Source organism: Denitromonas iodatirespirans (assembly GCF_018524365.1).
GTDB classification, from domain to species: domain Bacteria; phylum Pseudomonadota; class Gammaproteobacteria; order Burkholderiales; family Rhodocyclaceae; genus Nitrogeniibacter; species Nitrogeniibacter iodatirespirans.
In genome coordinates this window covers 168,508-281,117 of the sequence record NZ_JAEKFT010000001.1, presented here as the reverse complement: position 1 = coordinate 281,117, position 112,610 = coordinate 168,508, and the positions used below count along the sequence as shown (strand labels likewise).

Sequence of the window (112,610 nt, the reverse complement as noted above, 5' to 3'; positions counted from 1 at the left end):
CGGCCACGTGGATGGCGGTGGTGGGCGGGGTGTTGTAGGTGCTGTCCTGCTGGGCCTGGATGCGGTAGCTGAATGCGGTGGGGACGTGTGGGGCGACGCGGCCGAGCAGCTCGTCGCGCACCACGAGCACGGTGAGGCCGGCCACACCGAGGTTTTTCTGGGCGCTGGCGTAGATCAGGCCGAAGCGGGTGATGTCGAGCGGCGTGGCGAGGAAGCAGGAGGTGGCGTCGGCCACCAGCGGCACGGCGCCGGTGTGCGGCAGCTCGGGGTAGGCCAGGCCGTCGACAGTTTCGTTGGGGGTGATGTGGCAGTAGGCGCAGCCCGGAGGCAGATGCCAGCGGCCGGCGGTCGGCGCGGCCAGCGGGGTGGCGCCGGTGTAGCGCGCGGCAATGACCACCTTGGTGTAGCGCCGGGCTTCGTCGATGGCGCGCTGCGACCAGTAGCCGGAGTCGGCGTAGGCGGCGCAGCGGGCGGTGCCGAGCAGGTTCATGGGCAGCAGCGAGAACTGGTGCATGGCGCCGCCGGCGAGGAACAGCATGCGGTAGCCGGGCGGCAGGCCGAGCAGCGCGGCGAGGCGTTCGCGGGCATGGGCCAGCGTGGCGCGGAAGGCGTCGCCGGTGAAGGGGCGCTCCAGCGTGGCGGCGCCGTCTACGCCGCGGACGAACAACGCGTCGCGGGCGCGTTCGAGCACGGCGTCGGGCAGGCGGGCGGGGCCGGCGGCAAAGCTGTAAGCCGTCACAGCAGACCGCCGTGGCTGCCGGTGGCCATGAAGAACAGCAGCGGGATCGACAGCATGGTGTTGGTGCGCGACGACAGGTGCGTGATGCGCGAGCAGCGCAGGCGCTCGTCGATGCCGGCGGGCACCAGGCCGAGCACCTTTTTCTGGTGCGGCCACAGCACCAGCCAGACGTTGAGCATCATCAGCGTGCCGATGTACATGCCCATGCCGATCGGCGCCAGGCCGCCTTGCAGGGCGAGCGCGCCGGGGAGCCAGCCCTGGCGCCACAGCATCAGCAGGCCGGCACACCAGGTAACCACCGAGGCCCAGCGGAAGAAGCCGTGCTCGCGGTTGAGCAGCGCCTGGAAGCGCGGGCTGCGGTCGTCGCTCAGCTCGTCGGCGCGCAGCGGCTGCCAGCTGGGGCGCTGCACCACGCTGGAGTAGTTGTGGCCGACCCAGATGATGCCGGCGATGAAGTGCGCCCAGCGCAGGGTGAGGTCGAGCAGCATGTCCATGGCGCGCCTCAGCCGGCCAGCAGGCGCACCAGTGCCGCCAGCACCACGGTGAGCGCGATGCCGAGGGCGATGGTGCCGCGCGCGGTGTCGTAGGGGTGGCGCATCTCAGTCCTCCAGAAAGGCGGTGGTGACGGTGCCGGCGGCGCGCTTGAACAGCGGCTTGCGAAAGCGCAGCGGGCGGGCGGCGGTGTCGACGGCCTCGCGCACCCGGGCGTGATGCGGCGAGCGGCCACAGGCCGGGTCGGTGTTGCCGGCGTCGCCGGTGAGCAGGAAGGCCTGGCAGCGGCAGCCGCCGAAGTCCTTTTCCTTTTCGTCGCACGACACACAGGGCTCGGGCAGCCAGTCGAGCCCGCGATATTTGCGGAACAGCGGCGACTCGTGCCACAGCCAGGCCAGCGGCTTGTCGCGCACCGATTCGAATTCGAGGCCGGGGATCACGCGCGCTTCCTGGCAGGGCATGGCCACGCCGTCGGGGGCGATGGTCAGGTGGATGGCGCCCCAGCCGTTCATGCAGGCCTTGGGGCGGCCTTCGTAGTAGTCGGGGATGACGAAGTAGATCGTCATTTTCTTGCCCAGTTTGTTGCGCCAGCGCTGCACCACCTGTTCGGCTTCGCGCACCTGTTCGAGGGTGGGCATGAGTTCGTCGCGGTTCATCAGCGCCCAGTTGTAGTACTGGATGTTGGCGAACTCGATGTACTCGATGCCCAGCTCGGCGGCCCAGGCGATCATCGCGTCGGTCATGCCGATGTTCTGGCGGAAGACCGGCATGTTGAGCACCATCGGAAAGCCGTGCGCCTTGATGCGGCGGGCGGCGTCGAGCTTGCGCTCGTGGGCGGTGGCGCCGACCAGCGCATCGGTGACCGCGGCCTCGGTGGCCTGCAGCGACAGCTGGATCTGCTTGAGCCCGGCGGCCTTGAGCGCCACCAGGCGCTCTTCGGTGAGGCCGATGCCGGAGGTGATCAGGTTGGTGTAGAAGCCCAACGCGTTGGCGTAGGCCACCAGTTCTTCGAGGTCCGGCCGCTGCAGCGGCTCGCCGCCGGTAAAGCCCAGCTGCAGGGCGCCCAGCTCGCGCGATTCGCGCAGCACGCGCTTCCATTCGTCGGTGGTCAGCTCGCGGGCGGCGTAGTCGTCGAAATCCAGCGGGTTGTTGCACCAGCTGCACTTGAGCGGGCAGCGGTAGGTGAGTTCGAGGGACAGCCACAGGGGCTTGCCCTGGCCGTCGAGCGTGAGGCCGTTGCTGTCTTTTGGCATGGTTGTGCTCCTTGTGGCAGGTGGTCTCAGAACTTGTGAATAAATCTACTGCGCGTGCCGATTGCTGCGTTGCTCACTCGCTCACTCCTCGCCTATCCAATCGATATGTCTCGTCGTTCGCGAACTCGCGCCTTGCACTCGGCCCTGCTCGCTACGATTTCTTCACAAGTTCTCCGGCGTGCAGCCAGCCCTTGTCGGTGGCCACGTCGAGAAAGGCGCGCACGCCCTGGTCGATGTCGTCGGCGGGGCCGGGGAAGGCGTCCTGAAGCTCGGCGATCAGCTCGGCCACGGTGTGTTGGCCGTCGCAGCGCTTGAGGATCTCGCCGGCGGAGGGGTTGAGTTTGATCAGCCCTTCCGGGTAGAGCAGGATGTAGGCGTCCTGGCTGGCTTCCCAGCGGAACATGAAGTGGGGCGACAGCTGCGGGCGGCGGTCGGTGGCGGTCGATGCAAGTGTCATGATGGCGGGCCTCGGGCGGAGAGGGGGCGAAGGCGGCAGGCCGCCACCGCCCCGGACCGGCTTAGCGGACGTAGACGTAAGCCGTGACTTCGAATCCCAGACGGATTTCGCAATAGGCGGGGGTTTCCCAGGTCATGTGTGTCTCCTCAATGGCGGCGCGGCCCCATGCCGTGCCTGGGGCTCATAGTGAGAGCCGCCTGCGCGCCGGGCATCCGCCTTTTGCCGCATTCGCCTACTGAAAATCATGATTGACGGGCAAGGCGGCGGACTCGGGGGTGAATCCGCCAGTGGCCTGGGCGGTAGCCGTCGAAAACCGGAAACCTGCTTTCCGGTCCGGTCTTTTCGGCGGGGTGTGCGTGCGTCGGGAGGTGCTTGATATACATCAAGTTTTTCGACTTTCGGCACGGTGGCATGCTTCTTGTGATGGTGTCATCCGACGTTCCGCCGAGCGCCCGCCGGCGGGGGATAACAAGACCCACCAGGGAGACACCCCGATGACCGACACCTTCTACGAGGTACTGCGCCGGCAGGGCATCACGCGCCGCAGTTTCCTCAAGTTCTGTTCGCTGACCGCCACCTCGCTGGGCCTGGGTTCGGCCTTCGCGCCAAAGATTGCGCATGCGCTGGAGACCAAGCCGCGCACGCCGGTGATCTGGCTGCACGGGCTGGAGTGCACCTGTTGTTCGGAATCCTTCATCCGCTCGGCGCATCCGCTGACCAAGGATGTGGTGCTGTCGATGCTCTCGCTCGACTACGACGACACGCTGATGGCGGCGGCCGGGCATCAGGCCGAGGCGATCCTCGACGAGGTGCGGGCCAAGTACAAGGGCAACTACATCCTGGCGGTGGAGGGCAACCCGCCGCTCAACGAGGACGGCATGTTCTGCATCCAGAGCGGCCGGCCCTTCATCGAAAAACTCAAGGAGACCGCCGCCGACTGCAAGGCGATCATCTCCTGGGGCTCGTGTGCCTCGTGGGGCTGCGTGCAGGCGGCCAAGCCGAACCCGACGCGCGCCACGCCGGTGCACAAGGTGATCTTCGACAAGCCGATCATCAAGGTGCCGGGTTGCCCGCCGATCGCCGAGGTGATGACGGCGGTGGTGACCTACATGCTGACCTTCGACCGCCTGCCCGAGCTGGATCGCCAGGGGCGGCCGAAGATGTTCTACGGCCAGCGGATCCACGACAAATGCTATCGCCGCCCGCACTTCGACGCCGGGCAGTTCGTCGAGCAATGGGACGACGACCAGGCGCGCATGGGCTACTGCCTCTACAAAATGGGCTGCAAGGGCCCGACCACCTACAACGCCTGTTCGACGGTGCGCTGGAACGAGGGCGTGTCCTTCCCCATCCAGTCGGGCCATGGCTGCATCGGCTGCTCGGAAGACGGCTTCTGGGACAAGGGCTCGTTCTACGACCGGGTCACCGACATCCAGCAGTTCGGCGTCGAAGCCAATGCCGACAAAGTGGGCGGCACCGCCGCCGGGGTGGTGGGCGCCTCGATTGCCGCCCATGCCGCGGTCACCGCGCTGGCCCGCGCCCGCCAGAAAACGGGCATCGATACGCCGAAGGGAGAGGACTGATCATGGGTGTGTACGAAACGCAGGGCTTCAAGCTCGACAACACCGGCAAGCGGGTGGTGGTCGATCCGGTAACGCGCATCGAAGGGCACATGCGGGTCGAGGTGAACCTCGACGACAACAACGTGATCCGCAACGCGGTGTCCACCGGCACCATGTGGCGCGGGCTGGAGGTGATCCTCAAGGGGCGCGACCCGCGCGATGCCTGGGCCTTTACCGAGCGCATCTGCGGGGTGTGCACCGGCACCCATGCGCTCACCTCCTGCCGCGCGGTGGAGGATGCGCTGGGCATCGAGATCCCCGACAACGCCAATTCGATCCGCAACATCATGCAGCTCACGCTGCAGGTGCACGACCACCTGGTGCACTTCTACCACCTGCATGCGCTCGACTGGGTGGACGTGGTGAGCGCGCTGTCGGCCGACCCCAAGGCCACCTCGGCACTGGCGCAGAGCATCTCGAACTGGCCGAACAGCTCGCCGGGCTATTTCCGCGATATCCAGAACCGGCTGAAGAAGTTTGTCGAATCGGGTCAGCTCGGCCCGTTCATGAACGGCTACTGGGGCAACCCGGCCTACAAGCTGCCGCCCGAAGCCAACTTGATGGCGGTCACGCACTACCTGGAAGCGCTCGATTTCCAGAAGGAAATCGTCAAGATCCACACCATCTTCGGCGGCAAGAACCCGCACCCCAACTGGCTGGTCGGCGGCATGCCCTGTGCCATCAACATGGACGGCACCGGCGCGGTCGGCGCCATCAACATGGAGCGGCTGAACCTGGTGCAGAGCATCATCGACCGCACCATCGAGTTCGTGGACCAGGTGTACCTGCCCGACCTGCAGGCCATCGCCAGCTTCTACAAGGACTGGACCTTCGGCGGCGGGCTCTCCAGCCTGTCGGTGCTGTCTTACGGCGACATCCCCGATCGTGCCAACGACTATTCGGGCAGCAACCTGCTGCTGCCGCGCGGCGCGATCATCAATGGCGATCTCACCAAAATCCACGAGGTCGACCTGCGCGACCCGGAGGAGATCCAGGAGTTCGTCAATCACTCCTGGTACAAGTACGCCGACGAGACCAAGGGGCTGCACCCCTGGGACGGCGTCACCGAGCCCAACTTCACCCTCGGCCCCAAGACGCAGGGCACCAAGACGAACATCAAGTCGCTGGACGAGGAGGGCAAGTACTCCTGGATCAAGTCGCCGCGCTGGCGCGGCCACGCCATGGAGGTCGGCCCGCTGTCGCGCTACATCGTCGGCTATGTGCAGGGCAATCCGGAGTTCAAGGAGCCGACCGACAAGCTGCTGACCGACCTCGGCCTGCCGCTCGAAGCGCTGTTCTCCACGCTCGGGCGCACCGCCGCGCGCGGGCTGGAGGCCTCGTGGGCCGCGCACAAGATGCGCTACTTCTTCGACAAGCTCATCGCCAACATCAAGGCCGGCGACACCGCCACCGCCAACATCGACAAGTGGGATCCGTCGCGTTGGCCGAAAGAGGCCAAGGGCGTGGGCTTCACCGAGGCGCCGCGCGGCGCGCTGGGCCACTGGATCAAGATCCGCGACGGCAAGATCGACAACTACCAGGCCGTGGTGCCCACCACCTGGAACGGCAGTCCGCGCGACGGCCAAGGGCAGATCGGCGCCTTCGAGGCCGCGCTGATGAACACGCCGGTGGCGGTGGCCGACCAGCCGCTGGAGATCCTGCGCACCCTGCATTCCTTCGACCCCTGCCTGGCCTGCTCGACGCATGTGATGAGTCCGGACGGGCAGGAAATGGCTCTTGTCAAAGTGCGTTGATTGGTGATTCGTGATTGGTCATTGGCAAGAGCCAGGCAAGGCCGTGCCGGTCGGTACGGCCCACCAATCACCCCATCACCAATTACCAATCACCTTCTCCGAAGGAGAAACAACATGCTCGCAGAACAAGATGCCTTCGAGGCCGAACGCAGTGCCCGCATGGTCAAGGCGGTCTATGTGTACGAGGCGCCGCTGCGCCTGTGGCATTGGATCAACGCCCTGGCCATCACGGTGCTGGCCATCACCGGCTACTTCATCGGCCAGCCGCTGCCTTCGGTGCCGGGCGAGGCCAGTGCGCAGTTCCTCATGGGCTACATCCGCTTCGCCCATTTCGCCGCCGCCTACATCTTCGCCATCGGCTTCATCGGCCGCATCTACTGGGCGATTGTCGGCAATCATCATGCGCGGCAGATCTTCATCCTGCCGGTGTGGAGCGCGCGCTGGTGGAGCGAGGTGTTCTACGAACTGCGCTGGTATCTCTTTCTGGTGAAAGAGCCGAAGAAATACGTCGGCCACAACCCGCTGGCGCAGCTGATGATGTTCCTGTTCTTCACCATCGGCGCGGTGTACATGATCTGCACCGGCTTCGCGCTGTATGGCGAGGGGCTCGGCGAGGGCAGCTGGGCGTCGCAGATGTTCGGCTGGGTGATCTCGGCGGTGGGCGGCAACAGCCTGCAGGTGCACGCCTGGCATCGCCTGGGCATGTGGGTGACGGTCAGCTTCGTGCTGGTGCATGTGTATGCGGCGATTCGCGAAGACATCATGAGCCGCCAGAGCCTGATCTCGACCATGATCAGCGGCTGGCGCATGTTCAAGGACTGACTCGCATGCCGAGGCTTTTGCCGATGGCGCCTCGGGCGCCGGTGCGCACCCCTGTGCATCCGGGGCGCTTTCTCGAATCGCGCTTCCTGCGCCCGGCGCGCATCTCGCAGGATGCGCTGGCCCGGGCGCTGGGCATCTCGCGCCGGCGGGTGAACGAGCTGGTGCGCGGCCGCCGCGCTTTCACGCCCGATACCGCCGTGCGCCTCGGCCGTTTCTTCCACACCGATCCGCAGATGTGGATGGTCATGCAGTCGGTGTGGGATGTGCATCAACTCTGGCGGCGTGCCGGCAGAGACGCCCAGGCGCTGACGCCGGAGGCCGGCCCGCCTACATCGAAAACCCGGCCAGGGCCTCGCGCATGGTCGCGATGAAAGCCCGGGTGCGTGCCGGCAGCAGGCGCGCATGCGGGTAGATGACGCTGATCGGGCGGGGTGGCAGCTCAAAGTCGGCCAGCACGATCTCCAGCGCGCCGCGCGCCACGTCCGGCGCGCTCTGGTAGGACAGGAAGCTGCCAAAGCCCAGGCCGTCGCGGCAGGCGGCCAGACCCAGTGCGACGAGGTTGACACTGAGCCGCCCGTCGATGGGCACGTTCAGCCGGCGCCCGCCTTCCATGAAACACCAGTGCGGCCCGTGGTTGCCGGTGAAGCGGACGCATTCGGCCTGGCGCAGCTCGCGCGGGTGCGTGGGGCGGCCGTGGCGGGCCAGGTAGTCGGGGCTGGCCACCACCACCTGGCGCACCATGCCCAGCGTCTGCGCCACCAGCGCCGAATCGTCGAGGGCGCCGATGCGGATCGCCGCATCGAAGCCTTCTTCGACCAGGCTCACCACTCGGTCGAGCAGGATCAACTCCACCTTGACCCCGGCATGCCGGGCAAGGAATCGGTTCACCGCCGGTGCCACGTACATCTGGCCGAACAGCACCGGCGCGGTGATGCGCAGCAGCCCCGTGGGTTCGCTGACATCGGCACGCACGGCGGCTTCGGCGTCCTGCACCGCGCTCAGTAGCTGGCGGCAGTCGGCGAGGTAGCGCCGGCCCTCCTCGGTGAGCGCGATGCGGCGCGTGCTGCGGTTGAACAGGCGCACGCCCAGATGGGTTTCGAGCGCACCGAGACCACGCACCACCGAGGGGAGCGAGGTGTCGAGCGCCTGGGCCGCCGCGGTGAGGCTGCCGCCGTCGGCGATGGCGACGAAGATTCGCATGTGCTTGAGCAGGTCCATGCGGCATGATTGCTCCAGTAACTGAAGTAATCAAGTTCTGTTTTGCCTATTTATTCCGGTGTTCAAGCCGCCCACAATGGCCGGCACCTGACCCACCGGAGTCTTCCGTCATGACCGCTTCGCCCGCCATCCGCCTCCACGGTTTTCCGCTGTCCGGCCATAGCCACCGGGTCAGCCTGTTTCTGGCCTTGTTGCAGCTGCCGCATGAATTCATCCAGGTCGACCTGGCCGGCGGGGCGCACAAACGGCCCGAGTTCCTGGCCATGAACGCCTTCGGCCAGGTGCCGGTGCTGCAGGACGGCGACCTCACGCTGCCCGATTCGAACGCCATCCTGGTCTATCTGGCCATGCAGTACGGCCAGGGCCGTTGGCTGCCGAGCGACCCGGTCGGTGCCGCGCGGGTGCAGCGCTGGCTGTCGGTGGCGGCCGGGCCGTTGGCCGCCGGGCCGGCCCGGGCGCGTATCCATGTGGTGTTCGGCAAGAACGCGCCGGATCCGACCCTGGTCGCGCACAGCCACGCCCTGCTGACAGTGGTGGAGGCATCCTTGGCCGATACGGATTATCTGGTCGGTGCGGCGCCGAGCCTGGCCGATGTTGCCTGCTACAGCTATATCGCCCACGCCCCCGAGGGCGGGGTCAGCCTCGAAGCGTATCCACGGGTGCGGGCCTGGTTGGCGCGGATCGAAGGCCTGCCGAATTTCGTCGGCATGCCCGCGACGCCGGTGGCCTGAGCACGATCATGTCTGCCTTTCATGCCGGCGAGACGGCCATCCAGCAGCGCGCCGGGTTCGGGGAGCAGGTCACGTCGGTGGGCCAGCGCTTCATCCGCGATGCCATGCCGGCACAGCACCAGCAGTTCTTCGCGCAACTGCCGTTCGCCTTGCTCGGGGTGCTCGATGCGCAGGGCTACCCGCGTGCCGGCGTGCTGGCCGGCGCCCCGGGTTTTCTGTCGGCGCCGGATGAGCACCGCCTCGACATGCTGTCCGGCGCGGTGGTGGGGGAGGGCGTGGCCGAGGGTTTGCGGCCGGGCGCGCCCTTCGGCCTGCTCGGCATCGAAGCCCATACCCGCCGTCGCAACCGGCTCAATGGTTGGGTGACGCCGCTCGACGACGGCCGCTTGCGCTTTGAGGTGGCGCAGAGCTTCGGCAACTGTCCCAAGTACATTCACCCGCGCCGTGCCGAGTGGGCGCCCTTGGCCGACGCCGCGCCGCAGGTGGTGCATGGCTGGGATGCTGCTGCTCGCCGGATCGTGGCCGAGGCCGACACCTTCTTCATCGCCAGCGCGCATCCGGACGCAGCCCATGCCAGTGCACCGACCCACGGCGTGGATGTCTCGCACCGGGGCGGCGAGCCCGGCTTTGTGCGCATCGACGGGGCGACGCTGCGCGTGCCCGACTATCCGGGCAACCGCTTCTTCAACACCCTGGGCAACCTCGCGCTCAACCCACGCGCCGGTTTGCTGTTCATCGACTTTGCCGCGCGCGAGCTGCTGCAACTGAGGGGGCGTGTGCGTCTCGAGTGGTTGCCGCCGCAGGACGAGGCCCCGACCCGGCCCGGCCGTGTGCTGCATGTCGCGATCGAGGAGGCCGTGCGCACGCACGGCGCGCTCCCGCTCAAGTGGCTGGCGCCATGAGCCGCCAAAAAGCACAGGGGCGCCGCAGCGCCCCTGGTGAGTCGAGGTGTGTTCAGGCTCAGAAGCGATAGCCGATACCGACGCCGAACAGCCACGGGTCGATGTCGATCGAGCTGACCTTGCCGCCGCCGGCCAGCTTCACGTCGGTGCCCATCTTCACTTTCTTCAGGTCGACGTTGAAGAACCACTGCTTCGACAGTTGCACATCCATGCCCACCTGCAGCGCCAGACCGAAGCTGTCCTTGTCGACTTCCAGATCGCCCACGCCGGGCACGTTGAGGTCGATGCTGGAGAAGCGGGTGTAGTTGATGCCGGCGCCGACATAGGGGCGGAATTTCGCGTCGGGCATGAAGTGGTACTGCAGCAGCAGCGTCGGCGGCAGCTCGCGGACCGTGCCGATCTTGGTGCCGGCCACCGACACGTTGTGCTCCTGCGGATAGGTCAGCACCAGCTCGGCCGCGATGTTCTTGGTGAAGAAGTAGCTGATGTCCAGTTCCGGAATCGCCTTGCTGCTGACATGGATCTCGTCCGCGGCCACGCCGAGGGCGGGAATGGCATCCGACTTGTTGGCGGTGTCGATGTTGACCACCCGGGCGCGGATCATCCAGTTGCCCTCGGGTTGCTCGGCCATCAGCGGCGCGCAGGCCGTCATCGCTACCAGTGCCGCAATCATCTTGGTTTGCATCACATCCCCTTTTAACAACATCAAAGAATGGCCGGGATAGTAACCATGGCAATAAAGTGGTTATTGATCCGGATCAATTTTCGCCAGTCCCGTTTTCCGCCGGGAAAACACGACCGTGGTCCTGCGGCGAGTGCGTGCGCGTCGGGCTCGCTACCCGCGGACAAGGCGGCCGGGTGAGGCGCTGCGTCTGCAGCTTTTGCGCCGGTTATCTTCTTGTCGTTTTGGTAGCGAGGTTTCCTGTCGTTCGCCCGGTTTTGCGAGGCGGCGGCGCTGTGTCGGACGGCAAGTCCCTGTTTTGTCGTGCTTTACGAACATCGCGACGCACTGGCACGAAGCCTGCGATGTAACGCTTGGTGTGACACCCGGTGAGGCAACATGACTGCCAGCAACGATTCGATCCTGATCCTCGGCATCGGCAACCTGCTGTGGGCCGACGAGGGCTTCGGCGTGCGCTGCGTCGAGGCGCTGAACGCCGCCTGGGCGCTGCCCGACAAGGTGACGGCGATGGATGGCGGCACGCAGGGGCTGTATCTGCTGCCCTATGTGACGGCTGCCCGCCATCTGCTGGTGTTCGACGCGGTGGACTACGGACTGCCGCCGGGCACCATAAAACGGGTCGAAGGCGATGCGGTGCCGCAGTTCCTCGGCGCCAAGAAGATGAGCCTGCACCAGACCGGTTTCCAGGAAGTGCTGGCCTCCGCGCGCATGCTCGATCGCTTCCCCGAATCACTGTTGCTGATCGGCGTGCAGCCGGTCGAGTTGGAGGACTTCGGCGGCAGCCTGCGCCCGGCCGTCGCCGCCCGCGTGCCCGAGGCGGTCGCCATCGCCCTGGACTGGCTGCGCGCGCGCGGCGTGCGTCCGGTGCCGCGCGCACCTGGCACGGGGCCGGCCGACGACTCGGCCTTGGCACGCGCCGCCTACGAGCAGGGGCGCCCGCCCGAGCATTTGGCCTGCCGCATCGGCGATGTGCGCTTCTTTCCGGAGGGCGACTAGAGTGGTACGGCCCCCACGCTCGCTGTGCTCGCTGCCCCCCGAGGGGGCGGTGCGCGCCCTTCGGGCGGCCGGGCGGGCGCGCGGGCGCCCCCCACGCTCGCTGTGCTCGCGGAGGGTCGGCTTTACACAGCCGACCCGTTCGGCACGCGCGAAGCAGTGCTTCGCGAAACCCCTGCCTCACCCCCCCAAGGGGGCTACCCTGCGCCTTGGGTCGGCCAGGCGGTACTGACATGTGCATCGGCGAACCCATGCAGGTGATCGAGGCGGGGGCGATGCATGCGCGCTGCCGCGACCGCCACGGCCGTGAGCACGACATCGATCTGCTGCTCACCGGCGCGCAGCCGGCGGGCAGCTGGTTGCTGACCTTTCTCGGTGCGGCGCGCGAAGTCATCGACGCCCGGCGCGCCGAGGCGGTGCGCCTGGCGCTCGACGCGCTGGACGCCATCGCCCGTGGCGAGCCCGCCGATCTGGACGCGGCCTTTGCCGATCTGCTCGACCAGCCGCCCCAATTGCCCGACTTTCTCAGAGGACACCGCTCATGACGACACCGCTCGCCCCCGACCTGGACCGGTTGGCCGAACTGCTGGACCGGCTCGACACGCAGCACCACCTGCCCACCCTCACCGAGGATGGGGTCGACCGCTTCGCGGCCGAAGCCGGCGAGTCGATGGTGCTGCTGATCGACGACCCCAAGCGCGTGCCCGAGGTGTGGGACGTGGCGGTGGTGGTGCCCGAAGTGCTGGCGACCCTGCGCACGCCGCCGGTGACGGCGGTGGCCGATCTGGCGGCCAGCCGTCTGCTGGCGGCACGCTACGACATCCGCCGTCTGCCGGCGCTGGTGTTTCGCCGCGGCGGCGAGTATGTGGGCACGCTCGAAGGCATGCTCGACTGGGACAGCTTCGGCCCGGCCATCGAGCGCACCATGAAAGCCCCGGTGCAGCGCGCGCCGGGCATCGGCATCCCGGTGCGCAGTGCCGCGTCGGGCGCCTGTGGAGGGCCGGCGTCATGAAGGATTTTCCGATTCCCGTGCTCAGCGTCGGGCCGGGCAGCCAGATCGACGACGAGGCGGTCGACTTCATCGGCTCGCCGGGCGAGATGAACGCCTTTGCCCCGCCGCGCATGACGCTCGAGGTCGATGCCGCCAGCCATGCCGAGGCGCTGGCCTTTCTCGACGCCTTGCGCGACCGCATGGCGGCGACCCGCTTCGGTGCGCCGCTGTCGCTGGACTTGGCCGCGCTGCCGGCGCCGGTGCGGGCGGTGGTCAATGAGGCGCTGGGGCAGGGCGAAGTCAGTGCCACGGTGGCCGGCGCCACGCCGCTGCGTATCCAGGAAACCGTGTTCGCCGGGTTGTGGCGGGTGCTGGGCGAGGGCGGCGTCGACCGCATCGAAGCCGGCCCCATGCCCGCCGCCGTCACCGCGGCCTGCGATGCCGCCGGGCAGCGCAGCCTGCCGGTGACGCCACCGCCGGCCGGCGCCATGAATGCGCCCGCGGTGCTGCGCGAGTTGCTCGATGCCGCCGCCCGTCGCCGCGCGGGCGATGCGGCCCACATCGTCAATCTCACCTTGCTGCCGATGACGCCCGAGGATCTGGCCTATCTCGCCGCCAGCCTCGGCGTCGGGCCGGTGGTGATCCTCTCGCGCGGCTACGGCAACTGTCGCATCACCCGCACCGCCCTGCGCGACACCTGGTGGGTGCAGTACTTCAACAGCAGCGACAACCTGATCCTCAACACGCTGGAGGTGACCGACCTGCCGGACGTGGCCCCGGCCGCGCCGGAGGATTACGCCGAAAGCATCGTGCGCCTGGGCGAGTGGATCGACGCCCTGCGCGACGACTGAGCCGCCACCGGCGGGCGGGAGGAAAGCATGTTTGAAGGCAGCTATCTGGGCGACAATGCACGCATTGCCGACGATGCACTGCTCGAATGCGGTATCTGCTGGCAGGTCTATGATCCGGTAGAGGGCGACCCGGTGTGGCAGATTCCGCCGGGTACGCCGTTCGGCACATTGCCGCCCCACTGGCGCTGCCCCAACTGCGACGCGCCGCGGGAAAAATTCATGGTGATCGAGGAGTGAGACATGACCGAGGCGGGCGACGCGCACGACACCGATCCGACGATGCGGGTCGAGGCGGTGTTTCGTCGCATCCACGCCGAGCGCATGGCCGGTCTGCCGATCTGCAACCCGGCGCTGCGGGTCGCGGCCATCGATTTTCGCCGCTGGCAGGGCGACTGGGTGGGCGCGCTGGTGCTGCCGTGGGCGATCAACCTGCTCATCGTGCCGGGCAGCGGGGCCTTTCGCGCCGTCTCGGTCGGCCAGGGGCAGACATGGGTGTTCCCCTCGGGCGCCTACGATTTCATGGGCAGCCGCGAGGCCGGGCTGGGGGCTTACCAGAGCTGTTCGCTGTTTTCGCCGGTGAGCGAATTCGCCAGCCAGGCCGATGCCGAGGCCGTGGCGCAGGCGGCGATGGCCGGCCTGCTCAGCGCACCGCCCGAGGCCCGTCCGGCGCCGCTCGATCGCCGCGCCTTCCTGCGCACGGCGCTGGGGCGGCACGCATGAGCACACCGGCACGTCCGTCCGACGGGCGCGTGACGTTGCCCCCGGAGAACGCGCCACAGCAAAAGCAGGCGGAGCGTGCCGGGAACGCGCCCCTGCATCTGGTCGCCACGCTGCACGACGGGCGGGTGACCGAGGTGCACGCCGAAAACAGCCGGCCGCTGGCCGCGCAGCTGCTGGTCGGCAAAACGCTCGATCAGGCCGCGCAGTTGGCGCCGGCGGTGTTCAGTCTGTGCGGCGTGGCGCAGGGGGTGGCGGTGCGTGCCGCCGGTGCGCTGGCCACCGGCGGGCGGTTCGCGATGAGCGCCGACACCGAGTGCGCGCTGGCCATCGAGGCCGTCAAGCTCCATCTGTGGCGCTTGATGCTCGACTGGCCGGTGTTGTTCAACCGCCCGCCCGAGCGCACGCGCTTCGCCTTCGTGCTCAAGCGCATCGGGCAGATCACCGACGATCGCAGCGCCTACGAGGCCGGCGGCGTGGTGCTCGACCTGGTGGCGCGCGAGCTGCTGGCCGGCTTCTTCAACAGCCTGCGCGAGCCGCGCAACCTGGGCGAGTTCGCCGATGCCTGCCGACGCGGCGGCACCATCGGCGATGCGCTGGCGCGCCTGATCGAGGCCGGCGCCAGCGATCCGCTCGACGACCCGGTGCCGCTGCTCGCGCCGCTGCCGGCCAGCGTGTTTGCCGATGCGCTGCCGGGCGGCTGGCCCGATGCCGACTACTGCCGCGCCCCGCACCTGTCGGGCGATGTCTATGAAACCGGGCCGCTCGCCCGGCATGTGAACAACCCGCTGGTGGCACGGCTGCTGGTCCATCGCCACCGCATCGCGGCGCGTCTGTTCGCGCGGGTGGTGGAGTTGTCCGACTGTGCCAGCCGCTTGCGCCACCCGCTGCCTGAAGACATGCCGCCGCTGGTCGATGTGGCACCGCTGCCCGGCGGCGGCGCGCTGGCGCGGGTCGACACGGCGCGCGGGGTGCTGCTGCATGCGCTGCGCCTCGACGGCGACACGGTGGCCGACTACGCCATCGTCGCCCCCACGGAGTGGAATTTCCGCCCCGGCGGCGTGTTCGAGCAGGAAGGCGCCAACTGGCAGGCGCCCGACGCGGCCTATGCCGAATGGCGGCTGCGGGCGCTGGCGCTGGCGCTCGATCCGTGCGTGATGTACGACGTGACGGTCAAGAAGACCGGGGAGCCTGCCGATGCATGAAATGTCGCTGGCCGAAGGCATTCGCGGCATCGTCGAAGAGGCGGCAAGTGTTCAAGGTTTTACCAAGGTCAATGCGGTGGTGCTCGAAGTCGGGGCATTGTCGTCGGTGGAAGTGGAGGCGCTGCGCTTTTGCTTCGAGGTGGTGATGAAGGGCACGGTGGCCGAGGGCGCGCGCATGGAGGTCGAGCCCGTGGCGGGCACCGGCTGGTGCATGCCTTGCGGGCGCAGCGTGCCGATCGGCCAGCTCTACGACCCGTGTCCGCACTGCGGCAGCTACCAGGTGCAGGCCACCGGCGGCACCGAGATGCGGGTCAAGGCACTGGATGTGGACACCGCGCCGCGCGGCGCGTGAGTGGGAGGGAATTGCGATGTGTACGGTATGTGGATGCGGGGCCGGTGAAGTGACCATCGGCCGTCCGGCGGGCGCCGCCCGGCGCAGTGCGGCGCCGACCACCGGCTGGAAACCGGCTGCGGACGCGCCGGCGTCGACGCACGACCCCGCGCCGGCCTCGGACCACGCCGGCCACCTGCATTTCGGCCACGGGCCGGCCCATGCGCATGCGCCCGGGCTGACGCAGGGCGAGATGGTGCGCATCGAGCAGGACATCCTGGGCAAGAACGACCGCTTCGCCGACGACAACCGCCGCTGGCTGGCCGGGCGCGGCATCTTCGCGCTGAACCTGGTGTCCAGCCCCGGCTCGGGCAAGACCACGCTGCTGTGCACGACCATCGATCGCCTCTCCAGCCGGGTGCCGGTGGCGGTGATCGAAGGCGACCAGCAGACCGAATTCGACGCCGAGCGCATCCGCGCCACCGGCGCGCCGGCCTTGCAGATCAACACCGGCAAGGGCTGCCATCTCGACGCCGCGATGGTCGGCCAGGCGCTGCGGCGGCTGGATCTGTGCGACGACAGCCTGTTGCTGATCGAGAACGTCGGCAACCTGGTGTGCCCCTCGGCCTTCGATCTGGGCGAGGCGCACAAGGTGGTGATCCTGTCGGTGACCGAGGGCGAGGACAAACCGCTCAAGTATCCCGACATGTTCGCCGCTGCCGACGTGATGCTGCTCAACAAGACCGATCTGCTGCCGCACCTGCGCTTCGATGCAGACAAGGCGGTCGAATTCGCCCTGCGGGTCAATCCGCGCCTCAAGGTGTTCCGCGTGTCGGCCACCACCGGCGAGGGCTTCGACGGCTGGCTGGCCTGGATCGAGGCGGGGCTGGCGGCCGCCGCCGGGGCGCATGCCGACCGTGACGACGGCAGGGAGGAGGCGGCCATTGTCCCGGGATGCTGATATCGCCCCCCCGATGAACGCCGACGGCACCGGCGCACGGCTCGCCCGCAACCGCATCCGCGTGCGCGGCGTGGTGCAGGGCGTGGGCTTCCGTCCCTTCGTCTTCCGCCTGGCGCAACAACTCGACCTGGCCGGCTGGGTGCGCAATGACGGTGCCGGCGTCGAGATGGAGGTGCAGGGGCCACCCGGCAACCTGTCGGCCCTGCTGGCGCGCATGATCAAGGAAGCGCCGCCGCTGGCGCGGGTGGACACCGTCGAGCGTGCCGACTGTACGCCGCTGACCGGCGACCGCGGCTTCACCATCCGGCCCAGCGAGGGCGGCGCGGTGACCACCGCCATCGGCCCTGACACGGCCGTTTGCCCGGCCTGTCTGGGCGAGCTGTTCGACCCGGCCAACCGGCGCTGGCGCTATGCGCTGATCAACTGCACCGAATGCGGCCCGCGCTACACGCTCACCCGCCATCTGCCCTACGACCGCGCCAACACCAGCATGGCCGGCTTCGTGCAGTGCGAAACCTGTCAGGACGAATACGACGCCCCGGCGCACCGCCGCTTCCATGCCGAGCCCAATGCCTGCCCCGACTGCGGCCCGCAATTGGCGCTGGTGCAGGCCGACGGCGTGCGCGTGGCCTCGCGCGACCCGGTGGCCGACGCCCTGCTGCACATCCTCACCGGCCATATCGTCGCCATCAAGGGCGTCGGCGGTTTCAACCTGGTGTGCGATGCGCGCAACCCCGAGGCCGTCGAGCGCCTGCGCGAGCGCAAGCAGCGCGGCGACAAGCCCTTTGCGGTGATGGTCGCCAACGTCGCCTCGGCGCGCCAGTACGCCCGGGTCGGCAACGCCGAAGCCGCGCTGCTCAAGGCCCCCGAGCGGCCCATCGTGCTGCTCGACAAGCTCTCCGACGCCGACATGCACCTGTGGGGCGTGGCGCCCGATCTGGACCAGGTCGGCCTGATGCTGCCCAACGCGCCGCTGCACTACCTGTTGTTCCATGACGAAGCCGGTCGCCCGAGCGGCACCGCCTGGCTCGACGCGCCCCAGCCGCTGGCGCTGGTGATGACCTCGGCCAACCCCGGCGGCGAACCGCTGGTGATCGACAACACCGAAGCGCTCGCGCGCCTGGCCGGCATCGCCGACCTCTATCTCATGCATGACCGCGACGTGCTGGTGCGCTGCGACGACAGCGTGGCGCGCATCGCCGACGGTGCGCCGGCCTTTGTCCGCCGCGCCCGCGGCTACACCCCGCAGGCGATTCGCATCGGCCGCAAGGGCCCGCCGGTGCTGGCCTTCGGCAGCTACCTGAAAAACGCCGTGTGCCTCACCCGGGGCGACGAGGCCTTTCTGTCGCAGCATGTGGGCGATCTGTCCAATGCCGCCACCTGTGCGGCCATGGACGCCACCGTCGAGCACCTGATGACGGTGCTCGCCTGCCGGCCCGAGTGGATCGCCTGCGACCGCCACCCCGACAGCTACGCGACACAGGCCGCCCATCGCTTCGCCGAGGCGCACGAGCTACCGCTGATCGCCGTCCAGCACCATCACGCACACATCGGCGCGGTGCTGGCCGAGCAGCCGGTCGACGAGCCTGTGCTGGGCCTGGCGCTCGATGGCGTCGGGCTGGGCGACGACGGCACCGCCTGGGGCGGCGAGCTGCTGCGGGTCGACGGCGCATCCTTCGAACGCCTCGGCCACCTCGCGCCGCTGGCCTTGCCCGGCGGCGACCGTGCCGCCCGCGAACCCTGGCGCATGGCCGCCTCGGCGCTGCATGCGATGGGGCGCAGCGCCGAGATCGCGCCGCGCTTTGCCCACCAGCGCGGCTCGGAGCGGATTGGCGCCTTGCTCGACGCCGGCACCCGCTGCCCGCCCACCACCAGCATGGGCCGCTGGTTCGACGCTGCGGCCGGCCTGCTCGGGGTGTGCGAGGTGATGCACTACGAAGGCGAGGCCGCCATGCGGCTCGAAGCGCTGGCGAGCCACTACGGCCCGGCGTTTGCGCAACCCGGCGGTTGGCATATCGATGCGGCCAACACCCTCGATCTGATGCCGACCCTGGCCGCGCTGACCGGCGGCGATGCGCCCCGCGGCGCCGCGGTGTTCCACGCCACGCTGGTGGCGGCACTCGAGGCCTGGGTGGCAAGCACCGCCCGCGCCCAGGGCCTGCGCACGGTGGCGCTGGGCGGCGGCTGCTTCCTCAATCGCCAGCTGGCCGAGGGCCTGAGCCGGCGTTTGAGTACGCGCGGGTTGACCGTGCTGCGCGCCCGCCAGGCGCCGACCAACGACGGCGGTCTGGCGCTGGGCCAGGCCTGGGTGGCGATCCGCGCCGCCATGGATTAAGGCAACAACGGAGTCGAAACCATGTGTCTGGCCATCCCTGCCCGCATTGTGGAAAAGCTGGAGGGCGACGCCGCCCGGGTCGACCTGGGCGGCGTGCGCAAGGAGATCTCGCTGGCGCTGGTCGACGGCGCCGAGATCGGCGACTACGTGATCGTGCACGTCGGCTACGCGCTGTCCAAGCTCGATCCGGAGGAGGCCGCCAAAACGCTGGCCTTGTTCGAGGCGAGCGGCCTCGATTTGCAGGCGATTGCCGAGGGCAGCGCATGAAGTATGTGGACGAATTCCGCGACGGCGAGGTGGCCGCCACGCTGGCCGCGCATATCGCGCGCGAGGCCCGGGCAGATCGCCAGTACGCCTTCATGGAGTTCTGCGGCGGCCACACCCATGCCATCTCGCGCTACGGCGTGACCGACCTGTTGCCGGCCAATGTGCGCATGATCCACGGCCCCGGCTGCCCGGTGTGCGTGCTGCCCATCGGCCGCATCGACATGGCGATTCGCCTGGTGTTGTCGCGCCCCGAGGTGATCCTGTGCACCTATGGCGACTGCCTGCGCGTGCCGGCCTCCGATCAGCTCTCGCTGCTCAAGGCCAAGGCGCGCGGCGGCGATGTGCGCATGGTGTACTCGGCCGCCGACGCGCTGGCACTGGCGCAGAAACACCCGACCCGCGAGGTGGTGTTCTTCGCCATCGGCTTCGAGACCACCACGCCGCCGACCGCGCTGGTCATCCGCCAGGCGCAGGCGCTGGGGCTCGGCAACTTCAGCGTGATCTGCAACCATGTGCTGACCCCCTCGGCGATCATGACCATCCTCGAGTCGCCCGAGGTGCGGGACCTTGGCACCGTGCCGCTCGACGGCTTCATCGGCCCGGCGCATGTGTCGACCATCATCGGCAGCCGGCCCTATGCCTTCTTTGCCGAGGAATACCGCAAGCCGGTGGTCATCGCCGGCTTCGAGCCGCTCGACGTGATGCAGGCCATCCGCATGCTGATCCGCCAGGTGAACGAGGGCCGCGCCGAGGTCGAGAACGAATTCACCCGCGCCGTCACCGCCGAGGGCAACCGCAAGGCGCAGGCGCTGGTCAGCGAGGTCTTCGAGCTGCGCCGCAGCTTCGAATGGCGCGGCCTGCGCGAGGTGCCGTACTCGGCGCTCGGCATCCGCGCCGCCTTCGCCGCCTGGGATGCCGAGCGCAAGTTCGACCTCGCCTTCCAGTCCGTGCCGGACAACAAGGCCTGCGAATGCGGCGCCATCCTGCGCGGGGTGAAGACGCCGACCGACTGCAAGATCTTCGGCACCGTGTGCACGCCCGAAAACCCCATGGGCTCCTGCATGGTGTCCTCCGAAGGCGCCTGCGCCGCCCACTACAACTACGGCCGTTTCCGCGACGTGCCGGTGGTTGCCGCCTGAACGCCCCGCCGGTCCATGCGTGTCAAAGATTTCTTCTCCCCTGCCGTTAATCGCCCATGCACACGCAATGGACGGCAGGAGAGCGACATGGGTTTGTTTGGCAGGATGAGTAAGGCGACGGGGTCGGACGGGCAGGGGGTCACCACGCTGCGAAGCACCGCGGGCGGATTGTCGGCGGCCTTGGCCAAGCTGCGATTGAAGCCGACCTTCGTCGTCGGCTACGTGTCGCCCCACAACGATATCGACCAGGTGGCCGGGCAGTTGCGGTCGCGCTTTCCCGGCGTGGCCATGGCCTTGTGCTCGACCGCCGGCGAACTCTGTGGCGAGGGCGGCGGCCTGTATTGCGGCACCGACGGCAACTGGGACAGCATCGTGCTGCAGTGTTTCGATGCCTCCCTCGTCGCCCGCGCGCAGGTCATCAGCCTGCCGCTCGAATGCGACGATCTGCGCCGGGGCCAGGTGGCCATGCCGCTCAAGGCGCGTGTCGAACGGCTCGGCGCCAGCATCGCGCGGGCGCAGGTGGACATCGACATCGACCATCGCGACACGCTGGCCTATGTGCTGTTCGACGGGCTGTCGGCCTCCGAGTCCTTCTTCATGGAGGCGCTCTACGATTCGGGGCGCTTCCCCTGCCTGTTCGTCGGCGGCTCCGCCGGCGGCAAGCTCGATTTCAAGAACACCTACATCCATGACGGCAGCCGCCGCCTCGAGAACCACGCGCTCATCGCCTTCGTCAAAATGGCGCCGGGGGTGCGTTTCGGCGTGCTCAAGAGCCAGAACTTCGAGCCCGCCGGCGAACGCTTCAGTGTGCTGTCGGCCTCGGTCGAGCAGCGCTACATCACCCAGGTGGTCGATGGCCGCGGCCAGATCCGCAGCCTCATCGACGCCTTGTGCGACACCCTCAAGTGCACCCCCGAGGCGCTCGACGCCCAGCTGGCCGAATACTCCTTCGCCATCAAGGTGGGCAAGGAGTTGTTCGTGCGCTCGGTGTCGAAGCTCGACATCGCGGCCGGCCGCGTGCACTTCTACTGCGACATCGCGCCGGGCGACGAACTGCACCTGGTGCGTCGGGTCAGCCTGGTGAGCACCACCGAGCGCGATCTGCAGCGCTTCATGCAGGACAAGCCGGGGCGCCCGGTGGCCGGCATCCTCAACGACTGCATCCTGCGCCGCCTCTACAACACCCGCGAGCTGGCCGCCATGGGCGCGGTGCTCAAGGACATCCCGGTGGCGGGTTTCTCGACCTTCGGCGAGATCCTCGGCCTCAATCTCAACCAGACGCTCACCGCGGTGTTCTTCTTCCGCGTGCCGTCGGGCCAGACATTCCGCGACCCCTACGTGGACAACTTCGTGGCTCACTACGGCGAGTTCAAAGCCTTCTTCCTGCGCCGCCAGGTGGCCAAGCTGTCGGGGCTGTCGAACGTCGTGGTCAGCCAGATCGAAGACTTCAAGGCCCAGCAGTTCGACACCAAGCTCGATGCCACCGGGCTCGACGAGGCCATGGCCCATGTGTTCGACGGGCTCAACGACCTGGGCGGTGAGCTGGCGCATGCGCGCGCCGTGCATGAGGCTACCGCGGGCAAGCTGTCCGACTGCGCGGCCGATCTCTACGGCTCGATGCGCGAGCTGGGCGAGCACATCGTCAGCCAGGAATCGACCGTGCACCAGGCGACCGGCTCGGTCGACAAGCTGACCGGTAGGGCCACCGAGGTCGCCTCCAGCGCCCGCGACCTGGCCGAGGCCAGCGAACGCATCCAGAACGTGGTCGAAGTCATCCAGCAGATTGCCGACCAGACCAACCTGCTCGCACTCAACGCGGCCATCGAGGCCGCCCGTGCCGGCGAGGCCGGTCGCGGCTTCTCGGTGGTGGCCGACGAAGTGCGCAAGTTGGCCGAAAAATCACGCACCAGCGCCGACGACATCGGCCGCGACATCTCGCGCCTGGCTGAAGAGATCGGCCGTGTGGCCGAGGATATCGAAGGCCAGTCGTCCGGCGTGGCCGAACTGTCGACCCTGCTAGAGGCGATCCAGGCCTCGAGCAAGCGGACCCATGGCACGGCCGAGCACACCCGCCGGGTGGCCGACGCATTGAAGGATTTGACCCAAACGGAGTATTCGTCGCGCTGACCTGAGACAGCGTGGCCCCCGCGGGCCACATCGGGGACGTGCGGCATCTGAGACAGCATGCAAGACAACTACGTACGTCCCCTCGACTTCAAGCGCGGTCGGGTCGATCTGTCCCATGGCGCGGGCGGCCGTGTCTCGGCCCAGCTCGTGCGCGAACTGTTCGCCCACCACTTCACTAACCCCGCCCTCGATGCCGGCGACGACGGCGCCGTGCTGCCGGCGCTGGCGCCCGGCGAGCGTCTGGTGATGGCCACCGACGCCCATGTGGTCTCGCCGCTGTTCTTCCCCGGCGGCGACATCGGCTGCCTGTCGGTGCACGGCACGGTTAACGACGTGGCGGTGATGGGCGCGCGGCCGCTGTATCTGGCGGCCAGCTTCATCCTCGAAGAAGGCTTTGCGCTCGCCGATCTCAAGCGCATCGTCGAATCCATGGCACGCGCCGCGCGCGAGGCCGGCGTGGCCATCGTCACCGGCGACACCAAGGTGGTCGAGCAAGGCAAGGGCGACGGCGTTTTCATCACGACCACCGGTGTCGGCGCCTTGCCGCCGGGCCGCTCGCTCTCCGGCGCCAACGCGCGGGCGGGCGATGCCATCCTGGTGTCCGGCGCCATCGGCGACCACGGCATGGCCATCATGGCGCAGCGCGAATCGCTCGCCTTCGATTCCGAAATCGTCTCCGATACCGCCGCCCTGAACGGCCTGATCGCCGATCTGCTGGCCGCCGTGCCCGCGGTGCGCGTGCTGCGCGACCCGACGCGCGGCGGGCTGGCGACCACGCTCAACGAGATCGCCGCCCAGTCGGGCGTCGGCATGTTGCTGGAGGAGAAGGCGATTCCGGTGCGCGAACAGGTGGACGCCGCCTGCGAGCTGCTCGGCCTCGATCCGCTGTATGTGGCCAACGAGGGCAAGCTGGTCGTCATCGTGCCGCCCGAGTCGGCCGAGGTCGCGCTGGCCGCGCTGCGCGACCATCCGCTGGGGCGCGAGGCGGCGCGCATCGGCGAGGTGACGACCGACCCGAACTGCTTCGTGCAGATCCGCACCGGCTTCGGCGGCAAGCGCATGGTGGACTGGCTGTCGGGCGAGCAGTTGCCGAGGATCTGCTGATGCGGATGGCGCACGACATTGCATCGGACGTAGGGCGGAAAAGCCGAAGGCGCTTTCCGCCAACCGTGTGCCGGGATGTGGCGGACCGGCATTCAATCATCCTGATTGGCGCTGCCCGCTTCGACGGGGCGTTGGCCGGGTCTCGCCCCGGCGGGCGACCTCCTTTCCTGCACGCGCAAGAAAGGAGGCAAAGAAGGCGCCCCGACTGTGCCGCCGGCTTCGCCGGTGCCCTCTCTACGCCCGGCGCCGGCGGGTCGTGTCGCGAACTCGCCCTGCGGGCTCAGACAGGCGACACGACAATTCCCGCCGTCTCCGTTCTCCGTTCGGCGGTACAGAAGGGGAGGGGGGCGCGGGCTCGGCTTCGCCATCGCCCGCGCTTCGTCGGGCGGGTTTCAAGCCGCCAACAGCGATTCGAGGCCTGACCCATGCGCATCCTGCTGCTCACCCATAGCTTCAACAGCCTCACCCAGCGCCTCTTCGCCGAGTTGCGCGAAGACGGGCACGAACTCTCGGTGGAATTCGACATCGCTGATTCGGTGGCCGAAGAGGCGGTGGCGCTGTTCGCGCCGGACGTGATCGTCGCGCCCTTTCTCAAGCGCGCGGTGCCCGAATCGATCTGGCGCCGGCATCTGACGCTGATCGTGCACCCCGGCATCGTTGGCGACCGTGGCCCCTCGGCGCTCGATTGGGCGATCCAGAACGGCGAGGCTAGCTGGGGCGTGACCGTGCTGCAGGCCGAGGCCGAGATGGACGCCGGGCCGGTGTGGGCGACCCGCGAGTTCGCCATGCGCGCGGCGCCCAAGGCGAGCATTTACCGCAACGAAATCAGCGCGGGCGCGCTGGCGGCGGTGCGCGAGGCGCTGGCGCGCGTGGCCGACTGGCGCGCGGGCCGCTGGGCGCCGACGGCGCTGGCCGACTGGCCGAACGCCCGTGGCCAGTGGCGCGAACTGATGCACCAGGCCGACCGGCGCATCGACTGGTCACGCGACACCACCGCCACCGTGCTGGCCAAGATCCGCGCCGCCGACGGTTTCCCCGGTGTGGCCGATGCGCTGTTCGGCGAGCCCTGCCAGCTCTTCGACGCCCAGCCGGGCACGGCGCCGGCCGGTGCGGTGCCGGGCGCGGTCGTGGGCCGGCGCGACGGGGCGCTGCTGCGCGCCACGGTCGACGGCGCAGTGTGGATCGGCCATGTGAAGTGCGGCGGCAGCGAGCATCCCTTCAAGCTGCCGGCCACGCTGGCGTTCGCCGACCAGGCCGCCAGCGTGCCGCGCGTCGATACCGACCCCGAGGCCGCCGAGATCGGCTACCGCGAGTCGGACGACGGCGCGGTCGGCTTCCTGCGTTTCGATTTCACCAACGGCGCGATGTCCACCGCGCAGTGCGTGCGCCTGCGCGACGCCATCGCGGCGGCCGGTGCACGGCCGACCCGGGTGCTGGTGCTTGAAGGCGGGCGCGATTTCTGGTCGAACGGCATCCACCTGAATGTGATCGAGGCGGCCGAGTCGCCGGCCGACGAATCCTGGGCCAACATCAACGCCATGAACGATGTCTGCCTCGCGTTGCTGACGCTGACCAGCAAGCGCACCGTGGCCGCCATGCGCGGCAACGCCGGCGCCGGCGGCTGCTTTCTGGCACTGGCGGCCGATGTGGTGTGGGCGCGCGAGGGCGTGGTGATGAACCCGCACTACAAGAACATGGGCAACCTGTTCGGTTCCGAATACTGGAGCTACCTGCTGCCGCGCCGCGTGGGTGAGGCAGCCGGGCGCCGCCTCATGGGCGATCGCCTGCCGCTGCTGGCGCACAGGGCGGTGGCGCTGGGGCTGATCGACGCCTGCTTCGGCGCCACGCCGGACGAATTCGCCGCCGAGGTGGCGCATCGCGCCGCGGCGCTGGCCGCCGATCCAGCGCTGCCCGGGCATCTGGCTGACAAGGCGGCCCGCCGCGCCGCCGACGAGGCCGACAAGCCGCTGGCCGATTACCGCGCCGAGGAGCTGCGCCACATGCAGCGCAACTTCTACGGCTTCGATCCGAGCTATCACGTGGCGCGCTACCACTTCGTGCTGAAAAGCCCGCAGTCGTGGACGCCGCGCCATCTGGCCCGTCACCGGGACCTGGGCTGGCAGGTGCCGGCCGTCAACGAGAGTGCCGCCGTATGAGCAAGACCCTGCCCACCGTACTGGTGGTGGATGACGAAGTGCGCTCGCAGGAGGCGCTGCGCCGCACGCTGGAGGAAGACTTCACCGTGTTCACCGCGGCCTCGGCCGAAGCGGCCGCGGCGATCATGGCGCGCGAGTGGATTCACATCGTGCTGTGCGACCAGCGCATGCCGGGCGCTTCGGGCGTGCAGTTCCTGGCCGAGGTGCGCGACAAGTGGCCGGACGCGGTGCGCATCATCATCTCCGGCTACACCGACTCGGAAGACATCATCGCCGGCATCAACCAGGCCGGCATCTACCAGTACCTGCTCAAGCCCTGGCAGCCCGAGCAGCTGCTGCTCACGCTCAACGGCGCGGCCGAGATGTACCGGCTGCAAAGCGAAAACCATCGCCTGTCGCTGGACATGAAGGTGGCCGAGCCGGTGATGCGCCAGCGGGTTGCCGGCCAGCGTCAGGCGGTGGCGCGGCAGTATGCGGTGTCGGCCCTGCTGCGCGCGGCCGACTCGCCGATGAACGCGGTGTGTGCGCTGGTCGAGAAGGTGGCGCGCCTCGACGTGCCGGTGCTGCTCACCGGCGAATCGGGCACCGGCAAGGAGTTGCTGGCGCGCGGCCTGCACCTGGCCAGCCCGCGCGCCGAGGCGGCCTTCATCACCGAAAACTGCGGCGCGGTGCCTGACCAGCTGCTCGAATCGGAGCTCTTTGGCTACAAGCGCGGCGCCTTCACCGGCGCCTACGAAGACCGCGTGGGCCTGTTCAAGCAGGCCGACGGCGGCAGCATCTTCCTCGACGAGATCGGCGAGACCACACCGGCCTTCCAGGTGAAATTGCTGCGTGTGCTGCAGGAGGGCGAAGTGCGCCCGGTCGGTGCGCCGCGGCCGCTGCCGGTGGATGTGCGGGTGGTGACCGCCACCAACCGCGATCTCGAAGCCGACATGCAGGCCGGCCGTTTCCGCGAGGATCTGTTCTACCGCCTGGCCGCCATCACCGTGCACGTGCCGCCGCTGCGCGAGCGGACGATGGACATCCCACTCATCGCCAATGCCTTTGCGCGCGAGTTGTCCAGCAGCGGCGGCGAGGCCTTTGAGCCGCTCGACCGCGAGGTGCTGGCCTGCCTGTGCGCCTACCGCTGGCCGGGCAATGTGCGCGAGCTGCGCAACGAGGTGCTGCGCATGGCGGCGCTGGCCGACGGCACGCGCCTGCGCGCCGCCGACCTGAGCCCGCGTGTGCTGCGCGCCGCCGAGGTCGACGACGAACCCGAACTCAACCTGCTCGCCGGGCTGGATGGCGACCTGAAGGGCCGGCTGGAGATGCTGGAGGCGCGCATCGTCAAGGAAAGCCTGATCCGCCACCGCTGGAACAAGACCCGCGCCGCCAAGGAGTTGGGCCTGTCACGGGTCGGGCTGCGCAACAAGCTGTCGCGCTACGGGCTGGAGCGCGACTGAGGGGGCCGGCATCCGTCTGCGAGGGCGCCGGCATCCGTCAGCGCGATAGCTCGGTCGGCATCTCGATCTCGTAGATGGCGTCGTTGATATCGTCGAGCCGCTGGGCGATCACGGCCTGGGCGTCGTTCAGGCCGCGGTTGTAGTAATAGGCCCCGATCTCGCTGGAGATGAAGTCGAGCAGAAAGCCGGCCTCGAACTGGCCGACCTCCTGATCCAGCTCGTCGGCCAGGTAGCGCTTGAGCTTGTCGGTCAGCAGGGCTTTTTCTTCGCTGGAAAATTCGATCTTCGACATGGGGTCTCCTCAGTGTGTTGGGCGGCCGATGGCCCGGCGTACCACGGCGCCAACCGTCAGCCCCTGGCCGAAGATCGAGGCCACCACCACCGCGTAGGTCAGGGCCAGCACCAGATCGCGCTCGGGGCCTTCCTGCAGCGACAGCGCCAGCGCCACCGAGATGCCGCCGCGCAGCCCACCCCAGGTGAGCACCTGCCAGGCGCCGCGCGGCAGCCGGAATTGACGGTGCAGCAACGCCACCGGCGCGCCCACCACCAGTAGGCGGGCAGTAAGAGTGATGGTGATCACCAGCGCCACCGCCAGTGCCAAGCCTGGGGCGTACTGGATGAGCACCATCTCCAGACCGATCAGCACGAACAGCACGGCGTTGAGCATGGCGTCGATCAGGTCCCAGAACATGTCGAGGTATTCGCGCGTCTTGTGCGACATGGCCATGGCGCGGCCGTGGTTGCCGACGATCAGGCCGGCGACGACCATCGCCAGCGGGCCGGAGACATGCAGGTGGGTGGCCAGTGCATAGCCGCCGAGCACCGCCGCCAGCGTGATCAGCACCTCTTCCTGGTAGCTGTCGATGCTCTTGAGCATGCGATAGGTGATGAAACCGAGCAGCAGGCCGAAGAGGATGCCGCCGCCCACTTCCTCGGCCACCAGCAGGCCGATCTGCGCCGCTTCGGGCGTCTGGCCGCTGGTGGCTGCTGCCAGCAGGAGGGTGAATACCACCACGCCGACGCCGTCGTTGAACAGCGATTCGCCGGCGATGGTCAGCTCGAGATTCTTCGGCGCGCCGGCCGATTTGACGATGCCCATCACCGCGATCGGATCGGTGGGGGAGATCAGCGCGCCGAACAGCAGGCAGTAGATCAGCGGCAGCTCGATGCCGACCCAGGGCAGCAGCCACCACACGGCGCCGCCGATGAGCGCCGTCGAGCTCAGCGTGCCGAGCACGGCCAGGGCGCCGATCTGCCAGCGGTAGGCCTTCAGTTCGCTGAGATCGACATGCAGCGCACCGGCAAACAGCAGCAGCGAGAGCATGCCCTGCATCAGTACGTCGGAGAAGTCGATCGACGACAGCAGCGAGACTTCGTAGTCCTTGAGCGCGCTGATGCCGACCGCGTCGAGGGCGAAGACCACCAGCGACAGGCCCATGGCGATGGCCATCACGCCGATGGTGGTGGGCAGACGGATGAAACGCACGTTGATGTAGGCCATGACGGCCGTGAGCACGAGAAAGGTGACGGCAAGATCGAACACGGAAATGTCCTGGTGGGTGGAGTCAGGCCGGGAGTATGCCGAACAGGTGGGCCGCAGACAAAAAAAAACGGGCAGCGCCGGGCTGCCCGTTCGTCGATCCTGGCGTGCGATCAGGCGATCATCATGCCGCGGATCATGAAGAACAGCATGGCCGCCATGACGGCCGAGGCCGGCACGGTGATCACCCAGGCGGCGGCGATGCGCTTGAGCTGCGAGCGCTTGACCAACTCCTGGCGATAGACCTGCTTGAGGGCCTTGCGCTCCTGCTTGGAGAAGTGGGCCGGGTCCAGATGCGCCTTGGCCTGCGCCTTCAGGTCGGCCAGCATCTGGCCCTTCTCGGCCACCGGCGCGGCGGTGAAGCGCACCATGAAGGCGTCGATGGCGGCCTGGTCGTCTTCCGGGTGATGGGCCTTGATCTCGTCTTCCATGCGCGCGTACTTGTTCTTGATCCACTCGCGCAGGAAGCCGACGCCGAACACGCCGCCCACCGCGATGTGCGTGGAGCTGACCGGCAGGCCGAGCTGGCTGGCGATGATCACCGTGATGGTCGCCGCCATGGCGATACAGTAGGCGCGCATCTGGTCGAGCTCGGTGATCTCCGAGCCGACAGTGCGGATCACCTTCGGCCCGTACAGCGCCAGGCCCAGGGAGATGCCGATGGCGCCGACCATCATCACCCACACCGGGATCGAGGCCTTGGCGTGGATCTGGCCGGAGGTGCTGGTCAGCACGTCGACGATCGCCGCCAGCGGGCCGACCGCGTTGGCCACGTCGTTCGAACCATGGGCGAAGGACAAGAGCGCCGCAGCGAAGATCAGCGGCACGGTGAACAGCCGCTTGATGCCCTCCTTGTCGTTGGTGCTCCGGTCCGCCTGGCGGGCGATGACCGGGCGCAGGACGAGATACATCACCGCCGCGGCGATGGCGCCATAGACGAGCGCCTCGGTAAAGCTCAGCTTGATGACGGCCTTGAGCCCCTTGAGCAGCAGGTAGGAGGTGGTGGCCCAGATCATCGCCGCGATCAGCACCGGCACCCAGCGCTTGGCCGCGGCGCGCATGTCGGTGTGGTAGGTGATGCGGTGCTTGATGAAGTACAGGAAGCCGGCGGCCACCACGCCGCCCAGCAGCGGCGAGATCACCCAGCTGGCGACGATGCTGCCGACCGTGTTCCAGTTGGCCACGCCGAAGCCGCTGGCGGCGATGCCCGCGCCGAGCACCGCACCGACGATGGAGTGGGTGGTCGACACCGGTGCGCCGACCGCGGTGGCGATGTTCAGCCACAAGGCGCCGGCCAGCAGCGCGGCCAGCATCAGCCACACGAAGGCCTCCCCGCTGGGCAGCTGCTTGGCGTCGATGATGCCGTTGCGGATGGTGCCGACCACCTCGCCGCCGGCGATCAGCGCGCCGCCCGCTTCGAACACGGCCGCGATGACCAGCGCCAGGCCCAGGCTCATGGCCTTGGAGCCGACTGCCGGGCCGACGTTGTTGGCCACGTCGTTGGCGCCGATGTTCATCGCCATGTAGCCGCCGATGACGGCGGCGGCGACCAGCATCACGTTGACCTCGCTGCCCACGCCGCGGGTCGAGGCGAAGAGGATGACGCCGACGATGAACAGCAGCCCCATGCCGAGCCGGAACATTTCGCCACTGCCGCGCTGGGTCGCGCGCTCGAGTTCGCTGATGTGTTGGAGTTCCACCGAGGATCCGCCTGCTTGCAAAAAACACGAATTGTTTCAGATTTGTGAGAGGTCACAAAGGCGGAATCCTCTTTTTTTGTCGAGACCCGATCGGTGGTGGCGGCCAAGGCAGGCACGCACGGTGCTGATCTGCGACAAGGCCGCCCCGAAGCGAAAACCGGTACCCTGTCGCATCCGCCTCAGGCTGCGGGCGTTTGCGCCGCGGCCCCGCTCGAACAAGGAATCCGTTGTCATGGCACTTGAAATGGCCTTTCCGATCGTTCTGATCCTCACGCTTTTCATTGCCGCCTTCATCGTGCTGACCCGCCACCAGGCGCACATGCGGGCGCAGCGCAATCTGCCCGACCGTGCCACCTACCTGGCCTCGGCCGGCGCGGATGGCGCCTGCCCCAAGTGCGGCGCCACCGAGACCGCCGAACATGGGCTGCACGGTGGCGAGGACGCGGTGCGCATCGTCACCTGCGCCAAATGCCAGGCGCTGCTCTATCAATACAAGCGCGACCAGGCGGCCGACTGACCCTGTGCGGCCCCGTGGCCCTGTGATTCAATAGCTCCCATGAACGTGCTCTGGCTCCAGTCCGGCGGTTGCGGCGGCTGCACCATGTCGCTGCTGTGCGCCGACACCCCCAATCTGATGGCCACGCTCGCCGACGGAGGCATCGACCTGCTGTGGCATCCGAGCCTGTCGGAGGCCAGCGGCGCCGAGGCGGTCGCGCTGCTCGAGGCCTGCGAGCGCGGCAGCCGGCCGCTCGACGTGCTGTGCGTCGAAGGCGCCTTGCTGCGCGGGCCCAAGGGCAGCGGACGTTTCCACCTGTTGGCCGGCACCGGTCGGCCGATGATCGACTGGGTGCGTGCGCTCGCCACGCGCGCCACGCATACCGTGGCGGTGGGCACCTGTGCGGCCTACGGCGGGGTGACGGCCGCCGGCTTCAACCCGACCGACGCCTGCGGCCTGCAATACGAGGGCGACGACATGGGCGGCCTGCTGGGCGCCGACTACCGCAGCGGCAGCGGTCTGCCGGTGATCAACGTTGCCGGCTGCCCGACGCATCCGGACTGGGTGATCGAGACGCTGCTGGCGCTGGCCATGGACGAGGTCACGGCCGACAGCCTGGACGCGCTCGGTCGGCCCCGCTTCTATGCCGACCACCTGGTGCACCACGGCTGTTCGCGCAACGAGTTCTACGAATTCAAGGCCAGCGCCGAGAAACCCTCCGACCTCGGCTGCATGATGGAGCACATGGGCTGCAAGGGCACCCAGGCGCATGCCGACTGCAACCTGCGGCCGTGGAACGGGCAGGGCTCGTGCACCAATGGCGGCTATGCCTGCATCAGCTGTACCGAGCCGGGCTTCGAGGAGCCCGGCCATCCCTTCGCCCAGACGCCCAAGGTCGGCGGCATTCCCATCGGCCTGCCGACCGACATGCCCAAGGCCTGGTTCGTGGCGCTGGCGGCGCTGTCCAAGTCGGCCACGCCACGCCGCGTGCGCGCCAATGCCACGGCCGACCATGCCGTGGTGACACCGGCGATCCGCAAGACGGGGCGCCAATGAGCCGCCAGGTATTGGGCCCGTTCAACCGGGTCGAGGGCGATCTGGAAGTCACGCTTGAGGCGGCCGACGGCCGGGTGTCCGCGGCCTGGGTCAATTCGCCGCTGTACCGCGGCTTCGAGCAGATCCTGCCGGGCAAGGCGCCGATGGACGCGCTGGTGCTGGTGCCGCGCATCTGCGGCATCTGCTCGGTGTCGCAGTCGGCCGCCGCGGCCGCCGCGCTGGCCGATCTGGCCGGCGTGAGAGCGCCGCCCAACGGCGCACGCGCCACCAACCTGATGCTGGCGGCCGAGAATCTGGCCGACCACTTCACCCATTTCTACCTCTTCTTCATGCCCGATTTCGCCCGCGACGCCTATGCCGGCACGCCGGGTTTCGACGCCGTGCGCACCCGCTTCAAGGCGGTCGAAGGGTCGGCCGCCGCCGAGGCGCTGCCGGCCCGGGCGCGCTTCCTGCAGCTGATGGGCATGCTGGCCGGCAAATGGCCGCATACCCTGAGCCTGCAGCCGGGCGGCTCGGCGCGCGCCATCCTGCCGGCAGAGCGGGTGCGCCTGCTGAGCCTGCTGCGCGAGTTCCGCGGCTGGCTGGAGCGGCATCTGTTCGGCGATGCGCTGGAGGCGGTGACCGCGCTCGATTCGGTCGACGCGCTGTGGGCGTGGTTTGAGGCGGGCGGCCCGGCGCGCGGCGATCTGGCGCGTTTTCTCGACCTCTCGCGGCGCCTCGGGCTCGAGACGCTGGGCCGTTGTCCCGAGCGCTACCTGAGCTTCGGCAATTATCCGGTCGACGGGGCGCGCCGTTTCGCCCCCGGCGTGTGGGATGCCGCCGTCGGCAACGTGCATCCGCTCGACGCGCGCGACATCGTCGAGGACCTGTCCCATGCCTGGCTGGCCGGCTCGGCGGTGGCGCATCATCCGCTGGTGGGCGAGACCCACCCCGATGCCGACAAGCCCGATGCCTATTCCTGGTGCAAGGCACCGCGCTGGTGCGACAAAGTGGTGCAGTGCGGGGCGCTGGCGCGGCAGGTGGTCGATGGCCACCCGCTGGCGCGCAGCCTGGTGGCACAGGGCGGTGGCAACGTGATGAGCCGTGTCGTCGGCCGCTTGCTGGAGATCGCGCGGGTGGTGCCGATGATGGAAGCCTGGGTGCGCGAGCTGGTGCCGGGCGAGCCTTTCTGCGTCGAGGCAAGGCTGCCGGACAGCGGCGTCGGCGTCGGCCGGGTCGAGGCGGCGCGCGGTGCGCTCGGCCACTGGCTGGTGGTGCGTGGCGGGCGCATCCAGAATTACCAGATCATCGCGCCCACCACCTGGAACTTCTCGCCGCGCGATGCGGCCGGCACGCCCGGTGCGCTGGAGCAGGCGCTGGTCGGCCTGCCGGTGAGCGAGGGCGCGGACATGCCGCTGGCGGTGCAGCATGTGGTGCGCTCCTTCGATCCGTGCATGGTGTGCACGGTGCATTGAGGCGGACGAGGCGCGGGCCATGAGCAGATCCGGCGACAAACCCCATCCCGTGGGCCAGACCGGCCACCCCGGCGAGCTGGTCGGTGTGGGCGAGGATGTGTGGATGGATGTCATCCACAAGATGGACGAGGTGTATTCCGACCTGTTGCAGTACGAGGTGGCGCTGGAGGAGAAGAACGCCAAGCTCGAGGAGTCGCAGCAGTTCATCCTCTCGGTGCTCACCGCGATGTCCGACATCCTGGTGGTGTGCGGGCGCGACGGCGCCATCGAGGATGTGAATCCCGCGCTGGAAGTGATCACCGGCAAGAGCGCCGAGGCGCTGCGCGGCACGGCGATCTACGAGTTGTTCGAGGACGCAGACGCGCGCGACAAGGCGCGCCAGCTGCTCACCGTGTTCGGCGAGCGCGAAGTGCACGACTGCGAGCTGTCGCTGCGCGCCCATGACGGCTCGGCGGTGCCGGTGTCCTTCAACTGCACACCGCGCTTCAATGCGGTCGGCAAGTCGATGGGCATGGTCGTCACCGGCCGGCCGGTGGGCGAGTTGCGCAAGGCCTACCAGGCGCTGCGTCAGGCGCATGACGACCTCAAGCGAACCCAGCAGCAGCTGCTGCATTCCGAAAAAATGGCCTCGCTCGGCCGGCTGGTGGCCGGCGTGGCGCACGAGCTGAACAACCCGATCAGCTTCATCCTCGGCAACGTGCATGCGCTGCGCCGCTACGCCGACCGGCTGGAGACCTACCTCGCCGCGGTGCATGCCGGCGATTCGCCCGCGCAGTTGGCCGACCAGCGCGAACGCCTGCGCATCGACCGCATCCTCGACGATCTCGATCCGCTGATCGACGGCACCATCGAGGGCGCCGAACGCACCCGGCAGATCGTCGACGGGCTCAAGCGTTTCTCGGCCATCGACCGCGACGAGCAGCAGCAATTCGATCTGGCCGAGGTGATCGAGCGCGCGGTGCGCTGGGTGTGCCAGGCCGCGCGCAAGGACTTCCAGGTGCGGCTCGACATCCCGGCGCCGCTGCCGATGATCGGCTCGGCCGGCCAGATGCAGCAGGTGATGATGAACCTGGTGCAGAACGCCTGGGACGCCACCAGCGGGCGCGAGGCCCCGACGCTGCAGGTGTCGGCCGAGATCGATGCCTCTGCCGTACCGGCACGGGTGCGACTGCATTTCGCGGACAACGGCCCGGGCATCGACCCGGAGCATCTGGCCCATGTCTTCGATCCGTTCTTCACCACCAAACCGGTCGGGCAGGGTACCGGTTTGGGGTTGGCCATCAGCTACGGTATCGTCGAGCATCACGGCGGTCAGCTGTCGGTGGCCAATGCCGCCCAGGGCGGGGCGGTGTTTTCGGTGTGCCTGCCGCTGGCGTCGGTCGCTTGAGTGGGTGGGATGGTTAGCCGCTATGCAGCCCGCGCCGTTCGCTGGGAGCGCGCTTGCCAGCCCGCAGACGCGGCGCGACCGGTTTCCCTGATGTATCAAGCCCAGGATTTCTGGCACGTATCTTGTTTCAGTTTCTCGACGTCCAATCATTCATCAGTTGCTCTCTGGAGGTGTGTCATGGCGATTTCGCGTGTTCTTCTCGCTCTCGTGCTGGCCGGCGGGGCCGGCTCGGCCCTGGCGCACGGGGGGCATTCCGGCGCGCACTTCGGCGCTGGCCTGGCGCACCCGTTCAGTGGTCTTGACCATGTGCTGGCCATGCTGGCGGTCGGCATCTATGCCCTGCGCCAGGGCGGGGCGGGGCGCTGGCTGCTGCCGGCCGGTTTTGTGGCGGCCATGCTCGCGGGGGCCGCGCTCGGCGCCCTGGGGGCCGAGGTGCCGGCGGTGGAAGCCGGCATCGCCAGCTCGGTGCTGGTGCTCGGCCTGCTGATCGCGGCAGCGGTGCGCCTGCCGCTGGCCGCCGCGTTGCCGCTGGTGAGTGTGTTCGCCGTCTTCCACGGCTATGCGCACTTCGCCGAGATGGGCGGTGCCGGCCTGATGAGCTACGCGCTCGGTTTCGTCACGGCGACCGCCATGCTGCATGCGATGGGTTTCGCATTGGCGCGCTGGATGCCCGAGACGCCGCTGGCCCAGGGCATCAAGCGGGTGCTGGGCGGCGCCATGGCGGCCACCGGGCTGGTGCTGCTCGGTAGCTGAGGACTCGCTGCCGGCGATGACGGGGCGCATGGCGCCCCGTTTGCTTTTCTTGGTCACCCTGCCGCCATTCGGGTTATTCCCGACAAAATTTGTCGGGAATGTGGCGAGTTGCTAAACTCGGGGCCACTGTTTTCTGCCGAGCTTGCGATGGTCAACCGCCTTGCCCAAGAAACATCCCCCTACCTGCGCCAGCATGCCGACAACCCGGTGCACTGGCAGCCCTGGGACGACACGGCGCTGGCCGAGGCGCGCGGCGCCGACAAGCCGATCCTGCTGTCGATCGGCTACTCGGCCTGTCACTGGTGTCATGTGATGGCCCACGAGTCCTTCGAGGACGCGGCCACCGCCGAGGTGATGAACCGGCTGTTCGTCAATATCAAGGTCGACCGCGAAGAGCGCCCCGACCTGGACCAGATCTACCAGAGCGCGCACCAGATGCTGTCCGGCCAGTCCGGCGGCTGGCCGCTGACGGTGTTCCTGACACCCGACGGCGTGCCCTTCTACACCGGCACCTATTTCCCGAAAGCGCCGCGCCATGGCCTGCCCGGTTTCGTCGATGTGCTCGAACGGGTGGCCGCCGGCTGGCAGACCCAGCGCGAGGCCATCGTCCAGCAGAACCGGCAGCTGCGTGCTGCGTTGGCCGAAACCGCGCGGGTCGGGAATGTCGAGGCTGCCCAGTTCAGCGAAAAGCCGATCCGCGATGCCTGCGACGCCATGGAGGCGGCTTTCGACATGGACTACGGTGGCTTCGGCAAGGCGCCCAAGTTTCCCCATCCGTCGGACCTCGCCTTGCTCATGCACCGTTATCGCTGCGGCGGCAACGCCAGCGCCGGCGCGATGGTGCGGCTCACGCTACAGCGCATGGCCGAAGGCGGCCTCTACGATCAGCTCGGCGGCGGCTTCTGCCGCTACAGCGTCGATGAGCGCTGGGAGATCCCGCATTTCGAGAAGATGCTCTACGACAACGGTCCGCTGCTGGCGCTGTATGCCGAGGCGGCAGTGTGCTGGGATGAGCCGCGCTTCCGCCAGGTGGCCGAGGACACCGCCGCCTGGGTGTTGCGCGAGATGCGCGCGCCCGAAGGGGCCTTCTGGTCGGCGCTGGACGCCGATTCCGAAGGCGAGGAGGGCCGTTTCTATGTGTGGTCACGCGATGAGGTGAAGGCTGCCGTGGCGCCGGCCGACCGGGCTTTTGCGCTGGCGGTGTTCGGCATGGAAGGCATGCCCAACTTCGAGGGCCATGCCTGGCACCTGACGCTGCGCAAGCCGCTGGACGAGATCGCCGGCGAAGTCGGCATGGACCCGGCCGAGGCGCCGGCCTGCCTGGCGCGGGTGCGCGCCGCCTTGCTGGCGGTGCGTGACCAGCGTGTGCGCCCCGGCCTGGACGACAAGATCCTCACCGCCTGGAACGGCCTGATGATCCACGGCCTGGCGCGTGCCGGCCGCCTGCTCGAACGGCCCGACTGGATTGGTGCCGCGCAGACAGCGATGGACGTCATCCGTACCCGCTTGTGGGATGGCGAGCGCCTGTGGGCCAGCTGGAGCGGCGGCCAGGGGCGGCTCAACGGTTATCTGGACGACTACGCCTTCGTGCTGGCGGCGCTGGTGGAGTTGCTGCAGGCCGAGTGGCGCAGCGAAGATGCGGCCTTTGCGCAGGCGCTGGCCGATGCGCTGATCGCGCGCTTCGGCGACACGACCGAGGGCGGCTTCTATTTCACCAGCCATGACCACGAGGCCCTGGTGCACCGCCCGCGTGTGGGTCATGACGGCGCCACGCCTTCGGGCAACGGCGTGGCGGCGCGCACGCTGCAGCAACTCGGTCACCTGCTCGGTGAGCCGCGCTATCTGGCGGCGGCCACCGGCTGCCTGAGCGCCTTCTATGGCGGCATGCGCCAGTCCGCGATGGGCTATGGCAGCCTGCAGGTGGCGCTGGCCGAGTGGCTCGCGCCGCCGCGCCTGGTGGTGCTGCGCGGGCCACAGGCCGACTGCGATGCTTGGGCCCGGCAGGCCGCGGCGCTGGCCGATCCGGCCACGCTGGTGGTGTCGCTGGGCACGCGCGGCGAGTTGCCGGCGCCGCTGGCCAAACCGGTCGAAAATCATGTCAACGCCTGGGTCTGCTCGGGCGTTGAGTGTCTGTCGCCGATAGACGATTGGAAGCGTCTAGCAAGCGAATTGGGCGGGTAGGCAAAGCCAGAGCCTTGGTTTAGTATCCGCCGGTGTTGGTTCTTCTTAACGATAAGGAAATCCCGATGAAAGCACTCGTTGCTGCTACCGTCGCCCTTGGCCTGCTGAGCGCAGCGCCGGCGTTTGCCTCGGCTGAACTGGCCAAGTCCAAGAACTGTCTGGCCTGTCATACGGTGGACAAGAAGCTGGTCGGCCCGGCCTACAAGGATGTGGCCGCCAAGTACGCCGGCCAGGCGGACGCTTCTGCCAAGCTCGCCGAGAAGATCATGAAGGGCGGCAAGGGCAACTGGGGTCAGGTGCCGATGCCCCCCAACCCGCAAGTCACGCCGGAGCAGGCCAAGCAACTGGCCGACTGGGTGCTGAGCCAGAAGTAATCGGCGCCGTCGATTGAAGAAACCAGCCTGCGGGCTGGTTTTTTTGTGCTTGCGCGGCCGCCTCAGAGCGGCAGGGGGGCGGGCGCTTCGAGCCAGCGCTCGATCTCGGCGGCCTCGACGGCCTTGGAGAACAGGTAGCCCTGCATGATGTCGCAGCCCATGTCGTGCAGGCGACGCGCCTGCGCCTGGCGCTCGACCCCTTCGGCCACCAGGTGCAGGCCGAAGCCGCGGGCGATGCCGGTGATGGCCGAGATGATCGGCTGGGTGCCTTCGCCGTTGAGGTTGTTGACGAAGCTGCGATCGATCTTGAGGCTGCTGATCGGGAATTTCTGCAGGTAGGCCAGCGCCGAGTAGCCGGTGCCGAAGTCGTCGATGGCGATGCCGACGCCGCATTCGCGCAGCCGGCGAATCCGCGCGATGACCTCCTCGGTGTCGCGCATCATGACCCGCTCGGTGATCTCGACTTCGAAGCGGTCGCGGCTCAGGCCGTAGCGCGCCACGCAATCGGTGATCTGGTCGGTGGTGTCGTCGCGGTCGAAATCGTGCGGCGAGAGATTGATCGACATGCGCAGTGCGGTGTGGCCGAGCGCATGCCAGTGCGCCAGCTGGCGGGTAGCGGTTTCCACCACCCAGCGGCTGATGTCGCGGATCAGGCCGACTTCTTCGGCCACCTGGATGAAAGCGGTCGGGCCGATCAGGCCGTGGACCGGATGCTGCCAGCGCATCAGGGCCTCGACGCCCACCAGCTTGCCGGAGCTCATGCTGATCTGCGGCTGATAGCTCAGGGTGAACTCGCCGCGCACCAGGGCGCTGCGCAGGTCGTTCTCGAGCGCGACGCGTTCGCGGTAGTGGTCGTTCAGGTCCGGATCGTAGAAGCGGAAGCCGTTCTTGCCCTCGCGCTTGATCTGGTACATGGCGATGTCGGCATGCTGGGTGAGCTGCTCGGCGACATCGCCGTCGCGCGGGAAGACCGCGATGCCGATGCTGACGGTGACATGGAAGGCGCCGTGTTCGAGCTGGAACGGGACCTCCAGCGCCGCGTGGATCTTCTGGGCGATGGTTTCGGCGTCTTCCGGGTGGGCGATGTCGGGCAGCAGCACGATGAACTCGTCGCCGCCGAGGCGGGCGAGGGTGTCGCCCTTGCGCAGGGTTTCCTTGAGGCGGGCGGCGAGCACGCGCAGCAGGCGGTCGCCCTCGCTGTGGCCATAGGTGTCGTTCACCCGCTTGAAGCGGTCGACATCGATGAACATTACCGCCAGCAGGCCGCCGCGCCGCTGTGCCTGGGCGATGGCCAGCTCCAGCCTGTCCTTGAACAGGATGCGGTTGGGCAGGTGCGTGAGCTGGTCGTGATAGGCCTGGAAGGTGATGATCTCTTCGGCGCGCTTGCGCTCGGAGATGTCGCGCGCCACACCGTAGATGCCGGCCGGGGCATCGATGGCGTCGGCCGCGCGCGCCTGGATCGGCACCGTGTTGAGGCTGACCGCCACGGTCGCGCTGCCCGGCTCGCCGGTTTTCGGGTCGCAGCGGCGCAGGCGCAGTTCGAGCACCTGGTGCAGGCGCTTGCCGCGGGCCGCTTCGCGCAGCATGACGTCGACGCGGATGGCGTCGTCGTCGGGCAACAGGCGGGTGAAGGGCTTGCCGATCAGCTGCTCGCGCGCATAGCCGAGCATGGCCTCGACCCGCGGATTCACATAGTTGAACACCCCGCTCGGGGTGAGCGTGAAGATGAAGTCCGGCGAGCTTTCGACCAGGTAGCGATGCAGGCGCTCGGAGCTTTGCAGGCGCTGACTCATGACGCCGTTGGCCTGCTCCAGCAAGGCCTTGTGCAGCACGTTCTGCACCGCGCGCTGCAGTTGCGCCACATGGTAGGGCTTGCGCACGTAGTCGTCGGCCCCGCGGCGCAGCGCGCCGATGGCCGCATCGATGGCATCCTCGCCGCTGATCACCACCACGGCCTCCTGCCGGCCGGCATTGGCCAGCCAGTCGAGCAGGTCGAGGCCGGTGCCGTCGGGCAGGCGGTAGTCGAGCAGGATCAGGTCGTAGCGGGTGTTCTCGAGGCGGGCGATGGCCTCGGTGATGGTGCCGCATTCGTCGAAGCGGCGGCCCGGCTGGGCGAGGACATGGGGCAGGGTGTGGCGCAGGGGGGCATCGTCGTCGACCAGCAGGATGCAGGTCTCGCGCGCCTGCGTGGGGGCACGTTCGGACTCGGTATGACTAAAGAAAGGCGCTTCACCGGGTATGACCATGATCTCCCCGTCGTCGGCCAGCGACAGTGTGACCCGCAGGATGATGCACGATTCAAGTGTCGCAGGCTAGTGGGATGAAGATCTGAAAGCTGGTTCCGGCTTCTCTTTGGCTACGACATAGGACGTAGGCGCCAAATTGCCGGAGCAGCTCGTGGGTGATGCTCAGTCCCAGGCCCTGGTGATCGTGGCCCTTGTCGCTCGGCTGCGCCGAAAACAGGCGGCCCAGGCGCGCGTCGGGCAGGCCGGGGCCGTTGTCGACCAGGCGCAGCTCCAGGCTCGGTACGCCGTCGGCGATCAGCACGCCGGGCGAGCTGATGCTCAAGCGCCCGCCGGCCGGCAGCGCTTCGGCGGCGTTGCGCATGAGGTTGAGCAGCACCTGCTTGAGCGCGCCGGCTGGCATTGCCACCGCGGGCAGGCCGCGCGGGATGCGGATGTCGAGTTCGCGCTGCGCGCCGGTGAACAGCGCATGGCCATAGACTTGTTGCAACTGGCGGACGACGTTGCCGACATCGGCGCTGGTGCCGGTGTCTTCGGGCAGTTCGGGGTCGGCCATGCGGCGCAACAGGGCGCCGATGCGGTCGATCTCCTTGTTGACCTGGGCCAGCTCCCCGACCAGGCCGGCATCGGCGGCCTCGCGCTGGCTGATGATGCCCAGATAGCTCTTGATCACGGTCAGCGGGCTGTTGACCTCGTGGGTGATGCGTCGCGCCTTGGCCAGATGCTCGGCACGGGCGGTGGCCAGTCGCTGCGTTTCGGCCGCCTGGCGCTGGTCGAGGCCTACCAGATGCGTGGCTGCGCAGGCGACGAGGGCGATCATCAGGCTCTGCTCGTCGGGCGCGATGTCGAGGCTCTCGTCGATGCCCAGCACACCGACGCCTTTTTCGCCGCCGGCCTGCCACGGCAGACACAGGATGCCGGCGCTGTCGAGCCAGCGGGCGAGCTGCCAGTCGCGCGTGCTGCGCCCCGGCGTGGCGTGTCCGGGGAAATGACTGGTGGCGGTCTGCGTGCGCATGGCCAGGGCGATGACGCTGGTGTCGTCGCCGATGCGCAGGTCGAGTTCGGCCAGTGCGGTGGCAAATTGGGCGTCATGCGCCGGCACCAGGGCGCGCAGGGCGTCGGCGTCGGCGCGCAGCATCAGTGGCGGGCGCTTGCCGAACAGCAGCCGGAAGGCATCCTGCAGCTGGCGCAGCGCGGTGTCGGCCGAGGCGGTGCTGAAGGCGGCCTGGATCAGCCCGTCGATGGCCACCCGGCGCCAGTGCTGCGGCAGCCGCGGATAGTCGCTCGCACCGGCGGCGACCGCCGGTGCGCTAGCGGTCGGCTGACCGATGCCGAGCGTCTGCAGCCCCTGGTGGGACAGGTAGTCCACGTCGGTCTGCAGGCTGATCAAGGCCTCCTGCGGCAGGCCGCTGATGCGCTGCGCTTCGTCCAGGCGAGGGGTGTCGCCGCCCAGGCACTGGGCGGTGCGCAGGAGGGCGGCAAGCGGATGAGCGCCGAGCACCTGCTCTTCGAGCGCGCCGGCCAGGGCCAGCGCGTCGACCACCATCCGCGGCAGTCGGCAATGCTGGGCCAGGGTGGCGCCGAGGGTGACATGGTCGGTGTCGAAGCGTTGGCGTTCGCGGGCGCGCAGCGCCTCGGCCGTGTCGCTCTGGGCGCATAACTGGGCGTAGTCGGGGCTCGAGGCATGCAGGCTCATCTGCCCGAGCGTCGACCACAGGCCGGCGAGGAAGGCTTCTTCGGGGCGCGGATAGCGTTTTTCGATGGCCAGATGCAGGGCCGACTCGGCAGTCACCAGCGCGCGGTGATGCAGCGTCTTCATCGCCTCGCTCATGCCTTGCCGTGCGCCGGCATGCAGCAGCCAGGCGCGCAGCAGCGGTGTGCCGGTGCGACGCAGGCGGTCGGCCAGCAGCGATGGCAGCGGCCGGGTGTCGGCGGCCTCGAGCGGTTGCAGCCAGAGCAGGGCGAAGCACAGCGCGGCGTCGCGGCTGGCGTGTTCGGCGATGGCGTCCCACGGGGTGTCCGGCGCTTCCATCAGGCGCAGCACGGCCTCGGCCGCCGCGGGGTGCGGGGCGGGGCGCTGCATGCGGAAGGGCAGGACCGGCAAGACCATGGCGCGGCGACGGCTCGGGAAAAAACAGACGGGATTCTAAGGGCACCGGCCGTCGGCGCTCGTGACGGGTGTCGCGGGGGACGATTGGATGCGTGGCGCCGCCACCGCGCCGCGCTTCAGGCCTGGAGGCTGTCGGCGAACTGCAGGCCGGCGAGCAGTGCCCGGTTGACGGCTTCGTTGTCGAGCGTCAGCTCGCCGACCAGCGCTTGCAGGCGGGTCGGGTCGAAGCGCTCGCAGGCGCGCGCCAGGTTGAGGAAGGGGGCGTAGGCGCCTTCGTTGTTGATCAGCGCGTCGGTGATCGGCTCGGGCAGGCTCATCTCGCCCAGCAGATCGGCCAGCGAGGTGCCGAGCAGCGACGGCAACAGCGAGAAGGCGCCGGTGATGAACAGGTTGTCGTGGTCGGCCTTGTCGAAGAAGGGCGCGGCGACGCGCTCCATCAGCCGGCCACGGGCGATGGAGGCCTGCATCAGGGCGGGGGCGGCGGGGTCGCGGCTGGCGGTGACCAGCAGCAGCGACAGCCACTTGTTGAGGTTGTTGTAGCCGAGGATGGTGACCGCGTGGCGGAAGGACTGGATCTCGCACATCAGGCCGAAACCGGCCGAGTTGATGTAGCGCAGCAGCTTGTAGGACAGCGCCACGTCCTGCTTGAGCACCGCTTCGATGTCCTTGACGTCGGCGTTGTGGCGCACCAGGTTGAGCAGGCGCACGAGCTGTGCATGCGAGGGCGACAGCTGCTTGGCCGGCGCGTTGCCTTGCAGGAAGAACCAGCCGGCGGCACCGTCGAAGCCGCGATGGATGGCGTCGTCGAAGGCCGGCGTGTCTTTCAGGCCCCAGGCCAGACTCAGGCCCGGGCAGTGGAGCGGGCTGGCTTCCTTGCGCTGGTCCATGATCACGAAGCGCCAGTCGGCCTCCGCCGGCAGCACGGTGTCGGCGGTGTACCACGACAGGCAGGTGCTGACGCCGGCCGCCTTGAGTTGCGGCAGCAGCTCCTGCGTTTTGGGATGCGCCAGCGTGGGGGCGGGAATTTCCACCATCAGGTTGTCCGGCATCGTCCATTCGAGCAGGTCGACCGTCGGTACCAGCTTGCCCAGCGACAGGAAGACCGAGTGATGGCGCGGCCATTCTTCTTCGAATTGCTTGAGACCTTCGACCGCATCGGCCACCGAGGGGGCATGGGCGATCAGCCGGTTGGCGGTGATCGCACGGTTGCGGTTGACGACGGGTTCGCGGGTCAGCAGCAGGGTTTGGCTCATGGTGTCAGGCTTGCGATTCCAGGGCGTAGGTAAAGGCGTCGGCAAAGAACTGGTCGTCGGGCAGGGCGCAGCGGCGGGTAAAGTCCTGCCGGGCGGCATCGACCATCGCCGGCGCGCCGCAGACATAGACCTGATGGCCGGACAGGTCGGGCAGGTCGGCCATCACCGCTTCATGCACCAGGCCGGTTCGACCGTGCCACGGCTCACTCGGTGAGTTATCGGACACTACCGGCACAAACTTGAACCCGGGCAGCGTCTTTTCCCATGCCGTCGCCATGTCGTAAAGATACAGCCCGGCGCGGTCGCGGGCACCCCAATAGAGGGTCATCGGCCGACTGATGCCCTGGGCGATGGCATGCTCGACCATGCCTTTGATCGGCGCAAAGCCCGTGCCGCCGGCCACCAGCACGATGGGGCGATCGCTGTCCTCGCGCAGGAAGAAGCTGCCCAGCGGGCCCTCGAAACGCAGGATGTCGCGCAGCTTGAGCGTCGAGAACACTTGGCCGGTGAAGAAGCCGTCCGGGATCTGGCGGATGTGGAGTTCGAGGTGATCGGCGCCGCCCGGCGCGTTGGCGATCGAAAAGCTGCGCCGCCTGCCGCCGGGCAGCAGGAAGTCGATGTACTGGCCGGCGCGGAAGGCGAAGGTTTCGGTGGCCGGCAGCTTGACCTTGAGGATCATCACATCCGGCGCGGCGAGGGTCAGCTCCTGCACGCGGCAGGGGAGCTTCTTGACCGGGATGTCGTCGGCGCGGCTGACGGTGCGGCACTCGATGGTCAGATCGCTGCGCGGCGTGGCGCAGCAGAACAGCGCCAGACCGGCGGCCTTTTCTTCGTCGGTCAGGGTCTGCGGGCCGTGCTTGCCGTAGTCCACCGTGCCGTCGAGGATCTTGCCCTTGCAGGCACCGCAGACGCCGTCGCGGCAGCTGTGGGGCAGGAGCAGGCCGGCTTCGGCGGCGGCCTCGAGGAGGGTCTGGTCATCGGTGACGGAGACGACATGATCGCCTGGCAGGATGGTGAGCTGAAAGGACATGAGCAAAATCGGCGTGAGATAATGGGTCGATGAGAACGATTCTGATTGTGGGCTGCGGCGATGTCGCCCGGCGCGCCATTCCATGGCTGGCCGGGCGCTTTCGCGTTATCGCGATGATACGCGATGACAGCCAGCGTGCCGCCCTGAGGCAGCTCGGCGCCCGGGTGCTGGTGGCCGATCTGGATGATCGGCGCACGCTGCGCCGCCTGAGCGGGATCGCCGACGTGGTGCTGCATGCCGCGCCGCCGCCGCGAGGCGGCAGTGTCGATTCGCGCTCGCAGCATCTGGTGGCCGCGCTGGCAGGCGGCGCCACGCTGCCGAGCCGGCTGGTCTATATCAGCACCACCGGCGTGTATGGCGACTGCCAAGGTGCGCAGGTCGACGAGACGCGGCCGGTGTCGCCCGATTCCGACCGCGCCGGCCGCCGTGTCGATGCCGAGCGCCGGCTGCGCGCCTTCGGCCGGCGCTGCGGCGTCTCGGTCGGCATCCTGCGTGCGCCGGGCATCTATGCCGGCGACCGGTTGCCGCGCGCGCGCATCGAACGCGGCGACCCCGTCCTGCGTCCGGAAGACGACGTGCACACCAACCACATCCATGCCGAAGACCTGGCCCGCTGGTGCGCCATCGCGCTGTTTCGCGGCGGCGCCGGCCGGGTGTGGAACGCCTGTGACGACACCCGGCTGAGCATGGGCGCCTACTTCAACGCGGTGGCCGATCATTTTGGCCTGCCGCGCCCGCCCGCGCTGAGCCGCGACGAGATCGCCAAGCGCGTCTCGCCGCTGACGCTGTCCTTCATGCGCGAATCGCGCCGGATCGACAACCGGCGCATCAAGTGTGAGCTGCGTGCGCCGCTCATCTACCCCGACATCCACGCCGGCCTGGCCGCCGTGGCCCCCGCCCTTCAATGAGATCGAACGATGCTTGTCGTCAAATCCCTGCACATCATTTTCGTCGTCAGCTGGTTCGCCGGCCTGTTCTACCTGCCGCGCATCTTCGTCAATCTGGCCATGGTGCCGGCTGACAGCACGGCCGAGCGCGAGCGCCTGCTGCTGATGGCGCGCAAGCTGCTGCGCTTCATGACGCCGCTGGCGGTGCTGGCGGTGGTGTTCGGGCTCTGGTTGTGGGTGGGTTACGGCTTCGGCGGTGGCTGGCTGCATGCCAAGACCGTGCTGGTGCTGGTGCTGATCGGCTACCACGTCTATTGCGCTACCTTGCTCAAGCACTTCGTGGCGGGGCGCAATGCGCGCAGCCATGTCTGGTTCCGGGTGTTCAACGAGATGCCGGTGCTGGTGCTGTTCGTGATCGTCTTCCTCGTCGTCCTCAAGCCCTTCTGAACCGGGAGTTTCCATGGCAGAAAAATTCTTCGCGCCCTGTCCGCGCGGCCTCGAACCCGGCCTGCAGGACGAGCTGACCGCCCTCGGCGCCAGCCAGGTCCGCCAGGTGCCCGGCGGCGTCGCATTCGCCGGCGACTGGGCCCTGGCCTATGCCGTCAACCTGGAAAGCCGGCTGGCCACCCGGGTGTTGTGGCAGGTGGCGCACGGCCGCTACCGCGGCGAGCAGGACATCTACAAACTTGCCTACGGCGTGACCTGGGCCAAATGGTTTGAGCCCTCCCAGACGATGCGTGTCTATGTGACGGCGCGGCGCTCGCCGCTCAAGAGCCTGGAGTTCATCACCCTGCGCATCAAGGATGCGGTGTGCGATCACTTTCGTACCATCAAGGGGGTTCGGCCGAGCATCGACACCGCCAATCCGGACGTGCGCATCCATGCCTTCCTCACCGCGGACGAGGCCATGCTGTATGTCGACACCTCGGGCGAGCCGCTCTACAAGCGCGGCTTCAAGCAGGCCGCGGTCGAAGCGCCGCTCAAGGAAAACCTCGCCGCCGGCATCCTGCGCATGACCGGCTGGCAGCCGGGCGAGGCGCTGCTCGACCCGATGTGCGGCAGCGGCACCTTTTTGATCGAAGCGGCGCAGATCGCGCTCGACATCGCGCCGGGCCTTGGCCGCCGCTTCGGTTTCGAGGCATTGAAGACGTTGGACGAAAGCCTGTGGCGGCGCATGCGCCGGGCCGCCGAGGGCCGCCGCCGGCATGTCGCCAAACTGCCGATCTTCGGCTCCGACAGCGAAGCGGCACAGGTCAAGCGCGCGCGCATCAATCTCGAAGCGGCTGGCCTGGCCGACCAGGTCACGCTCGAGCAGGCCGAACTGACCGAGCGCCTGCCGCCGGCCGAGGAAGGCGTGATGGTCGCCAACCCGCCCTATGGCGTACGCATCGGCGAAACCGCCGAGTTGGCCGAGTTCTACCCCAAGCTCGGCGACGCCCTCAAGGCCCGCTGGGCCGGCTGGCGCTGCTACTTCCTCTCCGCCGATCCGGAACTGCCCAAGCTCATCCATCTCAAGGCCAGCAAGCGCACGCCGCTCTTCAATGGTGCGCTCGAATGCCGGGTGTTCGAGTACAAGGTGATTGCCGGCAGCAACCGGCGGGAGAAGGCATAGCCTGAGCGTTTCGCCGACATGATTCGCGGCCAATGAGCATCGGTGGGCCGGCGCCGATTGGCTATCCCTGATTCCTGATCAATGCCTGACGATGGAGCAAACCGATGGCTGCCGTGCCCGATGAACGTAGCTCTCGACTTCTGGATGACATCCGTTTCGCTGATCCGGCACAGCACCAGCTTGTCGTGGCACTACGGGCGTTGATCCTTGAACTGAGTCCGTCCGTGACCGAGGCGGTGAAGTACGGCGGACTGATGTTTTCGGTGGGCAAGCCGTTTTGCGGACTGTTTGCGTACGCCCGTCACGTGTCGCTGGAATTCAGCGCGGGCGCGTCGCTCGATGACCGATTCAAGATGCTCGAGGGGCAAGGCAAGCTGCGGCGGCACCTCAAACTGACGTCCGCCGATGCGATTGCCCAGAAACATGTTCGCGAGTATCTACGAATGGCCTTCGACGCCGCCGTCGCAGGCCAGGGCTGAGGCCTTGGCCGTGGTCGGGGCACGGTCGGTGGGGTTAGGGCGGGTTTCAACCCGCCAATGATCGCAAACCAATACTGATGGCGGGTTGAAACCCGCCCTACGAAACTGCAGGGCCGCGGGCGGTAGCGAGCGTGGGGGCTAAACACCGCCCGCCCGCAGGGCCGCCCCAAGGGCGGGCGCGGCCCCCTCGGGGGGCAGCGAGCGTTAGCGAGCGTGGGGTCAAACAATATCGAGGTTCTGAATCCCCGCGTTGAGATCCTTGTCGCCGTGCTTGCTGTTGAGCTTGATCTGCAGGCGCAGGTCGTTGACCGAATCGGCGTTGCGCAGCGCGTCTTCGTAGCTGATCAGCTCGTCTTCGTAGAGCTGGAACAGCGACTGGTCGAAGGTCTGCATGCCCAGCTCGGTCGAGCGTTTCATGACTTCCTTGATCTCGGACACCTCGCCCTTGAAGATCAGGTCGGAAATCAGCGGCGAGTTGAGCAGGATCTCGACTGCCGGCACCCGGCCCTTGCGGCCGACCATCGGCAGCAGGCGCTGGGAGATCATCGAGCGCAGGTTGAGCGAGAGATCCATCAGCAGCTGCTGGCGGCGCTCTTCGGGGAAGAAGTTGATGATCCGGTCGATCGCCTGGTTGGCGCTGTTGGCGTGCAGGGTGGCCAGGCACAGGTGGCCGGTTTCGGCGAAGGCGATGGCATGGTCCATGGTTTCGCGGTCGCGGATCTCGCCCATCAGGATCACGTCGGGCGCCTGGCGCAGGGTGTTCTTCAGCGCGGCTTCCCAGTCCTCGGTGTCGATGCCGACTTCGCGCTGGGTGACGATGCAGTTCTTGTGCTGATGCACGTATTCGATCGGGTCTTCGACCGTGATGATGTGACCGTAGCTGTGCTCGTTGCGGTAGTCGACCATGGCCGCGAGCGAGGTGGTCTTGCCGGTGCCGGTGCCGCCGACGAAGATCACCAGGCCGCGCTTGGCCATGGCGATGTCCTTGAGCACGCCGGGCAGGCCGAGATCATCGAAGGTCGGGATGGTCTGAGCGATGGTGCGCAGCACGCAGCCGACGCGCCCTTGCTGGACGAAGGCGTTGGCGCGGAAGCGCCCGATGCCGGCCGGCGAGATGGCGAAGTTGCATTCCTTGGAGGCTTCGAAGTCGGCCGCCTGGCGGTCGTTCATGATCGCCCGCGCCAGTTCGGTGGTGTGCTGGGGCGTGAGGATCTGGTTCGACTGCGGCACGATGCGCCCGTCGATCTTGATCGCCGGCGGGAAGCCGGCGGTGATGAACAGGTCGGAGCCTTTCTTCTGCACCATCAGGCGCAGCAGGTCCTGCATGAATTTGAGGGCTTGATCGCGTTCCATCGTGCGCTCCGGCAAGGGTTGTGGTGACGGCGGTGCCGGTCAGCCAGCGAAATTGTCTTTGTTCTGGGCGCGCACGCGGGCCTCGGCCGAGGAGACCAGATTGCGTCGCACCAGATCGGCCAGGCACTGGTCGAGCGTTTGCATGCCGATATTCTGGCCGGTCTGGATGGCCGAGTACATCTGGGCGATCTTGTTCTCGCGGATCAGGTTGCGGATGGCCGGGGTGCCGATCATGATCTCGTGCGCAGCGACCCGGCCCTTGCCGTCCTTGGTCTTGAGCAGGGTCTGGGCGATGACGGCGCGCAGCGACTCGGACAACATGGCCCGCACCATGTCTTTTTCCTCGGCGGGGAAGACGTCGACGATACGGTCGATGGTCTTGGCCGCCGACGAGGTGTGCAGGGTGCCGAACACCAGGTGGCCGGTTTCGGCCGCGGTGAGCGCGAGGCGGATGGTTTCGAGGTCGCGCAATTCGCCCACCAGGATCACGTCGGGGTCTTCGCGCAGCGCCGAGCGCAAGGCGTTGTTGAAGGACATGGTGTCGCGCGCCACCTCGCGCTGGTTGATCAGGCAGCGCTTGGCCTCATGCACGAATTCGATCGGGTCTTCGATGGTCAGGATGTGGCCGTACTGGTTGGTGTTCACATAGTCGACCATCGCGGCCAGGGTGGTCGATTTGCCCGAGCCGGTCGGCCCGGTGACCAGCACGATGCCGCGCGGCTGTTCGGAGATTTCCTTGAAGATCTTCGGCGCGTTGAGCTCTTCGAGGCTGAGCACCTTGGACGGAATGGTCCGGAACACCGCGGCCGCACCGCGCTCCTGGTTGAAGGCGTTGACCCGGAAGCGGGCCAGGTTGGGCACCGAGAACGAGAAGTCGACTTCGAGGAACTCCTCGTAGTGCTTGCGCTGCCCGTCGTTCATGATGTCGTACACCATGGCATGCACATCCTTGTGCTCCATGGACGGCAGGTTGATGCGTCGCACGTCGCCGTGGACGCGGATCATCGGGGGCAGTCCGGCCGACAGGTGCAGGTCGGACGCCTGGTTCTTGACAGAAAAGGCGAGCAGTTCGGTGATGTCCATGGGGGCGTCGTCGAGAAAGCGTGGGAAAAGGAAGCGGGGCGGGCGCCAAAAGCGCGGTGTTATAATTTTTCGGCCGTTCCCGCGGGATCTTTAGCTGTGTCGCCCCCGGGACCAATCGATTTCTATATGACATCAATCGCATTCAACTTGCAAGCTGTGAGGCGGCGTATCGCCGACGCGGCGCACGCCTGCGGCCGCCATCCGGATGACATCCGTCTGCTGGCCGTGAGCAAGACCTGGCCGGCCGAGTGCGTGGCCGAGGCGGCCGACGCCGGCCAGACGGCCTTCGGCGAGAACTACGCGCAGGAAGGCGCCGACAAGGTCGCCGCCCTGGCCTCGCGGGCACTGGAATGGCATTTCATCGGCCCGCTGCAGAGCAACAAGACGCGGCTGGTGGCCAACGCCTTCGACTGGGTGCACAGCATCGACCGACTCAAGATCGCCGAACGGCTGGCCGCCCAGCGCGACCCGGCACGGCCGCCCTTGAATGTGTGCCTGCAGGTCAATGTCAGCGGCGAGGCGAGCAAGAGCGGCGTGGCCCCCGAGGCGGTGGCGGCGCTGGCGCATGCGGTGGCCGCGCTGTCGGCGCTGCGCCTGCGTGGGCTGATGTCGATCCCCGAACCCACCGACGACATGGCGCTGCTGCGCCAACGTTTTGCCAAGCTGCGTATGCTGCGCGAAGCGCTCGAGCGCGACGGCCTAGCGCTCGACACCTTGTCGATGGGCATGTCGCACGATCTTGAACCTGCCATTGCCGAAGGGGCGACGCTGGTGCGCGTCGGGACCGCGATTTTCGGCGCGCGCAGTCGCGCTCATTAAACAAAGGATTCCACAATGAAAATCTGCTTCCTGGGTGGTGGCAACATGGCGTCGGCGCTGATCGGCGGCATGCTCGCCAAGGGCTTCGCCGCGAGCGATATCGCCGTGGTCGAGCGGGACGAAACATCGCGCGCCCGCCTGACCGAGCGGGTCGGCGTGCAGACGCATGCGGCGTTGGATGCCGCGGCGCTCGACTGCGACGTGCTGGTGCTGGCCGTCAAGCCGCAGCAGATGCGCGAGGCGATCGCGCCGGCGGCGGGGAAGCTGACGCATCAGGTGGTGGTGAGCATCGCTGCCGGTTTGCGCCTCGGCGATCTGGCGCGCTGGCTGGGCAATTATTCGCGCCTGGTGCGCTGCATGCCCAACACGCCGGCGCTGATCGGCGCCGGCGTCACTGGGCTGTTTGCTGATCCCTCGGTCAGCGCCGAGGCGCGCGACATCATCGAGCGCATCCTGGCCTCGGTCGGCCAGACCGTATGGATCGACAGCGAGGCGCAAATGGACGCCGTCACGGCGCTGTCGGGCAGCGGTCCGGCCTATGTCTTCCATTTCATCGAGGCCATGGAGGCGGCGGGCGTGTCGATGGGTTTCGATACCGACACCGCCCGCAAGCTGGCCATCGGCACGGTGCTCGGCGCGGCACAGTTGGCCGCGGGCAGCGACGAGAGCCCGGCCGTGCTGCGCGAGCGTGTCACCTCCAAGGGCGGCACCACCGCAGCGGCGCTGGCGGTGATGGCCGAGGGTGACCTGATCGGTCTGGTGGGGCGGGCCATCGACGCGGCGGCGGCGCGCGGCAAGGCGCTGGGCGATGAGCTCGGTGCCGACTGATCGGGCCGGGAGCGAATGTCGATGATCTCCAATCTCTTCCTGTTCCTGATCGAAGCGGCTGCCGGCTTCGCCACCTTGATGCTGCTGGCGCGCTTCTTCATGCAATGGCAGCGGGTCAGTTTCCACAACCAGCTCGGTCAGTTCGTGCTCGCCACCACCGACTGGTGCGTGCGCCCGCTGCGCCGGGTGCTGCCAGGTCTGTTCGGCCTCGATCTGGCCAGCCTGCTGCCCGCCTGGGTGATTCAGACGCTGCTGGTCTTCCTCCAAGCCCTGCTGTTCGGCGCCAGCCTCGACGGCAATCCGGCCGCATTGCTGCTCGGTCTGTGGGGCGTCGGTCTGGTCGGGTTGCTCAAGATGATGGTGTACATGGTGATCGGCATCGTGCTGATTTCCGCCGTGTTCTCCTGGGTCAATCCGCATGCGCCGCTGGCGCCGTTGTTCTTCAGCCTGTCGGCGCCCTTTTTGCGGCCCTTGCGCAAGATCATCCCGCCGATCGCCAATGTCGATATCTCGCCGCTGATCCTGCTGCTTCTGCTGCAAGTGGTGCTGATGCTGCTGTCGAGCTTCGCGGCCAGTTTTTCGGGGCTGATGTTCATCCGATGAGCGTGTGGCTGCGGGCCGATGGAACCGGTGCGCTGGTGCTCAGCCTGCACATTCAGCCCAACGCGAAGAAGACCGAGTTCGTCGGCCTGCATGGCGAGGCCATGAAGCTGCGCCTTGCCGCGCCGCCGGTCGACGGCAAGGCCAACGCGGCGCTCATCGCGTTCCTGGCTGATTTCTGTGCGTTGCCCAAGAGCGCCGTGACGCTCGTCAGCGGTCAGAGCAGTCGCGCCAAGCGGGTCCGGATCGACGCCGCCGACGCCGCGCTGCAGGCGCGCTTGCAGGCGCTCGGCTAGCGCCCGATGCGCGTGATACGCTGCATCTCGTCGCAGCGTCTTCATGGAGGTCGTGCATGGTCCAGGATCACTACGCCGAGCGCTATGCCGCGCACCGCTGGAAAATTCCCAACCCGTTCAATATTGCCGAGGCCTGTTGCCGGCGCTGGGCCGATGCGCCCGAGCGCATCGCGATCCTGGCCGAAGATGCCGAGGGCAATCGCGCCAGCTACAGCTACATCGAACTGAGCCACGCGGCCAACCGCCTGTCCAACGCGCTGCGTGCGCGTGGCATCCAGGTGGGCGACCGGGTGGCGGTGGTGATGCCGCAGCGCTTCGAATCGGCGGTGGCGCTGATGGCGCTGTTCCAGCTCGGCGCGGTGGCCATGCCGCTGTCGACCCTGTTCGGCCCCGAGGCCATGGCCTACCGCTTGCAGGACAGCGGTGCGGTGGCCGCCTTGGTCGATGGCCGCGGCGTTGACACCTTGGCCGCGGTGCGCGCCGACTGCCCCGACCTGACGACCCTGGTCTGCGTCGATTGCACCGCCCCCGACGCCCTCGACTGGGCGACGCTGCTGGCCGCCGCCAGCGACGAGTTCCCCTGCGAGGCGACCACGCCGGACGACCCCGCGGTGCTGATCTACACCAGCGGCACCACCGGCGCGCCCAAGGGGGCGCTGGTGCCGCACAGGGCGATGCTGGGCAATCTCTCCGGCTTCGTTGCCAGCCAGAACGGCTTTCCGCAGGTGGACGCGGTGTTCTGGTCGCCGGCCGACTGGGCGTGGACCGGCGGGCTGTGGGATGCGCTGCTGCCGACGCTGTTCTTCGGCCAGCCGATCGTCGCCTACAGCGGCCGCTTCTCGCCGGAGACCGCCTTCTCGCTGATGGCCCGCTACCGGGTCACGCATACCTTCCTGTTCCCGACTGCGCTCAAGGCGATGATGAAAGCCTTCCCCAGCCCGCGCACCCAGTTCGACCTGCACCTGCGCGCCATCATGAGCGCCGGCGAGGCGGTCGGGGATGCGGTGTTCGACTGGTGCCAGCAGGCCTTGGGGGTGACGGTCAACGAGATGTTCGGCCAGACCGAGATCAACTACATCGTCGGCAACAGCGCCACCGAGTGGCCGGCCCGGCCGGGCTCGATGGGGCGTGCTTATCCGGGGCACCGGGTGGCCGTGATCGACGAGGCCGGCGAGGTGCTGCCGGCGGGCGAAGAGGGCGAAGTGGCGGTGCATCGCGAGGACATCCATGGCGATCCCGACCCGGTGTTCTTCCTCGGCTACTGGAAAAACCCCGAGGCCACCGCGCGCAAATACACCGGCCCCTGGTGCCGCACCGGCGACCTGGCAGTGCAGGATGCCGACGGTTATCTCTGGTACAAGGGCCGCGCCGACGATGTGTTCAAGGCGGCCGGCTATCGCATCGGTCCGGGGGAGGTCGAGAACTGCCTGGTCAAGCACCCGGCGGTGCTCAATGCCGCGGTGGTGCCCAAACCGGATGCCGAGCGCGGCGCCGTGGTGAAGGCTTACGTGGTGCTGGCCGAAGGCTTCGACGCCAGCCCGGCGCTGGTCGACGCACTGCAACAACATGTGCGCGGCCAGTTGGCGCCCTACGAGTATCCGAAGGAGATCGAGTTCATCGACGCCTTGCCGATGACCACCACCGGCAAGGTCCAGCGGCGGGTGTTGCGCCTGCGCGAGATCGAGCGCGCCGGCGGCTGAGCCGGCGCCGCGCGCTCAGGGCGCCAGCCAGCCCCCGCCCATCGCCTTGTAGAGATCCACCTTGTTGCTGGCGGCGAGGCGCTGCACGGCGATCAGCTCCTGCTCGGCAGCGTACAGCGTGCGCTGGGCGTCGAGCTGGGCCAGAGAGCTGTCCAGGCCGTTCTGGTAGCGGGCATCGGCGAGGCGGAAGGTTTCCCGGGCGGCGGCCACCAGCGATTCGACCGCATCGACCCGCTCGGTGAGGGTGGCGCGCACGGCCAGTGCGTCGGCCACCTCGGCAAACGCGGCCTGGATGGCCTGCTCGTAGCGGGCGATGTTGATGTCACGCTGCAGTTGGGCCACGTCCAGGCTGGCACGCAGGGCCCCGGCATTGAAGATTGGCACCGTGAGGCTGGGGATGAAGCGCCAGGCGCGGCTGCCCGATTCGAACAGACCGTCCAGGCTGGCGCTGGCCGTGCCGAGCCCACCGGTCAGCTGAATGCTCGGGAAGAAGGCGGCACGGGCGGCGCCGATATTGGCATGGGCGGCGCGCAGCTGGCGCTCGGCCTGGCGGACGTCCGGGCGCGCGATCAGCACCTCGGAGGGCAGCCCGGCGGGCAGCTCGGCGGTCGGCTGCTGCACGTCCGCGAGCGTGGTCGGCAGCAGGGCGGCGTCGAGCGGTGCGCCGACGAGCAGCGCCAGCGCGTTGTGGTCCTGAAGCACCTGCGCCCGGGCGGCTGCCAGGTCGGCGCGCGCGCGTGCCGTGGTGGTCTGAAGCTGGCTCAGGTCCAAGCGCGAGGCTGCGCCCAGCTCGACCCGCCGTTGCGTCAGTTCGAGCGACTTGGCCTGGGTCTCGTCGGTGCGCTGGGCGAGGGCCAGCCGGGCACGGTCGGCCGCGAGTGCGAGCCAGGCGTTGGCCACTTCGGCGATCAGGCTCATCTGGGTGGCGCGGTGGGCTTCCTCGGTGGCGAGGTAGGTCTCAAGCGCCTGTGCCTGGAGGCTGCGGATGCGGCCGAACAGGTCGATCTCCCAGCTCACGCCCAGGCCCACCTCATACTGGCGGTTGATCGACGGCTCGCCCGAGTTGGTGAGGTCGCCGGGGGTGCGCACCACGCTCTGATCCGCGTCGCCGCTCACGACGGGGATGCCGTCGGCGCGCCGGATCCGGTACTGGGCGCGCGCCGACGCGATGTTGAGCGCTGCGACGCGCAGGTCGCGGTTGTTCTCAAGCGCCGCGGCGATGAGCTGCTGCAGACGCGGATCGGGGAAGTAGTCGCGCCATGCGATCTGCCGCGCGGCGGGCTGCTCGGCCGTGTCCGGGCCCGCCGTGCCGGCCGGCCACTGGGCGGCAACCGGGGCGTCCGGGCGGGTGTAGGGTGGCGCCAACGAGGCGCAGGCGGACAGACTCATTGCCAGCAGGGCCGGCCACAGCGGACGCAGGCGAAGGGTCGATCGGCGCATGTCAGTTGGCCTCCTGCGGCTGGGTATCGGCCACCGGGTGGTCGGTATGGCGCGAGAAAACCCGTTTGATGACGACGAAAAACAGCGGGACGAAGAAGATGCCCAGCGCGGTGGCCGCGATCACGCCGCCGAGCACGCCGGTGCCGATGGCGTTCTGGCTGCCGGCGCCGGCGCCGCTGGCCAGCGCCAGCGGCAGCACGCCGAAGCCGAAGGCCAGCGAGGTCATGAGGATGGGGCGCAGGCGCATGCGCACCGCTTCGAGCGTGGCGTCGACCAGCGGCTTGCCGGCCTCCTCGATCTGCGCCTTGGCGAATTCGACGATCAGGATCGCGTTCTTCGCCGACAGGCCGATGGTGGCCAGCAGGCCGACCTGGAAATAGATGTCGTTGGACAGCCCGCGCCCGGTTGCCGCCAGCACCGCGCCGAGCACGCCGAGCGGCACCACCAGCATCACCGCGAACGGTATCGACCAGCTCTCGTACAGCGCGGCCAGGCACAGGAACACGATGAGCAGCGACAGGGCGAGCAGCGCCGGGGCCTGGTCGCCCGATTGCTGTTCCTGGTAGGAAGTGCCCGACCAGGCGTAGCCGATGCCGGGCGGCAGCTTGCCGACCAGCTCGGACATGGCCGCCATCGCCTCGCCGGAGGAGTAGCCGGGTGCCGCGGCACCCTGGATCTGCATCGCCGGCTGGCCATTGAAGCGTTCGAGCCGCTGCGGGCCGAAGACCCAGCGCGTGCTGGCGAAGGCCGAGAACGGCACCATCTCGCCGCTGCTGTTGCGCACATACCATTTGTTGACGTCGTCGGGCGTCATGCGCGCGGGCGCGTCCGCCTGGACATACACCCGCTTGATGCGGCCCCGGTCGACGAAGTCGTTCACATAGGTGCCGCCCCAGGCGGTGGCCAGGGTGCTGTTGATGTCGGACGGGCTGACGCCCAGCGCGCCGGCCTTGCGCAGGTCGATGTCGAGCTTGAACTGCGGGGTGTCTTCCTGGCCGTTGGGGCGCACGCCGGCCAGGCGCGGGTCCTGCGCGGCCAGGCCGAGCAGCTGGTTGCGCGCCTGGAGCAGGGCGTCATGGCCGAGGCCTGCGCGGTCCTGCAACTCCATGGTGAAGCCGCCGGAGGTGCCCAGTTCGAGCACGGCGGGCGGTACGAAGGCGAAGACCATGGCCTCGCGGATGCGCGAGAAGGCGGCCATCGCCCGGCCTTGCAGAGAGACCACGTCCTGCCCCGGCGCGGTGCGCTCGTCCCAGGGCTGCAGGTTGACGAAACCGATGCCCATGTTCTGCCCGCGGCCGGCAAAACTGAAGCCGGCGACGGTGAACAGTGCGCGCACGGTGTCGCGCTCCTCGACGAGGAACTGCTTCTCGACCTTGCGCAGGACCTCGAGCGTGCGCTCTTGGGTGGCACCGGCGGGCAGGACGACCTGGGTGAACATCACTCCCTGGTCTTCCTCAGGCAGGAAGGCGGTGGGCAGGCGCACGAAGAGAAAACCGAGCAGGCCGACGATGACGCCGAAGATGAGCAAGAAGCGCAGCGAGCGCTTGATCATGCCGGCCACGGCCGACTCGTAGCGCAGCGTGGCGCGCCCGAACTGGACGTTGAACCAGTGGAAGAAGCCGCTGAACAGGCTGCCTTCGCCATGCTCGTGGCCCTTCTTGACCGGTTTGAGCATGGTGGCGCACAGCGCCGGCGTGAACACGATGGCGACCAGCACCGACAATGCCATGGCGGCGACGATGGTGATCGAGAACTGGCGGTAGATGACGCCGGTCGAGCCGCCGAAGAAGGCCATCGGCACGAACACCGCGGACAGCACCAGGCCGATGCCCACCAGCGCGCCGGTGATCTGGCCCATGGAGCGCTTGGTCGCCTCCTTGGGCGGCAGGCCTTCCTCGCTCATCACACGCTCGACGTTTTCCACCACCACGATGGCGTCGTCGACCAGTAGGCCAATGGCCAGCACCATGCCGAACATGGTCAGCGTGTTGATCGAGAAGCCGAAGGCCTGCATGACGGCAAAGGTGCCCAGCAGCACCACCGGCACGGCGATGGTGGGGATCAGCGTGGCGCGGAAGTTCTGCAGGAACAGGTACATCACCAGGAAGACGAGGATCACCGCCTCGACCAGGGTCTTGACCACTTCCTCGATGGAGATGCGCACGAAGGGCGTGGTGTCGTAGGGGATCACGTATTTCACGCCGGCCGGGAAGTAGGGTGCCATCTCGTCGAGCTTGGCGCGGATGCGGTCGGCGGTCTCCAGCGCATTGGCTCCCGAGGCCAGGCGGATGCCCATGCCGGCGGCCGGCTGGCCGTTGAAGCGGGCCACGGTCTCGTAGCTCTGCGCCCCGATCTCGATCCGTGCCACGTCGCGCAGGCGCACCTCGCCGCCGTCCTGGGCGCTGCGCAGCAGGATGTCCTCGAACTGCGACACCGTCTGCAGGCGGCTCTGCGCGGTGATCGTGGCGCTGAAGCCTTGCCCCGGCACGGCCGGCGCGCCGCCGAGCTGGCCGGCCGAGACCTGGGTGTTCTGTGCGGCCACCGCGGCGGTGACATCGGCGGTGGCGAGCCGGTACTTGTGGAGCTTGTCCGGGTCGAGCCAGATGCGCATGGCGTACTGGGAGCCGAACACCGTGACTTCGCCGACCCCGTCCACCCGTGAGATCGCGTCCTGCACGGACGACACCAGGAAGTCGGACAGGTCGACCGCGTCGAGTCGGCCGTCCTCGGACACGAAGCCGGCCACCATCAGGAAGTTGCGGGCCGACTTGGCGACCGTCACCCCCTGGTTCTGCACCGCCTGGGGCAGCAGGGGCAGCGCCTGCTGCACCTTGTTCTGCGTCTGTACCTGGGCGATGTCCGGGTCGGTGTCGGCGTCGAAAGTGAGGGTGATGGTCACATTGCCGAACGAGTCGGTGGTCGAGCCGATGTAGAGCAGGCCGTCGATGCCGGTGAGCTTCTGCTCGATGACCTGGGTCACCGAGTCCTCGGCGGTCTTGGCCGACGCGCCCGGGTAGCTGGCGTTGATGGCGATGGCCGGTGGGGCGATCGATGGATACTGGGCAACCGGCAGGTTCACGATCGCGAGTGCCCCCGCGAGCATGATGACGATGGCGATCACCCAGGCGAAGATGGGGCGGTCGATGAAGAAGCGGGCCATGGTCGGCTCCTCAGTTCGCGGCCGGACGAGGGGCCTGGTCCGCTGCGGCCGTCTCGGCCGGCGCTGGTGCGGGCTCGGCCGTCACGTCGGCGCCGGCACGCACCTTCTGCAAGCCCTCGATGATGATCCGCTCGCCGCCGGCGAGCCCGTCGGTGACGATCCACTGGTCGCCGCGGCTGTGCTCGGCGGTTACTTTGCGCGCTTCGACCTTGCCGTCGCCGTTGACGATCATCACCACGGCCTGGCCGCGGGGATCACGGGACATCGCCTTGTGCGGCACCAGCACGGCGTGCGTGGCGCGGCCCTGGGCGATGCGCGCGCGCACGTACATGCCGGGCAGCAGAACCCCGTCGGGGTTGGCGACTTCCGCGCGCAGCGTCACGCTGCCGGTACTTTCGTCCACCGTGACCTCGGAGAAGGCGAGAGTGCCGGCATGCTCGTATTCGCGGCCGTTGTCGAGGACCAGCGTCACCGGCACCGCACCGTGCGCGGTCTCCACCTTGCCGGCGGCCACCTGGTCGCGAAGGGCGAGTAGTTCGGCGGTCGACTGGGTCAGGTCGACATAGATCGGGTCGAGTTGCTGGACCGTGGCCAGGGCGGCGGCCTGGTTGGCGGTGACGAGCGCGCCGCGGGTGACGGTAGAGCGGCCGATGCGGCCGGTGATCGGGCTGGCCAGGCGGGTGTAGTCGAGGTTGACCTGGCTGCTCTTGAGGGCGGCCCGCGCGGCGGCCACATCGGCCTCGGCCTGTGCCAGTGCGGCCTGGGCATCGTCATTGGCCTGGGAGCTGACCGCTTCGACCTTGACCAGCTCCGCATGGCGGCGCGCACTCAGGCGGGCCCGCGTCAGCGTGGCCTCTGCGCGTGCCAGCGTCGCACGGGCGCTGTCGACACTGGCTTCGTAGGTGGCCGGATCGATCTGGTAGAGCGGCTGACCCGCCCGGACCTGACCGCCCTCGGTGAACAGCCGCTTCTGGATGATGCCGCTGACCTGCGGGCGGATCTCCGCGACGAGATAGGGGCTGGTGCGCCCGGGCAATTCGGTGGTCAGCGGTACCGTCGTGGCCTGGGCTTCGATGACCGTGACAGTCGGTTTGCGGGGGCCGCCGGGCTGGGCATTGTCCTGGCCTGTGGTGTTGCCGCAGGCGGACAGGACGAAGGCGCTGGCGAGGGCCAGCACGACGAGGGCGAGGCGGGGTGGACGGGGCATGGAGAGAGCCTTGGCAGAAGTGTTGGTGCCGGGGGGCGAGGAGGGGATGTTCATCCGAGTTTGAGTGTTCATTTTATGTTGCGGTCGATCAGGCTGCCGTGTCGCTCGCGGCGCCTTTACCCAACTTTGCATAGGCAGACATGCACACCCTGGCCCGCGTTCCTCTCGCGACGACAAAAGCCGACGCGCGCGGATTCTGGCGGCGGCCGAGGCCTGCTGCCAGGAATTCGGATTCCATACCGCGAGCATCTCCAAGATCTGTGCGCGCGCCGGAATGAGCCCCGGCCATGTGTATCACCATTTCGAGAATAAAGAGGCGATCATCGAGGGGATCGTCCGAAAAAGGTCGATGTCATCCCGACGCGGGTGGAGGCCATGCGCAATGCGCCCGACGTGCTCGATGCCACGCTCGGACGGGCGGGAGAAAGCCTTACCGCCAAGCTCGGCCGTGATTTCGCCGCGCTGGATGTCGAGATCCTGGCCGAAGGCTTCGACGCCAGCCCGGCACTGGTCGACGCACTGCAGCAACATGTGCGCGGCCAGTTGGCGCCCTACGAGTATCCGAAGGAGATCGAGTTCATCGACGCCTTGCCGATGACCACCACCGGCAAGGTCCAGCGACGTGTGCTCAGGCTACGCGAGCTGGAACGCGTAAAACCACAAGCCTGAGTTACAGCGCGGCCTGCGGGGGTTCGGCGCGGTGCGAACCGTAGACAAAAAAAACCCGAGTCATGAGACTCGGGTTTAAATCCACACCAATGTTTGGTTCGGGTGGAGGAGACGGTTCAACTATAGAACAAGCGTTTGTGCGTCGCAACAAATATTCGCCAGCAATTCGTCAAAAAGTGTGAATTCGTTCTTGCGCGGGCGTTGTGCCCGGGCGGACGGCGTGCGTGCGGGCAAGAAGTAGAAAGGCGGGAGCGCCCATCGATGGGCGTCAAACCGGCCGGTCCCCGCTGAATGGGGGCCGGCCGACACCATCGGCTTGGGGGGCGTGGCAGGTGCCGGGGCCGGTCGCCTGTCACGGCGCCCGGATCAGTCGATCCGGCCGAACATCAACTGGCCTTCGACGAGGGTGTAGGACACCCGGCCAGGCAGGTTGAGCCCGAGGAAGGGCGTGTTCTTGCCCTGGCTGCGCAGCGTGCTGCGATTGACCGTGGTCTCGCCCTGCGGGTCGAAGATGCAGATGTCGGCGCGCGAGCCGACGCTCAGCTGGCCGGCCTTGGAGCCGATGATGCGCGCCGGGTTGATGGTGACTCGACGCAGGATGTCGATCAGGCCGAGCCCGCGCTGTTGCCCCCATTTGAGCGCCAGCGGCAGCAGCAGCTCGAGGCCGGTGGCGCCGGCCTCGGCCTCCGAGAAGGGCAGCTGCTTGCCGTCGTCGTCGACCGGCGAGTGGTTGGAACACAGCGCATCGATGTCGCCCTCGGCCAGGCCCGACTGCAGGGCATCGCGGTCGCGCTGGCTGCGCAGCGGCGGGTTGAGCCGGCAGTGGGCGTTGAAATAGCCGATGTCCATGTCGGACAGATGCAGGTGATTGATCGACACGTCGCAGGTGATGTCCAGCCCCTCGGCCTTGGCGGCGCGCACCAGGGCCAGGCCCTCGGCGCTGGAGAGCCGGGTGATGTGCAGCTTGGCGCCGGTCATGCGGGCCAGCTCGATGTAGGAGAACAAGGCGATGGTTTCGGCTGCGGTCGGAATGCCGGGCAGGCCGAGCCGGGTGGCCACTTCGCCATCGTGCGCCACGCCTTCCTGGGCGAAATGCGGGGTGATCGGCTGGAGCCACACGCGATAGCCGAAGGTGGCCGCGTACTGCAGGGCGCAGAACAGCACCTGGGTATCGTGGATCGGGTGGTTGGCCTGGCTGAAGGCGACGCAGCCGGCATCGACCAGCTCGGCCATTTCGGACAGGCGCTTGCCTTCGAGCCGCTCGGTGAGCGCGCCGACCGGGTACACATGGGCGCGGTTGAGCTTCTTGGCGCGATAGCACAGCATCTCGACCAGGCCGGGCTCGTCGAGCGGGGGGTCGGTGTCGGGCGGGATGGCCAGGCTGGTGACGCCGCCGGCCATGGCCGCTTCCATTTCGGACTCCAGCGTGGCCAGGTATTCGAAGCCAGGCTCGCGCAGGCGGGCGGAGAGGTCGACCAGGCCGGGGCAGACCACCTGGCCGCTGGCGTCGATGCTGCGATCGGCGACGAAGCCGTCGGGGGCGCGGCCGATGGCGGCGACCTTGCCGTCGGCGATGAACAGGTCCTGCGGCTGGTCGATGTCGTGGGCCGGGTCGACGAGGTGGCCGTTGGTGAGTTGAATCTTCATCTGTGTGCTCGAATGTTCTTGGCCGCTCAGCCGCGGCCCAGCATGCTCATCACCGCCATGCGCACGGCGATGCCGAAGGTGACCTGCGGGAGAATCACCGCCTGCGCGCCGTCCGCCACGGTGGAGTCGATCTCGACGCCGCGGTTCATCGGCCCGGGGTGCATGACGATGGCGTCCGGGCGGGCGAGGGCGAGCTTGTCGGGGGTGAGGCCCCACACCTTGAAGAACTCCTGGCCGCTGGGCAGCAGCGGGCCGTTCATGCGTTCGTTCTGCAGGCGCAGCATCATCACCACGTCGACATCGCGCAGGCCTTCGCGCATGTCGTGGAAGACGCGCACGCCGAGCTTGTCGAGGCCGGTGGGCATCAGGGTTTTGGGGCCGATGACGCGCACTTCGGGCACGCCGAGGGTGGTCAGCGCGGCGATCTGCGAGCGGGCCACGCGCGAGTGCAGCACGTCGCCGACGATGGCGACCACCAGCTTGGTGAAGTCCTGCTTGTAGTGGCGGATGGTGTACATGTCGAGCAGCCCCTGGGTGGGGTGCGCATGACGACCGTCGCCGGCGTTGATCACGTGGATGTCGTGCCGGTCGGTGGCGCGCAGGTGCTCGGCGATCAGGTAGGGCGCGCCGCTCGAGGCATGGCGCACCACGAACATGTCGGCCTGCATGGCGCACAGGTTGTCGACCGTGTCGAGCAGGGTCTCGCCCTTGTTGGTCGAGGAGGTGGCGACGTTGAGGTTGATGACGTCGGCCGACAGCCGCTTGGCGGCGATCTCGAAGGTGGTGCGGGTGCGCGTGGAGTTCTCGAAGAACAGGTTGAAGATGCTCTTGCCGCGCAGGATCGGCAGCTTCTTGATCTCCCGCTCGGCCACTTCGGTGAAGGGCGCGGCGGTGTCGAGGATGGCGGTGAGGATCTCGCGCGGCAGCCCGTCGAGGGACAGCAGGTGCTGGAGTTCGCCGTGGGCGTTGAGTTGGGGGTTAAACATCGATCAACCTCAGGGACAGGCTGCCGTCATCGGCTTTTTTTAGTTGCAGGCGCTGGCCGCTGCCCAGCGGCGCGGCCAGGGTGTGGGCGCAAAAGCGCGGGCAGATCGGCAGCTGGCGTTCGCCGCGGTCGACCAGCACCGCCAGGTCGACCCGTGCCGGGCGGCCGTAGTCGAACAGCTCGTTGAGCGCGGCGCGGGTGGTGCGACCGGTGAACAACACGTCATCGACCAGGATGACCGGGCGGTCTTCCATGTCGAAGGGGATGTCCGAGCGGCGCAATTGCGGGTGCAGCCCTTTGGCGCCGTAGTCGTCGCGGTAGAAGGACACGTCGATGGTGCCCAGCGGATGGCGGATGTCGAGCGCCTCGTGCAGGCGCTCGGCCATCCAGGCACCGCCGGTGTAGATGCCGACTAGCGCGGTGTCCTCGGTGACATGGGGCGCCATCTGGTCGATCAGCGCAGCGAGCAGGGTGTCTGCATCAGGCAGTGGGAGCATGGGCGATATGGTCCAGGTAGTGCTGAAGGATGACTTGGGCGGCGACGGCGTCGAGCGCTGGTTTGCGGTCGGCCCAGTGGTGACGGCCGGCCTCGGCGAGCTGGCGTTCGGCCTCGGCCGAGCTGAAGCGCTCGTCCACCATGGCCACCGGCAGGCCGAAGCGGCCGTTCAGCTGGTTGCCGAAACGGCGGCAGCGTGGGGTGAGGTCCTGGGGCGCGCCATCGACCGACAGCGGCAGGCCGACCACCAGCTGGACGGGGCGCCATTCGTCGATCAGGCGGGCAACGGCGGCGAAGCGCTCGGTGTTGGCTTCAGTGGCGATGGTGGTCAGCGCGCTGGCGCGGCCGGTTTCGAACTCGCCGACGGCGACACCGATGCGCGCCAGACCGAAATCGAAGCCCAGCACGGTGCCGCGTGCCGGCGCCTCAGGCATGACCGGCGGACTCGGACAGGTTGGCGAAGTCGATGCCGAGCAGCTGCATGGCGGCGGCAAAACGCTCTTCGGCGGGCAGGTCGAAGACGATGCCCAGGTCGGCCGGGGCGGTCAGCCAGGCGTTCTCGGCCAGCTCCTGCTCGAGCTGACCGGCGTCCCAGCCGGCGTAGCCGAGAGTGACCAGCACGTCGAGGTCGAAGCCGTCGAGGGTCATGGCCTGGAGGATATCTTTGGAACTGGTCAGGCCGACCTGCTCGTTGACCTTGAGCGTGGCGCTCCACTCGCCGGCCGGGCGGTGCAGCACGAAGCCGCGGTCGGTCTGCACCGGGCCGCCGAAATACACCGGTTGCTGGGCGTAGCGTTCGTTCTCGAGGGCCATGTCGACACGCTCGAAGAGCATCGCCAGGCTCATGTCGATGGGGCGATTGACGATCACACCGAGGGCGCCACCTTCGTTGTGCTCGGCAATATACGTGAGCGTCCGGGCGAAGTTGGTGTCTGCCATGCTGGGCATGGCGATCAGGAAGTGGTGGGTCAGGTTCATGTCGGGGGTCGTCACACCGCGCATTTTAAACGCACGGATTTTTGGGGGAAAGCGCGGCGCACCCGATCGGGGGCGTTGTCAGCGACAATTTACACTGAACATCGCCGAGGTGCAGGAACGGGACGCATGGAACGCAAGGCTCTGGTGTGGTTTCGACGCGATCTGCGTCATTTCGATCATGCGGCGTTGTATCACGCGCTGCGCGACAACGACGCGGTGTATGCGGTGTTCGTGTTCGACCGCGATATTCTCGATGCGCTGCCCTCGCGCACCGACCGGCGGGTGGGCTTCATCCATGCCGCGGTGCTGGAGCTGGATGCCGCGTTGCGCGCACGCGGCGGTGGGCTGATCGTGATCGATGGCCGGGCGGAGGCCGAGCTGCCGGCGCTGGCGGCCCGGCTCGGGGTCGACGCGGTGTATGCCAACCATGACTACGAGCCGCAGGCCATCGCCCGGGATGCGGCGGTGGCCGAGGCGCTGGCCGCGCAGGGGCGCGCCTGGCGCAGCTTCAAGGACCAGGTGATCTTCGAGCGCGACGAGATCCTGACGCAGGCCGGCACGCCTTACGGCGTGTTCACCCCGTACCGCTGCGCCTGGCTGGCGGCGCTCACGCCGGACCATGTCGCGTCGTTCCCGGTGGCCGAGCATCTGGCGCGGCTGCGCCCGCCGCCGGTCGCGACGCCGGTGCCCTCGCTGGACGCGCTGGGCTTTTCGGCTTGCAATCTGGCGGATCTGGAGCTGCCGACCGGGATGAGCGGGGGCGAAACCTTGTTTGCGGATTTTCGCGACCGCATCGACGCTTATCGCCAGTTGCGCGACTTCCCCGCCAGAAAAGGCGTCTCCTATCTGTCGGCCCATCTGCGCTTCGGTACGGTGTCGATCCGCCAGCTGGCCAGCTATGCCTGGTGCCATGGCGGGCAGGGCGCCGAGACCTGGCTCGCCGAGCTGATCTGGCGTGAGTTCTACCAGATGGTGCTGTGGCACCGGCCGGAGGTGGTCGCGCATTGCTATAGGCCGGCCCTGGACGCCCTGCAATGGGACGACTGGCCCGAGGGCTTCGCCGCCTGGTGTGCGGGGCGTACCGGCTACCCGATCGTCGATGCCGCCATGCGCCAGCTCAACCAGACCGGCTACATGCACAACCGGCTGCGCATGATCGCCGCGTCTTTCCTGACCAAGGACCTGGGCATCGACTGGCGGCGTGGCGAGCGCTACTTCGCGCAGCAGCTCAACGACTACGATCTGGCCGCCAACAACGGCGGCTGGCAGTGGGCGGCGTCCACAGGCTGCGATGCGCAGCCGTGGTTTCGCATCTTCAATCCGGTGACGCAGTCGCAGAAGTTCGATGCCGAGGGGCGCTTCATCCGCCGCTATGTGCCCGAACTGGCGGCCGTGCCGGCGCGCTTCATCCACGCGCCGTGGACCTTGCCGCCGGTGGAGCAGGCGGCGCTCGGGCTACGCATCGGGGCCGATTACCCGGCGCCGATCGTCGATCATGCCGCGGCCCGGGCGCGCACGCTGGCGCGCTTCCGGGTGGTCGCGCCGGCGGGCGCCGACGCCCCCTGAGGGGCGCCGGTCAGGCCGGTTCGAGCGCGGTGTACTCGCGGATCAGGGCGAGCAGTTCTTCTTCTTGATACGGCTTGCCGAGATAGTGGTTGACACCGATCTGGCGGGCGTACTCGCGGTGCTTGTCGGCCAGGCGCGAGGTGATCATGACGATCGGCACGGCCTTGAGGCGCGGGTCGTTGCGGATGTTGCGCGCCAGGTCGAAGCCGTCCATGCGCGGCATCTCGATGTCCGACAGGATTACGTCGGGCAGGGTGTCGAGCAGCTGTTCGAGCGCGTCGACCCCGTCCTTGGCGGTGACCACCCGGAAGCCTTCGCGTTCGAGCAGGCGGCCGGTGATCTTGCGCACCGTGAGCGAATCGTCCACCACCATCACGGTCGGTTCGTGGCTGACAACCGCCGGGGCGATCGGCGCCGACATGGCGGAATCGTCCTGCGCGACATGGAGGCCGGCCAAGGCCACCGGGTTGATGATCAGCACGATCTCGCCGTTGCCGAGCACCGTGGCACCGGTGTAGCCGACCAGTCGGGCCAGCTGCGGCCCGGCCTTCTTGACCACGATTTCCTGGTTGCCGCGCAGCGCGTCGACATGCAGGGCCAGGGTCTGGGTGCCCGAGCGCAGCAGCAGCACCCAGTTGAAGCGATGGACTTCGGGCTGGGTGTCCCGGTCGCCGAGCAGACGGGGCAGGTAGCGATAGCGGTAGTCGGTGTCCTGCCAGGTGGTGCCGCCGTCGGCCTGCAGCGCGGCGAGGGGCTCGGCCTTGAGCTCCATCACCTGCGCCACCATGGTCGACGGGATGGCGAAGGTGCGCCCGCCCGCGCGGACCAGCAGGGCCTGCGTCACCGCCAGGGTGAGGGGCAGGTAGAGACGGAAGCGGGTGCCGCCGCCCGGCGTCGAGGTGACCTCGATACGCCCGCCCACCGCGGCGGTTTCGGCCTTGACCACGTCCATGCCGACGCCGCGGCCCGAGACCGCGGACAGGCTGCTGGCGGTGGAGAAGCCGGGCACGAAGATCAGGTTGGTGAGCCGGCCTTCGTCGGCCGTCTCGTCGGGGGCGAGCAGGCCGTTTTCGCGGGCGCGGGCCTCGATGCGTTCGAAATTGAGGCCGGCACCGTCGTCGGCCATGTCGATCACCACCTCGTTGCCTTCCTGGCGCACGGTGAGCAGGATCTCGCCGATCTCGGCCTTGCCGGCCTGCTTGCGGGCGTCGGGCGCTTCGATGCCGTGCGCGATGGCGTTGCGCAGCAGGTGTTCGAGCGGGCCGGTGATGCGTTCGAGCACCGAGCGGTCGAGCTCGATGCGCCCGCCGCGCAGGTCGAGGTTGGCACGCTTGCCCAATTCCTTGGCGCTCTGGCGCACGACGCGGTAGAGACGGTCGGCCAGGCTGTCGAAGGGGGTCATGCGCACCGACATCAGCGCCTGCTGCAGGTCGCGGTTGAGCCGGCCCTGCGAGGTGAGGGCGGCGTCGGCGCCGTCGAGGTTGCGCAGCAGGGTGTGCTGGACGGTGGTGACGTCGTTGACGCTCTCGGCCATCATCCGCGTCAGTTCCTGCAGCCGGGTGTAGCGGTCCATCTCCAGCGGGTCGAACTCGGTGTGCTCGGATTCGGCCTGCGCGATGCGGGTCTGCATCTGCGTGTCGGCCTGGATCTCCAGCTCGCGCAGCTGGTTGCGCAGGCGGATGACGTTTTCGGTCAGGTCGAGCAGGGCGCGGCGCTGGGTGCGCAACTCCCCCTCGACACGGGTACGGGCGATGCCGATTTCGCCGGCGTCATTGACGAAGCGGTCGACCAGATCGGCGCGCACCCGCAGGGTGCCGGCGGTGGTCACCCCGGCCTCGTCGGGGGTGATGGCGATGGCTTCCGGCGCCGCGCCGCTGTCGGGCGCGGCGGTGTCCGGGGTCTCCAGCGTGGCTTCGCCGTGGGCCAGGCGGTCGAGGTACTGTTGCACCGTGTCGGCGCCTTGGTCGAGGCTGTCGAGCAGCTCGCCGGTGATCGTGTCCGCCGCTTCGAGCCGGCCTTCGAGGGCGTGCAGATGCTCGCCGAGGCTCATCGCGCCGGTCATGCGCGCGCTGCCTTTGAGGGTGTGCAGCAAGCGGGCGACGGCGGCGGCGCTTTCGCGGTCGTCGGTGTCGGCCCGCCAGGTACGCAGTGCCGCGCCCAGCTCGGCCAGCAGATCGGCGCTCTCTTCGAGGAAGATGGGCAGCAGTTGTTCGTCGATTTCGTCGTGGACGTCGAGCACTTCGGGCGCGGCCACGGGGGCCGGCTCGGGCTCGGGTTCTGGCGCGGCGACGGTTTCCTGCACGGCGTGGTCGACCTCGGGGGCCTCCGGCACCGAGATGTCGGCGGCGGGCGTGTCGTCGTCGCCCCGCAGCTGAGGACGCAGCAGGCTGTCGAGCTGGGCTTCCAGCACCGGTACGGCGAGCGGCTCGATCGCCTTGGTGATCTCGGCGATCATGGCGTCTAGCGTGTCGGTGGCCGTGGCCAGCACGGCGGTTTGCTCGGCCGTGGGGGCGCTATGCGTGTCGATCAGGCGTGCCAGCGCATGCTCGAGCGCCCGGCCCAGGCTCAGCGTGGTGGCGAAGCCGGCGGTGCCGGAGATGCCGGCGAGGGTGTGTGCGGCGCGCAGCGCCTCTTCCTGGGGAATGCGTGTCGGATTGACCTGCAGTTGCGTGATTTCGCGGTGCAGGGTGTTCAGGTGGTGGCGCGCTTCGTTGAGATACAGCTGGTACAGGGGACGCGACAGGCTGATGCTGCCGACTGTCAGCATGTCGCTGTCGATCGCGTGGGGAGCCTCGGGGGCGATGGCGTCGTCGGCGGCCGGTGCGGGCTCGTCGGCAGGGGCGATGGCATCGAGATCGCTGTGGGTTGCGACCGGCGCTTCGCTGTCGGCCGAATCGTCGGCGAGGTCGACTTCAGCTTTCGCTTCGGCCTCGACTTCTGCTTCGGCGAGCGCGCTTGCCTCGGGCGCTGCGTCGGCGGTTTCGGCGGTCTCGTCGGGCTGCTCGACGATGATTTCGTCGAGGGTGATGTCTTCGAGCAGTTCGAGATCGGCGAGCTCGTCCTCCTCGTCTCCGGTGTTGCCGGTGATGGCGTCGTCAGAGAGCGCGTCGAGGCCCACCGCGTCGAGCAAGGGCAGTGACAGGTCGGTGCTCTCCAGGTCGGAGATGTCGAGGTCGGTGTCGGTCAGCGACGGCGGTGCATCAGCGCCATCGAGCGCGGGCTCGGCGGGCGCGTCTTCGTTGACGATCAGTTCGTCGTCGGCCGCCAGGAGCGGTAGTTCGGGTTCGACCTCGGCGTCAGCGTCGCTGGCGACGGCGATGTCGGCAGTGTCGTCGGTCGGGGTGGGCTGGGTCGGTGCGGCGGCGGGCTGTTCGCTCTCGTCGCGCTGCGCAAGGGCGGCGAGCCGGTCGGCTTCGGCCACCATGTGCGCGGCGTCATAGGCGGTGCTGCCGCCGCTGGCCAGTTGTTCGACCCAGGCGGAGAACACCTGGTGCGCTTCGGCCACCAGCGCGTGCAGCGCCGGCGTCGGCGCCCACTCGAGCTGCAGCCAGCGGTTGAGGGTTTGTTCCAGCGCCCAGGCGGCTTCGCCCAGTGCGTTGAGGCCGACCATGCGGCCCGAGCCCTTGAGCGTGTGGAAGCCCCTGCGCACGACGGTCAGTGCTTCGACGTCGGCCGGATTGGCGCGCGATTCCGCCAGATGGGTGTCGATGTTGCCGAGCACCTCGCGGGCTTCCTCGATGAAGATCTCGAGCAGTTCGGCGTCGATCTCCTCGTCGCTGGCGGCCAGCAGGTGCGTGGCTTCGGCCGACGGGGCCGGCACCGGCACGGGTGCTTCGGGGCGGTCTTCTTCGTGTTCGATCGCCGGTTCGGCCTGTGCCTGTTCGGGCGGCGGCGGTGCCTCGGCCTCGGCGGCGGTCTCGGCTACCGGTGGCAGGTCGGGCAGGGTGAGTTCGGCCGTCGGCAGGTCGGGCAGGGCGTCGTCGGCATCGGCCTGTGCCGGTGCGGCCGGCTCGTCCGCCTCGGACGTGTCGGGCTCGCCCGTCAGGTGATGGCGCTCGCGCCGGCCGCGTCGTAGGCTGTCGATATAGAAGCCCAGCGCCGACAACTGGTCGGCCAGCGGTTCGAACAACTCGGCATCGGGGGTCTGGTCCGGGTCGGCCAACTGGGCGATCATGGTTTCGCAGTCGCTCAGGGTGTCGCAGGCTTCCGTTTCGTCGAGCAGGGTGAGGATGGCCTCGACCTGACGTACGGGTGTCTGGATGCCGGCGAGCAACTCGCGTTTTTGCGGCGCGCGGAAAAAGCCGTCGAGCGCCTGTTCGACCTGCGCCAGGCTGGCCTGCATTTCTTTGCACAACTGACTGACGGCGCTGCGTTCCTGGGCGCGGCGGGCCGATTCGCTGACCTCGGTGCGCGATACCGCCTCGCCGCGCGAGCAGGCTTCGATGCGGGCGATCGCATCTTCCACCTGGGAGGAGAAGGCCGGGTCGGGGACACGCCCGGAGTTGAGCGCATGCTCGGCGAGCAGCAGGGCCGAGGCGACTTCCATCGAAATGGCGTCGTTCAGGCGCAGCGGGTCCTTGCGCAACCACTGGGCAAACGCCGACAGTGTGCTCATCAGCCGGACGAAGGCCGGCCGCCCCAGCTTGCGGGCTGCCGCGGCCAATTCGACCATGCGAGCTTCGAAGGCGGGCAGTGCCGAGGCCGTGCCTTCGGAGAACTGGTCCCAGGTGTCCTTGGCGTCGCCCAGCTGGTTGCGCAGTTCGGCCAGCAGCGGCGCCAGCGGTTGTTCGCTGACCGCGGCGTTGGCCGGCGGCAGCAACTCGGGCAAGCGGTAAAGGGCGTGCAGCGCCTTGATCAGCGGCGTGGTGGCTGGCGCCCGGGCGACGATATACAGGGCGTCCCGGTGCAGGCGCTCGGAGACCTGGCCGCTACCGGCCAACAGGCGGCGGATCTGTGCGTCGATGCGTCCGCCTAGGCGGCGAATATAGGGCGAGCTTTGGACATGGCCTTCGGCCAGCACGTCGAAAAAGGCGGTGGCGGCCAGCCACAGCGCGCGGGCGTTGGATTGGGTCTGGCGCGATTCGATGCCGGCGACCGCGTCGCGCATCTGCTTGGGGCCGGTGACCTCGGCGGGCTTTTTGATCCATGCCAGCATGCCTTGCTGGAACTGGATGCGCAGCCAGCGCAGCAAGCGGGTTTCGGACGCGGCGTCGAGCGGCGGCGGCGCGGCGCGGCGCGGGATGGCGGTGCCCAGGTCGGGAAAGAACAGCTCGCTCTCGGCGGGGGCTTCGACGCTGCGGGCGAGCGCAATGCGGGCATGCAGGCGGGCCAGGCGCAAGGCCTGGTCCGGCGCACCGTGCGACAGTTCGTCCAGGTAGTTGCCGATGGCCGCGATGGCGCGGCGGCACAGGTCGGCCATGTCCTCGGAGAACTCGTGCTCTTCACGGGCCAGTTCGCCGAGCAGCTTGTCCACGCCGTCGGTGAATTGGGTCAAGCCATCGAGACCGATGATCGACAATGCGCCGCGCGCCTGGTGCACATGCGTCTGTGCGAACTGCAGCTGGGTGCTGCGTTCCTCGTTGGCAACGGCCTTGTCGATGGCCTCCGATGCGCGGCCAAGCGCCTGGTCGATTTCTCCCTTGACCCATGTCAGTGGGCCAAGGTCGTGCTCAATGACATGACTCATGAATGCTGCCTCGTGGCGCGGGCGCTCCGGATCAAACCTTGAAGCCGGAAACGGACCCTTTCAGTTCGACGGCCAGATCGGCCAGTTCGCCGATGGAAACGGCGGTTTGCTTGGTGCCGCGGGTGGTCTGCTCGGTAATCGCCTGGATGCCGCGCATCGACTCGGCCACGCGCGTGGCGCTGGCGGCCTGGCGCTGGGTGTCGGTGGAGATCTGTTCGATCAGCGAGGCGGCTTCGGACGACACGCTGCGAATCTCGACCAGCGCCTGACCGGCGGAGTCGGACAGCGCGGCGCCGGCGACCACGTCGCGGGTGGCGGTTTCCATGGCGGAGACGGCATCCTGCGTGTCGGTCTGAATGGTCTTCACGATCGCCGAGATCTGCTTGGTGGCTTCGGCCGAGCGTTCGGCCAGTCGCTGCACTTCTTCGGCAACCACCGTGAAGCCGCGGCCGGCTTCACCGGCGGAGGCGGCCTGGATGGCGGCGTTGAGGGCGAGCACGTTGGTCTGTTCGGTAATGTCGGAAATCAGTTCCACGATTTCACCGATCTCCTGGGACGACTCGCCCAGGCGCTTGATGCGCTTGGAGGTTTCCTGGATCTTCTCGCGAATCTCGTTCATGCCCTTGATGGTGTTTTCTACCGCGTCGCGGCCCTTGTTGGCCGAATCGAGCGAGCGGCGCGCCACCTGGGCGGACTGCATGGCGCGTTCGGAGGCCTCGGACATCGAGCGGGCCATCGACTGCACCGTTTCGCCCACTTCTTCGAGCTCTTCGGACTGGCGCTGTGCGGCGCTGAGCAGTTCGTTGGAGGTGCGGCGGGCGGCTTCGGTGGCGCTGGTCACGCGGCCGGCCGCGTCGTTGATCCGGCGCACCAGCACGGCGAGTTCTTCGACGGTGTAGTTCACCGAGTCGGCAATGGCGCCGGTGATGTCTTCGGTCACGGTGGCGCGGATGGTGAGGTCACCGTCGGCCAGGTCGCCCATCTCGTTCATCAGGCGAAGAATGGCCTGCTGGGTCTGGTTGCGTTCGTCTTCTGCCGACTTCTTCTGGCCTTCGGCCTCGACCCGGCGGGCGGCCAGGTCATCGCGGTACATCTTCACCATGGCGATCAGGGTCAGCACCGCCAGCGCACCGATCAAGGCGATGGCCAGGGGCAGGGTGCCGAAACCGCCGTAGTAGTCGGCGTAACGGGCGGCCAGGGCGCCGGCCTGCTCGGACAGCGGACGGGCGTTGTCGATGATGCGGCGGCCGGCCTGCTTGGCCTGCACCAGGTACTGAATGTTGCCCAGAATGCCCGACACGGCGGCCAGGCTTTCGTTGGCGATGGTTTCCAGTTCGGCCAGTTTGCCGCGGGTGGTGGCGTCCGGCGTCATCTCCTTGAGCTGACCGAGAATCTCGCGGAAGCTGTTGGTGTCCTTGCCCAGCAGGAAGGCCACTTCGGGGTCGATGGCGTCGGCCACCAGCAGGGCGTTGGCGTTCTTGGCGATCCGCTGGGTCAGCATCACCAGTCGGTTGGCGGTGGCGATTTCACGGGCGCTGGCGCCGCCTTGCAGCTTGAGCGCGGCGACCTGTTCGGTGATGTCGAGCAGCAGGGCGTTCTTTTCGTTAATGGTCTCCACCGAGTTGCTCAGCGTGGTCAGGTTCTTTTCCTGCGCCAGCAGCAACTGGGTGTCCTTGTCGGTCTTGGCCCAGGTCGTGGCGAGGCTTTCAAGCGCCGGCGCGAAGGCGTCCGGGCTGGCCGGCACGTCGCTGCCGTCGCTGCCCGGCGTTACCTGACCACCTTGGGTCACCGTGCTGAGCAGGCGATCGAACTCGGCGCGGCCGTCACGCAGTTCGGCAAACGCTTTGGCGTCGCCCTGCAGCGAGAGCTGGCCAGACTTGGCGGTTTGTTCCGACAAGGTCCGCATTTCGCCGGCGGCATACAGATAGGAGGTGGCGTGGGCCGCTTGGCGCGTTTGCAGGTAGATGAGCGTGCCGAGGGCCAGGACCAGCACGCCCAGCACCACGCCGAGCAGGCGCAGCTGGTCGGCGATCGGGCGTTTGCCCATCATGTTCAGCCCTGGGCCCCGCGCCGGTTTTGGTGCGGCTTTCGGTGCCTGCTCGGACTCCATGATGGTGGGGTCTTGGGCGATGGCGCCTGGCAGGGATGAGGTAATCGTTGAGGACATGGCGTTCGCTCCGTGTGGATGGGCGAGGTCGGAAAAAAGAAGGGCTTATACGGCGCTGGCTTCGAGGAAGTCGGTGTCGGCCAGCAGTCGGGGGACGTCGATATGTTTCCAGCGCCGGCCGTGGAGGTCGCGCACCTGGCGCGGCACCCAGCGGTTGGGCGGCGCGGCGCCGTTGTCCGGTTCGAAATCTTCGGGGCTGCGCAGGCCGACCGTGCTGCTGACCAGCAAGGCACAGTTGGCCCCGTGGCGGGCGCCGACCAGGACCAGCCGGGCACTGCCGGCCAGCGAGGTGAGGGCACCACCGCAGAAGGCGGACAGGTCGACGACGCCGAACAGTGTGCCGCGGACATTCGCCAGGCCGCGGAACCAGGCCTGGGTCAGCGGCACGGTGGCCAGCGGTGGCACGGGCAGGATCTCGCCGGCATCGGCCAGATCGACCAACCATTGGTCGCCCCCGGCAATCATGCCGAGCAGATCTCGGCGCGGCGCCGATTCGGCGTCGGCCAGCCGGCGGACCAGGCTTTCCTGGAATTCCCTGAGGCTGATGCGCTTGGCCATGCGGGGCCGCTCAGCCGATGGCCCGGATACGGGCCAACAACTCGGTGTGGTCGATGGGTTTGACCAGGTAATCGTAGGCGCCCTGGCGCATGCCCCAGATCTTGTCGGTTTCCTGCCCCTTGGTGGTGCAGATGATCACCGGGATCGACCGGGTGGCCTCGTCGCGCGAAATGGTGCGGGTTGCTTGGTAGCCGTTCATGCCCGGCATGACGACGTCCATCAGAATCAGGTCGGGCAGCTCGCTCTTGCTCTTGGTGATGCCCTCTTCGCCGGACTCGGCGGTGACGACCTGGTACCCGTTCTTGGTCAGCGCTTCGCTCAACGCGTAACGTTCGGTCGGGGAGTCGTCGACAATGAGAATCTTCTTGATCGGCATGGAATATCAACTCACTCGGTGGATTGAGCGGCGCCGCCATGGGTGGCGACGGCCCGCAGCAGGCTGTCCTTGGTGAAAGGTTTGGTCAGGTATTCGTCGGAGCCGACCATGCGGCCCCGGGCGCGGTCGAACAGACCGTCCTTGGACGAGAGCATGACGACCGGTGTTTTGGTCAGTCGGGCGTTTTTCTTGATCAGGGCGCAGGTCTGGTAGCCGTCGAGGCGCGGCATCATGATGTCGACGAAGATGACGTCGGGCCGATGGTCGGCGATCTTGGCCAGGGCATCGAAGCCGTCTTCGGCGAGCACGACCTGACAGCCGGCCTGCGCGAGAAAGATCTCGGCGCTGCGCCGGATGGTGTTGCTGTCGTCAATCACCATTACCTTCAGTCCGGTCAGATCAACCATGGTTACCCTGTGTCTCTGTTTGCGCTGCCTGTCGAGTGCTGAACGACATGTCGTCGTCTATCACTATCGGACAATCATTTCGCATCTTTAGGGCTCACTCGCAAATATTCGGTGTCTGCCACCCGTTCCGTCGAGGTATCGGTGCTAGCCCTGGGCATTCAGATTTCCACCAATTCGAAATCTTCCTTGCGCGCTTCGCACTCGGGGCAGGTCCAGTTGGGTGGGATGTCTTCCCAGCGGGTGCCAGGTGGAATGCCCTCTTCCGGAAGGCCGGCGGCTTCATCGTAGATAAAGCCGCAGATCAGACACATGTACGTCTTGAAACCGGTCTCGCCCATTGCTGTCGTTGTTTGCCTCATTGCGTTCGCCGCAGCCCGGCCGGGGGTCGGCGCCGGCGCGGCTGGCGGTGTCTCGTCTGTGGTGCATCCCGCACAGTCCCGGCGCGTGCGCGTCCCGGTCGTGTCTGCCTGCGCAGTGTTAAAATCTGCGGCATCTTACCGTATTTTGCTGCGCATGCCAGTGCGCGGCGGTCCGCCCGATCCGAGGCGGGAGACATTGATGCGTCATGTTGCTGCTGTTCTCGTGATTGGCCCCGCCGACCCCACGTCCGCCGCCGGGGTGAGCGCCGACGTGTTGTCGCTCGCCCACCAGGGCACCTATCCGCTCGCCGTGGTTTCCGAAATGTGCCTGCGCGATACGGCGCATTTCGAGGGGCGGGTGGCGCTCGATCCCGAGCTGGTCATTGAGCAGGCACGCCTGATCCTCGAAGATGTACCGGTGGCTGCGATCAAGCTTGTGGTGCCCGATTCGGTCGAGCTGGTCGCTGCCCTGGCCGAACTGGTCTCTGACTATGGCGAGGTGCCGCTGATCCTCGAAGCGCCCGCCCTGGCACTGCATGAAGACGACTCCGAAGATTCGCCGCTGGCGGCGGCGATCGAGTTGCTGCTGCCGCAGGCCGCCGTGCTGGTGGCCGACGTCAGCGTCGGCCGGCGGCTGGTGGCGGCGGGTTTCGAGGGCGATGAAGCGGGCATGAGCGTGGAGGCACTGGCGTCGGCCCTGTGCAGCGCCGGCGCAGGGCATGTGCTGTTGCTCGGCGGCGCGGCGGCGGTCCAGGTGGTGCATCTGCTGCATGGCCCCGAAGGCGTAGTGCGGCGCGATGTCTTCGAGCGCTCGCCACAGCCGGTGCTCGGCTTGTCGAGTTCCGTGTCGGCGGCACTGGCCGCGGCCATGGCCCAGGGGCAGGCGGTACCCGACGCCGTCCAGACCGCGCTGCGTTTTGCCCACGCGGCCGAGGGACGCCATTTCCGGCTGGGCATGGGGACCGCGGTGCCTGATCGCGGCATGATGTCATGACAACCCGGCGCCCGCTGCCGCGCGGCCTGTATCTGGTCACGCCCGACTGGGACGACAGCGCCCGGCTGATGACGGCGGTGGAGGCGGCGCTGGCCGGGCGGCCCGCCATGCTGCAATACCGCAATAAGACCGCCGACGCGCCGCGACGGCTGGCCCAGGCACTGGGGCTGCGGGCAGCTTGCCGCCGCGCGGGCGTGCCCTTCATCGTCAATGACGATCTGGAACTGGCGCTGCATGTCGATGCCGACGGCGTCCATCTCGGTCGCGACGACGGGGCGCTGGACGCCGCGCGTGAGCGCCTCGGGGCCGATCGCATCCTCGGCGTCACCTGCTACAACGAACTGCCGCGTGCCGACATGGCGGTCAAGCTCGGTGCCGACTATGTCGCCTTCGGTGCCATGTATCCCTCGCCGACCAAGCCGCAGGCCGTGGCGGCGACGCCGGCGCTGCTTGGCGCGGCACGGGCGCGCTTCGGCGTGAGCGTGGCGGCCATCGGCGGCATCACCGCAGACAACGCTGCGCCGCTGATCGCAGCGGGCGCCGACTTGCTCGCGGTGGTGAGTGATGTTTTCATGGCGGCCGATGTGACCGCGCGGGCGGCGGCGTATCGCGCGCTGTTCGACGCCACGCGGCCGCCCCAGTCCCCCTGAGCCCGGCTGTCGTGGCCTCGGGCACAACCTCTTTGGAAGAAGTCATGAGTCGAAACGAAACGCTGTTCAGTCGCGCCCAGGCCGTCATTCCCGGCGGCGTCAATTCCCCGGTGCGGGCCTTTGGCTCGGTGGGCGGCTTCCCGCGCTTCATCGCCCGGGCCGAAGGCGCCCGCATGTGGGATGCCGACGGTGCGGCCTATATCGACTATGTCGGCTCCTGGGGCCCGGCCATCGCCGGTCATGCCCATCCGGCCATCGTCGAGGCGGTGCGCGAGGCGGCGCTCAAGGGCTTGTCCTTCGGCGCGCCGACCGAGGTCGAAGTGGAGATCGCCGAGCAGTTGTGCGCGCATCTGCCCAGCCTCGACATGGTGCGCCTGGTCAGCTCCGGCACCGAGGCGACGATGAGCGCGATCCGGCTGGCGCGCGGTTACACCGGGCGCGACACCATCATCAAGTTCGAAGGCTGCTACCACGGCCATGCCGACTGCCTGCTGGTCAAGGCCGGCTCTGGCCTGCTGACCTTCGGCAACCCGTCCTCGGGCGGCGTGCCCGACGACTTCGCCAAGCACACCCTGGTGCTCGACTACAACAACCCCGAGCAGCTGGAGGAAACTTTCCGTGCCAAGGGCGACAGCATCGCCGCGGTGATCGTCGAGCCCTTCGCCGGCAACATGAACCTGATCCGCCCGAGCGACCGCTTCCTGCACCTGCTGCGCCAGTTGTGCACGGCGCACGGCGCGGTGCTGATCTTCGACGAGGTGATGACCGGTTTCCGGGTCGGCCCGCGCGGCGTGCAGGGGCTGGTCGGCATCACGCCGGACCTCACCACCCTGGGCAAGGTCATCGGCGGTGGCATGCCGGTGGGCGCCTTCGGCGGGCGCCGCGACATCATGGAAAAGATCGCCCCGCTGGGCTCGGTCTATCAGGCCGGCACTCTGTCGGGCAGCCCGGTGGCCGTGGCGGCGGGGCTGGCCTCGCTCAAGCTGATCCAGGCGCCGGGGTTCTACGAAGGGCTCGAGGCGCGCACCGTGCAGCTGGTCGAAGGCTTGCAGGTGGCGGCCAAGCGCCACGGTGTGACCTTCTGCGCCCAGTCCTTTGGCGGCATGTTCGGCCTGTATTTCGCCGAAACGCTGCCGCAGTCCTTCGCCGACGTGATGGCCTCGGATCGCAACCGCTTCAACCAGTTCTTCCATGCCATGCTCGACGCGGGCCACTATTTCGCGCCGTCGGCCTTCGAGGCAGGCTTTGTTTCGGCCGCGCACACCGAGGCGGATATCGCCGCCACGGTGGCTGCGGCCGACCGCGTGTTCGCCGGCATGGCCGGATGAACGGGCTTGATAAAAGCACGATCGTTCTATAATCTGGCGCCATGAACAAAGGCGAACGTACCCGGCAGACCATTCTCGATGCGGCAGTGGCCATGGCCTGCGAAGCAGGCTTCGAGTCGCTGTCCATCGGCGCTTTGGCCGACCGGGTCGGCATGTCCAAGAGCGGGCTGTTCGCCCACTTCGGTTCGCGCGAGGATCTCCAGATCGCCGCCATCGAAGCGGCGGCGGCGCGTTTTTCCGATCTGGTGTTCCTGCCGGCGCTCAAGGCGCCGCGCGGCGTGCCCCGGCTCGAAGCCTTGCTGGCCAACTGGCTGACCTGGGTCGAGCGGGGCGGCTGGGGCGGGGGCTGCCCGTTGCAGTCGGCCGCGCTGGAGTTCGACGACAAGCCCGGTCCGGTGCGCGACGTGGTGATCGCCCACTACCGCCAGCTCGAACGCGAACTGACCCGCACGGCGAGCCTGGCGGTCGAGCAGGGCGAGTTTCGCACCGACCTGGATCTGGGCAAGTTCGTCTTCGACATGCTCGGCATTGTCTTCGCCACCTACTACCGTCGGCGCCTGCTGGGCGATTCTGGGACCCGCGCCCTGGCGCAGGCCAGCTTCGGCGAGTTGATCGAACGCAGCCGGGCACACCCGGTGACCCACTGAGCCCGGCCGGGCGCAGTGTCCCGATAGAGAACAGAGAGACCCTCATGAAAAATCGGCCTGAAAATAGCACGAACGATCGTATTCAGTTGCTGACGCCGGCGCAGCGCCGCTGGGTGATGCTCAGTTCCCGCCTGTTTCCCGGCTGGACGGCGCGCCAGGCCGAGGCCATGCTGCTGCGCCCGCCGCGCAAGCGGGGTCGGGCGACCGAGGTGCTCAATGCCTGGGGCCGGCCGGAGACGCTCTCGGTCGGCGGCCATGCGATGCGGCTGTGGCATTTCGGCGAGGCCGATCGTCCGCACGTGGTGTTGGTTCATGGCTGGGGCGGCTATGGCGCGCAGCTGGCGCCCTGGCTGCCGGTGTTGTTGGCGCAGGGATTTTCGGTGACGCTGTTCGACCAGCTCGGCCACGGCGACAGCGAGGGCCGCGCCGGCGCCTTGCCGGATTTCATCGCCAGCTTGCGGGCGGTGGTCGAGGCGGTGCCGCAGACGCGGGCGGTGGTGGCGCACTCGATGGGCGCGGCCGGTGCGCTGCATGCGCTGCGCGAGGGGCTGGTGTTGGACGCGGCGGTGCTGATCGGCTCGCCCGCCAATTTCGACATCCATCTGCAGACACTGTCGCAGCGGGTCGGCCTCGGGCGGCGTGCCCATGATTCGCTCCAGGGCCGGCTCGAGCGGCGCTATCGGCCGATTGCCGAGATCGACGCGCTGGAGGGGCTGCCGGTGGGGCGCACGCGCGCCTTGTTCGTGCATGACGAGGACGACGCGGAGGTGGATTTCAGCCATCTGGCCCGCCTGCATGCGGCCTGGCCGGGCAGCGAGGCGATGGTCACACAGGGCTGGGGCCATCACCGGATCCTGCGTGCGCCCGAGGTGATCACCCGTGCGGCAGGATTCCTGGCGGCCGCGCTACAACAGGAAGAGCGAGGCCAGCCCGAGGAAGATGAAGAAGCCGCCTGAATCGGTACAGGCGGTGATCATCACGCTGGCGCCGAGCGCCGGGTCGCGGCCCAGGCGCTGCATGGCGGTGGGGATGATGACCCCCATGCTGGCGGCGAGCAGCAGGTTGAGCGTGGTGGCGAGCGTCATCACCACGCCCAGTTCGGCGTTATCGTAGAGCCACCAGGCCATCACGCCGAGTAGCCCGCCCCACACCAGGCCGTTGATCAGGGCGACGCCGACTTCCTTCTTGAGCAGGCGCTTGCCGCTTTCATGGCCGATCTGGCCGACCGCCATGGCGCGTACGATCATGGTGATGGTCTGGTTGCCCGAGTTGCCGCCGATGCCGGCGACGATGGGCATCAGCGCGGCCAGCGCGACCAGCTTTTCGATGGCGCCTTCGAACACCCCAATGACACGCGAGGCGATGAAGGCGGTGACCAGGTTGACCGCCAGCCAGGCCCAGCGGTTGCGCACCGAGTCCAGCACCGGGGCGAAGATGTCTTCTTCTTCGCGCAGACCGACCTGGTTGAGCAGCTCGGCTTCGGACTCCTCGCGAATGTGGTCGACCACCGCCGCCACCGTCACCCGGCCGATGAGGCGGTCGTCGGAAGACACCACCGGCGCCGACACCAGGTCGTAGCGTTCGAAGGCGGTGGCGGCGTCCTCGGCCTTGTCGTCCGGGCGCAGCATGAGCGGGTCGTCGTCCATGATGTCCGACACCAGCGCCTCGGGGTCGCACACCAGCATGCGGCCGAGCGAGAGCACGCCGCGCACCGCGTCGTTGCGGTCGGTGACATAGAGCTTGTCGGTGTGGTCGGGCAACTCGGCGAAACGGCGCAGATAGCGCAGCACGACCTCCAGGCGCACGTCTTCGCGCACCGTCACCATGTCGAAGTCCATCAGCGCGCCGACCGTGCCCTCGGGGTAGGACATGGCGGCGCGCAGCTGGGCGCGCTCCTCCACGTCGAGCGAGAGGTAGACATCCTCCATCACCGCGTCGGGCAGGTCGGGGGCGAGGTCGGCCAGCTCGTCGGCGTCGAGCTGTTCGGCGGCGGCCTTGAGCTCGTCGTGCGCCATGGTCTCGATCAGCGATTCGCGCACCGCATCGGAGACTTCGAGCAGGATGTCGCCGTCGCGCTCGGCCTTGACCAGGTCCCAGACGAACAGACGCTCGTCGACCGGCAGGGCTTCGAGGATGTAGGCGATGTCGGCCGGGTGCAGCTCGTCGAGCTTGTGGCTCAGTTCCGCCACATGCTGGCGATGGACCAGGTCCTCGACCAGGTCGTGGCGCGGCATTTCCTGGCGGTGCACGAGCGATTCGACCAGCGACTGCCGGCGTAGCAGGTCCTGCACCTCTTTCAGGTGCGCCTGGACATTCTCGCGGGGCTGCTCGAGTTCGGACATGAAGGGGGTTTCCGCTGATCCGGAGGGGCCGGCGCCGTTGGGCGGGGGCCATTGTACGTGCTTTGCCGGGGGGGCGCGACGCCCGTCAGGGTACTTGCGAGCGGTGCATGCGCGCCTGAATGCGGGCCGCGTGGGCGCTCAGGCGAGGCCCGAACTGGCGCTCGTAGCGGCGCGGGTTGGGCAGCATCACGGCCAGCCGGGCGGCCTGTTCCGGACCCAGCGCCGCGGCCGGGATGCTGTAGTAGTGGCGGGCGGCCGCTTCGGCACCGAAGACGCCGCGCCCCCACTCGACCACGTTCAGATAGACCTCGAGAATCCGCCGCTTGCTCCAGGTGGACTCGATCATCAACGTGACGATGGCTTCCTGCGCTTTGCGCACATAGCTGCGCGAGGGCGACAGGAACAGGTTCTTGGCCAGCTGCTGGCTGATCGTCGAGCCGCCGGCCACTGGCGCACCGCGTTTCTGGTTTTTCTCGATGGCGCGCTGAATGCCGTCCCAGTCGAAGCCTTCATGCTCGAGAAAGCGGTCGTCCTCGGCGGCGACCACCGCCTGTTTGAGATGGCGCGAGATCTTGGCGTAGGGCACCCAGCGGTGCTTGAGTTGCGCGGTCGGGTCGTCCTTGCGCAGCACGGCCAGCTGGGTGCTCATGAAGCGGGTCATGTCCGGATCGCTGCGGGTCCACCACAGCACATGGGCGAAGATCCAGCACTCGTACAGCACGAAGGCCGCCAGCAGGAGCAGCAGCGCGCCGCCGGTCCAGCGGCCGATGGCCTTCATTCGACGACCGGCGGTGTGCGCAGCGGGGTGAGCACCGGTGCGGTGTCGGGGCGCACGCCGCGCCAGATCAGGAAGCTCTCGGCCGCCTGCTCGACCAGCATGCCCACGCCGTCGGCGGTGCGCGCCGCGCCGGCGGCCAGCGCGGCGCGCAGAAAGGCGGTCGGCTCGATGCCGTACATCATGTCGTAGGCCAGTGCGCCGGGCGCATAGACGCTGGCCGGGATGTCCGGGGCGGCGGCCGACAGACTGGCCGAGGTGGCGTTGATGACGACATCGAAGGGGTCGCTGCCGATATCGTCGAAGCCGCCCGCGCTGAAGGCCACCGACCCGGCCAGCTGGGTGAAATGGGCTGCCAGCTCGCGGGCTTTGGCGGCGGTGCGGTTGGCCAGATGCAGGCGGGCCGGGCCGGCGTCGAGCAGCGGTTGCAGGGCGCCGCGCGCAGCGCCGCCGGCGCCGAGCAGCAGCACGCGGCGGCCGGCCAGCGGGCAGTCGAGATTGGCCACCAGATCGCGCACCAGGCCGACGCCATCGGTGTTGTCGCCGTGGATACCGTCGGCGCCGAAGCTCAGGGTGTTGACCGCGCCGGCGGCGCGGGCGCGCGGCGACAGTTGGTCGGCCAGTGCGAAGGCCTCGAGCTTGAAGGGCACGGTCACGTTCATGCCGCGCCCGCCCTCATTGATGAAGGCGCGCACGGTGTCCACGAAGCCGTCGAGCGGGGCGAGGATGCGCTCGTAACTCATGGCCTGGCCGGTCTGCGCGGCGAAGGCGGCGTGGATGGCCGGCGATTTGCTGTGGGCGACGGGGTGGCCGATCAGGGCGTAGCGGTCCATGGGATGGGCATCGGGCGTGAAAAACGCCATTTTACCGCCCTCGGCGGACGGGCCGGCTATTTCGGACTGCTGGTCTCGATCGCATCCGCATTGGTGAAACTCCAGGTGCGGGTGATTTCGAGAATGTCGGTGTCGCGACGGATGTTGGCCGGGAAGGGCGCGAACGGGGCGGCCAGCTCGACGATGCGCCGTGCCGCGTTGTCGAGCACCTTGTGGCCCGAGCTGCGATGGATGTTGATCGCCTCGACGCTGCCGTCGGCACGGATGACCACCGACATGAGCAGGCTGCCATACAGCTTGCCGCGCGCCGAATCGGGGTAGTTGAGGGTGCCCACGCGTTCGATCTTCAGGCGCCAGTCTTCGACATACTGGGCGAAGCGGTATTCCTTGGTGCGCGCGCCGATGAACTGCTTGCGCGGGCGCTTGGCGTATTCGTTGAGATTCTTGTCGATCTTGGCTTCGAGCCGGGCGATGGCGGCGGCGCTGTCCATCAGCTCGGTGCCGGAGATCTCGCGGGGCGTCTCGGCCGGCGTGTCGCTGTTCTGTGTCACCGCCTGGGTGGTCGGCGGGGTCTTGGCCTGGGCGACCAGCTTGCGCTGCGCCGCTTCGAGCTCTTGCACCCGCCGCTTGGCCTCGATCAGCTGGTCGCCGTCCTTGCGCTGATCCTTTGGCGGCAAGGGGGTGCTGGCCATTTTCTTGGCATCGGTGTTGCCGCCGCCGTCGAGGTTGGCCTGGGCCAGCGCCTCGGCCTTGTCGGGCGCGCGCGCGTGGCGGGCGTTGACCAGCACCACTTCGAGGCCGTTGTCTTTCTTGAAGGCCTTTTTCAGGTCCGGGAACTCGAAGTGCAGCGACAGCACCGCGCCATGCAGCAGGGCGGAAATTCCGAAAGCCAGGATGACCAGCGAGGAGCTGCCTCGCGCCAGCGCCAAGCCGGAAGGCTTGGGCGAGGCCGCCTTGGCGCGCTGTTTCGGAGGTTTGACGGCCTGGGTCATGGGGCGATTCTACTGTGCCAGCGGGTCGGTCGCGGTCTCGTCGGTGGGTTCGGCCAGCAGGCTGACGAAGCGGGTGCGCACGTCCACATCGAGCAGATCGGAATCCTTGATTTCGAGCTGGATATGCGCGCCCGGCGACTGCAGCGGCATGCCCGGCACCTTGAACACGAAGGGCGAGTTGTCGAGGCGCACCACGTTGTCGCGCAGCACGCGGGCGGTGATCATCGGGTCCTCGCGCTGGCGCAACCAGCGCACGCACCAGTAGCGCTCCATGTGGCGCTGGAATTCGGCATAGGCGGTGTAGGCCAGGTCGAAGTCGCGCACGGTTTCCATCAGGTCTTGCGACTTGGGCGGGAAGGGCGGCTCGACCCCCTGCAGCACGCTGATCAGCTGCCACTGGTTGACCATGTCCACATAGCGCCGCAGCGGCGAGCTGGACCAGGCATAGCAATCGACGCCCAGCCCCTCGTGTGGCGCGGCCACCGTGGCCATGCGCACCTTGCCACCGCCTTGCACGCGGTAGATGCCGGGCACGCCGGCTTCGTCGAGGCGTTTGCCCCAGGTGGCGTTGGCCGCGATCATCAGCTCGGAGACGGTCTTGTCGATGGGCGAGCCGCGCAGGCGCTGGCCGACGGTGATCACGCCGGGGCCGTCGGGCGAGGTGCTGTCCCAATCCACCGTGAAGCTGTAATCGGTCTGCGTCTGGTTGGTGGCTGGTTTGCCGCGGCCGGCCTCCATGATGGTGGCCAGCTCCCACAGCAGGGTCAGCTCTTTCTTCCAGGGGAAGTCGGGGCCGCCGTGCAGCAGGGTGTCATCGTTGAACACCGGTTCCAGGTCGTGATGGCGCAGGTTGGCGGCGATCGGCACCTGTTCGAGGCGGGTCTCATGGCCGGTCACGGCCAGCGCGCTGGTCACGTCGAGATACAGCGACACTGCCGGGCAGGTGCGCCCGGCCTGCAGGGTGAAGGTGTCGACCACGACGTCGGGCAGCATGGTGATCTTGTTGCCCGGCATGTACACCGTCGACAGGCGCTGGCGGGCGATCGCGTCGAGCTGCGAGCCGCGCGCGAAGCCCAGCCCCGGTGCGGCGATATGGATGCCGATGCGCCAGCCGCCGCCTTCGCGCGGGGTGACCGAGAAGGCATCGTCGATCTCGGTGGTGGTGGCGTCGTCGATGGAGAAGGCCTGCACCTCGGCGATCGGCAGATCCTGCGGCAACGTGCAGGCGGGTACCTCGGGGAACTCCGTGCCCTCGGGAAAGTGCTCGAACAGGAAGCGACCGTAATGCACGTCATAGGTCGAGCCGAAGGCGCCGCACTTGAGCAGCAGCGCTGCCGCACTCAGGCCGCTATCGACGCAGGCCGCTTCCAGCGCCTTGGCCTCCAGCCGGTTGCGGTCGGGGCGATAGAGCAGTTGCGGCACCATGCCGGCGAACTCGTCGGGCAGTGCGCCGGCCAGCAGGCGGTCGCGCATGGCCTCGATGGCCAGCGTCTGCTGGCGCTTTTTTTCCAGCCCGGCCAGGGCGGCCTGGAGGATGTCTTCGGGCGCCTTGCGGAAGCGGCCGCGACCCTTGCGGTGGAAGTAGATCGGCGCCGAATGCAGGCACAGCAGCACCGCGGCCGACTCTACCGGACTGGGCGCATGGCCGAAGTATTCTTGGGCGAAGTCGACGAAATCGAATTCGTCGTCGCCGCACACCTCCCACAGGAAATCGACCTCCAGCGCTGCCGCTTCGGCCTCGGCGCGCGCGATCAGCTCGCCGGCGGCGGGACTGTCGAAGTTGAGCAACACGTGGTTGCGCTTGATCTTGAGGCGCTTGCCATGCGTGTTCTCGACTTGCAGGGAGCTGTCGTTGTCCAGCAGAACGGTGCCGCATTTGAAGGCGCCGCTCTCTTCATAAAGCACATGCATCGGGGAGGGTCTGGGCGGGTTGAAGCCCGACAGTTTAATGGATTCAGGCGCGCGATGGCGGTCGGCTGACACGCAGCATGTCGGCGGTGTACAGCGCCAGTGCGCACCAGATGATGACGAAGCCGGTCAGCCGCGCGGCGTCGAAGGGTTCATGGAAAACGAAGATGGCCAGCAGGAAGTTGAGGCTCGGCGCCAGGTACTGGAGAAATCCGATGGTCGCCAGCGGCAGGCGGCGCGCGCCGAAGGCGAACAGCATCAGCGGCGTGGCGGTGAGGACGCCGGCGACCGGCAGCAACAAGTCGATATGAAGGTCTTGCCCCCAGTGCAGCTCGCCGGTATGGGCCTGCCAGGCCAGCCAGCCGGCGGCCAGCGGCAGCACCAGCACGGTCTCCACGCACAGGCCGACGATGGCGTCCACCGGCGTGCGCTTGCGCAGCAGGCCGTAGAAGCCGAAGGTCAGCGCCAGGAAGAGGGCGATCCAGGGGATCGACCCGACTGCCGCAACACGCCAAGCGACGCCAACGGCGGCGATCGCCACGGCCAGGCGTTGCAGCGGGCGCAGGCGCTCGCCGAGGAAGATCCGGCCCAGCAGGACGCTGAGCAGCGGGTTGATGAAATAGCCGAGGCTGCCTTCGAGCACGCGCTCGTGCGTCACCGCCCACACGAATACCAGCCAGTTGCTGCCGGTGAGCAAGGCGGTGACGAGCAGCACGCCAAGCAGGCGGCGGTCGGAAAAGACGCGGCGCAGCGCCGGTGCCTGGCGGGTGAGGCCGACCAGCAGCGCCAGGAAAACCACCGACCACACGACCCGGTGGGCGACGATCTGGTCGGCCGGCACGCTGCCGACCGCCTTGAAGTAGAGCGGCGCCAAGCCCCAGATGATGAAGGCGGCGAGTGCGGCGACAGTGCCGCGGCGGGCCTCGTCCATGGCTCAGACTCTCAGGCCCGGCGTGCGGTGGCGATCAGGGTCGACGCCGGCACGTGGTAGCCGTCGGTGTCGGCGAGGTCGGTCAGATCCTCGGCCACCGCCGCGCGCAAGGCCTGCTGCATCTCGGCCGGCAGGCGCGAGAGCGCTTCGGTGGCGCCGCCGGCCAGTGCCAGGAAGGCGTCCCAGTAGGCGCCGGCGTCGGCGAAGCGGCAGTGGAAGTCGTGGGGTTCGAGCCGCAGGTCGGTAAAACCGGCCGCTTGCAGCGTGGCGGTGAGGTAGGCCGCCTCGCCGAAGCGGAAGACCGACGGGCGCGGCACCTTGGGCGCCGGCAGCAGGCGGGCGATGCACTGCTGGGCGCGCTCGATCAGCGGCACCGTGCCGGCCGCGCCCCATACCGACAGGGCGATGCGCCCGCCGGGCTTGAGCACGCGGTGCAGTTCGGCCAGGGCGCGCTCGGGATGGGGAAAGACGAACAGGCCGAGGCCGATGCTGGCGCCGTCGAAGCGGCCGTCGGCCAGGCACAGGTGCTCGGCATCGGCGGCGGCGAAATGCACCGGGCCGTCGGCCGGGCCGAGGCGCCGGCGGGCATGGGCGAGCATGCCGTCGGCGATGTCGGTGGCCAGCACCCAACCATCGGGCGCCAGACGCGGGGCCATGGCGCGGGCCAGCAGGCCGGGGCCGCTGGCCAGGTCGAGCCAGTGCTCGCCGGGCGCCGGTGCGGCCGCGGCGATGAGTGCCTCCTGCAGGCTGGCGCGCAGGTGGGCGGCGTCGTCGTAGTCGGCAGCGATGCGGTTGAAACCGGCGCGCTCCATGGCCTTGAAGCGGCGGGTGTCGAAGCCGCCGCTCATGCCAGCTCCGCGAAGGCGAGGATCTCGTCGAGGTAGTCGCCCCAGCGCGAAAAGCCGTGGTCGCCGCCGTCGAGCACGGTCTGCCGGGCGCCGGCGTACTTGGCCACGGCATGGCGGTAGTCGAGGATCTCGTCGCCGGTCTCGACCATTAGCCAGTAGCGCTCGGGGCGAGTGATCTGCGCCACCTCCAGCGCCTTCAACTCGGCAATGTGCTGCTCGGTGAAGTCGAAGACCTCGCCGGTGTAGAGATTGCTCTGCCGGCCCACATAGGGCGCCAGCGATATGTAGGAGAGCACGCCGGGATTGACCATGATGGCCCTGAGATCGTGTTTTTCCGCCAGCCAGGTGGCGTAGTAGCCACCGAGCGAGCTGCCGACCAGGGTCGGCGGCGTGCCACAGCGGGCGATCTGCGCCTCGATTAGGTCGATCGCCGCCTGCGGGGCGATCGGCAGCTGGCCGCACCAGAAGTGCTCGGCCAGGCCGCGCTCGGCCATGTGCTCGCGCAGCCGGGTGGCCTTGATCGAGGCGGGCGCCGAGCGGAAGCCGTGGAGGTAGAGAATCATGGCGGTCATCCTAAGCGAGGGCTCTGCGCTTGTGAATCAATCGACGGCGCGGGGGGCCGGCCGCTCACGCCTTGCCGGCCCCTTGCGCTCGGCCCGCTGGCGACGATTGCTCGGCACCTTCTCAGGCGTCGTGCCAGCTCACCCAGCCGGTTTGCCAGGAGATCAGCACCACCAGCCCGAAGGCGATGCGGTACCAGGCGAAGGGGACGAAGCTGTGGCCGGAGACGAAGCGGATGAAGGCCTTGACCGCCACCATCGCCGCCAGGAAGGAGGCGACGAAGCCGACCGCGAAGACCATGTAGCCGTCGCTGTTCATGCCACTGAGCAGCGCCCAGTTCTTGTATACGTCGTATACCGTGGCAGCGAGCATGGTCGGGATCGCGAGGAAGAAGGAAAATTCGGTGGCGGCCTTGCGCGACAGGCCGAAGATCAGCCCGCCCATGATGGTGGCGCCCGAGCGCGAGACGCCGGGGAACATCGCCAGCGACTGGGCGAAGCCGACCTTGAGCGCTTCCTTCCAGCCCATCTCGTCGACCGTGTTGAGGCGCGGATGGTAGGCGCGTCGCTCGATGTAGAGGATCAGCAGGCCGCCGGCGATGAGCGCACCGGCGACGGTGAGTGGGTTGAACAGGTAGCCCTTGATGATCTTGTAGAACAGCAAGCCGAGCACCGCCGCCGGCAGGAAGGCGATGATCAGGTGGCCGGTGAAGCGCTGCGCGCCCGGATCGGTGCGCAGCCCGCCGACCACGGTGGCGATACGCTGGCGGTAGTCCCAGCACACGGCGAGAATGGCCGCGAGCTGGATGACGATCTTAAAGACCTTGCTCTGGGCGTCCGTATAGTCGAGGAGATCGCCGAAAATGATCAGGTGGCCGGTCGACGATACGGGCAGGAATTCGGTCAGCCCCTCGATGATTCCGAGGAGGGCGGCCTTCAGCAGTAGTGGGAGATCCATGCGAACAACATGCGGGAGCAAAGGCGCGATTATAGCGGGATGGGATGATCGGCATGTGACGGATCGCGCGCGGCATGGCGTGGGCCGGTCGTTCGGTGCCGCGCGGGCGGGCGGGCGGTGAGTTCGCAGCCGTCTGCCGGGCCGGTGTCGCCGGCCGCCGATACCTCACGTTGGATCGTGCTGGTGCTGCTGCTCGGGACGCTGCTCACCGGTTTGCTGACGGCACGGCTCAGCGTCGACCAGTGGCGCGATGTGGCCAAGGCCGAGCAGGAGGCCGTTGAGGCCCATGCCACGGTGCTGCAGGAGCGGCTGGGCCATGTGGCCGGCGATCTGCAGGTCATCGGCGAGTTGGTGGCGGATGCCCGGCAGGTCGACCAGCGCCTCTTCTCCGCCATCGCGCGTGCCATGCTGGAGCATGTGTCGGTGTATCACCAACTGGTGTGGGCCGAAGCGCGGCCCGGCGAGGCGGCCGGGTATCGCGTGGCGGCGGTGGTCGGCCGTGGCAAGAGCGTGCTGCGGCCGGGGCGCGATATGGCGGACCTGGCGCCGATGGCTGCCCTGATCGCGCTGGCGCTGACGGAGAGCGGGCCGGTGGCCGGCCCCCTGCTTGCCGCGGTGGGGGACATCCCGGCGACGGTGCCGGTGCTGATGGCGGTGCGCGACGATGCCAGTGGTGCGGTGCGCGGTGTGCTGATGGCGCGTCTGTTGCCCGAGCGCATGGTTCCGCCGGCCGTTGCCGGCGGGGGGAGGAACGCGCTGCATCTCGAGCTGTTCGATGTCACCCACGGTAGTGCCGAGCCGCTGCTGACGATCGGTGCGCCGGTGGCCGGGCGCACGCCGGTGACGCAGTCGCGCGAGCTGATGTTCGCCGGCCGCCAGTGGCGCATCGATGCCCGGCGGACCGAGGGGTTCGTTCGGCGCGACGTCAATGCCACGCCATGGCTGGTGCTCGCCGCGGGGCTCATCGCCACGCTGGCGCTGGCGGCGCTGGTGGGCGTCTTTCTGCGTCGCCATGCCGTCATCTCCCGCCTGGTGGAGGAGCGCACGCAGGCGCTGGCCGAAACCGAGGTCCGCTTCGCGTCCGCGTTCGAACAGGCGGCCGTGGGCATGTCGCACATCGGTGCGGACGGTCGCTGGCTGCGGGTCAACGACACCTTGTGCCACATGCTCGGCTATTCGCGCGAGCGCTTGCTGGAACTGGGGTTCTCTGGCGTGACCCCGGCCGACGAGCTGGCGCGCGACTTGGAAGCCAAGGCGCGCATGGAGCGCGGCGAGATCAACGCCTACACCGCCGAGAAGCACTATCGTCATCGGGACGGCCACCTGATCTGGGTGCGGGTGGTGGTCTCGCCGGTGTTCGGCGAGTCGAGCCGGCCGCAGTACTACGTGTCGGTGGTCGAGGACATCAGCGAGCGCAAGCGGGCCGAGGCCGAGGCGAAGCAGGCCGAGCAGGCCAAGCTGCGCTGGTTGTTCGCGCTGGAGGCCGCGGGGCACGGCTTGTGGGAATGGAACGCCGAGACCGACGAGATCAGCGTGTCGGAGCAGGCCAAGGCGCTCGGCGGCTATGCGCACTGGGAGCTGGAAAACTCCATTGCGCAGTGGATGTGGCTGGTGCATCCGGAGGACCTGCCCCAGGCACGAGCGTCGCTGGTGGCCAATCTGAAGGGCGAAACGGCGATCTGGCGCTGCGAACAGCGGGTGCGCTGCAAGGATGGGAACTACCGTTGGTTCCTCCACTGCGGGGGTGTGGTCGAGCGCGACCCTACGGGCCGCGCGGTGCGCATGGTCGGCACCAGCACCGACATCCACGAGCAGAAGACCATGGCGGCCATCGCCCGCGACGCCCAGCTGCGCTGGCAATACGCTATCGAGAGCGCCGATCACGGCGTGTGGGATTGGGACGCCCGGACCGACCGCGTGTTTTTCTCGGCCCAGTGGAAGGCCATGCTCGGCTATGCCGACACGGAGATCCGCGATTCGCTCGACGAGTGGGAGCGCCGGGTGCATCCGGACGACCTGCCCGGCGCCTGGGCCGCATTGAACGCCCATCTGGACGGGCGCACGCCCAGCTACACCCATGAACACCGGATGCGGCACAAGAATGGCGAATGGCGCTGGATTCTCGACCGCGGCCGTGTCGTCGAGCGCGACGCCGAGGGCAAACCCCTGCGGGTGATGGGTACGCACACCGACATCACCGACCGCAAGGAGGTCGAGGCCGCCCTGGCGGCCAAAGAGCGCAGCCTGCGGACCCTGATCGAGGCGATGCCCGACCCGGTCTTTCTCAAGGACGGGCGCAACCGCTGGCAGGTCGTCAATCGTGCGGCCTTGCGCGTGTTCGGGCTCGAAGACCGGGACGACTGGTACGGCCAATCCGACCTGGTGCTGGCGCAGCGTTTCCCAGCGCATGCCGCGCTGTTCGCGCACTGCGCCGACAGCGACGAGCGCACCTGGGCCAAGGGCAAGCTGCTCAACGAGCGGGACGAGCTACCGCTGCCCGACGGCAGCCTCGGCTTCTTCGACGTCACCAAGATGCCCTTGTTCGATGCCGAGGGGCGGCGCGAAGCCATCGTCGTGGTCTGTCGCGACATGACGCGCTACGAAACGGCAGCGCAGCGCCTGCATGCCCGCGATGCCCTGCTGCGCGGGGTGTTCGACGCAGTGGGTGACGGCCTGCTGGTGTTCGACGAACGCGGTATCACGATCGACTCGAATGCCACAGCGGCGGCGATGCTCGGGCGCCCGGTCGAGCAACTGACGCTGGCCGAGCTGACCGCCCTGTCGGGCCCCGCCGAGCGGCGCTGGGGCCCGCGCCTGGCGGCACGGGTGCGCCATCGCCGGCCGGTCATTCTCGACGGTGAACTGGCGCTCGGCGCGCAGGCCGCGATCGATGTGGAGCTGACCGGCGTGCCGATGCTGGCCGGCGATGCGCCGCGCTATCTGGTGGTGTTGCGCGATGTGACCCTGCGCCACCAGCTGGTGCGCGACCAGGCCCGGCGCAACGAGGCGCTCGAAGCACAGGTCAGCCAGCGCACCGCCGATCTGGCCGCCGCCAAGGAAAGTGCCGAGCGGGCCAACCAGGCCAAGAGCGCCTTCCTGGCCAACATGAGCCACGAAATCCGCACACCGATGAATGCCATCATCGGGCTCTCCGGGCAGTGCCTCAAGACCGATCTCGATGCGCGCCAGCGCGACTACATCGTCAAGGTCAACGCGTCCGCCCAGTCGCTGCTCGGCATTCTCAACGACATCCTCGACCTGTCGAAGATCGAAGCCCGGCAGCTGCAGATGGAGTCGGCGCCATTCCGCCTGCACGACGTGATCGACGGCGTGGCGGCGGTGGTGTCGTACCGAGCCGTCCAGAAAGGCCTGGACTGGCGGATCCGCGTGGACGACGCGGTGCCGCCGGTGCTCACCGGCGATGCGTTGCGCTTGCGCCAGATTCTCACCAATCTGGCGGGCAATGCGATCAAGTTCACCGAACGGGGAGAGGTCGAACTCGCCGTCGAGCGATGTGTCGCCGAGGGCGGCGGGCTCCGCCTGCGCTTCGTGGTGACGGATACCGGCATCGGCATGTCGTCCGCGTCCATGGCGCAGCTGTTCCGGCCGTTCTGGCAGGCCGATGCCAGCACGTCCCGCCGCTACGGGGGGACGGGGCTGGGGCTGGTGATCTCCCGCCACCTGGCCGAAGCGATGGACGGGCACATCACGGTGGACAGCACCCCGGGGCAGGGCAGCCGCTTCTGCTTCGAGGCGCCATTCGCGGTGGCCGATGCTGCCGCGCCCCCGCCTGCGCCGATGTGCTCGACGGTGACCGCCGCGCTGGCCGGCATGCGGGTGCTGTTGGTCGAGGACAATCCGCTCAACCAGCAGTTGGCATGCGAGCTGCTTGAGGAGGTCGGCGTCGAGGTCTGGGTGGCCGACGATGGCCAGGCCGCGCTGGCGCGACTCGAAGCCGAAGCAGCCTTCGACGTGGTGCTGATGGACATCCAGATGCCGCGCATGGACGGCTACACGGCGACACGCCGGCTGCGGGGCGACCCGCGCTTTTGCCGACTGCCGGTGATCGCCATGACGGCACATGCCCTGGCCGAGGAGCGGGCGCGGTGCGTGGCGGTGGGCATGGACGACTTCCTCACCAAACCGGTCGAGCCGCAGGCGCTGTACGAAGTGCTGGCCCGTCATCGGGGCGGCCTGCCATCGACTCCGCCGGCGAGCGTCGCGCCCGCGGTAACCGAGAGCGGCGCGCCGGTCATCGACCGTGACACCGGCCTGCGCTACGCCGGCGGCAAGGAAGCCTTGCGCCAGCGCCTGCTGAGGCGCTTCTACGAGACACAGGCGGATCTGCTGGTGCGCTTCGAGGCGGCGCATGCGCAAGGGCCGGGCGGCGAGGCCTACCGCCTGGCGCACACCCTGAAGAGTTCGGCCGCCACCATCGGTGCGCTCGCCGTGTCGGAGGCGGCGCAGGCGCTGGAGACGGCCTACGGGGCGGGCGACATGGCCGCCGCGGAGCGCTGCCTGGCGCGTGTGCGCGAGCGCTTCTCGGCGCTCATGTCGGCGCTGGCCGAGGAGATCGGCCCGTCTCAGTAAGGTCTGCGGGTGGGGTGGGTGCATGGCGCACCCACTCGATCACTTGCCACTGCCTCGGCGTCAGCTGCCAGAGCGCGTAGTCGGCCGCCGGGCCCCAGCCAAGCGTGCCGTGGTCGACCACCTCGCAGGCCATGCCGGCCCACAGCCGGCGGGCCACGGCCGCGCCATCGGGGTGACCGGTGGGCTCGGGCAGGCGGTGCGGTGGTCGGGGCGCCGAAAACACGTCATGCCAACTCGCCCAGTGGTGGCCGCTCAAGGCGGCCTGCTGAACCTGGCGCCACGGCGGCGCGGTGTCGGCATCGAGGCGCTGACCGATCACGTTGCAGAACAGGATCGCTGCGTCGGGCCGGGCGTGTGCCAGCGCGGCCGGGCCGTCGGGCAGGGCGAAGATGTCGATGTCGGCCATGCGCAGCGATGCGGCCGGGAAGCGGCGACGTAGCAGCATGCGCGCCAGCCGGTCCGGTTCGAGCACGGTGATGCGCGCGAAGCGATCGAGAAAGGCGGTGTCGAGGGCGTAGCCGGCAGACGGGCCGACCAGCACCAGATCGGTGGTGGGCGGGTGCCAGGCCTCGAGCCAGCGGCCGACCTGCCGGGCAAATGGTAGCCACAGCCGCTGCCGGTAGCGCAGGGCGCGCCAGTGGTAGCCCAGGCCGCCACTGGCGTCGAGCCAGTGCGAGCTCAGGCGTGGAGCGTCGGCGGGCACGGCCGGATCAGTCGGAATCGAGCGCGGCCCACCAGGCCAGGGCGGCCTCGGTCGTGCAGTCGAGACGGTCGTAGGCGCCGCCGGTGAAGTCCGTCCAGGCCTCGACAAAGCGCTCGCCGACGGCGGTGATCAGCGGCACGCCGGCCATCACCGCGGCGGCCATCTCGTCGCGCAGCCCGTCGCCCAGCGCTTCCTGGGAGCCGAACTTGTTGAACACCGCCAGTTCGGCGCCGTCGGCGATCGCCGCTTGCACGGTGATGGCGGCTTCGGCCATGGCGGCCGGGTCGAGCCGGCAGGAGGTCGAGCCGCTGCCCAAATACTGAGACATCGGCATGTGTCGGCCGGAGGGCAGCAATTCGAGCGCCATGGTGCAGGTGGCACGCGGGCCGGTGTCGTGCTGGATGGCGCCGGCCAGTGCCACGCCGCGCTCCTGCAGGGCGCGGACGAACTGCGTCAGCACCGGCGTGGGGTCGGCGTCGGACGGGTAGAAGAGGGCGGCGATCGGCTGGGCGCTCATGGCGGCATCCTGCGGCATCGATGGGCGGCATTGTCGCATGATCGGCCGGCGACGGGATTGGCCCGGATCAATCCCCGGCCCGCTGACGCGCTTACTTCTGGCGTTCGATCAGGGCGTAGGCCGAGTGGTTGTGGATGGACTCGAAGTTCTCGGATTCGACCACATAGGCGCCGATGCGCGCTTCGCGGTCGAGCACGCCGGCCACGTCGCGCACCATGTCTTCGACGAACTTGGGGTTGTCGTAGGCGCGCTCGGTGACGTACTTCTCGTCGGGGCGCTTGAGCAGGCCGTAGAGTTCGCACGAGGCTTGGGCCTCGACCTGCTCGACGATTTCCTCGATCCACACATGCTCGCGCAGGTGCGCGGTGACGGTGACATGCGAGCGCTGGTTGTGCGCGCCGTAGCTGGAAATCTTCTTGGAGCACGGGCACAGGCTGGTGACCGGCACCACCACTTTCATGCGGAAGCTGTAGGCGCCGCCTTCGGCAATCTCGCCGATGAAGGTGACGTCGTAGTCCATCAGGCTGTGCACGCCGGAGATCGGCGCGGCCTTGTTGATGAAGTACGGGAAGGTCATCTCGACATGGCCGGTCTCGGCTTCGAGGCGCTGCACCATCTCGCGCAGCATCGGCTCGAAGGATTCGACCGAGATCTCGCGCTCGCCGCCGTTGAGGATCTCGACGAAGCGCGACATGTGGGTGCCCTTGAAGTTATGGGGCAGGCCGACATACATGTTGAACACGGCGATGGTGTGCTGCACGCCGCCGCTGCGATCGCTGACCGTGACCGGGTGGCGAATGGCCTTGATACCGACCTTGTCGATGGCGATCTGGCGGGCGTCCTGGCTGTTCTGGACGTCGGGGATGGTGGGGGTTTCAATGGCGGACATCAGCGTCTCGATCATGCGGGAACCGCCAAGACTAGCGTTCCCGACAAAAAGACTCAACTATTAGCCGGATAGACTGCCGTTATGGCCTTGCGGATGCCCTCGGCGTCGAGGCCGACCTCGGCCAGCAACTGCGCTTGTTCGCCATGGTCGATGAAGCGGTCGGGCAGACCGAGGCGCAGGGTACGCACTGGTGCCGGTGCGGCTTCGAGCACCCGGCTCACCTCGCTGCCGGCGCCGCCGATGACGGCGTTTTCCTCGATCGTCACGATCAGTTCGTGGGTTTGCGCCAGTTCGAGGATGAGTGCGCTGTCGAGCGGCTTGATGAAGCGCATGTTGACCACCGTGGCATCGAGCTGCTCGCCGACCTCGAGGGCCGGCTTGAGCATCGCGCCGAAGGCCAGCAGGGCGATCTTCTTGCCGCTGCGGCGCAGTTCGGCCTTGCCGATGGGGTAGGCGGTCATGGCCTTGTCGGGCGTCACGCCCATGCCGCTGCCGCGCGGATAGCGCACCGCGGACGGGCCGTCGTGGCAGTGGGCGGTGTAGAGCATCTGCCGGCATTCGTTCTCGTCGGCCGGCGCCATCAGCACCAGGTTGGGGATACAGGTGAGGTAGGACAGGTCGTAGGCGCCGTGGTGGGTGGCGCCGTCGGCGCCGACCAGGCCGGCGCGGTCGATGGCGAAGACTACCGGCAGGTTCTGCAGGGCGATGTCGTGGATGTATTGGTCGTAGGCGCGCTGCAGGAAGGTGGAGTAGATCGCCACCACCGGCTTCATGCCGTCGGCGGCCAGGCCGGCGGCGAAGGTCAGGGCATGCTGCTCGGCGATGCCGACATCGTAGTAGCGATCGGGGTATTCCTCGGCGAAGCGCACCAGGCCGGAGCCTTCGCGCATGGCGGGGGTAATGCCGACCACGCGCTTGTCCTGGGCCGCGATGTCGCACAGCCAGTCGCTGAAGACCTGGGTGTAGCTCAGTTTTCCGCCGCTCTTGCCGGACGATTTGATGCCCTCGGTGTGATCGAAGGTCGACACCCCGTGGTAGAGGATCGGGTCGGCCTCGGCCAGCTTGTAGCCCTGGCCCTTGCGCGTGACCACATGCAGGAAATGCGGGCCGTCGAGCTTGCGCAGGTTGTGCAGGGTCGGCAGCAGGGCGTCGAGGTCGTGGCCGTCGATCGGGCCGATGTAGTTGAAGCCGAATTCCTCGAACAGGGTGCCCGGCGTGACCAGGCCTTTGACATGCTCTTCGACCCGGCGCGCGAAATCGAGCATCGGTGGGGCGACGCCCAGCATCTTGCCGCCGGCGCGGCGCGCGGCGCTGACGGTGCGGCCGGTCATCAGGCGGGCGAGGATCTGAGTCAGCGCGCCGACCGGCGGCGAGATCGACATCTCGTTGTCGTTGAGGATCACCAGCAGGTTGACGTCGCGCATGTCGCCGGCGTTGTTGAGCGCCTCGAAAGCCATGCCGGCCGACATCGCGCCGTCGCCGATCACTGCGATGGCACGGCGGTCTTCACCCCGGTTGCGGGCGGCCACGGCCATGCCGAGCGCCGCCGAGATCGAGGTGGACGAGTGCGCGGTGCCGAAGGTGTCGTATTCGCTCTCGCAGCGCCGCGGAAAGCCCGACATGCCCTGGTACTTGCGCAGCGTCGGCATGCGAGCGCGCCGGCCGGTGAGCACCTTGTGGCCGTAGGTCTGGTGGCCCACGTCCCACACGATGCGGTCGTCGGGCGTGTTGAAGACATAGTGCAGGGCGATGGTCAGCTCGACCGTGCCGAGGTTCGACGAGAGGTGGCCGCCGGTGCGCGACACCGACTCGATCAGGAACTGGCGCAACTCCTTGGCCAGCGCCGGTAGCTGCTTGCGATCGAGCGCACGCAGGTCGGCGGGGGAGTCGATGGCGTTGAGCAGGGGATAGGTGACGGTCATGGGATCGTTCATTCGGGGCGCGGGCCTCAGAATCGGCGGCGGACGATGTAGGCGGCCAGCGCGCGCAGCATGTCGGCGCGTGCATCCAGGTCGCCGATGGCGTCCATGGCGTCGGCTTCGAGCTCGGCGGCCAGGCGGCGGGCTTCGTCCATGCCGAGCAGCGTCACGTAGGTGGGTTTGTCGTTGCGGGCATCCTTGCCCGCGGTCTTGCCGAGCGTGGCGGTGTCCGCCTCGCAGTCGAGGATGTCGTCGACCACCTGGAACAGCAGGCCGATGCGCTTGCTGAACTGATCGAGGCGGGCCAACACCGTCGGGTCCTGCTCGGGGCCGCACAAGGCGCCCAGTTGCACCGAGGCGCGGATCAGCGCACCGGTCTTGTGGATGTGCATGATTTCGAGCGCTTCGCGGCTGATCGACTGCCCCACCGACTGCAGGTCGATGGCCTGGCCGCCGGCCATGCCGCGCGAACCCGAGGCGATGGCCAGGTGCTCGACCATCTTCAGCTGGCGGGCGGCATCCGGCAACAGGTCGGGTTCGGCCAGCTGCTGGAAGGCCAGCGATTGCAGGGCGTCGCCCACCAGCAGCGCGGTGGCGTCGTCGTATTCGACATGCACCGTCGGTTTGCCGCGGCGCAGGCTGTCGTCGTCCATGCACGGCATGTCGTCGTGCACCAGCGAGTAGGCGTGGATCAGCTCGACCGCGCAGGCCACCCGATCGACGATGGCCGCCTCGGCGCCCGTGACCCGGCCGGCGCCATGCGCCAGCAGCGGGCGCACGCGCTTACCGCCTTCGAGCACGGCGTAGCGCATGGCCTCGTGCAGGCGGTCGGGCAGCACGTCGAGCGGCGGCAGTGCGGCCGACAGGGCCGTCTCGGTGCGCGCCTGGATGGTGCGCATCCAGTCGGAAAAAGTCGCCGTGCTCATGACAGATCGCTTGCTGAAGGCGTATCGTCGGGGCGTGGGCTGGCGGCATCTGCCTCCAGCGTCTCGAGCCGGGCCTCGGCCCGGTTCAGGGTGTCCTGGCAGTAACGCAGCAGGCCGATGCCCTGTTGATAGTGATTGAGGGCGTCTTCCAGCGGCAGGTCGCGCGATTCCATCGCGGCCACGATGTCTTCGAGTTGGGCGATGGCGTTTTCGAAGCTCTTGGGGGATTTTGCCGGTTTAGCCATGGGGCGGCGTTACGCGAGGATCAAAGGCGGAAAAATACCCGAAGGTGGGCACTGCGGTCAAACCAGCTTTCGGCTATAATTTTCTGTTACCCATTGTTTTATTGGACCTTTTGCGCGTTTTCGAGGGGGTTCGCGGATGTCCGACATCGCAACGCAACACGGATTGACCCGAGCAGCGCCCCAGCTGCCGGTGTCGAGTTACTTTGACGAGAAACTGTTCGAAGAGGAGAAACGCCTGCTCTTCGATGCCGGCCCGGGCTATGTGGGCCACGAATTGATGGTGCCCGAGCGCAACGACTACCGCTCGCTGGAGTGGCTCGACCATGCCAAGCTGCTGGTGCACGGGGCCGATGGCTGCTACGAGTTGTCGAACATCTGCCGGCATCGGCAGGCGATCATGCTCGAAGGCCGTGGCAACACCGAACACATCGTGTGTCCGCTGCATCGCTGGACCTACGACAACCGCGGCACCCTGCTCGGCGCCCCGCATTTTGCCGACAACCCTTGCCTCAACCTGCAGCGCCAGCCGCTGGAGAACTGGCAGGGCCTGCTGTTTCGCGGGCCGCGCTCGGCCGCGGCCGACCTGGCGACGATGAAGGTGGCGCCGGCCTTCGATTTCACCGGCTACAAGCTCGACCATGTCGAGCAGCATGAGTGCAACTACAACTGGAAGACCTTCATCGAGGTGTACCTCGAGGATTATCACGTGGTGCCCTTCCACCCGGGGCTCGGGCGCTTCGTCGATTGCGACGCGCTGACCTGGCAGTTCGGTGAGTGGTACTCCGTGCAGCGTGTCGGCGTCACCTCGCTGCAGAAACCGGGCACGCCGGCCTACCGGCGCTGGCAGCAGGCGGTGCAGGACTATTACGGTGGCGAGGCGCCGCCGCACGGGGCGATCTGGCTGGTGTACTACCCGAACGTGATGATCGAGTGGTATCCGCACGTGCTGGTGGTCAGCACCTTGCTGCCGACCGATGTGGACAAGACCACCAACGTGGTGGAGTTCTACTACCCCGAGGACATCGTCGAGTTCGAGCGCGAGTTCGTCGAGGCCGAACAGGCGGCCTACATGGAGACGGCGATCGAGGATGACGAGATCGGTGAGCGCATGGATCGCGGGCGGCGCGCGCTGCTCAAGGCCGGGCGCAACGAGGTGGGGCCGTATCAGTCGCCCTTCGAGGACGGCATGCTGCATTTCCACGAGTTCTACCGGCGCATGATGGCCGGCCATCTCTGATCGCAGGATGCCGGAAACGACAACGGGGCCGTGCGGCCCCGTTGTCGTTTGTGTGTGCCCTGCCGCTCAGCCGACCAGCGACTTGGGCAGCGGAAAGGTGACGTTTTCGGCGGCGCCTTCGAGCGTGCGCACCGACGGCGCGCCGAGCGACTTGAGCCGGTCGATGACGGCCGAGACCAGCACTTCGGGCGCCGAGGCACCGGCGGTGACGCCGATGCGCCGCTTGCCGTCCAGCCAGGCCGGCTCGATGGCGTCGGCGTTTTCCACCAGGTAGGCGTCCACGCCGCGCAGCGCGGCCACTTCGCGCAGGCGGTTGGAGTTGGAGCTGTTCTGCGAACCGACCACCAGCACCAGATCGACCTGTGGGGCCATGAACTTCACGGCGTCCTGGCGGTTCTGGGTGGCGTAGCAGATGTCGTCCTTTTTGGGGCCGACGATGTTCGGGAAGCGCTCGCGCAGCGCGGTGACGATGGCCGCGGCGTCGTCCACCGACAGCGTGGTCTGGGTGACATAGGCGAGCTGCTCGGGGTCGGCGACCTGCAGCGTGGCCACGTCAGCGACGCTCTCGGCCAGCAGGATGCCGCTGTCCACCTGGCCCATGGTGCCTTCCACCTCCGGGTGGCCCTTGTGGCCGATCATGACGATTTCCTTGCCCTGGGCGCGCATGCGAGACACTTCGAGGTGCACCTTGGTGACCAGCGGGCAGGTGGCGTCGTACACGCGCAGGCCGCGTGCGTCGGCCTCGGCACGCACCGACAGGGGCACGCCGTGGGCGCTGAAGATCACGGTGTTGCCGTCGGGCACTTCGTCCAGTTCCTCGACGAAGATCGCCCCCTTGGCGCGCAGGTCGTCGACCACGAACTTGTTGTGCACCACTTCGTGGCGCACATAGATCGGCGCGCCGAAGCGGATCAGCGCCTGTTCGACGATCTCGATGGCGCGCTCGACCCCGGCGCAGAAGCCACGGGGGTTGGCGAGCAGGATTTCCTTGTCGGTCATGATGTGAAGCCGTTCAGAGGATGCCGATCACTTCGACATCCAGGGTGATGGTCTTGCCGGCCAGCGGGTGGTTGAAGTCCACCTTGGCCTGCGTGTCGTCGATCTCGCGCACCAGGCCGGAATAGCGCGAACCGTCCGGCGCCACGAACTCCATGATGCTCATGGCCTCGATCGGCTCGTCCGGCATGTCCTGGCGGCGCACCGTCTCGACCAATTCCGGCCGGTAGGGGCCGAAGGCCTCCTCGGGCGTCAGCGTGAAGCTGTGGTAGCTGCCGTCCTCGAGGCCGGCGAGGCGAGCCTCGAGCTGCGGCATCATTTCGTTGGCACCCAGCTGCAGCGTGGCCGGTTTGCCCTCGAAGGTGCTGATCACCGGCTGGCCGCTCTCCAGCGAAATGCGGTAGTTGAGCGTGACCAGGCTGTTGGATTGGATGGTGCGCGTCACGAATGGTTCTCCTTGGGCGAGGCCTGGCTGGACGGGCGGAACTGCGCCCAGAGCATCAGCCCGACGCCCAGCGTGATGGCCGAGTCGGCCAGATTGAACGCGGGCCAGCCGTAGCGACCCACGTGGAAGTACAGGAAGTCGACCACGGCGCCGATGCTGAGCCGGTCGATCACGTTGCCGATCGCGCCACCGATGATCAGCGCGAAGGCGAAGGGCTGCAGGCGTTCATGCTGATGTTGGTACATCAGCCGACCCAGCCACAGGCAGATGATGGCGGCCAGACCGGTAAAGAACCAGCGCTGCCAGCCCGAGTGATCGGCCAGAAAGCTGAAGGCCGCGCCCGGATTGAACAACAGCACCAGGTTGAAGAAGTCGGTGACCGGGATCGACTCGCCCGGCACCAGCTGAGCGAGCACGATCTTCTTGCTCAACTGGTCGAGCACCACCACCACGCCGGAAAAAGCCAGCCACAGGCTGAAACGCGGACGCATCAGAGACCGCCCGCCCGCCGGGCCGCCCCAAGGACGGGCGCCGCCCCCTCGGGGGGCAGCGAACGCAGTGAGCGTGGGGGCCGCCCGCCCGCCCGCCGGGCCGCCCCAAGGGCGGGCGCCGCCCCCTCGGGGGGCAGCGAACGCAGTGAGCGTGGGGGCCGACCGCCCGCCCGCCGGGCCGCCCCAAGGGCGGGCGCCGCCCCCTCGGGGGGCAGCGAACGCAGTGAGCGTGGGGGCCTTTTTTCTCTATGCATGGCTACGGGCTTCGCCGTCGCCATGCAGATTGCTGTGGCAGCGGCTGCACAGGGCGGGGTGATCGGGGATCGAGCCGACTTCCGGTCGGTAGTGCCAGCAGCGCTCGCATTTGGTGTGTTCGGAGGCGACGGCGTCGACCCGCTGTTCGTCTTCGCTGTTGACCGCCTCCAGCGTGGCGGCCGAGGTCTGCAGCACCAGGCGCAGGTCCTCGCCCAGCGAGGCCAGCGCGGCCAGGCGCTCGGGGGCGGCCTTGACCACCACCTCGGCCTGCAGCGCCGAGCCGATGGCGCCGGTGGTGCGCAGGGCTTCGAGCTGCTTCTGCACGTCGGCGCGGGCTTCGCGGATGATCTCCCAGCGGGCGATCAGCTCGCCCTCGTTGGCCTGCTCGGGCAGCACATGCCAGGTGTGCAGCATCACGCTGTCGTCCTCGCCGCTGCCGATCAGCGCCCAGATCTCCTCGGCGGTGAAGGACAGGATCGGCGCCATCAGCTTGACCAGGGTCTGGGTGATGTGCCACAGCGCGGTCTGCGCGGCGCGGCGTGCGGGTGAGTTCTCGGCCGTGGTGTAGAGGCGGTCCTTGAGGATGTCGAGGTAGAAGGCGCCGAGTTCTTCCGAGCAGAAGATCTGCATCGCCTGCACCACGCGATGGAATTCGAAGGTGGCGTAGTCGGCCTCGGCCTGTTGCACCAGCTGTCGGGTGAAGGCCAGTGCGTAGCGGTCGACGTCCAGCCATTGTTCGACCGGCACGCCGTTCTTCTCGATGTCGAAGTCGGCGGTGTTGGCGAGCAGGAAGCGCAGCGTGTTGCGGATGCGGCGATAGCCTTCGACCACGCGATCGAGAATCTCCTTGGACATGGCCAATTCGCCGGAGTAGTCGGTGCTGGCGACCCACAGGCGCAGGATCTCGGCGCCGAGTTTGTCGGAGACTTCCTGCGGCAGGATCGTATTGCCGAGCGACTTGCTCATCTTCCGGCCTTGTTGATCGACCGTGAAACCGTGCGTCAGCAGCCCTTTGTAGGGCGGGTGTCCATCGATGGCGCAGCCGGTGAGCAGCGAGGAATGGAACCAGCCGCGATGCTGGTCGGAGCCTTCGAGGTAGAGGTCGGCGCGCGGACCGGTGGCGTGGCCGTCGTGGTGCGAGCCGCGCAGCACGTGCCAGTGCGTGGTGCCGGAGTCGAACCACACGTCGAGCGTGTCGCTGATCTTGGTGTATAGGGTCGCCTCGTCACCGAGCAGTTCGGCCGGGTCAAGCTTGAACCAGGCTTCGATGCCTTCCTGGTCGACGCGCTGGGCGACTTGTTCCATCAGCTCGACGGTGCGCGGATGCAGCTCGCCGGTTTCCTTGTGCAGGAAGAAGGGGATCGGCACGCCCCAGTTGCGCTGGCGCGAGATGCACCAGTCAGGCCGGTTGGCGATCATGGCATGCAGGCGCGACTGGCCCCACGAGGGGTAGAAGCGGGTGTCGTCCACGCCCTTGAGCGCGCGCTCGCGCAGGGTGGAGCCGTCGGCCACCCGGCGGTCCATGCCGACGAACCACTGCGCCGTGGCGCGGTAGATCACCGGCGTTTTGTGGCGCCAGCAGTGCATGTAGCTGTGGGTGATCTTCAGGTGCGCGAGCAGGCAGCCGACTTCTTCGATCTTGGCGACGATATTCGGGTTGGCCTTCCAGATCATCTGGCCGCCGAAGAAGGGCAGGTCGGGCACATAGTGGCCGTCGCCCATCACCGGGGTGAGGATCTCGTCATTCGTGCGGCCGTAGGCATGCCAGGCGTTGAAGTCGTCCACGCCATGCGCGGGCGAGGAGTGCACGATGCCAGTGCCGGCGTCGAGGCCCACGTAGTCGGCCAGGTACACGGGCGAGACGCGGTCGTAGAAGGGGTGGCGGAATTCGATGCGGTCGAAGGCCGCGCCCTTGGCGGTGGCCAGCACGCTGCCTTCCAGCTTGTAACGGCCCAGGCAGGCCTCGACCAACTCGCTCGCCAGCACCAGCAACCGATCGCCGACGTCGACCAGGGCGTAGTCGAACTCGGGGTGCATGTTGAGCGCCTGGTTGACCGGGATCGTCCAGGGCGTGGTGGTCCAGATCACGGCGAAGGCCGGCTTGGCCAGCGTGTTCAGGCCGAAGGCGGCAGCCAGCTTATCGGCCTCGCCGACCGGGAAGGCCACATCGATCTGCGGCGACTGCTTGTCGGCGTACTCCACCTCGGCCTCGGCCAGCGCCGAGCCGCAGTCGAAGCACCAGTTCACCGGCTTGAGGCCCTTGAACACATAGCCGGCCTCGACCATCTTGGCCAGCGCGCGGATCTCGCCGGCTTCGTTGGCGAAGTTCATGGTCAGGTAGGGCCGGTCCCAGTCGCCCAGGACGCCGAGACGGATGAACTCCGCTTTCTGGATATCCACCTGCTCGGCGGCGTAGGCGCGGCACAGCTCGCGCACCTTGTCGGCGGGCAGGCCCTTGCCGTGGGTGACTTCCACCTTGTGCTCGATCGGCAGGCCGTGGCAGTCCCAGCCCGGCACATAGGGCGCGTCGTAGCCGGCCAGGGTCTTGGAGCGGACGATGATGTCCTTGAGAATCTTGTTCAGCGCATGGCCGAGGTGAAGATTGCCGTTGGCATACGGCGGGCCATCGTGCAGCACGAACTTCGGCCGGCCGGCCGACGCCTGGCGAATCTTCTGGTAGAGCTTGCGCTGCTGCCAGTCCTGAACCCAGCCCGGCTCGCGCTTGGGCAGGTTGCCGCGCATCGGGAAGGGGGTGTCGGGGAGATTGAGCGTCGTGCGGTAGTCGGCCATTGCGGTTCTTTAGCGTGAAGTATCGAGCGAATTGTGGGAGAGCCAGGCGCGGGCGGCATCGGCGTCACGGGCGATCTGGGCGGTCAGCGCGTCGAAGGAGTCGAACTTCTGCTCGTCGCGCAGCTTGTGCAGGAAGTGCACCCGCAAATGCGCACCGTAGCAGTCCTGATCGAAGTCGAACAGATGCACTTCCAGCGTCGGCCGGCCGGCGCTATTGACGGTGGGGCGCACGCCCACGCTGGCCACAGCCGGGCGCAACGCGTCGCCCAGGCCTTCGATGGCCACGGCATACACGCCCGACAGCGGCGGGTGGCGGCCCTTGAGCTGGATGTTGGCCGTCGGGTAGCCCAGCTTGCGACCGATCTTGTCGCCATGGATGACCCGCCCGGCGATGCTGTAGGCGCGGCCCAGCAGCATGGCGGCACGATCCAGGTTGCCCTCGGCCAGCGCTGCGCGCACCGCCGAGCTGGAGACGCGCTCGGTATCGCACGCATGGGTGGGCATGGCTTCGACCACGAAACCGAAGCGCTCGCCGGCGGCCTGGAGCATGGCGAAGTCGCCCTTGCGCCCGGCGCCGAAGCGGAAGTCGTCGCCGATGATCAGGTGGCGCACCTTGAGATTGCGCACCAGCACCGTCTCGATGAAGTGCTCGGCGGTGACGGCGGCAAAGCGGGCGTTGAAGCGGATGATGCGGGTGATGTCCACCCCGGCGGCGGCCAGCAGCAGCAGCTTTTCGCGCAGGGAGGCCAGGCGAGCGGGGGCCTTGCCGGGCGAGAAATACTCGCGCGGGTGCGGTTCGAAGGTCAGCACGACCGCCGGCAAACCCAACGTGTGCGCCTTGTCCGTAAGGAGGCGGAGCAGGGCCTGGTGCCCGCGGTGGATGCCATCGAAGTTGCCGATGGTCAGCACCGAGGCGGTCGGAGCCTGTTCCGCGTCGCCGCGTGTAACCTGCATAAGCGCCTGAAAAAAGCGGCAATTATAGCCCCAAGGCGTCGATTTTCGGGCGCTTGGTGCGCCGCCGCAAGTCCGTTGCCGACAAACGCCGCAGGATCGTTGCGCTTGACGCATGGCGTGTGCATTTGGTTTGCTGGCAGGGTTGATCCGTGAGGGGCGCCTGATGACCGACCTGACTGACACCGATCCGGCCCACGTCGGCGACCGCAGCGCGTGGGCAGGCGCCTACCGCCGCGTCCGCGCCGCCAGCGAGGCCTTGTGCACACCGCTGTGCGTGGAAGACTACGGGCTGCAGACCGCCGACTTTGCCAGCCCGCCCAAGTGGCATCTGGCCCATGTGAGCTGGTTTTTCGAGACCTTTCTGCTCGAACCCTTTCTGCCCGGCTACCGGGTCTTCGATCCGGCTTACCGGACGCTGTTCAACTCCTACTACGAGCAGGTCGGCCAGTTCCATCCTCGGCCCGATCGGGGGCATCTGTCGCGGCCCACGGTGGCCGAGGTGTATCGCTACCGGGCGCATGTGGATGGCGCCATGGCGGCGCTGGTCGACCAGATCGGCGAGGACCTGTGGCCGACGGTGCAGTCGCGCCTGGCGATCGGCCTCAATCACGAGCAGCAGCACCAGGAGTTGCTGCTCACCGACGTCAAGCAGCACTTTTCGGTCAACCCGCTGCGCCCGGCCTACCGCGCCGACCTGGCGGCGCCGCGCTCGGTCGATGCGCTGCCGCTGGCCTGGCAGGCATTCGAGGGCGGTTTGCTCGCCTGTGGCGATGATGGCGAAGGGTTCAGCTATGACAACGAGCGCCCGCGCCACAAGGTGTTCCTCCGCCCCTATGCCCTGGCCAACCGGCCGGTGACCAATGCCGAGTACCTCGCCTTCGTCGATGCCGGTGGCTACCGCAATCCGGCGCTGTGGCTGTCCGACGGTTGGGCCACGGCGCAGGCTGGGCGCTGGAGCGCGCCGCGCTACTGGGAGCGCATCGACGGCGATTGGCATGAGTTCACCCTCGGCGGTCTGCGCCCGCTCGATCTGGCGGCGCCGGTGTCGCATGTGAGCTATTTCGAGGCCGACGCCTACGCCACGTGGGCCGGCGCACGCCTGCCCACCGAAGCGGAGTGGGAAGTGGCCGCCGCCCAGGCGCCGGTGCTGGGCAACTTTGTCGATCACGGCCTGCTGCATCCGCAGGCGGCCACCGGCGACGGCCTGGTGCAGCTCTTCGGCGATGTGTGGGAGCACACCGCCTCGGCCTATCTGGCCTACCCCGGCTATCGGCCGCCGGCGGGGGCGCTCGGCGAGTACAACGGCAAGTTCATGTCCGGGCAGATGGTCTTGCGCGGCGGCTCCTGCGCCACGCCGGTCGGCCATGTGCGCGCCACCTATCGCAACTTCTTCTATCCCCAGGAGCGCTGGCAGTTCCAGGGCATCCGCCTGGCGCAGGACCCGACATGACAGAACCGGCCAATTTCGAGTTGCACGACCTCAAGCCCGCCGTGGCCGACTTCCGGCGCGAAGTCCTCGCCGGCCTGGCCGTGAGCCCCCGGCGCATTCCCCCGAAGTTCTTTTACGATGCCGAGGGCTCGCAGCTGTTCGACGCGATCACGTGCCAACCCGAGTACTACCCGACGCGCACCGAGATCGGTCTGCTGCGCGCGCATGGCCGCGAGATCGCCGAGCGCCTTGGCCGGCAGGCCGCGCTGATCGAGTTGGGCAGCGGCAGCGACATCAAGATCCGTAGCCTGCTCGACGTGTTGCGGCCGGCCGAATACCTGCCGCTCGACATCTCACTGACGCATCTGCGGGATTCCGCGCTGGGGATTGCGCGCGACTATCCGCAGATCCGGGTGCGCGCCACCTGCGTGGATTACACGCGCCAGTTCGCACTGCCGCCGATGTCGCCGGAGGCCCACCGGGTGGTGTTCTACCCCGGCTCCAGCGTCGGCAATTTCGAACCGGACGACGTGCGCGACCTGTTGCGCTGGGTCGCCGGCATGGTCGGGCCCGGCGGGCGTTTGCTGATCGGGGTCGATCTGAAGAAAGACCCGGCCCGGCTCAACGCCGCCTACAACGACGCCGCCGGCGTGACCGCCGCGTTCAATCGCAACGTGCTCAAGCGGATGGTCCGGGAACTGGGGGCGCAGCTGGTGATCGACGACTTTGTCCACCGCGCCTTCTACCACGAGGCGCTCGGGCGGATCGAGATGCATCTGCAGGCCTGTCGGCCCACCCGCATCCAGGTGGCTGGCCAGATCTTCGACTTTGCCGAAGGCGAGGGCATCCACACCGAGAATTCCTACAAGTACAGCCCGGCGCAATTCGCGGCCCTGGCGGCCGAAGTGGGGTTTGTCACCGAGCAGGTGTGGTGCGACGCTGAACAGCTGTTCAGCGTGCACTGCCTGCGGGTGGCTGCAGGCCCTAGTTGAGCTGGGCGACGCGCGTGCGGTTCAGCGGCGGGTTGTCGTCGAAGTAGCGACGGATGCCCTTCAGGATGGCCTGAGCCATCTTGTCCTGGTAGGCGGAGTCGTTGAGCCGGCGCTCTTCTTCCGGATTGCTGATGAAGGCGGTTTCGACCAGCACCGAGGGGATGTCCGGCGCCTTCAGCACGGCAAAGCCGGCATGCTCGACATCGCGCTTGTGCAGCGTGTTGATGTCGCCCAGCTCGGCCAGCACGGCCTTGCCGACCTTCATGCTGTCGTTGATGGTGGCGGTCTGCGACAGGTCGAGCAGGGTGCGCGCCAGGTGGCCGTCCTGGCCGCCGATGGCCACGCCGCCGATCAGGTCGGCATCGTTTTCGCGTTTGGCCAGCCAGCGCGCCGCCGCGCTCGACGCGCCGCGCTCGGAGAGCACGAATACCGAACTGCCGCGCGCATCCGGTTTGACGAAGGCGTCGGCATGGATCGACAGGAACAGATCGGCCTTGACCGCGCGGGCCTTGCGCACCCGTGTCTGCAGCGGCACGAAGTAATCGCCGTCGCGCGTCAGCACGGCACGCATGCCCGGTTCGGCGTCGATCTTCTTCTTCAGCAGACGGGCGATCTTGAGCGTGACGTTCTTTTCATAGCTGCCGCGCCGGCCGACTGCGCCCGGGTCCTCGCCGCCATGGCCGGGGTCGATGGCCACCGTCACCAAGCGGTTCATCTTGCGTTCGCCGGCCGGATCGCGCCGCTCGGCGTGCTTCACGGTCTGCGGTTCGGCCTCGTCGCGGCTCGGCGTCGGCGCGTCGCCGATCGCCGCTTCGGTGGGCGAGTTCTTTTCGATCAGCGCCAGCAGCGGATCGATCGGCTGCGTGGGGTAGAGATCCACCACCAGGCGGTGGCCATAGGCGCCGACCGGCTGCAGGGTGAAGATCTGCGGTTTGATTTCCTGCTTGAGCTCGACCACCACGCGCACCACACCCGGGCGGTTGCGCCCGGCGCGGATCAGCTGGATGTAGGGGTCACCCCCGGTCACGCTGTCGGGCAGATGCTTGAGCACGCTGTCGAACTCCACGCCTTCGAGGTCGATGACCAAGCGCTCCGGGTTCTTGACGATCAGGTGCGAGGCCTTGATCTCGGCATGCGATTCGAGGGTGATCCGGGTGTAGTCCTCGGCCGGCCAGATGCGCACGGCCAGCAGTCGCGGCATGGCATGGCCGAGCGGCGTGACCAGCATGGCGAAGGTGGCGCCTGCGGCCTTGAGAAAGTGCCGGCGCGGTGCGTTCTGCCCTACCGGGCGGGGCTCGTTGCTATTTTTTTTGCGCATTGTCGTCCCGTGTCCGTCAAAGGGCGAATGATCGCTTCGCGCCCGTCCCCTTCAATGTCCAGCCTGATTTCGATGTCCGCCGGGCTCACATACGGCTCGGCTTTCTGCGGCCATTCGACCAGGCAGACTCCCTGAGCTGAAAAGTATTCTTCAAGGCCCGCGTCGAGAAATTCGTCGGGCGAAGTGAACCGATAAAAATCAAAGTGATATAAGTCTAATCTAGAAACGACATAAGGTTCAATCAAGGTGTATGTGGGACTTTTCACACTGCCGGTGTGACCGAGCCCCCTGAGCAGGCCGCGCACCAGCGTGGTTTTGCCCGCGCCGAGGTCGCCGAGCAGGTAGATCACCAGCCCGCGTTGCAGGGCTGGCGCCAGCGCGGCGCCGAGCGCGAGCGTGGCCGCCTCGTCGGCCAGATGCGCCCGCAGGGTCGGGTCGCTATCATCCGGGCTATGGACAAAGTGAATCATCTAGGCGTCTCCGGGGCGGGGGGCGAAGCGGTCGACGGCGTCGCGCTGGCGGCGCGCATTCGCGCTTGGGGCCTGGGGTTGGGCTTCGGCGAGGTGGGCATCACGGGCACCGAACTGCCGGGTGCCGAGGCCGGCCTGCAAGCCTGGCTGGCGGCGGGGTTTCACGGCGAGATGGATTATATGGCCAAACACGGCCTGCGCCGTTGCCGCCCGGCCGAGCTGGTGCCTGGCACCTTGAGGGTGATCACGGCGCGGCTCGACTACTGGCCCGAGTCGGCCGATGCCGAGGCGGCGCTCGCCGATCCCGAGCGGGCCTACATCTCGCGCTACGCGCTCGGGCGCGATTATCACAAAGTGTTGCGTTTACGCCTCAAAAAGCTCGCCGAGCGCATCGCCGAGGAGGTGCCGCACGGCTTCCGAGTGTTCACCGACTCGGCGCCGGTGACCGAAGTGGCGCTGGCCACCGAGTCGGGCATCGGCTGGCGCGGCAAGCACACCTTGCTGATCAGCCGCGAGGCGGGCTCCTTCTTTTTCCTGGGGGAGATCTTCACCGACCTGCCGTTGCCGGTCGACCCGCCGGTGCGCGACCACTGCGGTGATTGCACGGCCTGCATCGACGTGTGCCCGACCCGGGCCATCGTGGCGCCCTACAAGCTCGACGCGCGGCGCTGCATCTCCTACCTCACCATCGAGCTGCACGGCGCCATTCCGGAGGAATTTCGCCCGCTGATCGGCAACCGGGTGTACGGCTGCGACGACTGCCAGCTGGTGTGCCCCTGGAACCGCTTCGCACGGCGCACCGCCGAGGCCGACTTCGCGGTGCGTCATGGCCTCGACAGCGCCACGCTGGTCGAGCTGTTCGCCTGGACGGCCGAGGATTTCGAGGCGCGCATGCCCGGCAGCCCGATCTACCGCATCGGCCACGAGCGCTGGTTGCGCAATCTCGCCGTCGGCCTGGGCAATGCGCCGACCACCCCGGCCGTGCTCGCCGCCTTGCGCGCCCGCGCCGACGATCCTTCCGCGCTGGTGCGCGAACATGTCGCCTGGGCGCTGGCGCAACACGCCGACCGCGTCGCCACATCGGCGTAGAATGGCCGCTTTTTCGCGCGGCCCCGTCCATGCCTGCTGACCGTTCCCTGCCCATTGGTGTGTTCGATTCCGGCGTCGGCGGGCTGACCGTGGTGCGTGCGCTGATGGAGCGCCTGCCGCTCGAGAACATCGTCTATTTCGGCGACACCGCCCGCGTGCCCTACGGCATCAAGTCGGTCGCCACCATCGCCCACTACACTGAACAGATCACCGATTTCCTGATGGCGCGCGGCGTCAAGATGCTGATCGTCGCCTGCAACACCATGGCCGCCGTGGCTGGCGATGTGGTGCGTCGGCAGGCGGGCGAGGTGCCGGTGCTGGACGTGATCGATGCCGGCGCCCAGGCCGCCGTGGCCGGCTCGC

The 112,610-nt window shown here is 68.1% G+C and carries 103 protein-coding genes and 1 pseudogene (2 of these 104 only partly in view); 52 read left to right on the top strand and 52 right to left on the bottom strand.

The window, feature by feature from the left end; genetic code table 11:
- The 5 genes from serC to pqqA all read right to left on the bottom strand — a co-directional run.
- Positions 1–739, bottom strand: partial view of a 3-phosphoserine/phosphohydroxythreonine transaminase gene (gene serC, locus I8J34_RS01325; protein ID WP_214359547.1) — the 5' portion only. The gene continues 344 nt to the left of window position 1, outside the view; 739 of the gene's 1,083 nt are visible here — the first part of the coding sequence; the start codon lies at positions 737–739; the stop codon falls past the left edge of the window.
- The gene (locus tag I8J34_RS01320) at positions 736–1,233 is read right to left on the bottom strand and encodes a urate hydroxylase PuuD (protein ID WP_214359546.1); all 498 of its coding nucleotides are present in this window, start codon (positions 1,231–1,233) and stop codon (positions 736–738) included. Before I8J34_RS01320 ends, serC begins: the two co-directional genes overlap by 4 nt.
- A gap of 105 nt (positions 1,234–1,338) precedes the next feature.
- On the bottom strand, positions 1,339–2,484 hold the full coding sequence (gene pqqE / locus I8J34_RS01315) for a pyrroloquinoline quinone biosynthesis protein PqqE (protein WP_214359545.1): 1,146 nt from the start codon (positions 2,482–2,484) through the stop codon (positions 1,339–1,341).
- 151 nt (positions 2,485–2,635) lie between these two features.
- On the bottom strand, positions 2,636–2,941 hold the full coding sequence (gene pqqD, locus I8J34_RS01310; protein WP_214359544.1) for a pyrroloquinoline quinone biosynthesis peptide chaperone PqqD: 306 nt from the start codon (positions 2,939–2,941) through the stop codon (positions 2,636–2,638).
- A 61-nt stretch (positions 2,942–3,002) separates the two neighbouring features.
- The gene (gene pqqA / locus I8J34_RS25070; protein ID WP_081455968.1) at positions 3,003–3,077 is read right to left on the bottom strand and encodes a pyrroloquinoline quinone precursor peptide PqqA; all 75 of its coding nucleotides are present in this window, start codon (positions 3,075–3,077) and stop codon (positions 3,003–3,005) included.
- A gap of 358 nt (positions 3,078–3,435) precedes the next feature.
- On the opposite strand from pqqA, the gene I8J34_RS01300 reads away from it, so the two are divergent.
- From I8J34_RS01300 to I8J34_RS01285, 4 genes are all read left to right on the top strand, one after another.
- The gene (locus I8J34_RS01300; RefSeq protein ID WP_214359543.1) at positions 3,436–4,524 is read left to right on the top strand and encodes a hydrogenase small subunit; all 1,089 of its coding nucleotides are present in this window, start codon (positions 3,436–3,438) and stop codon (positions 4,522–4,524) included.
- A 2-nt stretch (positions 4,525–4,526) separates the two neighbouring features.
- Positions 4,527–6,317: a nickel-dependent hydrogenase large subunit gene (locus I8J34_RS01295; RefSeq protein ID WP_214359542.1), complete on the top strand. Its 1,791-nt coding sequence runs from the start codon at positions 4,527–4,529 to the stop codon at positions 6,315–6,317.
- 114 nt (positions 6,318–6,431) lie between these two features.
- Positions 6,432–7,139: a Ni/Fe-hydrogenase, b-type cytochrome subunit gene (gene cybH / locus I8J34_RS01290; protein ID WP_214359541.1), complete on the top strand. Its 708-nt coding sequence runs from the start codon at positions 6,432–6,434 to the stop codon at positions 7,137–7,139.
- Positions 7,140–7,144: 5 nt separating this feature from the next.
- The gene (locus I8J34_RS01285; protein ID WP_214359540.1) at positions 7,145–7,510 is read left to right on the top strand and encodes a HigA family addiction module antitoxin; all 366 of its coding nucleotides are present in this window, start codon (positions 7,145–7,147) and stop codon (positions 7,508–7,510) included.
- Here the strand turns inward: I8J34_RS01285 and I8J34_RS01280 are convergent.
- Positions 7,467–8,357 carry a LysR family transcriptional regulator gene (locus tag I8J34_RS01280; protein WP_214359539.1) on the bottom strand — a complete coding sequence of 297 codons (891 nt, stop codon included), beginning with the start codon at positions 8,355–8,357 and terminating at the stop codon, positions 7,467–7,469. The two genes, I8J34_RS01285 and I8J34_RS01280, sit on opposite strands and share 44 nt — an antisense overlap.
- A 110-nt stretch (positions 8,358–8,467) precedes the next feature.
- Between I8J34_RS01280 and I8J34_RS01275 the strand changes: the two genes are divergently transcribed.
- Entirely contained in the window at positions 8,468–9,088 is a 621-nt protein-coding gene (locus I8J34_RS01275; protein ID WP_214359538.1) for a glutathione S-transferase family protein, read from the top strand.
- An 8-nt stretch (positions 9,089–9,096) separates the two neighbouring features.
- The gene (locus I8J34_RS01270; protein WP_214359537.1) at positions 9,097–9,990 is read left to right on the top strand and encodes a pyridoxamine 5'-phosphate oxidase family protein; all 894 of its coding nucleotides are present in this window, start codon (positions 9,097–9,099) and stop codon (positions 9,988–9,990) included.
- Positions 9,991–10,048: 58 nt separating this feature from the next.
- On the opposite strand, the gene I8J34_RS01265 is transcribed toward I8J34_RS01270, so the two are convergent.
- Positions 10,049–10,675, bottom strand: a complete 627-nt coding sequence (locus I8J34_RS01265) for an OmpW/AlkL family protein (protein WP_214359536.1) — start codon at positions 10,673–10,675, stop codon at positions 10,049–10,051.
- A 375-nt stretch (positions 10,676–11,050) separates the two neighbouring features.
- Between I8J34_RS01265 and I8J34_RS01260 the strand changes: the two genes are divergently transcribed.
- The 16 genes from I8J34_RS01260 to I8J34_RS01185 all read left to right on the top strand — a co-directional run bounded on the left by I8J34_RS01260 (position 11,051) and on the right by I8J34_RS01185 (position 27,291).
- A complete protein-coding gene (locus I8J34_RS01260; RefSeq protein WP_214359535.1) occupies positions 11,051–11,668 on the top strand; it encodes a HyaD/HybD family hydrogenase maturation endopeptidase in 618 nt (205 codons plus the stop codon).
- Positions 11,669–11,898: 230 nt separating this feature from the next.
- Positions 11,899–12,210: a HypC/HybG/HupF family hydrogenase formation chaperone gene (hypC, locus tag I8J34_RS01255; RefSeq protein WP_214359534.1), complete on the top strand. Its 312-nt coding sequence runs from the start codon at positions 11,899–11,901 to the stop codon at positions 12,208–12,210.
- Entirely contained in the window at positions 12,207–12,677 is a 471-nt protein-coding gene (locus I8J34_RS01250) for a thioredoxin domain-containing protein (RefSeq protein WP_214359533.1), read from the top strand. The genes hypC and I8J34_RS01250 overlap by 4 nt, the downstream gene beginning before the upstream one ends.
- Positions 12,674–13,507, top strand: coding sequence for a hydrogenase expression/formation protein (locus tag I8J34_RS01245; protein WP_214359532.1), 834 nt, complete (start codon positions 12,674–12,676; stop codon positions 13,505–13,507). Before I8J34_RS01250 ends, I8J34_RS01245 begins: the two co-directional genes overlap by 4 nt.
- 27 nt (positions 13,508–13,534) lie before the next feature.
- On the top strand, positions 13,535–13,744 hold the full coding sequence (locus tag I8J34_RS01240) for a rubredoxin (RefSeq protein WP_214359531.1): 210 nt from the start codon (positions 13,535–13,537) through the stop codon (positions 13,742–13,744).
- Between the two features lie 3 nt (positions 13,745–13,747).
- The gene (gene hybE, locus I8J34_RS01235) at positions 13,748–14,227 is read left to right on the top strand and encodes a [NiFe]-hydrogenase assembly chaperone HybE (RefSeq protein WP_214359530.1); all 480 of its coding nucleotides are present in this window, start codon (positions 13,748–13,750) and stop codon (positions 14,225–14,227) included.
- Positions 14,224–15,429, top strand: a complete 1,206-nt coding sequence (locus I8J34_RS01230) for a hypothetical protein (protein WP_230411660.1) — start codon at positions 14,224–14,226, stop codon at positions 15,427–15,429. The genes hybE and I8J34_RS01230 overlap by 4 nt, the downstream gene beginning before the upstream one ends.
- Positions 15,422–15,781: a hydrogenase maturation nickel metallochaperone HypA gene (gene hypA / locus I8J34_RS01225; protein ID WP_214359529.1), complete on the top strand. Its 360-nt coding sequence runs from the start codon at positions 15,422–15,424 to the stop codon at positions 15,779–15,781. The genes I8J34_RS01230 and hypA overlap by 8 nt, the downstream gene beginning before the upstream one ends.
- A 16-nt stretch (positions 15,782–15,797) precedes the next feature.
- Positions 15,798–16,721 (top strand): hydrogenase nickel incorporation protein HypB, encoded by a 924-nt coding sequence (hypB, locus tag I8J34_RS01220; RefSeq protein WP_214359528.1) that lies wholly within the window; start codon positions 15,798–15,800, stop codon positions 16,719–16,721.
- Positions 16,705–19,056 (top strand): carbamoyltransferase HypF, encoded by a 2,352-nt coding sequence (gene hypF / locus I8J34_RS01215; protein ID WP_230411659.1) that lies wholly within the window; start codon positions 16,705–16,707, stop codon positions 19,054–19,056. The genes hypB and hypF overlap by 17 nt, the downstream gene beginning before the upstream one ends.
- Before the next feature lie 21 nt (positions 19,057–19,077).
- The gene (locus tag I8J34_RS01210; protein ID WP_214359527.1) at positions 19,078–19,323 is read left to right on the top strand and encodes a HypC/HybG/HupF family hydrogenase formation chaperone; all 246 of its coding nucleotides are present in this window, start codon (positions 19,078–19,080) and stop codon (positions 19,321–19,323) included.
- Positions 19,320–20,462, top strand: coding sequence for a hydrogenase formation protein HypD (gene hypD / locus I8J34_RS01205; RefSeq protein ID WP_214359526.1), 1,143 nt, complete (start codon positions 19,320–19,322; stop codon positions 20,460–20,462). The genes I8J34_RS01210 and hypD overlap by 4 nt, the downstream gene beginning before the upstream one ends.
- A gap of 87 nt (positions 20,463–20,549) precedes the next feature.
- Positions 20,550–22,589 (top strand): methyl-accepting chemotaxis protein, encoded by a 2,040-nt coding sequence (locus I8J34_RS01200; protein WP_214359525.1) that lies wholly within the window; start codon positions 20,550–20,552, stop codon positions 22,587–22,589.
- Positions 22,590–22,646: 57 nt separating this feature from the next.
- Positions 22,647–23,693, top strand: coding sequence for a hydrogenase expression/formation protein HypE (gene hypE / locus I8J34_RS01195; RefSeq protein ID WP_214359524.1), 1,047 nt, complete (start codon positions 22,647–22,649; stop codon positions 23,691–23,693).
- Between the two features lie 425 nt (positions 23,694–24,118).
- Complete coding sequence (locus tag I8J34_RS01190; protein WP_214359523.1) at positions 24,119–25,849, top strand: hydrogenase maturation protein; 1,731 nt, start codon at positions 24,119–24,121, stop codon at positions 25,847–25,849.
- Entirely contained in the window at positions 25,846–27,291 is a 1,446-nt protein-coding gene (locus tag I8J34_RS01185) for a sigma-54-dependent transcriptional regulator (protein ID WP_214359522.1), read from the top strand. Before I8J34_RS01190 ends, I8J34_RS01185 begins: the two co-directional genes overlap by 4 nt.
- Positions 27,292–27,328: 37 nt before the next feature.
- Here the strand turns inward: I8J34_RS01185 and I8J34_RS01180 are convergent, their stop codons facing one another.
- The 3 genes from I8J34_RS01180 to I8J34_RS01170 form a co-directional block, all read right to left on the bottom strand.
- Positions 27,329–27,583: a DUF2164 domain-containing protein gene (locus I8J34_RS01180; RefSeq protein ID WP_214359521.1), complete on the bottom strand. Its 255-nt coding sequence runs from the start codon at positions 27,581–27,583 to the stop codon at positions 27,329–27,331.
- A 9-nt stretch (positions 27,584–27,592) separates the two neighbouring features.
- Positions 27,593–28,834 carry a cation:proton antiporter gene (locus tag I8J34_RS01175; RefSeq protein ID WP_214359520.1) on the bottom strand — a complete coding sequence of 414 codons (1,242 nt, stop codon included), beginning with the start codon at positions 28,832–28,834 and terminating at the stop codon, positions 27,593–27,595.
- 110 nt (positions 28,835–28,944) lie between these two features.
- Positions 28,945–30,531 (bottom strand): inorganic phosphate transporter, encoded by a 1,587-nt coding sequence (locus I8J34_RS01170; protein ID WP_214359519.1) that lies wholly within the window; start codon positions 30,529–30,531, stop codon positions 28,945–28,947.
- Between the two features lie 232 nt (positions 30,532–30,763).
- Here I8J34_RS01170 and I8J34_RS01165 point away from each other — a divergent pair, with 232 nt between their 5' ends.
- The 7 genes from I8J34_RS01165 to I8J34_RS01135 all read left to right on the top strand — a co-directional run bounded on the left by I8J34_RS01165 (position 30,764) and on the right by I8J34_RS01135 (position 38,232).
- Positions 30,764–31,048, top strand: a complete 285-nt coding sequence (locus I8J34_RS01165; protein ID WP_214359518.1) for a hypothetical protein — start codon at positions 30,764–30,766, stop codon at positions 31,046–31,048.
- Positions 31,049–31,087: 39 nt separating this feature from the next.
- Positions 31,088–32,083 (top strand): NADH-quinone oxidoreductase subunit B family protein, encoded by a 996-nt coding sequence (locus tag I8J34_RS01160; protein ID WP_214359517.1) that lies wholly within the window; start codon positions 31,088–31,090, stop codon positions 32,081–32,083.
- A complete protein-coding gene (locus I8J34_RS01155) occupies positions 32,080–33,537 on the top strand; it encodes a nickel-dependent hydrogenase large subunit (RefSeq protein ID WP_214359516.1) in 1,458 nt (485 codons plus the stop codon). The genes I8J34_RS01160 and I8J34_RS01155 overlap by 4 nt, the downstream gene beginning before the upstream one ends.
- A 19-nt stretch (positions 33,538–33,556) precedes the next feature.
- Entirely contained in the window at positions 33,557–34,924 is a 1,368-nt protein-coding gene (locus I8J34_RS01150) for a sensor histidine kinase (RefSeq protein WP_214359515.1), read from the top strand.
- A gap of 177 nt (positions 34,925–35,101) precedes the next feature.
- Positions 35,102–35,677, top strand: coding sequence for a HupE/UreJ family protein (locus I8J34_RS01145; protein ID WP_214359514.1), 576 nt, complete (start codon positions 35,102–35,104; stop codon positions 35,675–35,677).
- 147 nt (positions 35,678–35,824) lie between these two features.
- On the top strand, positions 35,825–37,858 hold the full coding sequence (locus I8J34_RS01140) for a thioredoxin domain-containing protein (protein ID WP_214359513.1): 2,034 nt from the start codon (positions 35,825–35,827) through the stop codon (positions 37,856–37,858).
- A gap of 65 nt (positions 37,859–37,923) precedes the next feature.
- Positions 37,924–38,232, top strand: coding sequence for a c-type cytochrome (locus tag I8J34_RS01135; protein ID WP_214359512.1), 309 nt, complete (start codon positions 37,924–37,926; stop codon positions 38,230–38,232).
- Positions 38,233–38,294: 62 nt separating this feature from the next.
- Here I8J34_RS01135 and I8J34_RS01130 read toward each other — a convergent pair whose 3' ends face one another.
- The 4 genes from I8J34_RS01130 to I8J34_RS01115 all read right to left on the bottom strand — a co-directional run bounded on the left by I8J34_RS01130 (position 38,295) and on the right by I8J34_RS01115 (position 44,868).
- Positions 38,295–40,478, bottom strand: a complete 2,184-nt coding sequence (locus I8J34_RS01130; protein WP_214359511.1) for an EAL domain-containing response regulator — start codon at positions 40,476–40,478, stop codon at positions 38,295–38,297.
- 52 nt (positions 40,479–40,530) lie between these two features.
- Positions 40,531–42,585, bottom strand: coding sequence for an ATP-binding protein (locus tag I8J34_RS01125; protein ID WP_214359510.1), 2,055 nt, complete (start codon positions 42,583–42,585; stop codon positions 40,531–40,533).
- A 116-nt stretch (positions 42,586–42,701) separates the two neighbouring features.
- Entirely contained in the window at positions 42,702–43,838 is a 1,137-nt protein-coding gene (locus tag I8J34_RS01120; RefSeq protein ID WP_214359509.1) for an EAL and HDOD domain-containing protein, read from the bottom strand.
- A gap of 4 nt (positions 43,839–43,842) precedes the next feature.
- A complete protein-coding gene (locus I8J34_RS01115) occupies positions 43,843–44,868 on the bottom strand; it encodes a CDP-6-deoxy-delta-3,4-glucoseen reductase (protein ID WP_214359508.1) in 1,026 nt (341 codons plus the stop codon).
- Positions 44,869–44,897: 29 nt separating this feature from the next.
- Between I8J34_RS01115 and I8J34_RS01110 the strand changes: the two genes are divergently transcribed.
- The 4 genes from I8J34_RS01110 (at position 44,898) to I8J34_RS01095 (ending at position 47,846) form a co-directional block, all read left to right on the top strand.
- Positions 44,898–45,776 carry an SDR family oxidoreductase gene (locus I8J34_RS01110; RefSeq protein ID WP_214359507.1) on the top strand — a complete coding sequence of 293 codons (879 nt, stop codon included), beginning with the start codon at positions 44,898–44,900 and terminating at the stop codon, positions 45,774–45,776.
- A gap of 9 nt (positions 45,777–45,785) precedes the next feature.
- On the top strand, positions 45,786–46,202 hold the full coding sequence (locus I8J34_RS01105; protein ID WP_214359506.1) for a CopD family protein: 417 nt from the start codon (positions 45,786–45,788) through the stop codon (positions 46,200–46,202).
- A gap of 13 nt (positions 46,203–46,215) precedes the next feature.
- Entirely contained in the window at positions 46,216–47,367 is a 1,152-nt protein-coding gene (locus I8J34_RS01100) for a THUMP domain-containing class I SAM-dependent RNA methyltransferase (RefSeq protein WP_214359505.1), read from the top strand.
- A 104-nt stretch (positions 47,368–47,471) separates the two neighbouring features.
- A complete protein-coding gene (locus I8J34_RS01095; RefSeq protein WP_230411658.1) occupies positions 47,472–47,846 on the top strand; it encodes a DUF1801 domain-containing protein in 375 nt (124 codons plus the stop codon).
- A 219-nt stretch (positions 47,847–48,065) separates the two neighbouring features.
- Here I8J34_RS01095 and I8J34_RS01090 read toward each other — a convergent pair whose 3' ends face one another.
- Complete coding sequence (locus I8J34_RS01090; RefSeq protein ID WP_214359504.1) at positions 48,066–49,199, bottom strand: PilT/PilU family type 4a pilus ATPase; 1,134 nt, start codon at positions 49,197–49,199, stop codon at positions 48,066–48,068.
- A gap of 39 nt (positions 49,200–49,238) precedes the next feature.
- On the bottom strand, positions 49,239–50,282 hold the full coding sequence (locus I8J34_RS01085; protein ID WP_214359503.1) for a type IV pilus twitching motility protein PilT: 1,044 nt from the start codon (positions 50,280–50,282) through the stop codon (positions 49,239–49,241).
- 126 nt (positions 50,283–50,408) lie between these two features.
- Here I8J34_RS01085 and I8J34_RS01080 point away from each other — a divergent pair, with 126 nt between their 5' ends.
- Genes I8J34_RS01080 through I8J34_RS01060 form a run of 5 tightly spaced genes read left to right on the top strand, consistent with a single transcriptional unit; the run spans position 50,409 to position 54,525 of the window.
- A complete protein-coding gene (locus I8J34_RS01080) occupies positions 50,409–51,101 on the top strand; it encodes a YggS family pyridoxal phosphate-dependent enzyme (RefSeq protein ID WP_214359502.1) in 693 nt (230 codons plus the stop codon).
- A gap of 15 nt (positions 51,102–51,116) precedes the next feature.
- Positions 51,117–51,929 (top strand): pyrroline-5-carboxylate reductase, encoded by an 813-nt coding sequence (gene proC / locus I8J34_RS01075; protein WP_214359501.1) that lies wholly within the window; start codon positions 51,117–51,119, stop codon positions 51,927–51,929.
- Between the two features lie 21 nt (positions 51,930–51,950).
- Positions 51,951–52,532, top strand: coding sequence for a YggT family protein (locus I8J34_RS01070; protein ID WP_214359500.1), 582 nt, complete (start codon positions 51,951–51,953; stop codon positions 52,530–52,532).
- Positions 52,529–52,825, top strand: coding sequence for a DUF167 domain-containing protein (locus tag I8J34_RS01065; RefSeq protein WP_214359499.1), 297 nt, complete (start codon positions 52,529–52,531; stop codon positions 52,823–52,825). Before I8J34_RS01070 ends, I8J34_RS01065 begins: the two co-directional genes overlap by 4 nt.
- 56 nt (positions 52,826–52,881) lie before the next feature.
- Entirely contained in the window at positions 52,882–54,525 is a 1,644-nt protein-coding gene (locus I8J34_RS01060) for an acetate--CoA ligase (RefSeq protein ID WP_214359498.1), read from the top strand.
- 15 nt (positions 54,526–54,540) lie between these two features.
- Here I8J34_RS01060 and I8J34_RS01055 read toward each other — a convergent pair whose 3' ends face one another.
- The 3 genes from I8J34_RS01055 to I8J34_RS01045 are packed head-to-tail and all read right to left on the bottom strand — an operon-like array spanning position 54,541 to position 60,332.
- Positions 54,541–55,965: an efflux transporter outer membrane subunit gene (locus I8J34_RS01055; RefSeq protein WP_214359497.1), complete on the bottom strand. Its 1,425-nt coding sequence runs from the start codon at positions 55,963–55,965 to the stop codon at positions 54,541–54,543.
- A gap of 1 nt (position 55,966) precedes the next feature.
- Positions 55,967–59,125: an efflux RND transporter permease subunit gene (locus I8J34_RS01050; protein ID WP_214359496.1), complete on the bottom strand. Its 3,159-nt coding sequence runs from the start codon at positions 59,123–59,125 to the stop codon at positions 55,967–55,969.
- A gap of 10 nt (positions 59,126–59,135) precedes the next feature.
- Complete coding sequence (locus I8J34_RS01045) at positions 59,136–60,332, bottom strand: efflux RND transporter periplasmic adaptor subunit (RefSeq protein ID WP_214359495.1); 1,197 nt, start codon at positions 60,330–60,332, stop codon at positions 59,136–59,138.
- Between the two features lie 64 nt (positions 60,333–60,396).
- Between I8J34_RS01045 and I8J34_RS25060 the strand changes: the two are divergent.
- Both I8J34_RS25060 and I8J34_RS24790 read left to right on the top strand, forming a co-directional pair.
- A pseudogene (locus I8J34_RS25060) lies at positions 60,397–60,648 on the top strand (TetR/AcrR family transcriptional regulator); the annotation flags it as partial.
- 59 nt (positions 60,649–60,707) lie between these two features.
- On the top strand, positions 60,708–61,001 hold the full coding sequence (locus I8J34_RS24790) for an AMP-binding enzyme (protein ID WP_214359494.1): 294 nt from the start codon (positions 60,708–60,710) through the stop codon (positions 60,999–61,001).
- 366 nt (positions 61,002–61,367) lie between these two features.
- On the opposite strand, the gene I8J34_RS01035 is transcribed toward I8J34_RS24790, so the two are convergent.
- Genes I8J34_RS01035 through I8J34_RS01015 form a run of 5 tightly spaced genes read right to left on the bottom strand, consistent with a single transcriptional unit; the run spans position 61,368 to position 65,131 of the window.
- Positions 61,368–62,648 carry a dihydroorotase gene (locus tag I8J34_RS01035; RefSeq protein ID WP_214359493.1) on the bottom strand — a complete coding sequence of 427 codons (1,281 nt, stop codon included), beginning with the start codon at positions 62,646–62,648 and terminating at the stop codon, positions 61,368–61,370.
- Positions 62,649–62,674: 26 nt separating this feature from the next.
- Positions 62,675–63,634 carry an aspartate carbamoyltransferase catalytic subunit gene (locus I8J34_RS01030; protein ID WP_214359492.1) on the bottom strand — a complete coding sequence of 320 codons (960 nt, stop codon included), beginning with the start codon at positions 63,632–63,634 and terminating at the stop codon, positions 62,675–62,677.
- Positions 63,627–64,130 (bottom strand): bifunctional pyr operon transcriptional regulator/uracil phosphoribosyltransferase PyrR, encoded by a 504-nt coding sequence (pyrR, locus tag I8J34_RS01025; RefSeq protein WP_214359491.1) that lies wholly within the window; start codon positions 64,128–64,130, stop codon positions 63,627–63,629. Before pyrR ends, I8J34_RS01030 begins: the two co-directional genes overlap by 8 nt.
- A complete protein-coding gene (gene ruvX, locus I8J34_RS01020) occupies positions 64,114–64,563 on the bottom strand; it encodes a Holliday junction resolvase RuvX (RefSeq protein ID WP_214359490.1) in 450 nt (149 codons plus the stop codon). The genes pyrR and ruvX overlap by 17 nt, the downstream gene beginning before the upstream one ends.
- A complete protein-coding gene (locus tag I8J34_RS01015) occupies positions 64,556–65,131 on the bottom strand; it encodes a YqgE/AlgH family protein (RefSeq protein ID WP_214359489.1) in 576 nt (191 codons plus the stop codon). The genes ruvX and I8J34_RS01015 overlap by 8 nt, the downstream gene beginning before the upstream one ends.
- Before the next feature lie 102 nt (positions 65,132–65,233).
- Here I8J34_RS01015 and I8J34_RS01010 point away from each other — a divergent pair, with 102 nt between their 5' ends.
- Positions 65,234–66,673, top strand: a complete 1,440-nt coding sequence (locus tag I8J34_RS01010) for a cryptochrome/photolyase family protein (protein ID WP_214359488.1) — start codon at positions 65,234–65,236, stop codon at positions 66,671–66,673.
- A 10-nt stretch (positions 66,674–66,683) separates the two neighbouring features.
- On the opposite strand, the gene I8J34_RS01005 is transcribed toward I8J34_RS01010, so the two are convergent.
- From I8J34_RS01005 to I8J34_RS00980, 6 genes are all read right to left on the bottom strand, one after another.
- On the bottom strand, positions 66,684–72,359 hold the full coding sequence (locus tag I8J34_RS01005; protein ID WP_214359487.1) for a hybrid sensor histidine kinase/response regulator: 5,676 nt from the start codon (positions 72,357–72,359) through the stop codon (positions 66,684–66,686).
- Between the two features lie 31 nt (positions 72,360–72,390).
- The gene (locus I8J34_RS01000; protein WP_214359486.1) at positions 72,391–74,526 is read right to left on the bottom strand and encodes a methyl-accepting chemotaxis protein; all 2,136 of its coding nucleotides are present in this window, start codon (positions 74,524–74,526) and stop codon (positions 72,391–72,393) included.
- Positions 74,527–74,571: 45 nt separating this feature from the next.
- On the bottom strand, positions 74,572–75,084 hold the full coding sequence (locus tag I8J34_RS00995; RefSeq protein WP_214359485.1) for a chemotaxis protein CheW: 513 nt from the start codon (positions 75,082–75,084) through the stop codon (positions 74,572–74,574).
- 10 nt (positions 75,085–75,094) lie between these two features.
- Positions 75,095–75,460, bottom strand: a complete 366-nt coding sequence (locus I8J34_RS00990; protein WP_304512710.1) for a response regulator — start codon at positions 75,458–75,460, stop codon at positions 75,095–75,097.
- An 11-nt stretch (positions 75,461–75,471) separates the two neighbouring features.
- Positions 75,472–75,867 (bottom strand): twitching motility response regulator PilG, encoded by a 396-nt coding sequence (pilG, locus tag I8J34_RS00985; protein WP_214359484.1) that lies wholly within the window; start codon positions 75,865–75,867, stop codon positions 75,472–75,474.
- 158 nt (positions 75,868–76,025) lie between these two features.
- Complete coding sequence (locus tag I8J34_RS00980; protein WP_214359632.1) at positions 76,026–76,178, bottom strand: rubredoxin; 153 nt, start codon at positions 76,176–76,178, stop codon at positions 76,026–76,028.
- 247 nt (positions 76,179–76,425) lie between these two features.
- Here I8J34_RS00980 and I8J34_RS00975 point away from each other — a divergent pair, with 247 nt between their 5' ends.
- The 5 genes from I8J34_RS00975 to I8J34_RS00955 are packed head-to-tail and all read left to right on the top strand — an operon-like array spanning position 76,426 to position 80,801.
- Positions 76,426–77,220 carry a bifunctional hydroxymethylpyrimidine kinase/phosphomethylpyrimidine kinase gene (locus I8J34_RS00975; RefSeq protein ID WP_214359483.1) on the top strand — a complete coding sequence of 265 codons (795 nt, stop codon included), beginning with the start codon at positions 76,426–76,428 and terminating at the stop codon, positions 77,218–77,220.
- Complete coding sequence (thiE, locus tag I8J34_RS00970) at positions 77,217–77,870, top strand: thiamine phosphate synthase (RefSeq protein ID WP_214359482.1); 654 nt, start codon at positions 77,217–77,219, stop codon at positions 77,868–77,870. The genes I8J34_RS00975 and thiE overlap by 4 nt, the downstream gene beginning before the upstream one ends.
- 44 nt (positions 77,871–77,914) lie before the next feature.
- Entirely contained in the window at positions 77,915–79,198 is a 1,284-nt protein-coding gene (gene hemL, locus I8J34_RS00965; protein WP_214359481.1) for a glutamate-1-semialdehyde 2,1-aminomutase, read from the top strand.
- A 41-nt stretch (positions 79,199–79,239) separates the two neighbouring features.
- Positions 79,240–79,845 (top strand): TetR/AcrR family transcriptional regulator, encoded by a 606-nt coding sequence (locus tag I8J34_RS00960; RefSeq protein ID WP_214359480.1) that lies wholly within the window; start codon positions 79,240–79,242, stop codon positions 79,843–79,845.
- A gap of 44 nt (positions 79,846–79,889) precedes the next feature.
- Entirely contained in the window at positions 79,890–80,801 is a 912-nt protein-coding gene (locus I8J34_RS00955) for an alpha/beta fold hydrolase (protein ID WP_214359479.1), read from the top strand.
- Here I8J34_RS00955 and mgtE read toward each other — a convergent pair.
- From mgtE to I8J34_RS00910, 9 genes are all read right to left on the bottom strand, one after another.
- Positions 80,751–82,187 (bottom strand): magnesium transporter, encoded by a 1,437-nt coding sequence (mgtE, locus tag I8J34_RS00950; protein ID WP_214359478.1) that lies wholly within the window; start codon positions 82,185–82,187, stop codon positions 80,751–80,753. The genes I8J34_RS00955 and mgtE overlap by 51 nt on opposite strands.
- An 85-nt stretch (positions 82,188–82,272) precedes the next feature.
- Positions 82,273–82,965, bottom strand: coding sequence for a monofunctional biosynthetic peptidoglycan transglycosylase (gene mtgA / locus I8J34_RS00945; RefSeq protein WP_214359477.1), 693 nt, complete (start codon positions 82,963–82,965; stop codon positions 82,273–82,275).
- Positions 82,962–83,795, bottom strand: a complete 834-nt coding sequence (gene aroE / locus I8J34_RS00940) for a shikimate dehydrogenase (RefSeq protein WP_214359631.1) — start codon at positions 83,793–83,795, stop codon at positions 82,962–82,964. Before aroE ends, mtgA begins: the two co-directional genes overlap by 4 nt.
- Before the next feature lie 56 nt (positions 83,796–83,851).
- On the bottom strand, positions 83,852–84,787 hold the full coding sequence (locus I8J34_RS00935) for an energy transducer TonB (protein WP_214359476.1): 936 nt from the start codon (positions 84,785–84,787) through the stop codon (positions 83,852–83,854).
- 9 nt (positions 84,788–84,796) lie between these two features.
- The gene (locus I8J34_RS00930; protein WP_214359475.1) at positions 84,797–86,698 is read right to left on the bottom strand and encodes a ribonuclease catalytic domain-containing protein; all 1,902 of its coding nucleotides are present in this window, start codon (positions 86,696–86,698) and stop codon (positions 84,797–84,799) included.
- A gap of 43 nt (positions 86,699–86,741) precedes the next feature.
- Complete coding sequence (rarD, locus tag I8J34_RS00925; RefSeq protein ID WP_214359474.1) at positions 86,742–87,626, bottom strand: EamA family transporter RarD; 885 nt, start codon at positions 87,624–87,626, stop codon at positions 86,742–86,744.
- 11 nt (positions 87,627–87,637) lie between these two features.
- Complete coding sequence (locus I8J34_RS00920; protein WP_214359473.1) at positions 87,638–88,474, bottom strand: methyltransferase domain-containing protein; 837 nt, start codon at positions 88,472–88,474, stop codon at positions 87,638–87,640.
- The gene (locus I8J34_RS00915; protein ID WP_214359472.1) at positions 88,471–89,037 is read right to left on the bottom strand and encodes a YqiA/YcfP family alpha/beta fold hydrolase; all 567 of its coding nucleotides are present in this window, start codon (positions 89,035–89,037) and stop codon (positions 88,471–88,473) included. The genes I8J34_RS00920 and I8J34_RS00915 overlap by 4 nt, the downstream gene beginning before the upstream one ends.
- Positions 89,038–89,158: 121 nt before the next feature.
- Entirely contained in the window at positions 89,159–89,992 is an 834-nt protein-coding gene (locus tag I8J34_RS00910) for an undecaprenyl-diphosphate phosphatase (RefSeq protein WP_214359471.1), read from the bottom strand.
- Positions 89,993–90,109: 117 nt separating this feature from the next.
- On the opposite strand from I8J34_RS00910, the gene I8J34_RS00905 reads away from it, so the two are divergent.
- The gene (locus I8J34_RS00905) at positions 90,110–94,582 is read left to right on the top strand and encodes a PAS domain S-box protein (protein WP_214359470.1); all 4,473 of its coding nucleotides are present in this window, start codon (positions 90,110–90,112) and stop codon (positions 94,580–94,582) included.
- On the opposite strand, the gene I8J34_RS00900 is transcribed toward I8J34_RS00905, so the two are convergent.
- From I8J34_RS00900 to xseB, 6 genes are all read right to left on the bottom strand, one after another.
- Entirely contained in the window at positions 94,542–95,285 is a 744-nt protein-coding gene (locus I8J34_RS00900; RefSeq protein ID WP_214359469.1) for a hypothetical protein, read from the bottom strand. The two genes, I8J34_RS00905 and I8J34_RS00900, sit on opposite strands and share 41 nt — an antisense overlap.
- A gap of 7 nt (positions 95,286–95,292) precedes the next feature.
- Positions 95,293–95,802 (bottom strand): DUF2478 domain-containing protein, encoded by a 510-nt coding sequence (locus I8J34_RS00895; protein ID WP_214359468.1) that lies wholly within the window; start codon positions 95,800–95,802, stop codon positions 95,293–95,295.
- Between the two features lie 91 nt (positions 95,803–95,893).
- Positions 95,894–96,691, bottom strand: coding sequence for a GTP cyclohydrolase FolE2 (gene folE2, locus I8J34_RS00890; RefSeq protein WP_214359467.1), 798 nt, complete (start codon positions 96,689–96,691; stop codon positions 95,894–95,896).
- A 53-nt stretch (positions 96,692–96,744) separates the two neighbouring features.
- Positions 96,745–98,625 carry a 1-deoxy-D-xylulose-5-phosphate synthase gene (gene dxs, locus I8J34_RS00885; protein ID WP_230411657.1) on the bottom strand — a complete coding sequence of 627 codons (1,881 nt, stop codon included), beginning with the start codon at positions 98,623–98,625 and terminating at the stop codon, positions 96,745–96,747.
- 14 nt (positions 98,626–98,639) lie between these two features.
- On the bottom strand, positions 98,640–99,536 hold the full coding sequence (locus tag I8J34_RS00880) for a polyprenyl synthetase family protein (RefSeq protein WP_214359466.1): 897 nt from the start codon (positions 99,534–99,536) through the stop codon (positions 98,640–98,642).
- Positions 99,533–99,781, bottom strand: a complete 249-nt coding sequence (gene xseB / locus I8J34_RS00875) for an exodeoxyribonuclease VII small subunit (RefSeq protein WP_214359465.1) — start codon at positions 99,779–99,781, stop codon at positions 99,533–99,535. The genes I8J34_RS00880 and xseB overlap by 4 nt, the downstream gene beginning before the upstream one ends.
- Before the next feature lie 136 nt (positions 99,782–99,917).
- Between xseB and I8J34_RS00870 the strand changes: the two genes are divergently transcribed.
- Entirely contained in the window at positions 99,918–101,018 is a 1,101-nt protein-coding gene (locus tag I8J34_RS00870; RefSeq protein WP_214359464.1) for an aromatic ring-hydroxylating oxygenase subunit alpha, read from the top strand.
- A gap of 66 nt (positions 101,019–101,084) precedes the next feature.
- Here I8J34_RS00870 and ispH read toward each other — a convergent pair whose 3' ends face one another.
- The 5 genes from ispH to I8J34_RS00845 all read right to left on the bottom strand — a co-directional run bounded on the left by ispH (position 101,085) and on the right by I8J34_RS00845 (position 106,949).
- Positions 101,085–102,017: a 4-hydroxy-3-methylbut-2-enyl diphosphate reductase gene (gene ispH, locus I8J34_RS00865; protein WP_214359463.1), complete on the bottom strand. Its 933-nt coding sequence runs from the start codon at positions 102,015–102,017 to the stop codon at positions 101,085–101,087.
- 13 nt (positions 102,018–102,030) lie between these two features.
- The gene (locus tag I8J34_RS00860) at positions 102,031–102,459 is read right to left on the bottom strand and encodes an FKBP-type peptidyl-prolyl cis-trans isomerase (RefSeq protein WP_214359462.1); all 429 of its coding nucleotides are present in this window, start codon (positions 102,457–102,459) and stop codon (positions 102,031–102,033) included.
- Positions 102,456–102,950 (bottom strand): signal peptidase II, encoded by a 495-nt coding sequence (gene lspA / locus I8J34_RS00855; protein WP_214359461.1) that lies wholly within the window; start codon positions 102,948–102,950, stop codon positions 102,456–102,458. Before lspA ends, I8J34_RS00860 begins: the two co-directional genes overlap by 4 nt.
- A 246-nt stretch (positions 102,951–103,196) precedes the next feature.
- Positions 103,197–105,995 (bottom strand): isoleucine--tRNA ligase, encoded by a 2,799-nt coding sequence (ileS, locus tag I8J34_RS00850; protein ID WP_214359460.1) that lies wholly within the window; start codon positions 105,993–105,995, stop codon positions 103,197–103,199.
- Positions 105,996–106,004: 9 nt separating this feature from the next.
- Positions 106,005–106,949 (bottom strand): bifunctional riboflavin kinase/FAD synthetase, encoded by a 945-nt coding sequence (locus tag I8J34_RS00845; RefSeq protein ID WP_214359459.1) that lies wholly within the window; start codon positions 106,947–106,949, stop codon positions 106,005–106,007.
- 163 nt (positions 106,950–107,112) lie between these two features.
- On the opposite strand from I8J34_RS00845, the gene egtB reads away from it, so the two are divergent.
- Together egtB and egtD are read left to right on the top strand one after the other, a co-directional pair.
- Positions 107,113–108,399, top strand: coding sequence for an ergothioneine biosynthesis protein EgtB (gene egtB, locus I8J34_RS00840; protein ID WP_230411656.1), 1,287 nt, complete (start codon positions 107,113–107,115; stop codon positions 108,397–108,399).
- Positions 108,396–109,370 (top strand): L-histidine N(alpha)-methyltransferase, encoded by a 975-nt coding sequence (gene egtD, locus I8J34_RS00835; protein ID WP_214359458.1) that lies wholly within the window; start codon positions 108,396–108,398, stop codon positions 109,368–109,370. The genes egtB and egtD overlap by 4 nt, the downstream gene beginning before the upstream one ends.
- On the opposite strand, the gene I8J34_RS00830 is transcribed toward egtD, so the two are convergent.
- Both I8J34_RS00830 and tsaE read right to left on the bottom strand, forming a co-directional pair.
- The gene (locus tag I8J34_RS00830; RefSeq protein ID WP_214359457.1) at positions 109,363–110,688 is read right to left on the bottom strand and encodes an N-acetylmuramoyl-L-alanine amidase; all 1,326 of its coding nucleotides are present in this window, start codon (positions 110,686–110,688) and stop codon (positions 109,363–109,365) included. The two genes, egtD and I8J34_RS00830, sit on opposite strands and share 8 nt — an antisense overlap.
- Positions 110,652–111,158: a tRNA (adenosine(37)-N6)-threonylcarbamoyltransferase complex ATPase subunit type 1 TsaE gene (gene tsaE / locus I8J34_RS00825; RefSeq protein ID WP_214359456.1), complete on the bottom strand. Its 507-nt coding sequence runs from the start codon at positions 111,156–111,158 to the stop codon at positions 110,652–110,654. The genes I8J34_RS00830 and tsaE overlap by 37 nt, the downstream gene beginning before the upstream one ends.
- On the opposite strand from tsaE, the gene queG reads away from it, so the two are divergent.
- On the top strand, positions 111,141–112,247 hold the full coding sequence (gene queG, locus I8J34_RS00820) for a tRNA epoxyqueuosine(34) reductase QueG (protein WP_214359455.1): 1,107 nt from the start codon (positions 111,141–111,143) through the stop codon (positions 112,245–112,247). The two genes, tsaE and queG, sit on opposite strands and share 18 nt — an antisense overlap.
- Before the next feature lie 29 nt (positions 112,248–112,276).
- Positions 112,277–112,610, top strand: partial view of a glutamate racemase gene (murI, locus tag I8J34_RS00815; protein ID WP_214359454.1) — the beginning only. The gene runs 476 nt beyond the window's last position; only the first 334 of its 810 coding nucleotides appear in the window; the start codon lies at positions 112,277–112,279; the stop codon falls past the right edge of the window.

Bases quoted from the DNA above. Each gene is read 5' to 3' on its own strand.
- I8J34_RS01320 (WP_214359546.1), bottom strand. From the start codon at position 1,233: ATGGACATGCTGCTCGACCTCACCCTGCGCTGGGCGCACTTCATCGCC.
- pqqE (WP_214359545.1), bottom strand. From the start codon at position 2,484: ATGCCAAAAGACAGCAACGGCCTCACGCTCGACGGCCAGGGCAAGCCC.
- pqqD (WP_214359544.1), bottom strand. From the start codon at position 2,941: ATGACACTTGCATCGACCGCCACCGACCGCCGCCCGCAGCTGTCGCCC.
- I8J34_RS01300 (WP_214359543.1), top strand. From the start codon at position 3,436: ATGACCGACACCTTCTACGAGGTACTGCGCCGGCAGGGCATCACGCGC.
- I8J34_RS01295 (WP_214359542.1), top strand. From the start codon at position 4,527: ATGGGTGTGTACGAAACGCAGGGCTTCAAGCTCGACAACACCGGCAAG.
- cybH (WP_214359541.1), top strand. From the start codon at position 6,432: ATGCTCGCAGAACAAGATGCCTTCGAGGCCGAACGCAGTGCCCGCATG.
- I8J34_RS01285 (WP_214359540.1), top strand. From the start codon at position 7,145: ATGCCGAGGCTTTTGCCGATGGCGCCTCGGGCGCCGGTGCGCACCCCT.
- I8J34_RS01280 (WP_214359539.1), bottom strand. From the start codon at position 8,357: ATGGACCTGCTCAAGCACATGCGAATCTTCGTCGCCATCGCCGACGGC.
- I8J34_RS01275 (WP_214359538.1), top strand. From the start codon at position 8,468: ATGACCGCTTCGCCCGCCATCCGCCTCCACGGTTTTCCGCTGTCCGGC.
- I8J34_RS01270 (WP_214359537.1), top strand. From the start codon at position 9,097: ATGTCTGCCTTTCATGCCGGCGAGACGGCCATCCAGCAGCGCGCCGGG.
- I8J34_RS01265 (WP_214359536.1), bottom strand. From the start codon at position 10,675: ATGCAAACCAAGATGATTGCGGCACTGGTAGCGATGACGGCCTGCGCG.
- I8J34_RS01260 (WP_214359535.1), top strand. From the start codon at position 11,051: ATGACTGCCAGCAACGATTCGATCCTGATCCTCGGCATCGGCAACCTG.
- hypC (WP_214359534.1), top strand. From the start codon at position 11,899: ATGTGCATCGGCGAACCCATGCAGGTGATCGAGGCGGGGGCGATGCAT.
- I8J34_RS01250 (WP_214359533.1), top strand. From the start codon at position 12,207: ATGACGACACCGCTCGCCCCCGACCTGGACCGGTTGGCCGAACTGCTG.
- I8J34_RS01245 (WP_214359532.1), top strand. From the start codon at position 12,674: ATGAAGGATTTTCCGATTCCCGTGCTCAGCGTCGGGCCGGGCAGCCAG.
- I8J34_RS01240 (WP_214359531.1), top strand. From the start codon at position 13,535: ATGTTTGAAGGCAGCTATCTGGGCGACAATGCACGCATTGCCGACGAT.
- hybE (WP_214359530.1), top strand. From the start codon at position 13,748: ATGACCGAGGCGGGCGACGCGCACGACACCGATCCGACGATGCGGGTC.
- I8J34_RS01230 (WP_230411660.1), top strand. From the start codon at position 14,224: ATGAGCACACCGGCACGTCCGTCCGACGGGCGCGTGACGTTGCCCCCG.
- hypA (WP_214359529.1), top strand. From the start codon at position 15,422: ATGCATGAAATGTCGCTGGCCGAAGGCATTCGCGGCATCGTCGAAGAG.
- hypB (WP_214359528.1), top strand. From the start codon at position 15,798: ATGTGTACGGTATGTGGATGCGGGGCCGGTGAAGTGACCATCGGCCGT.
- I8J34_RS01210 (WP_214359527.1), top strand. From the start codon at position 19,078: ATGTGTCTGGCCATCCCTGCCCGCATTGTGGAAAAGCTGGAGGGCGAC.
- hypD (WP_214359526.1), top strand. From the start codon at position 19,320: ATGAAGTATGTGGACGAATTCCGCGACGGCGAGGTGGCCGCCACGCTG.
- I8J34_RS01200 (WP_214359525.1), top strand. From the start codon at position 20,550: ATGGGTTTGTTTGGCAGGATGAGTAAGGCGACGGGGTCGGACGGGCAG.
- hypE (WP_214359524.1), top strand. From the start codon at position 22,647: ATGCAAGACAACTACGTACGTCCCCTCGACTTCAAGCGCGGTCGGGTC.
- I8J34_RS01190 (WP_214359523.1), top strand. From the start codon at position 24,119: ATGCGCATCCTGCTGCTCACCCATAGCTTCAACAGCCTCACCCAGCGC.
- I8J34_RS01185 (WP_214359522.1), top strand. From the start codon at position 25,846: ATGAGCAAGACCCTGCCCACCGTACTGGTGGTGGATGACGAAGTGCGC.
- I8J34_RS01180 (WP_214359521.1), bottom strand. From the start codon at position 27,583: ATGTCGAAGATCGAATTTTCCAGCGAAGAAAAAGCCCTGCTGACCGAC.
- I8J34_RS01165 (WP_214359518.1), top strand. From the start codon at position 30,764: ATGGCACTTGAAATGGCCTTTCCGATCGTTCTGATCCTCACGCTTTTC.
- I8J34_RS01160 (WP_214359517.1), top strand. From the start codon at position 31,088: ATGAACGTGCTCTGGCTCCAGTCCGGCGGTTGCGGCGGCTGCACCATG.
- I8J34_RS01155 (WP_214359516.1), top strand. From the start codon at position 32,080: ATGAGCCGCCAGGTATTGGGCCCGTTCAACCGGGTCGAGGGCGATCTG.
- I8J34_RS01150 (WP_214359515.1), top strand. From the start codon at position 33,557: ATGAGCAGATCCGGCGACAAACCCCATCCCGTGGGCCAGACCGGCCAC.
- I8J34_RS01145 (WP_214359514.1), top strand. From the start codon at position 35,102: ATGGCGATTTCGCGTGTTCTTCTCGCTCTCGTGCTGGCCGGCGGGGCC.
- I8J34_RS01140 (WP_214359513.1), top strand. From the start codon at position 35,825: ATGGTCAACCGCCTTGCCCAAGAAACATCCCCCTACCTGCGCCAGCAT.
- I8J34_RS01135 (WP_214359512.1), top strand. From the start codon at position 37,924: ATGAAAGCACTCGTTGCTGCTACCGTCGCCCTTGGCCTGCTGAGCGCA.
- I8J34_RS01130 (WP_214359511.1), bottom strand. From the start codon at position 40,478: ATGGTCATACCCGGTGAAGCGCCTTTCTTTAGTCATACCGAGTCCGAA.
- I8J34_RS01125 (WP_214359510.1), bottom strand. From the start codon at position 42,585: ATGGTCTTGCCGGTCCTGCCCTTCCGCATGCAGCGCCCCGCCCCGCAC.
- I8J34_RS01120 (WP_214359509.1), bottom strand. From the start codon at position 43,838: ATGAGCCAAACCCTGCTGCTGACCCGCGAACCCGTCGTCAACCGCAAC.
- I8J34_RS01115 (WP_214359508.1), bottom strand. From the start codon at position 44,868: ATGTCCTTTCAGCTCACCATCCTGCCAGGCGATCATGTCGTCTCCGTC.
- I8J34_RS01110 (WP_214359507.1), top strand. From the start codon at position 44,898: ATGAGAACGATTCTGATTGTGGGCTGCGGCGATGTCGCCCGGCGCGCC.
- I8J34_RS01105 (WP_214359506.1), top strand. From the start codon at position 45,786: ATGCTTGTCGTCAAATCCCTGCACATCATTTTCGTCGTCAGCTGGTTC.
- I8J34_RS01100 (WP_214359505.1), top strand. From the start codon at position 46,216: ATGGCAGAAAAATTCTTCGCGCCCTGTCCGCGCGGCCTCGAACCCGGC.
- I8J34_RS01095 (WP_230411658.1), top strand. From the start codon at position 47,472: ATGGCTGCCGTGCCCGATGAACGTAGCTCTCGACTTCTGGATGACATC.
- I8J34_RS01090 (WP_214359504.1), bottom strand. From the start codon at position 49,199: ATGGAACGCGATCAAGCCCTCAAATTCATGCAGGACCTGCTGCGCCTG.
- I8J34_RS01085 (WP_214359503.1), bottom strand. From the start codon at position 50,282: ATGGACATCACCGAACTGCTCGCCTTTTCTGTCAAGAACCAGGCGTCC.
- I8J34_RS01080 (WP_214359502.1), top strand. From the start codon at position 50,409: ATGACATCAATCGCATTCAACTTGCAAGCTGTGAGGCGGCGTATCGCC.
- proC (WP_214359501.1), top strand. From the start codon at position 51,117: ATGAAAATCTGCTTCCTGGGTGGTGGCAACATGGCGTCGGCGCTGATC.
- I8J34_RS01070 (WP_214359500.1), top strand. From the start codon at position 51,951: ATGATCTCCAATCTCTTCCTGTTCCTGATCGAAGCGGCTGCCGGCTTC.
- I8J34_RS01065 (WP_214359499.1), top strand. From the start codon at position 52,529: ATGAGCGTGTGGCTGCGGGCCGATGGAACCGGTGCGCTGGTGCTCAGC.
- I8J34_RS01060 (WP_214359498.1), top strand. From the start codon at position 52,882: ATGGTCCAGGATCACTACGCCGAGCGCTATGCCGCGCACCGCTGGAAA.
- I8J34_RS01055 (WP_214359497.1), bottom strand. From the start codon at position 55,965: ATGCGCCGATCGACCCTTCGCCTGCGTCCGCTGTGGCCGGCCCTGCTG.
- I8J34_RS01050 (WP_214359496.1), bottom strand. From the start codon at position 59,125: ATGGCCCGCTTCTTCATCGACCGCCCCATCTTCGCCTGGGTGATCGCC.
- I8J34_RS01045 (WP_214359495.1), bottom strand. From the start codon at position 60,332: ATGCCCCGTCCACCCCGCCTCGCCCTCGTCGTGCTGGCCCTCGCCAGC.
- I8J34_RS24790 (WP_214359494.1), top strand. From the start codon at position 60,708: ATGCGCAATGCGCCCGACGTGCTCGATGCCACGCTCGGACGGGCGGGA.
- I8J34_RS01035 (WP_214359493.1), bottom strand. From the start codon at position 62,648: ATGAAGATTCAACTCACCAACGGCCACCTCGTCGACCCGGCCCACGAC.
- I8J34_RS01030 (WP_214359492.1), bottom strand. From the start codon at position 63,634: ATGTTTAACCCCCAACTCAACGCCCACGGCGAACTCCAGCACCTGCTG.
- pyrR (WP_214359491.1), bottom strand. From the start codon at position 64,130: ATGCTCCCACTGCCTGATGCAGACACCCTGCTCGCTGCGCTGATCGAC.
- ruvX (WP_214359490.1), bottom strand. From the start codon at position 64,563: ATGCCTGAGGCGCCGGCACGCGGCACCGTGCTGGGCTTCGATTTCGGT.
- I8J34_RS01015 (WP_214359489.1), bottom strand. From the start codon at position 65,131: ATGCGCGGTGTGACGACCCCCGACATGAACCTGACCCACCACTTCCTG.
- I8J34_RS01010 (WP_214359488.1), top strand. From the start codon at position 65,234: ATGGAACGCAAGGCTCTGGTGTGGTTTCGACGCGATCTGCGTCATTTC.
- I8J34_RS01005 (WP_214359487.1), bottom strand. From the start codon at position 72,359: ATGAGTCATGTCATTGAGCACGACCTTGGCCCACTGACATGGGTCAAG.
- I8J34_RS01000 (WP_214359486.1), bottom strand. From the start codon at position 74,526: ATGTCCTCAACGATTACCTCATCCCTGCCAGGCGCCATCGCCCAAGAC.
- I8J34_RS00995 (WP_214359485.1), bottom strand. From the start codon at position 75,084: ATGGCCAAGCGCATCAGCCTCAGGGAATTCCAGGAAAGCCTGGTCCGC.
- I8J34_RS00990 (WP_304512710.1), bottom strand. From the start codon at position 75,460: ATGCCGATCAAGAAGATTCTCATTGTCGACGACTCCCCGACCGAACGT.
- pilG (WP_214359484.1), bottom strand. From the start codon at position 75,867: ATGGTTGATCTGACCGGACTGAAGGTAATGGTGATTGACGACAGCAAC.
- I8J34_RS00980 (WP_214359632.1), bottom strand. From the start codon at position 76,178: ATGTGTCTGATCTGCGGCTTTATCTACGATGAAGCCGCCGGCCTTCCG.
- I8J34_RS00975 (WP_214359483.1), top strand. From the start codon at position 76,426: ATGCGTCATGTTGCTGCTGTTCTCGTGATTGGCCCCGCCGACCCCACG.
- thiE (WP_214359482.1), top strand. From the start codon at position 77,217: ATGACAACCCGGCGCCCGCTGCCGCGCGGCCTGTATCTGGTCACGCCC.
- hemL (WP_214359481.1), top strand. From the start codon at position 77,915: ATGAGTCGAAACGAAACGCTGTTCAGTCGCGCCCAGGCCGTCATTCCC.
- I8J34_RS00960 (WP_214359480.1), top strand. From the start codon at position 79,240: ATGAACAAAGGCGAACGTACCCGGCAGACCATTCTCGATGCGGCAGTG.
- I8J34_RS00955 (WP_214359479.1), top strand. From the start codon at position 79,890: ATGAAAAATCGGCCTGAAAATAGCACGAACGATCGTATTCAGTTGCTG.
- mgtE (WP_214359478.1), bottom strand. From the start codon at position 82,187: ATGTCCGAACTCGAGCAGCCCCGCGAGAATGTCCAGGCGCACCTGAAA.
- mtgA (WP_214359477.1), bottom strand. From the start codon at position 82,965: ATGAAGGCCATCGGCCGCTGGACCGGCGGCGCGCTGCTGCTCCTGCTG.
- aroE (WP_214359631.1), bottom strand. From the start codon at position 83,795: ATGGACCGCTACGCCCTGATCGGCCACCCCGTCGCCCACAGCAAATCG.
- I8J34_RS00935 (WP_214359476.1), bottom strand. From the start codon at position 84,787: ATGACCCAGGCCGTCAAACCTCCGAAACAGCGCGCCAAGGCGGCCTCG.
- I8J34_RS00930 (WP_214359475.1), bottom strand. From the start codon at position 86,698: ATGCATGTGCTTTATGAAGAGAGCGGCGCCTTCAAATGCGGCACCGTT.
- rarD (WP_214359474.1), bottom strand. From the start codon at position 87,626: ATGGACGAGGCCCGCCGCGGCACTGTCGCCGCACTCGCCGCCTTCATC.
- I8J34_RS00920 (WP_214359473.1), bottom strand. From the start codon at position 88,474: ATGAGCGGCGGCTTCGACACCCGCCGCTTCAAGGCCATGGAGCGCGCC.
- I8J34_RS00915 (WP_214359472.1), bottom strand. From the start codon at position 89,037: ATGATTCTCTACCTCCACGGCTTCCGCTCGGCGCCCGCCTCGATCAAG.
- I8J34_RS00910 (WP_214359471.1), bottom strand. From the start codon at position 89,992: ATGGATCTCCCACTACTGCTGAAGGCCGCCCTCCTCGGAATCATCGAG.
- I8J34_RS00895 (WP_214359468.1), bottom strand. From the start codon at position 95,802: ATGAGCGCCCAGCCGATCGCCGCCCTCTTCTACCCGTCCGACGCCGAC.
- folE2 (WP_214359467.1), bottom strand. From the start codon at position 96,691: ATGTCCGCCATTGAAACCCCCACCATCCCCGACGTCCAGAACAGCCAG.
- dxs (WP_230411657.1), bottom strand. From the start codon at position 98,625: ATGAACGATCCCATGACCGTCACCTATCCCCTGCTCAACGCCATCGAC.
- I8J34_RS00880 (WP_214359466.1), bottom strand. From the start codon at position 99,536: ATGAGCACGGCGACTTTTTCCGACTGGATGCGCACCATCCAGGCGCGC.
- xseB (WP_214359465.1), bottom strand. From the start codon at position 99,781: ATGGCTAAACCGGCAAAATCCCCCAAGAGCTTCGAAAACGCCATCGCC.
- I8J34_RS00870 (WP_214359464.1), top strand. From the start codon at position 99,918: ATGTCCGACATCGCAACGCAACACGGATTGACCCGAGCAGCGCCCCAG.
- ispH (WP_214359463.1), bottom strand. From the start codon at position 102,017: ATGACCGACAAGGAAATCCTGCTCGCCAACCCCCGTGGCTTCTGCGCC.
- lspA (WP_214359461.1), bottom strand. From the start codon at position 102,950: ATGCGTCCGCGTTTCAGCCTGTGGCTGGCTTTTTCCGGCGTGGTGGTG.
- ileS (WP_214359460.1), bottom strand. From the start codon at position 105,995: ATGGCCGACTACCGCACGACGCTCAATCTCCCCGACACCCCCTTCCCG.
- I8J34_RS00845 (WP_214359459.1), bottom strand. From the start codon at position 106,949: ATGCAGGTTACACGCGGCGACGCGGAACAGGCTCCGACCGCCTCGGTG.
- egtB (WP_230411656.1), top strand. From the start codon at position 107,113: ATGACCGACCTGACTGACACCGATCCGGCCCACGTCGGCGACCGCAGC.
- egtD (WP_214359458.1), top strand. From the start codon at position 108,396: ATGACAGAACCGGCCAATTTCGAGTTGCACGACCTCAAGCCCGCCGTG.
- I8J34_RS00830 (WP_214359457.1), bottom strand. From the start codon at position 110,688: ATGCGCAAAAAAAATAGCAACGAGCCCCGCCCGGTAGGGCAGAACGCA.
- queG (WP_214359455.1), top strand. From the start codon at position 111,141: ATGGACAAAGTGAATCATCTAGGCGTCTCCGGGGCGGGGGGCGAAGCG.
- tsaE (WP_214359456.1), bottom strand. From the start codon at position 111,158: ATGATTCACTTTGTCCATAGCCCGGATGATAGCGACCCGACCCTGCGG.